Source organism: Lampropedia cohaerens (assembly GCF_001005215.1).
GTDB lineage: Bacteria > Pseudomonadota > Gammaproteobacteria > Burkholderiales > Burkholderiaceae_C > Lampropedia > Lampropedia cohaerens.
Window position 1 is genome coordinate 56,393 of sequence record NZ_LBNQ01000037.1, and the last position, 85,581, is coordinate 141,973.

75 protein-coding genes, 2 tRNA genes and 1 pseudogene (1 of these 78 running past the window's edge) are annotated in these 85,581 nt (G+C 64.2%); 34 read left to right on the forward strand and 44 right to left on the reverse strand.

Annotation, left to right across the window (positions count from 1 at the left end; genetic code table 11):
• From AAV94_RS12265 to acnB, 4 genes are all read left to right on the forward strand, one after another.
• Window positions 1-924: the 3' portion of a malate dehydrogenase gene (locus tag AAV94_RS12265; protein WP_046742501.1), read on the forward strand. Its footprint begins 63 nt before the window's first position; the window shows 924 of its 987 coding nt (coding positions 64-987); the start codon falls outside the window, past its left edge; it ends in the stop codon at window positions 922-924.
• A 129-nt stretch (window positions 925-1,053) separates the two neighbouring features.
• Window positions 1,054-2,094 (forward strand): HpcH/HpaI aldolase/citrate lyase family protein, encoded by a 1,041-nt coding sequence (locus AAV94_RS12270; RefSeq protein ID WP_046742502.1) that lies wholly within the window; start codon window positions 1,054-1,056, stop codon window positions 2,092-2,094.
• A gap of 13 nt (window positions 2,095-2,107) precedes the next feature.
• Complete coding sequence (locus AAV94_RS14455; protein WP_052755042.1) at window positions 2,108-2,569, forward strand: hypothetical protein; 462 nt, start codon at window positions 2,108-2,110, stop codon at window positions 2,567-2,569.
• Window positions 2,570-2,676: 107 nt separating this feature from the next.
• The gene (acnB, locus tag AAV94_RS12280) at window positions 2,677-5,268 is read left to right on the forward strand and encodes a bifunctional aconitate hydratase 2/2-methylisocitrate dehydratase (RefSeq protein ID WP_046742503.1); all 2,592 of its coding nucleotides are present in this window, start codon (window positions 2,677-2,679) and stop codon (window positions 5,266-5,268) included.
• 121 nt (window positions 5,269-5,389) lie between these two features.
• Here acnB and AAV94_RS12285 read toward each other — a convergent pair whose 3' ends face one another.
• Window positions 5,390-6,013 carry a TetR/AcrR family transcriptional regulator gene (locus AAV94_RS12285; RefSeq protein ID WP_046742504.1) on the reverse strand — a complete coding sequence of 208 codons (624 nt, stop codon included), beginning with the start codon at window positions 6,011-6,013 and terminating at the stop codon, window positions 5,390-5,392.
• 118 nt (window positions 6,014-6,131) lie between these two features.
• Here AAV94_RS12285 and AAV94_RS12290 point away from each other — a divergent pair, with 118 nt between their 5' ends.
• On the forward strand, window positions 6,132-7,358 hold the full coding sequence (locus tag AAV94_RS12290; protein WP_231731415.1) for a serine hydrolase domain-containing protein: 1,227 nt from the start codon (window positions 6,132-6,134) through the stop codon (window positions 7,356-7,358).
• Between the two features lie 12 nt (window positions 7,359-7,370).
• On the opposite strand, the gene AAV94_RS12295 is transcribed toward AAV94_RS12290, so the two are convergent.
• The gene (locus tag AAV94_RS12295; protein WP_046742571.1) at window positions 7,371-8,738 is read right to left on the reverse strand and encodes a biosynthetic peptidoglycan transglycosylase; all 1,368 of its coding nucleotides are present in this window, start codon (window positions 8,736-8,738) and stop codon (window positions 7,371-7,373) included.
• Between the two features lie 200 nt (window positions 8,739-8,938).
• Here AAV94_RS12295 and lspA point away from each other — a divergent pair, with 200 nt between their 5' ends.
• Window positions 8,939-9,475: a signal peptidase II gene (gene lspA, locus AAV94_RS12300; RefSeq protein WP_046742505.1), complete on the forward strand. Its 537-nt coding sequence runs from the start codon at window positions 8,939-8,941 to the stop codon at window positions 9,473-9,475.
• A gap of 52 nt (window positions 9,476-9,527) precedes the next feature.
• Entirely contained in the window at window positions 9,528-10,202 is a 675-nt protein-coding gene (locus AAV94_RS12305) for a DUF937 domain-containing protein (RefSeq protein ID WP_046742506.1), read from the forward strand.
• 149 nt (window positions 10,203-10,351) lie between these two features.
• Here AAV94_RS12305 and AAV94_RS12310 read toward each other — a convergent pair whose 3' ends face one another.
• From AAV94_RS12310 to AAV94_RS12320, 3 genes are all read right to left on the reverse strand, one after another.
• The gene (locus AAV94_RS12310; protein ID WP_084824913.1) at window positions 10,352-10,804 is read right to left on the reverse strand and encodes a YbaN family protein; all 453 of its coding nucleotides are present in this window, start codon (window positions 10,802-10,804) and stop codon (window positions 10,352-10,354) included.
• A gap of 60 nt (window positions 10,805-10,864) precedes the next feature.
• Window positions 10,865-11,797 (reverse strand): ornithine carbamoyltransferase, encoded by a 933-nt coding sequence (argF, locus tag AAV94_RS12315; RefSeq protein ID WP_046742507.1) that lies wholly within the window; start codon window positions 11,795-11,797, stop codon window positions 10,865-10,867.
• Window positions 11,798-11,903: 106 nt separating this feature from the next.
• Window positions 11,904-13,109, reverse strand: a complete 1,206-nt coding sequence (locus AAV94_RS12320) for an aspartate aminotransferase family protein (RefSeq protein WP_046742508.1) — start codon at window positions 13,107-13,109, stop codon at window positions 11,904-11,906.
• A 204-nt stretch (window positions 13,110-13,313) separates the two neighbouring features.
• On the opposite strand from AAV94_RS12320, the gene AAV94_RS12325 reads away from it, so the two are divergent.
• Together AAV94_RS12325 and ppa are read left to right on the forward strand one after the other, a co-directional pair.
• Window positions 13,314-14,429, forward strand: coding sequence for a hypothetical protein (locus AAV94_RS12325; RefSeq protein ID WP_046742509.1), 1,116 nt, complete (start codon window positions 13,314-13,316; stop codon window positions 14,427-14,429).
• A 462-nt stretch (window positions 14,430-14,891) separates the two neighbouring features.
• A complete protein-coding gene (gene ppa / locus AAV94_RS12330) occupies window positions 14,892-15,419 on the forward strand; it encodes an inorganic diphosphatase (protein ID WP_046742510.1) in 528 nt (175 codons plus the stop codon).
• 408 nt (window positions 15,420-15,827) lie between these two features.
• On the opposite strand, the gene AAV94_RS12335 is transcribed toward ppa, so the two are convergent.
• Entirely contained in the window at window positions 15,828-16,199 is a 372-nt protein-coding gene (locus tag AAV94_RS12335; RefSeq protein ID WP_046742511.1) for a cell division protein ZapA, read from the reverse strand.
• Window positions 16,196-16,423 (reverse strand): hypothetical protein, encoded by a 228-nt coding sequence (locus AAV94_RS12340; RefSeq protein WP_156454432.1) that lies wholly within the window; start codon window positions 16,421-16,423, stop codon window positions 16,196-16,198. Before AAV94_RS12340 ends, AAV94_RS12335 begins: the two co-directional genes overlap by 4 nt.
• Window positions 16,424-16,534: 111 nt before the next feature.
• Here AAV94_RS12340 and sbcB point away from each other — a divergent pair, with 111 nt between their 5' ends.
• From sbcB to AAV94_RS12360, 4 genes are all read left to right on the forward strand, one after another.
• Entirely contained in the window at window positions 16,535-17,977 is a 1,443-nt protein-coding gene (gene sbcB / locus AAV94_RS12345; RefSeq protein WP_046742513.1) for an exodeoxyribonuclease I, read from the forward strand.
• A 66-nt stretch (window positions 17,978-18,043) separates the two neighbouring features.
• On the forward strand, window positions 18,044-18,934 hold the full coding sequence (dapF, locus tag AAV94_RS12350; protein WP_046742514.1) for a diaminopimelate epimerase: 891 nt from the start codon (window positions 18,044-18,046) through the stop codon (window positions 18,932-18,934).
• A 56-nt stretch (window positions 18,935-18,990) separates the two neighbouring features.
• Window positions 18,991-19,779 (forward strand): DUF484 family protein, encoded by a 789-nt coding sequence (locus AAV94_RS12355; RefSeq protein WP_052755044.1) that lies wholly within the window; start codon window positions 18,991-18,993, stop codon window positions 19,777-19,779.
• A gap of 25 nt (window positions 19,780-19,804) precedes the next feature.
• Complete coding sequence (locus AAV94_RS12360; RefSeq protein ID WP_084824914.1) at window positions 19,805-20,860, forward strand: tyrosine recombinase XerC; 1,056 nt, start codon at window positions 19,805-19,807, stop codon at window positions 20,858-20,860.
• Window positions 20,861-20,878: 18 nt separating this feature from the next.
• Here the strand turns inward: AAV94_RS12360 and AAV94_RS12365 are convergent, their stop codons facing one another.
• The 6 genes from AAV94_RS12365 to AAV94_RS12390 form a co-directional block, all read right to left on the reverse strand.
• On the reverse strand, window positions 20,879-22,183 hold the full coding sequence (locus AAV94_RS12365) for an AmpG family muropeptide MFS transporter (protein WP_197408069.1): 1,305 nt from the start codon (window positions 22,181-22,183) through the stop codon (window positions 20,879-20,881).
• A gap of 114 nt (window positions 22,184-22,297) precedes the next feature.
• Window positions 22,298-22,936 (reverse strand): MBL fold metallo-hydrolase, encoded by a 639-nt coding sequence (locus tag AAV94_RS12370; protein WP_046742574.1) that lies wholly within the window; start codon window positions 22,934-22,936, stop codon window positions 22,298-22,300.
• Between the two features lie 118 nt (window positions 22,937-23,054).
• Window positions 23,055-25,676, reverse strand: coding sequence for a [protein-PII] uridylyltransferase (locus tag AAV94_RS12375; RefSeq protein WP_046742517.1), 2,622 nt, complete (start codon window positions 25,674-25,676; stop codon window positions 23,055-23,057).
• A 197-nt stretch (window positions 25,677-25,873) separates the two neighbouring features.
• On the reverse strand, window positions 25,874-26,692 hold the full coding sequence (map, locus tag AAV94_RS12380) for a type I methionyl aminopeptidase (protein WP_046742518.1): 819 nt from the start codon (window positions 26,690-26,692) through the stop codon (window positions 25,874-25,876).
• 71 nt (window positions 26,693-26,763) lie between these two features.
• Complete coding sequence (gene pyk / locus AAV94_RS12385) at window positions 26,764-28,239, reverse strand: pyruvate kinase (RefSeq protein ID WP_046742519.1); 1,476 nt, start codon at window positions 28,237-28,239, stop codon at window positions 26,764-26,766.
• A gap of 1 nt (window position 28,240) precedes the next feature.
• Window positions 28,241-29,512 carry a glycerate kinase type-2 family protein gene (locus tag AAV94_RS12390; RefSeq protein WP_046742520.1) on the reverse strand — a complete coding sequence of 424 codons (1,272 nt, stop codon included), beginning with the start codon at window positions 29,510-29,512 and terminating at the stop codon, window positions 28,241-28,243.
• A 133-nt stretch (window positions 29,513-29,645) separates the two neighbouring features.
• On the opposite strand from AAV94_RS12390, the gene AAV94_RS12395 reads away from it, so the two are divergent.
• A tRNA-Ser gene (locus tag AAV94_RS12395) sits at window positions 29,646-29,733 on the forward strand.
• Between the two features lie 99 nt (window positions 29,734-29,832).
• Here the strand turns inward: AAV94_RS12395 and ilvD are convergent.
• Entirely contained in the window at window positions 29,833-31,551 is a 1,719-nt protein-coding gene (gene ilvD / locus AAV94_RS12400) for a dihydroxy-acid dehydratase (protein WP_046742521.1), read from the reverse strand.
• Between the two features lie 139 nt (window positions 31,552-31,690).
• On the opposite strand from ilvD, the gene AAV94_RS12405 reads away from it, so the two are divergent.
• Window positions 31,691-32,617, forward strand: coding sequence for a LysR family transcriptional regulator (locus AAV94_RS12405; RefSeq protein WP_046742522.1), 927 nt, complete (start codon window positions 31,691-31,693; stop codon window positions 32,615-32,617).
• Window positions 32,618-32,698: 81 nt separating this feature from the next.
• Here the strand turns inward: AAV94_RS12405 and AAV94_RS12410 are convergent, their stop codons facing one another.
• The 4 genes from AAV94_RS12410 to glcD all read right to left on the reverse strand — a co-directional run bounded on the left by AAV94_RS12410 (window position 32,699) and on the right by glcD (window position 37,937).
• Window positions 32,699-33,874 carry a porin gene (locus AAV94_RS12410; RefSeq protein WP_046742523.1) on the reverse strand — a complete coding sequence of 392 codons (1,176 nt, stop codon included), beginning with the start codon at window positions 33,872-33,874 and terminating at the stop codon, window positions 32,699-32,701.
• Between the two features lie 220 nt (window positions 33,875-34,094).
• Window positions 34,095-35,324, reverse strand: a complete 1,230-nt coding sequence (glcF, locus tag AAV94_RS12415) for a glycolate oxidase subunit GlcF (protein WP_046742524.1) — start codon at window positions 35,322-35,324, stop codon at window positions 34,095-34,097.
• Window positions 35,325-35,334: 10 nt separating this feature from the next.
• Window positions 35,335-36,438: a glycolate oxidase subunit GlcE gene (gene glcE / locus AAV94_RS12420; RefSeq protein WP_046742525.1), complete on the reverse strand. Its 1,104-nt coding sequence runs from the start codon at window positions 36,436-36,438 to the stop codon at window positions 35,335-35,337.
• Entirely contained in the window at window positions 36,438-37,937 is a 1,500-nt protein-coding gene (gene glcD, locus AAV94_RS12425; protein ID WP_046742526.1) for a glycolate oxidase subunit GlcD, read from the reverse strand. Before glcD ends, glcE begins: the two co-directional genes overlap by 1 nt.
• Before the next feature lie 188 nt (window positions 37,938-38,125).
• On the opposite strand from glcD, the gene glcC reads away from it, so the two are divergent.
• From glcC to AAV94_RS12440, 3 genes are all read left to right on the forward strand, one after another.
• The gene (glcC, locus tag AAV94_RS12430; protein WP_084824915.1) at window positions 38,126-38,956 is read left to right on the forward strand and encodes a transcriptional regulator GlcC; all 831 of its coding nucleotides are present in this window, start codon (window positions 38,126-38,128) and stop codon (window positions 38,954-38,956) included.
• Window positions 38,957-39,043: 87 nt separating this feature from the next.
• Window positions 39,044-39,391: a CidA/LrgA family protein gene (locus AAV94_RS12435; RefSeq protein WP_046742576.1), complete on the forward strand. Its 348-nt coding sequence runs from the start codon at window positions 39,044-39,046 to the stop codon at window positions 39,389-39,391.
• 4 nt (window positions 39,392-39,395) lie between these two features.
• On the forward strand, window positions 39,396-40,124 hold the full coding sequence (locus AAV94_RS12440) for an LrgB family protein (protein ID WP_046742527.1): 729 nt from the start codon (window positions 39,396-39,398) through the stop codon (window positions 40,122-40,124).
• Window positions 40,125-40,128: 4 nt separating this feature from the next.
• On the opposite strand, the gene AAV94_RS12445 is transcribed toward AAV94_RS12440, so the two are convergent.
• Both AAV94_RS12445 and nadC read right to left on the reverse strand, forming a co-directional pair.
• Complete coding sequence (locus AAV94_RS12445; protein ID WP_046742528.1) at window positions 40,129-41,097, reverse strand: tripartite tricarboxylate transporter substrate binding protein; 969 nt, start codon at window positions 41,095-41,097, stop codon at window positions 40,129-40,131.
• 114 nt (window positions 41,098-41,211) lie between these two features.
• Window positions 41,212-42,081, reverse strand: coding sequence for a carboxylating nicotinate-nucleotide diphosphorylase (gene nadC / locus AAV94_RS12450; RefSeq protein ID WP_046742529.1), 870 nt, complete (start codon window positions 42,079-42,081; stop codon window positions 41,212-41,214).
• Between the two features lie 395 nt (window positions 42,082-42,476).
• Here nadC and AAV94_RS12455 point away from each other — a divergent pair, with 395 nt between their 5' ends.
• The 6 genes from AAV94_RS12455 to purF all read left to right on the forward strand — a co-directional run bounded on the left by AAV94_RS12455 (window position 42,477) and on the right by purF (window position 49,038).
• Window positions 42,477-43,502 (forward strand): AbrB family transcriptional regulator, encoded by a 1,026-nt coding sequence (locus AAV94_RS12455; protein WP_046742530.1) that lies wholly within the window; start codon window positions 42,477-42,479, stop codon window positions 43,500-43,502.
• Window positions 43,503-43,727: 225 nt separating this feature from the next.
• Entirely contained in the window at window positions 43,728-44,183 is a 456-nt protein-coding gene (locus AAV94_RS12460; protein WP_046742531.1) for a universal stress protein, read from the forward strand.
• A gap of 129 nt (window positions 44,184-44,312) precedes the next feature.
• Window positions 44,313-45,674 (forward strand): bifunctional tetrahydrofolate synthase/dihydrofolate synthase, encoded by a 1,362-nt coding sequence (folC, locus tag AAV94_RS12465; RefSeq protein ID WP_046742532.1) that lies wholly within the window; start codon window positions 44,313-44,315, stop codon window positions 45,672-45,674.
• A 110-nt stretch (window positions 45,675-45,784) separates the two neighbouring features.
• A complete protein-coding gene (locus AAV94_RS12470) occupies window positions 45,785-46,729 on the forward strand; it encodes an SPOR domain-containing protein (protein ID WP_046742533.1) in 945 nt (314 codons plus the stop codon).
• A 148-nt stretch (window positions 46,730-46,877) separates the two neighbouring features.
• Window positions 46,878-47,441 (forward strand): CvpA family protein, encoded by a 564-nt coding sequence (locus AAV94_RS12475; protein ID WP_156454433.1) that lies wholly within the window; start codon window positions 46,878-46,880, stop codon window positions 47,439-47,441.
• An 85-nt stretch (window positions 47,442-47,526) separates the two neighbouring features.
• A complete protein-coding gene (purF, locus tag AAV94_RS12480; RefSeq protein ID WP_046742534.1) occupies window positions 47,527-49,038 on the forward strand; it encodes an amidophosphoribosyltransferase in 1,512 nt (503 codons plus the stop codon).
• Between the two features lie 240 nt (window positions 49,039-49,278).
• Here purF and accD read toward each other — a convergent pair whose 3' ends face one another.
• The 10 genes from accD to AAV94_RS12530 all read right to left on the reverse strand — a co-directional run bounded on the left by accD (window position 49,279) and on the right by AAV94_RS12530 (window position 57,210).
• Window positions 49,279-50,235, reverse strand: a complete 957-nt coding sequence (accD, locus tag AAV94_RS12485; RefSeq protein WP_084824917.1) for an acetyl-CoA carboxylase, carboxyltransferase subunit beta — start codon at window positions 50,233-50,235, stop codon at window positions 49,279-49,281.
• A 75-nt stretch (window positions 50,236-50,310) separates the two neighbouring features.
• Window positions 50,311-50,511, reverse strand: a complete 201-nt coding sequence (locus AAV94_RS12490; protein WP_046742535.1) for a DNA gyrase inhibitor YacG — start codon at window positions 50,509-50,511, stop codon at window positions 50,311-50,313.
• A 42-nt stretch (window positions 50,512-50,553) separates the two neighbouring features.
• Window positions 50,554-51,312, reverse strand: a complete 759-nt coding sequence (gene zapD / locus AAV94_RS12495) for a cell division protein ZapD (protein WP_046742536.1) — start codon at window positions 51,310-51,312, stop codon at window positions 50,554-50,556.
• Window positions 51,313-51,539: 227 nt separating this feature from the next.
• Complete coding sequence (locus tag AAV94_RS12500; protein WP_052755046.1) at window positions 51,540-52,046, reverse strand: DUF192 domain-containing protein; 507 nt, start codon at window positions 52,044-52,046, stop codon at window positions 51,540-51,542.
• Window positions 52,047-52,083: 37 nt separating this feature from the next.
• Window positions 52,084-52,875, reverse strand: coding sequence for a class I SAM-dependent methyltransferase (locus AAV94_RS12505; RefSeq protein ID WP_046742537.1), 792 nt, complete (start codon window positions 52,873-52,875; stop codon window positions 52,084-52,086).
• Window positions 52,876-52,882: 7 nt separating this feature from the next.
• Window positions 52,883-53,398, reverse strand: coding sequence for a DNA-deoxyinosine glycosylase (locus AAV94_RS12510; protein ID WP_046742538.1), 516 nt, complete (start codon window positions 53,396-53,398; stop codon window positions 52,883-52,885).
• A complete protein-coding gene (locus tag AAV94_RS12515; RefSeq protein ID WP_046742539.1) occupies window positions 53,385-54,224 on the reverse strand; it encodes a TatD family hydrolase in 840 nt (279 codons plus the stop codon). Before AAV94_RS12515 ends, AAV94_RS12510 begins: the two co-directional genes overlap by 14 nt.
• Before the next feature lie 9 nt (window positions 54,225-54,233).
• Window positions 54,234-55,205, reverse strand: coding sequence for a ketopantoate reductase family protein (locus tag AAV94_RS12520; RefSeq protein WP_197408070.1), 972 nt, complete (start codon window positions 55,203-55,205; stop codon window positions 54,234-54,236).
• Between the two features lie 27 nt (window positions 55,206-55,232).
• On the reverse strand, window positions 55,233-55,961 hold the full coding sequence (gene lolD, locus AAV94_RS12525; RefSeq protein ID WP_046742541.1) for a lipoprotein-releasing ABC transporter ATP-binding protein LolD: 729 nt from the start codon (window positions 55,959-55,961) through the stop codon (window positions 55,233-55,235).
• A complete protein-coding gene (locus AAV94_RS12530; RefSeq protein WP_046742542.1) occupies window positions 55,954-57,210 on the reverse strand; it encodes a lipoprotein-releasing ABC transporter permease subunit in 1,257 nt (418 codons plus the stop codon). The genes lolD and AAV94_RS12530 overlap by 8 nt, the downstream gene beginning before the upstream one ends.
• Before the next feature lie 394 nt (window positions 57,211-57,604).
• Between AAV94_RS12530 and AAV94_RS15380 the strand changes: the two genes are divergently transcribed.
• Together AAV94_RS15380 and AAV94_RS12540 are read left to right on the forward strand one after the other, a co-directional pair.
• Entirely contained in the window at window positions 57,605-58,510 is a 906-nt protein-coding gene (locus tag AAV94_RS15380; protein ID WP_052755047.1) for an OmpA family protein, read from the forward strand.
• 137 nt (window positions 58,511-58,647) lie between these two features.
• Window positions 58,648-59,844 (forward strand): multidrug effflux MFS transporter, encoded by a 1,197-nt coding sequence (locus AAV94_RS12540; RefSeq protein ID WP_046742543.1) that lies wholly within the window; start codon window positions 58,648-58,650, stop codon window positions 59,842-59,844.
• 33 nt (window positions 59,845-59,877) lie between these two features.
• Here the strand turns inward: AAV94_RS12540 and AAV94_RS12545 are convergent, their stop codons facing one another.
• Window positions 59,878-61,074: an MFS transporter gene (locus AAV94_RS12545; protein ID WP_407927318.1), complete on the reverse strand. Its 1,197-nt coding sequence runs from the start codon at window positions 61,072-61,074 to the stop codon at window positions 59,878-59,880.
• A 158-nt stretch (window positions 61,075-61,232) separates the two neighbouring features.
• On the opposite strand from AAV94_RS12545, the gene AAV94_RS12550 reads away from it, so the two are divergent.
• The 3 genes from AAV94_RS12550 (at window position 61,233) to AAV94_RS12565 (ending at window position 65,236) form a co-directional block, all read left to right on the forward strand.
• Window positions 61,233-62,177: a LysR family transcriptional regulator gene (locus AAV94_RS12550; RefSeq protein WP_046742545.1), complete on the forward strand. Its 945-nt coding sequence runs from the start codon at window positions 61,233-61,235 to the stop codon at window positions 62,175-62,177.
• A 247-nt stretch (window positions 62,178-62,424) separates the two neighbouring features.
• Window positions 62,425-64,527, forward strand: coding sequence for an excinuclease ABC subunit UvrB (uvrB, locus tag AAV94_RS12560; protein WP_046742547.1), 2,103 nt, complete (start codon window positions 62,425-62,427; stop codon window positions 64,525-64,527).
• 145 nt (window positions 64,528-64,672) lie between these two features.
• Window positions 64,673-65,236: a methylated-DNA--[protein]-cysteine S-methyltransferase gene (locus tag AAV94_RS12565; RefSeq protein WP_084824918.1), complete on the forward strand. Its 564-nt coding sequence runs from the start codon at window positions 64,673-64,675 to the stop codon at window positions 65,234-65,236.
• A gap of 27 nt (window positions 65,237-65,263) precedes the next feature.
• Here the strand turns inward: AAV94_RS12565 and tpx are convergent, their stop codons facing one another.
• The 3 genes from tpx to AAV94_RS12580 form a co-directional block, all read right to left on the reverse strand.
• Window positions 65,264-65,764, reverse strand: coding sequence for a thiol peroxidase (tpx, locus tag AAV94_RS12570; RefSeq protein WP_046742549.1), 501 nt, complete (start codon window positions 65,762-65,764; stop codon window positions 65,264-65,266).
• 92 nt (window positions 65,765-65,856) lie between these two features.
• Window positions 65,857-66,663, reverse strand: a complete 807-nt coding sequence (locus AAV94_RS12575) for a family 1 encapsulin nanocompartment shell protein (protein ID WP_046742550.1) — start codon at window positions 66,661-66,663, stop codon at window positions 65,857-65,859.
• Window positions 66,656-67,687, reverse strand: a complete 1,032-nt coding sequence (locus AAV94_RS12580; RefSeq protein ID WP_046742581.1) for a Dyp-type peroxidase — start codon at window positions 67,685-67,687, stop codon at window positions 66,656-66,658. Before AAV94_RS12580 ends, AAV94_RS12575 begins: the two co-directional genes overlap by 8 nt.
• Before the next feature lie 315 nt (window positions 67,688-68,002).
• Between AAV94_RS12580 and AAV94_RS12585 the strand changes: the two genes are divergently transcribed.
• Window positions 68,003-68,734, forward strand: a complete 732-nt coding sequence (locus tag AAV94_RS12585; RefSeq protein WP_156454435.1) for a toxin-antitoxin system YwqK family antitoxin — start codon at window positions 68,003-68,005, stop codon at window positions 68,732-68,734.
• Here the strand turns inward: AAV94_RS12585 and AAV94_RS12590 are convergent.
• The 4 genes from AAV94_RS12590 to AAV94_RS12605 form a co-directional block, all read right to left on the reverse strand.
• On the reverse strand, window positions 68,727-69,875 hold the full coding sequence (locus tag AAV94_RS12590) for a metallophosphoesterase (protein WP_046742552.1): 1,149 nt from the start codon (window positions 69,873-69,875) through the stop codon (window positions 68,727-68,729). The genes AAV94_RS12585 and AAV94_RS12590 overlap by 8 nt on opposite strands.
• Window positions 69,872-71,215 carry a tRNA (N6-isopentenyl adenosine(37)-C2)-methylthiotransferase MiaB gene (gene miaB / locus AAV94_RS12595; protein WP_046742553.1) on the reverse strand — a complete coding sequence of 448 codons (1,344 nt, stop codon included), beginning with the start codon at window positions 71,213-71,215 and terminating at the stop codon, window positions 69,872-69,874. Before miaB ends, AAV94_RS12590 begins: the two co-directional genes overlap by 4 nt.
• A 141-nt stretch (window positions 71,216-71,356) precedes the next feature.
• Window positions 71,357-71,944 (reverse strand): hypothetical protein, encoded by a 588-nt coding sequence (locus AAV94_RS14465; protein ID WP_052755049.1) that lies wholly within the window; start codon window positions 71,942-71,944, stop codon window positions 71,357-71,359.
• Between the two features lie 291 nt (window positions 71,945-72,235).
• Window positions 72,236-72,679 carry an RNA-binding S4 domain-containing protein gene (locus AAV94_RS12605; RefSeq protein WP_046742583.1) on the reverse strand — a complete coding sequence of 148 codons (444 nt, stop codon included), beginning with the start codon at window positions 72,677-72,679 and terminating at the stop codon, window positions 72,236-72,238.
• A gap of 250 nt (window positions 72,680-72,929) precedes the next feature.
• Between AAV94_RS12605 and AAV94_RS12610 the strand changes: the two genes are divergently transcribed.
• The 3 genes and pseudogenes from AAV94_RS12610 to AAV94_RS15385 all read left to right on the forward strand — a co-directional run.
• A tRNA-Gly gene (locus AAV94_RS12610) sits at window positions 72,930-73,005 on the forward strand.
• 227 nt (window positions 73,006-73,232) lie between these two features.
• On the forward strand, window positions 73,233-75,173 hold the full coding sequence (locus AAV94_RS12615; RefSeq protein WP_016445090.1) for a tyrosine-type recombinase/integrase: 1,941 nt from the start codon (window positions 73,233-73,235) through the stop codon (window positions 75,171-75,173).
• 243 nt (window positions 75,174-75,416) lie between these two features.
• Window positions 75,417-75,761, forward strand: a pseudogene (locus AAV94_RS15385) (LysR substrate-binding domain-containing protein); the annotation flags it as partial.
• Between the two features lie 160 nt (window positions 75,762-75,921).
• Here AAV94_RS15385 and AAV94_RS12625 read toward each other — a convergent pair.
• The 6 genes from AAV94_RS12625 to AAV94_RS14730 form a co-directional block, all read right to left on the reverse strand.
• On the reverse strand, window positions 75,922-79,041 hold the full coding sequence (locus tag AAV94_RS12625) for an efflux RND transporter permease subunit (RefSeq protein ID WP_016445091.1): 3,120 nt from the start codon (window positions 79,039-79,041) through the stop codon (window positions 75,922-75,924).
• Window positions 79,038-80,549 carry an efflux RND transporter periplasmic adaptor subunit gene (locus AAV94_RS12630; protein ID WP_013391832.1) on the reverse strand — a complete coding sequence of 504 codons (1,512 nt, stop codon included), beginning with the start codon at window positions 80,547-80,549 and terminating at the stop codon, window positions 79,038-79,040. Before AAV94_RS12630 ends, AAV94_RS12625 begins: the two co-directional genes overlap by 4 nt.
• Window positions 80,550-80,564: 15 nt before the next feature.
• A complete protein-coding gene (locus AAV94_RS12635; protein WP_013391831.1) occupies window positions 80,565-81,800 on the reverse strand; it encodes a TolC family protein in 1,236 nt (411 codons plus the stop codon).
• A gap of 172 nt (window positions 81,801-81,972) precedes the next feature.
• Window positions 81,973-82,941: an IS5 family transposase gene (locus AAV94_RS12640; protein ID WP_046742584.1), complete on the reverse strand. Its 969-nt coding sequence runs from the start codon at window positions 82,939-82,941 to the stop codon at window positions 81,973-81,975.
• Window positions 82,942-83,102: 161 nt separating this feature from the next.
• Window positions 83,103-83,414, reverse strand: a complete 312-nt coding sequence (locus AAV94_RS12645; protein WP_006226245.1) for a hypothetical protein — start codon at window positions 83,412-83,414, stop codon at window positions 83,103-83,105.
• 286 nt (window positions 83,415-83,700) lie between these two features.
• A complete protein-coding gene (locus AAV94_RS14730) occupies window positions 83,701-84,342 on the reverse strand; it encodes a LysR substrate-binding domain-containing protein (protein WP_013391828.1) in 642 nt (213 codons plus the stop codon).
• Window positions 84,343-84,413: 71 nt separating this feature from the next.
• Between AAV94_RS14730 and AAV94_RS12660 the strand changes: the two genes are divergently transcribed.
• A protein-coding gene (locus AAV94_RS12660; RefSeq protein ID WP_156167861.1) for an IS3 family transposase occupies window positions 84,414-85,552 on the forward strand; the annotation gives its coding sequence in 2 pieces (ribosomal slippage) (window positions 84,414-84,663 and window positions 84,663-85,552; 1,140 coding nt in all).
• The last annotated feature ends 29 nt before the right edge of the window (window positions 85,553-85,581 follow it).

An 85,581-nucleotide genomic window follows, 5' to 3' on the forward strand; every position in this document is an offset into this window, starting at 1 on the left:
CTGTTCCGTATTGCTGCGGGCGAGATGCTGGGCAAGGACCAGCCGATCATTCTGCAACTGCTGGAAATCCCGGACGAGAAGGCCCAGAAGGCGCTGCAGGGTGTCATCATGGAACTGCAGGATTGTGCCTTTCCATTGCTTGAGGACATCATCGCCACGGGCGACCCTGAAGTCGCATTCAAGGATGCCGACTACGCGCTGCTGGTCGGTGCCCGCCCACGCGGCCCTGGCATGGAGCGTGCCGACCTGCTGGCTGCGAACGCACAGATCTTCACCACGCAGGGCAAGGCCCTCAACAAGGTTGCCAGCCGTGACGTCAAGGTGCTGGTGGTCGGCAATCCGGCCAATACCAACGCCTACATCGCGATGAAGAGCGCGCCGGATCTGCCCCGCGAGAACTTCACGGCGATGCTGCGTCTGGACCACAACCGCGCGGCCAGCCAGATTGCTGCCAAGACGGGAGGCAAGGTCGGTGAGATCAAGCATCTGACGGTCTGGGGTAATCATTCGCCGACAATGTACGCGGACTATCGCTTTGCCACCATTGGCGGCAAGTCGGTCAAGGCGCTCATCAACGACCAGGACTGGAACGTCAATGTGTTCCTGCCCACCGTCGGCAAGCGCGGCGCCGCGATCATCGAAGCGCGCGGCCTGTCCTCGGCGGCCTCGGCGGCCAATGCCGCCATCGACCACATCCGCGACTGGGCGCTGGGCTCAAGCGGCGAATGGGTGACGATGGGCGTGCCGTCCAATGGCGAGTACGGTATTCCGAAGGATGTCGTATTCGGCTTTCCGTGCACGACGGAAAACGGCAAGTACAAGATCGTCGAAGGCCTGGAGATCGACGCCTTCAGTCAGGAACGCATCGACAAGACGCTGGCCGAACTGCTGAGCGAGCAGGAAGGCGTCAAGCACTTGTTGTAAGCACCGCAAGGGGCGCCGTGGCGCCCCGTTTTGTATCCGAGTGGACAGTTTGCGTGGGGCCGCGCTGCATCGGGCCTGGATTGGCAGACGCCTTGCAACCACGCTGTCCTGATAGCGCCGATTCATTCCATGTTGTTTGCTGCCGACCATCCGCGTGCCGTCCTGCTGGCCAGCCAGTCAGGCGGGTTCGCGCTGCCGGTCTGCGACCATTACAGCGGCACGCCGCCGCGCATGCGCAAAAGCCTGCAACTGCAGGCCGAGCTAATGCAGGAATTTGGCCGCTGCGTCGCCGATGTCACCCTCGACTGCGAAGACGGCGCGCCGACGGGCGGCGAGCGGGAACACGCCCATCTAGTGGCGGAGCTGGCACTGGGCGCGGCGCCTGGCCAACGCGTGGCGGTGCGCGTGCACGCACCGCAGCATCCCCGCTTCAGCGATGATGTGCACATCATCGTCGGGCGGGCCGCTGGCCGACTGAGTCACGTCATGCTGCCCAAGATCGATACGCGCAAGACGCTTGAGCAGGCCCTGCAGGCCATTGATGCTGCTGGCGGCGCGGCGCTACCGGTGCACGCGCTGATCGAGTCGCCGCTGGCCGTGCACAACGCCTTCGAGATTGCCGGGCATCCACGGGTGCAGTCGCTCAGCTTCGGGCTGATGGATTTCGTTTCCGCGCACGGTGGCGCCGTGCCTGCCAGTGCTATGGAGGCGCAAGGCCAGTTCAGTCACCCGGTTGTGGTGCGCGCAAAGCTGGCAGTGGCAGCGGCCTGCCACGCCCATGGCAAGATACCATCGCATTGTGTCGTCACGGAATTCTCCGATACCCAGGCGCTGGTGCAGGCGGCGCGCCAGGCCGGGCGCGAGCTTGCTTACACCCGCATGTGGAGCATTCATCCCGCACAGATTCGCCCGATCCTGGAGGCATTCGCGCCCGAGCCAGCGGAGGTCGATCTGGCGGTGGCGATCATTGAGAAGGCGCATGCTGCACAATGGGCGCCCATCAGCCACCAGGGCGTTCTTCATGACCGCGCCAGCTACCGTTATTACTGGCAGGTGATCGAACGCGCCCATCAGAGCGGCCATGCGCTGCCGGCGTCCCAGCGGCGCTGGCTGGATGGCCACGCGGTGGCTGATGCGTCACGAGATGCCTCCATTTCGCCCCCGAATTGATAGACGAGAGACTATGCGACTTGCCCTCACTTTCCCCGTTGCCGCGTTGCTGGCCGTTGGCCTGACTGCCTGCGATACCTCCACTTTTTCGTTGTTTGCCAAGCATGATGATGCGGCGACGGTGTCGAGCGCCGGCAACGATCCAATCGACAAGGCGTTCGCCGAGCCGCCTGCTGCGGCCCCTGCGGCGGTGCCCAGCAGCATCGACGGCGTCATTGCCCGTGCGCGCACCGGTGACTATCTGTGCGCCGGCAAGGTCGTCGTCAACGTCAGTGCGGCAGCTGACAACCCGCGCGAATTCATCGTCAAGAGCAAGAGCTTCAGCCATCGCATGGTGCCGGTGGTGACGGCCAGCGGCGTCGTGCGGCTGGAGGATGCACCCAACGGCATCGTCTGGCTGCAAGTGCGCGAGCGCGCGATGCTGATGAACCAGACCAAAGGCCAGCGTGTGGCCGCGGAGTGTTTGCACCAGTAGGGCGGCGGTACGCATCAGTGCTGCAACCCGGGCAGCGGGCCGCGGAGACACAGGCCGTGATCTGCCGATCCCCTTTTAAGAATTGACAGCCCCAGGAGAAAAAGACCATGTTGAACGAATACCGCCAACACGCACAGGAGCGCGCCGCGCTGGGCATCCCGCCCCTGCCGCTCAATGCCCAGCAGACTGCCGAGCTGATCGAGCTGATCAAGAACCCGCCGGCTGGCGAGGAGGCGTTTCTGCTGGATTTGCTGACGCACCGCGTGCCGCCCGGGGTGGACGACGCGGCCAAGGTCAAGGCGTCGTTTTTGGCCGCAGTGGCGCATGGCGATCTGCAGGTTGGCCTGATCTCCAAGTCCAAGGCGACCGAACTGCTCGGCACCATGGTGGGGGGCTATAACGTCCATCCGCTGATCGAACTGCTGGACGACCCGGAAGTGGCCGATGTGGCGGCCCAGGCCCTCAAGCACACGCTACTGATGTTCGACTTCTTCAACGATGTCGCAGCCAAGGCCAAGGCGGGTAACGCCAAGGCCCAGGAGGTGTTGCAGAGCTGGGCCGAGGCCGAGTGGTTTACCAGCCGCCCGAAGGTGCCGGAGAAGATCACCGTCACCGTTTTCAAGGTGCCGGGCGAGACTAATACCGATGACCTTTCCCCTGCGCCCGACGCATGGAGCCGCCCGGACATTCCGCTGCATTACCTGGCGATGCTCAAGAACACCCGCCCTGACGCGGCTTTCAAGCCCGAGCAGGACGGCGTGCGTGGCCCGATCCAGTTCATCGAGGATCTGAAGAAGAAGGGACACCTGGTGGCCTATGTCGGTGATGTGGTCGGCACTGGTTCCAGCCGCAAGTCGGCCACCAACAGCGTGATCTGGGCCACCGGGCAGGACATTCCGTACGTGCCCAACAAGCGCTTTGGTGGTGTAACCCTGGGCGGCAAGATCGCGCCGATTTTCTTCAACACGCAGGAAGACTCGGGCGCACTGCCGATCGAGGTGGACGTCTCGAAGATGGAGATGGGTGATGTCATCGACATCTTTCCGTATGCGGGCCGCATCGAGAAGAATGGCGAGACCATCGCCGAGTTCCAGCTCAAGAGCGATGTGTTGCTGGACGAAGTGCAGGCCGGTGGCCGCATCAACCTGATCATTGGCCGCTCGCTGACGGCCAAGGCACGCGAAGCGCTGGGTTTGCCGGCCTCTACGGTTTTCCGGCTGCCCAAGCCGCCGGCCGAGTCGAACGCTGGCTTCACGCTGGCGCAGAAGATGGTCGGTCGTGCCTGCGGGCTGCCCGAAGGGCAGGGCATTCGCCCGGGCACCTACTGCGAGCCGCGCATGACGACCGTGGGCAGCCAGGACACCACTGGCCCGATGACACGCGACGAGCTCAAGGACCTGGCCTGCCTGGGCTTCTCCGCCGACATGGTGATGCAGTCCTTCTGCCACACTGCCGCCTATCCCAAGCCGGTGGACGTCAAGACGCACCGCGAGCTGCCCGCCTTCATCTCCACGCGTGGCGGCGTGGCGCTGCGCCCTGGCGATGGCGTGATCCACTCCTGGCTCAACCGCCTGCTGCTGCCCGATACCGTGGGCACGGGCGGCGACTCCCACACGCGCTTCCCGATTGGCATTTCCTTTCCTGCCGGCTCGGGGCTGGTGGCCTTTGCAGCCGCAACCGGAGTGATGCCGCTGGACATGCCCGAATCCGTGCTGGTGCGCTTCAAGGGCGAACTGCAGCCGGGTGTGACCTTGCGCGATCTGGTGCATGCCATTCCGCTCTACGCCATCAAGCAGGGCCTGTTGACCGTGGCCAAGGCCGGCAAGAAGAATGTCTTTTCCGGTCGCATCTTGGAGATCGAGGGGCTGCCGGATCTGAAGGTGGAGCAGGCGTTCGAGCTCTCGGATGCCTCTGCTGAGCGTTCCGCAGCGGGCTGCACGATCAAGCTCAACAAGGAGCCGATCATCGAGTACCTCAATTCGAACGTCGTGTTGATGAAGAACATGATCGCCGACGGGTACCAGGACGCCAAGACGCTGCAGCGCCGTATCGAGAAGGTTGAAGCCTGGCTGGCCGACCCGCAGTTGCTCGAGGCCGACAAGGATGCCGAGTATGCCGCGGTGATCGAGATCGACTTGGCCGACATCAAGGAGCCCATCGTCTGCTGCCCGAACGATCCGGACGATGCCAAATTCCTCTCGGAAGTGGCTGGCACCAAGATTGACGAGGCCTTCATCGGCTCGTGCATGACCAACATCGGCCATTTCCGTGCCGCAGCCAAGCTGCTGGGCGGGCAACGCGATATTCCGGTCAAGCTGTGGGTGGCGCCGCCAACCAAGATGGACGAGAGCGAGCTCATCAAGGAAGGCCATTACGCCGCTTTCGGTACCGCCGGTGCGCGCACCGAAATGCCCGGCTGCTCGTTGTGCATGGGCAACCAGGCGCAGGTGCGTGAAGGCGCAACGGTGATATCCACCTCCACCCGCAACTTCCCCAACCGCCTGGGCAAGAACACCAACGTGTTCCTGGGTTCGGCTGAGCTGGCAGCTATTGCTTCTCGCCTGGGTTATCTGCCTACGCCCGAGGAATACCTCAAGGAAATGGGGGTGATCGATGCGGACAAGGCCAGCGTTTACCGCTACATGAACTTCAACGAGATCGACGAATACGTCGAGAACGCCAAGACCGTGACGGCGTGACCTTCGTCGTTGCTGTCACCGGTTGACAACCGCCCTTCGGGGCGGTTTTTGCTGCATGGGAGCGCGTTGCATGCGTGTGCTGCAGCGGTAGGTGGGAAGCTGTGCCCTTGACCAGAGGCTCTCATGTGGAGAACTGCTGCAACGTCGTGATCGCAAGCGCGGCTACCTGCTGCAGTTGCGCTCTCGTTGCGCCATCTCGCGCCTGTATCGCCATGCCCTGCACAATGGCGCCGAGATAGCGGGCCAGTGCCGTGCTGTCAGTTTCAGGTTTGAATTCGCCTTGCGCGATTGCCCGGTCGATGCGCTCTCTGAATGCGCCGATGGTTGCTTCGCGCAGCTGGGCCACATGGCGCACTTCCTCCTGGTTCTCAACCGCACAGGCCAGTGAGGAAGTTGAGACCATGCAGCCACGCGGACGCCGACTCCTGCAGAACTCGGTGGCTGATTCCGTAAGGATGCGCTTGAAGGCCTCCAGTGCGGTCGGCTCCTGTTGCAGCGCAAGCGCAGTATAGGCACCAACTGTATGTTGGTAGTGGTGCAACGCTTCGCGATACAGCGCGGACTTGGAGCCGAATGCTGCATACAGGCTCTGTGCGGTAATGCCCATCGCCGCTGTCAGATCGGCAATGGACGCGCCTTCATAACCAAGCGCCCAGAACGTCAGCATGGCCTTTTTCAGCACCGCTTCGCGCTCGAAGCTCGGTGGCCGGCCTCGCCGGCGTGGGGAGGTTGCCTCTTTTTTCATATCGATCACTGTTGAAAATATGTTCAATCAAGTATAGATTTATGAGTGGTCATGGTGATTATTCTGGCGGCACGGTGGTGCATGCATGACGGCACCAGCGACTTCCAGACTGTACGCAATGCTTGAATCAACCATGACGCTTTCTCGCCTGATGACCACGATGTTCGCCTCCGTCTTGCCCCTTGCCAATGCACAGCCCCCCTCTTTCGCCGTACTGGATACGGCGATAGACCGCGCCATCGAGCACGGGCGCATTGTCGGTGCGGTGGTGCTGGTAGCCCATGAAGGGGAAATAGTTTTCCGCCGTGCAGCTGGCTTCGCGGATCGGGAGCAGGGCCGACCAATGCGGGAGGATGCGATCTTTCGGCTGGCCTCCGTGACCAAACCCATCGTCTCCGCGACGGTGTTGCGATTGGTGGAGCAGGGCAAAATGGACTTGCAGGAGCCGGTAACGCGGTGGTTGCCGCAATTTCAGCCCCGGATGCCCGATGGCAGCGCGCCGCAGATCACCATCCACCAGCTGCTGACGCATACGGCAGGTTTGAGCTACGGATTTTTGGAGCCGATGGATGGTCCATACCGTCGCGCTGGCGTGTCTGATGGACTGGATGCGCAGCTGACGCTGGAGGAAAACTTGCGCCGTATCGCTGGCGTGCCGCTGGCATATGCGCCAGGCACAGGCTGGCACTATTCGGTGGCATTGGATGTGCTGGGCGCCGCCATGCAGGCCAGCGCAGGAAATGGACTTGCCGAGCTTGTGCGACAAGAGGTCACCGATCCTTTGGATATGCGCGATACAGGGTTTCGTGTCATTGATGCGGGGCGCCTTGTCACTCCCTATCAGGATGGCAATCCAGAGCCTGTCAGAATGCCGGCTGTCGCCGAAGTGCCTTATGCACAGGCAAGCATCCGTTTTCGACTCGACAACGCGACGACCCAGTCCGGCTATCCATCTGCAGGAGCTGGCATGAGCGGCACTGCGCTGGACTTCATGCGCTTCCTGCTGAGTCTTCGTGCCAACAGCCCCCACCGGCTGCTGAATCAGGAAACCATTGCGGCCATGATGCAGGCGCCCGTTGGGCAACAGGCGCAGACGCAGGGGCCAGGTTGGGGCTTTGGCTACGGCTGGTCGGTGTTGGTGGATCCGCAGCTCGCCGGTACGCCCCAGGGTAGGGGGACGATCCAGTGGGGAGGCGTTTATGGGCACAGCTGGTTCTTCGATCCGGTGCACGACATCGCTGTAGTGGCACTGACCAATACGGCCATCGAAGGCATGGCAGGCGACTTTCCCATTGCGGTTCGCGACGCAGTGTATCGCGCGCTGAAAGACGTTTTGCCTCGGTAGGGGGCAGGTGACTTATCTTCGCGTCCAGTCCTGCCGCAGGGCGCGCAGGGCCTGCGTGCGTTGTGCTTTCGTCAGGCCGGTCATTTGCTGCAGCACGTGGCGGGTGCGGGTTGTGTCGATGCGTCCGGTACGTGCCCAGCGGGTGGCGTGGTAGTCCGGGCGGTGCAGCATGGCCGCCAGCCAGGCGGCCTGGGCGGCGTTGAGTGCGCTGGCGGGAATGCCGAAGTAATGCTGCGCGGCTGCCTCGCCACCGCACACACCTTCTCCCCAATGCACGCGCTGCAGGTATTGTTGCAAGATGGTGGCCTTGCCCAGCGTGGCCTCCATTTCCACAGCCAACAGCAGCTCGCGCAGCTTGCGCTGGGGAGTGCGTTCGTTGCCGGTATAGGTGATCTTGGCCAGCTGCTGGGTCAGGGTGCTGGCGCCGCGCAAGGGGCCTGCATCTGCGCTGGCGCGCTCCTGGTTGGTCTGCAGGCTGGCCTGCCACTCCGTCAGGTCGTAGCCCGGATGACTGTAAAAGCGTTGATCCTCGGCTGCGATGACGGCCCGGGCAAGCAACCCGTCGGGGGCGATCTGCACTTCGTCAAATCCGCAGCCGTTGGGGCGTGTGGGCAACGTTTCCGTGCCCATGCCGCGCACTGCAAAGCCGTGCAGTATCGGCTCGATGCGGACGTGCCAGCCCGGCAGCTCCAGCTGCGCATACAGGTCAAAGGTGCCACTGATGCGTGCCTGGTGTAAATCCGGGATTTCGCGCTCGAACAGGGCAAAGGCCGCTTGCAGAGGCTGCTGCTCCAGCTTCAGCGTGCCCCGGAAGTGCTGGCGTGTCAGTTGCCCCTGCCATTGGCCTTGCAGCGCCCCGGCGGTGATCGCTCCATGGAGCTGCGCGCCTGCACGCTGCAGGTCAATGCGTGCCTGCCCGATGCGTACGGGATGCGCGCCCAGTGCAGGGAGGGTGGCCGAGCAGGGGGCGCAGGAGATGGTTTGCGTGCTGCTTTGCGCATCCCAGCCAAGTTGGAACTGGCCAAAGGGTGTGGACCATGTCGTACCGGCCAGCCATTGCGCCACTGCAGGATGGGTCACCCACGCCACTGCCCTGGCAATGCCAATAGGGATGGTGACGGGGCGCCTGGTGTCGCCCGGGCCCTGTGACGAGGAGGAGGCTTCATCGGTTGGGGATGTCCACTTTGCAGGCAGCCACCGCGCCAGCGGAGTGGCGATGGGCAGCCGCAGCGTGGTCTGCCAGTCGCCCGGTTGGGGTTGAAGCTGTTGCAACGCAGCGACGGCCAGCGTGCACGCGCCAGCCGCCAACAGCAGCGTGCTCCAGAGGGTGTGCAGAGTCGCGCAGGCGAGCAAAGGAAGGAAACGGCGAATGGACGACATGGGCTGCTCGCATTGTTGCATTGCCGTCAGGGGAAAGCGCATGTTCCTTGACCGGAAATGTACAAGCCTTTGCGCACGGCAGCGCTGTGCGGCGCCGGGCCGGGGCCTCCATACCATGGCGCCCGCCCCATGCGTGCTGTGCTATTGTGCGTGGCTTTGTGGATGGCGCACAGTGCCGCCTGTTGTTGCTTCGATGTTCCATGACCCAATCGCATAGCTCGCTCGATTGTTCCTCCTCCAATACACCGCGGCCGTTCTGGCGCTGGATGGCCGTCGCTGCCGTAGTGGCCGTGCTGGACCAACTGACCAAGCAATGGATTCTGGCGACCTACCAATGGGGCGACGCCACGCCGGTGACCAGTTTTTTTAACATCGTGCGCGTGCACAATACGGGGGCGGCATTCTCGTTTCTTGCCGGACATGGTGGCTGGCAGCGTTGGTTCTTCGTGGCCATTGCGGTTGTCGCTGCCATCTTTATCCTGTGGCAGTTGCGCCTGCATGGCCAGCAGCGGCTGTCGTCATTTTCGCTGGCGCTGATCCTGGGTGGGGCGGTCGGCAATGTGGTCGATCGCATGCTGCATGGTTATGTGGTGGATTTCCTGGATTTTCACCTTGGCGGCAGACACTTTCCGTCGTTCAACCTGGCTGACACCGCCATCACCATCGGCGTGATTGGCATGCTGTTGGCCGAACTGCTGCGCTGGCGGCAGGAGCGGCGCACGAGCGTGCAAGGGTGACGGGCTCTGCTTCTACAATTAACGGCCATTGACTTTCTGAAGGAACGTTGCCATGCCGCAATCCATCGCCGATGACATTCTCGCGCAGCTGCGGGGAGGCTCCTTGGGCCAGATCGCCCAGCAACTGGGCGCGAGTGAACAGCAGACCGAAACTGCGGTCAGCACGGCCCTGCCATTTCTTCTCGGTGCGCTGGGCGACAGCGCGCAGCAGGGTGGGGTGCAGCAGCTGTTTGGCGCGGTACAGCGCGACCATGTGCCGCAGCAAGGAGAGTCCTCTGGTGGATTCGACGTGGCGGGCATGCTGGGATCTTTGTTGGGAGGAACCGGCGGCAGTGGCACCGGCGCGCTGGGAGCGCTGCTCGGCAGTGCAGGTGGGGGCGCATTCGATGGCGAAGGGATTCTGAGCCACATTCTGGGCGGCAAGACAACGCAGGCCGAGCACGGGCTGAGCCAGGCAACTGGGCTGGAGACCAATCGCGTGCACCAACTGCTGCTGATGCTGGCGCCAATCGTCATGGCATACCTGGGCAGGAAAGTCAGCAGTGGCGAGGTCGCCTCGCCCGAGGATTTGGGAGCGGTGCTGGGGCAGGAGCGTGAGCATGTCCGGCAACAGGGTGGCGCAGCAGGGGGATTACTTGGCGCGCTGCTGGATCAGAATGGCGACGGCAAGCTTGACGTGGGCGACCTGTTCAAGCTTGGCGGGCAGCTTTTTGGCGGTAAGCGCTGACGGTTTCGTCTGGCTGCCGTTGGGGAGGTATTCCTTCAACAGGCCGCCTGCGCGTTGCAGATCGTTGCGGAGTAGCGCGTCAGGTACGGCGACCCATGCCTCCATGCGCTGGCAGGCTCTGTGGTGTAAATGGGGCCGAGGGCAGCTTCTTAATGGGGTTTGGTTTCCTGCGTCAGATGCTCGGGTGGCTCGGGGCGGAACCAGAGCCAGGTTCCGACGATGGCCATGCACGATGACGCTGTGATCAGTGCCCACAGCGGCACACCCACCAGCACCATGATGAGGGCGCAGGCCAGCATGGTCAGCGCGGCCATGCGTTTGCCCTTGCGGCTGACATAGCCGCCAGCCTCCCAGTTGCGCAGGCTGGGGCCAAAGAGGCGGTGCTGGCGCAGCCATTCGTGCAGGCGCGGCGAGCTGCGCGCTGCCGCCCAGGCCGACATCAGAATGAAGACCGTGGTCGGCATGCCCGGAATGAAGGCACCGAGTATGCCGAGGAAAAGAAAGAGCAGTGCGAGCACATACAGTACGCCACGGCCCAGCCAGCTCGGGCAGCGCCGTGCGGAGGGCGCGTCTGGCTTGGAGGGCGGCGGAGGCGTGCTCAAGGTGTCGGTTTCAGAATCAAAGTTGCAGCAGAAGACTATCAGTCATCCTGCAGGTGGCAATCAATCCTCGCGGCGGCCTAGCATGAGGTATTCCATCAGCGCCTTTTGCACGTGCATGCGGTTCTCCGCCTCGTCCCAGACGACGGATTGCGGGCCGTCAATCACTTCGGCGTCGACCTCCTCGCCGCGGTGAGCTGGCAGGCAGTGCATGAACAGCGCATCGGGTTGCGCCACGGCCATCATGCGCTGATCGACCTTCCAGTCGGCAAAGGCGGCAAGGCGCTGCGCATTTTCCTCCTCATATCCCATGCTGGTCCAAACATCGGTGGTGACGAGGTGCGCACCCCGGCATGCATCCAGTGGATTGGCAAACGTCTGGAAGTGGGCCGGATCGGCACTGCTGCCCAGTGCCAGCTTCTCATCCAGTTCATAGCCCCGCGGAGCGCTGACGTGCAGTTTGAAGTCCAGCAGCTGCGCCGCCTGCAGCCAGGTGTTGGCCATGTTGTTGCCATCGCCTACCCAGGCGACGGTCTTGCCCTTGATGGCACCTCGGTGCTCGATGAAGGTGAAGATGTCGGCCAGGATCTGGCAGGGATGGAACTCGTTGGTCAGGCCATTGATGACGGGCACGCGCGAGTGCTCGGCGAACTTTTCCAGCTTGCTTTGCTCGTAGGTGCGGATCATCACCAGATCGACCATGCGGCTGATGACGCGGGCACTGTCTTCGATGGGTTCCGAGCGGCCGAGCTGGCTGTCGCCAGTGGTCAGGTGCACCACTGAACCACCCAGCTGGTACATACCCGCCTCAAAGCTCACCCGCGTGCGGGTGCTGGCCTTCTCGAAGATCATCGCCAAGGTGTGGTCCGTCAGGGACTTGTGGTTCTCATAGCGCTTGAACTTCTGCTTCAGGCGTGCGGCGCGCTGCAGCAGATAGGCGTACTCGTCGGCGCTCAGGTCACTGAACTGCAGGTAATGCTTGATGGTGGCGGTCATGGCAAATCCTTTGAATGGTGCAACAACCCTGGCCGTTGCCGCGCTGGGGCTGAAGACGACGCCTCAGCGTCAGGCAGACGCTGAGGTCGCGATGTTGGCAGGTGGCTCAATCGTGCGACTGTTCCAGAAATTCCCGCACGACCGGCAGCAGCCGCTCGACCAGTTCATCCGCGTCGGCTTGCGTGAAGATCAACGCTGGCAGCAGGCGGATGACGCGGTCTGCGGTCACGCTGATCAGAAGGCCGGCATCGGCGGCCTGCTGGATCAAGGCGCCGCAGGGGCGGTCCAGCTCAATGCCCAGCATCAGGCCCTGACCGCGCAGCTGCACAAAACCGGGCAGCTTGCCGATGGTTGCAAGAATGCGCTGCTGCAGGTGTGCGCCGACCCTCTCGGCATTGGCCAGCAAGCCGTCTTCTTCAATGATGCGCAGCGTCTCGATGCCCGCGCGCATGGCCAGCGGATTGCCGCCGAAGGTGGTGCCATGGTTGCCCGGCTGGAACAGGTTTGCAGCCTTGGGGCCGGCGACGACTGCACCGATGGGAATGCCCGATGCCAGGCCCTTGGCCAGCGCCATCACGTCCGGTTTGATGCCCGTCCACTGGTGAGCGAACCATTTGCCGGTGCGGCCCATGCCGCACTGCACTTCGTCAAGCATCATCAGCCAGTCGCGCGCGTCGCACAGCGCACGCACCTGCTGCAGATACTCAATGCGGGCAGGGTGGATGCCACCTTCACCTTGGATGACTTCGAAGAATACGGCGGTGACTTCGGGTTCATTTTCGACGGCACGCTTGAGCCCTTCGAAGTCATTGAACGGCACGCGGATGAAGCCCTCCACCAGCGGCAGAAAGCCTGCGTGGATCTTGGGGTTGCCGGTCGCGGACAGCGTTGCCAGCGAGCGGCCATGGAAGGCATGCTCGCAGACCACGATCTTGGGGTGCTTGTAGCCGCGCTCGTTACCGAGCTTGCGGGCCAGCTTCAATGCCGCCTCGTTGGCTTCCAGGCCGGAGTTGCAGAAGAATACGTTGGTCAGGCCGGACAGTGCTACGAGCCTGCTGGCCAACGCCTCCTGGCCCGGCACGAAGTAGTAGTTCGACGAGTGGATGATCTTGCCGATCTGCTCTCGCAATGCCGGCACCAATTTGGGGTGGTTGTGCCCCAAGGTGTTGACGGCGATGCCGCTCAGGGCATCCAGATATTCACGCCCTTGCGTGTCCCAGACACGCACGCCCTGGCCGCGCTCCAGTGCAATGTTGACACGCCCATAGGTGTGCATCACATGGGGCTCGGCGAGCCGGCTGTTTTCGCTCATGGCATTTTCCTTGCGTAATCAGGCTTGGCAGCAAAGCAGCAATTCTATGCGAGCGCGATGCGGGCATGCGCTCCCATGCAGCGGCGTTCTTGCCCTGGGGGCTATCACGAATTTTTCGCACAGCTCTGTAGCATCGAGACTAAAGACGCTTGCGTTTTGCGATGAAAATGTTAATTTATTGAAACAAGTCACGGAAAGTCTTATATGGGGAATCCACGCATCCAGACCTTTCGGCTCGGGTACTTCGGCTTGCCTCCCATTGAGGTTGAGCTGCTGAAACTGCTCGTGCGTTTGGCTGGTGATGGCAGGACGTATGCGTGGCAGACCTGTCGCAAGGCGCCTTTTGATGCGTTGGTGACCGATGCGGCCAATGCCAACGATCCACGTCGCGTCAGGGCGATCGAGCAGGTCGGCTGTCCCGTGATGTTCATTGGTCAAGCCGTCTCTGCCCAGAGCGACTGGACGTTCGAATCGGCGCATTTGCCAAGGCCCCTGTGTGCGGCGCCTCTGGGCGACTGGTTGACCGAGCTGGCACAGCGCGCGCTGCGCGTTGGCGCCAGCCCTTCGGGCCCCGCTCCGATCTGCGAGTTTGACTTGTCTCAGCCCCTGCCGCTTGACGTGGCACCACTGACGGCCGAAGTGCGGTCGGCGGCAACGCGCCGTTTCGCGCTGACCGGCGCTGACGGCACGCATCGCACGCAGTGGAACGCGGCCGGGCATGCGGTGGCACCGTCTGATGAACACGCGGGCGCAAAAGTGCCGAATGCAGCAGGCCATGGGACCGACGCGTTATTGGTGGCCAATGGAGGCACTACCAATCCCGCACCGGAGAGTGCCCCGCAAAGCCGCAGGCGCAGCGGCGCTTCCGCTGCCAGTGAGCGCTTTGGCAGCCTTGTCAACGCCTGGCGCGAATGGCAGAAGCTGGGGGTGGAGGTCGACACGGCGCTGCGGTACAAGCTCGTGCGCTGGCCCAGCCAGGAGTGGCTCGGTAAGGATCCCGTACGCTTGCGGGTGGCCTCGTTGCTGGCGCGTCGGCCCCTGCTGCTCGACGAGGTGTGTGCCGCATCCAGCATTTCCTGGGTGCAGTGCCAGGCGATCTTCTGCAGCCTCAAGGCGGCGGGCTATCTGGACAGTGAGGAAAGTGGGCTCGTCAAATCCGCGTTGCCGATCGGCCCGGCAGTGCCTGCTGTCAGCGCTGTGGCGGGTGCGCCCGAGGCGTCGGTGATGGCGCCTGCAGCGGGAAATGCTGAAAACGGGCGCGCAAGCCGCGCCTGGGGCACGGAACTGGTCGCGCAGATCCGCCTGCGCCTGCAGACATAGAGGCCTGTTCACGATTTTTTCATATACGCGGTGCTGAGGAGGCGCTGTCAGCGCAGAGCGAGGTGACTCGCATGCGCGCGCTGTTTGTTTGGTAACTCCCTGAGCGGCGCGGGCGCCTTGCCTTCCGCGGTCTTGCTTGGCTGCGCAACGCATGAAAGGAGCGTAAACCTGTCCTTGCTGCCTGGCCGCTGTCTGCGAGCTGCCTGCAAAGGGAAGCCGGGCACTGCCGTAAGCGGCAGCGTTAGCGAAGCGCTTGGCGCGTGTGCGCGTGCCGTAGCGTCCTCGCTGCAGCACGCGCGAGCGGGAAATGGCTTCACCGCAGCGCCCGCCCATGGTGGGGGCATGCCTGTTCTACAATGCCGCCGACCCGGGTTTAGCGCGGCCGCTTGTGCTCGCTACAACGTCCGGCATCAAGTACCGAATCCCTTTTCGTTTCCATCACCACATCATCAATCGAACGCCATGTCCCTGAACAACGTCACGCCTGGCAGCAAGGCTCCCGAAGTTTTCAATGTCATCATCGAGATCCCGCAGAATGCCGATCCGATCAAGTACGAGGTAGACAAGGAAACGGGGGCCATCTTCGTGGACCGCTTCATCAACACGGCGATGTTCTATCCCGCCAACTATGGGTATGTGCCGCAGACTCTTGCCGGCGATGGCGATCCCGTGGACGTGCTGGTGCTCACGCCCTACGCGCTGTTGCCTGGTGTGGTGGTGCCGTGTCGGGCGCTGGGCATTCTGCGCATGGAAGACGAGTCCGGCGTGGACGGCAAGGTGCTGGCGGTGCCCACGGAGAAAATCCTGCCCGCCTACGCGCACATGCAATCCCTCAAGGATGTGAACGAAGGCACACGCAATGCCATCAGCCATTTCTTCGAGCACTACAAAGACCTGGAAAAAGGCAAGTGGGTGAAGGTGCTGGGCTGGGGCGATGTCAGCGAAGCCCATCAGGAAATTACCGAAGGGATTGCCAACCTCAAGCGCTGACGGCCTGGGGCGGCGTTGCGTGGCGCCGTCTGCTGGCTTTCGAGAGGCTGCCTGCACAGAGTTGCTCCTGCAGACAGTGGGAAAAAGGTGTCTGCTTCGTGCCACCGGACCTGTCAGCCTGAACCGGAGGGTCAGGTGGGTACGGTCAATCTGGCGTTGGGTTCATCTGACGCGAGACGATCACGCTCACCAGATGATGTTCCGAACCCGAGCTCAATGAGCATTGGTTCAAGGAAATATAGAGCCCGGCGGTGAAGCAGACGCTGCCATTTTAACGTGGAAGCCCGCCGATTGCAGCCATGGCGCAGCGATGGCCTTTCATTGCGCGAATAGTGTGCTGGCATGTGGCACTGTGGGCAGGTCTCCATGCCCGGCAGAGATGTCGCCTGGGGCAAGCACTGGCCGTGTTCATGCGTTGTCAGAAAAGCCCGTTTGCTGCGCTGGTGTTCCGGCCTCGGCAGGGGCTGGGGCGGCCAGTACGGCGTCCAGGCGAGCCACGATCGCGGCAAGTGCGGCGGATTCTGTGGCCTTGTCGTTATCGGCAGTCTGTGTGGGCTGGGGCATGGATGCCATGGCCTGACGCAGGTCGGCGAGCTCGAACGCGAGATTGAGCGCTGCCAGCACCGCAATCCTCTCGCGCGCACGGACCTTGCCGGCATCATGGATGCGCGTCATGGCGTCATCGACTACCCGCACCGCCTCCAGCAGGCGCTCTTCCTGTCCCGGTTTGCAGGCCAGCAGGTAGCTTTGCTGCAGGATCTTGGCTTGCACTTGGTTCATTTCTGCGTCTCCTCGCTCCCGATCTCGGGAGGCAATTGTGCGAGCACGGCATCCAGCCGCTCGCGCGCCTGGTGCATGCGTTCCTGCAGGGTGTGGTTCTCGGCGTTGACGGTGGCCAGCTGCTGGCGCAGTTGCTGGTTGTCGGTCTCGGCAGCGGCAAGGCGTGCGAGCAATTGGTCGATTTGCCAGGCGAGGCGCTCGGTCAGGGATTGCGGTGTGTCCATAGGCTGGAAATTGTAGTCGCGGCGTTCCAAGGCCCGCAGACCCGAGCCTGCGGGCAAATGCTGAAATAATCCACGCTGAACGGATCCTCCGCGCCATTTTCTCACTCCTCCATGCATTCCTTTCTCTGGCACGACTACGAAACCTTCGGCGCCGATCCACGCCGCGACCGTCCGGCGCAGTTTGCGGCCATACGCACCGACTGGCAGCTCAACGAAATCGGCGCGCCGATGGAGTGGTTCTGCCAGCCACCGCAGGACTACCTGCCCGACCCACAGTCCTGCCTGATTACCGGCATTACGCCCCAGCAGGCATGGCAACAAGGCGTTCCGGAGTACACCTTCGCGCAGAGCATTGAGCAGGCCTTCGGGGAGCCAGGGACGGTGGGCGTTGGCTACAACACCATTCGGTTCGATGACGAGTTCACGCGTTTTCTGTTCTGGCGCAACCTGATCGATCCGTATGGGCGCGAGTGGCAGAACGGCAACGGCCGCTGGGATCTGCTTGATGTCGTGCGCATGGCCTATGCCCTGCGTCCAGACGGCATCACCTGGCCGAGTGGTGAGGATGGCAGGCCGAGCTTTCGGTTGGAGTTGCTGACTGCTGTCAACGGCCTGGCGCATGAGGCCGCGCACGATGCGGTCTCCGATGTGCGAGCGACGATTGCGCTGGCGCGGCTGATCCGTGACCAGCAGCCGCGGCTGTTCGAGTTTGCGCTGAAGCTGCGCGACAAGCGGCAAGTCGCCGCGGAGCTGGGCCTGCCAAGTGCGCCGGGGCAGGCCAGGCCATTTGTGCACATCTCCGGGATGTTCCCGGCCGAGCAGGGCTGCCTGGCCATCATGTGGCCGCTGGCAAGTCACCCGAGCAATCGCAACGAATTGCTGGCCTGGAACCTTGCATTCGATCCCACCGAACTGGTCGAACTCGATGCCGAGACCGCGCGCCTGCGACTGTTTACGCGCCAGGCCGATCTGCCCGAAGGCGTGACCCGCCTGCCGCTCAAGAGCGTGCATCTGAATAGGTCACCAATGGTGGTGGGCAATCTCAACGTGGTCACGCCCGCGCTGCGCGCGCGCTGGGGCCTGGACTGGGACCGGCTGATGCACCATGCCGAACTGGCCCGCCGGCTGCCCGACCTCAGCGGGCTGTGGTGCGAAGTGTTTGCACGTCCACAGGCGCAGCAGACACCGCTCCATCCCGAACAGGCGCTGTACGAAGGTTTTCTTGGCGACGCCGACCGGCAGCGGTTGCAGGCATTGCGTGCGTTGCCCCTGGCACAATGGGGCCAGCAGCAGCCCGCCTTCGACGATGCGCGGCTGCAGACGCTCGTGTTTCTCTGCCGCGCCCGCAATGCGCCGGAGAGTCTCAATGCCGCCGAGCAACAGCGCTGGCAGGCGCATCGCAGGGCGCGGCTGATCGACGGCACAGACGGCGCGCGCTCGGCCACCGAGTTGATGGCGCAGATCGATGCGCTGTCCGAGGATGCCAACGATGCGGAGCAGGAAATTCTTGGTGCACTGTACGAGTGGGCCGATTCCATCACCCCGGATGCCTGATCCGTGCAGGCCGCGGAGGGGAAGAATTCACTGATTCACTGGGCAGGTTGCAAGGACAGAATTTCGATGCAGATTTCCTTTACCAAGATGCAGGGCGCGGGCAACGACTTCGTCGTGCTGGACGAAACCCGTGGTCCGCTGGGCCTGAGCGCGGCCCAGTACCGCTGGCTGGCTGATCGCCATTTCGGCGTGGGGGCCGACCAGATCCTATCGGTGCGTCCGGCGCCACAGGCCATGGCCGGGCAGGTCGACTTCGAGTATGTCATCCACAACGCCGATGGTGGCGAGGTCGAGCAGTGCGGCAACGGTGCGCGCTGCTTTGCGCGCTACGTGTTCGACAAGGGGCTGACGCGACAATCCCGGCTGCGGGTGCTGACCAAGGCCGGCGTGATCACGCCGCAGCTGCAACCCGATGGACGCGTGACGGTCAACATGGGGCGCCCGCGCCTGGCGCCGCAGGAGGTGCCTTTCGATTCCGTCGGGTTGACTGCGCAGCGCGTGGGCCGCGCCGATGTCTGGCAGCTGCCACTGCAGGGGGTGGCCGGGCTGGATGCGGTGCAGGTGACGGTACTGTCCATGGGCAATCCGCATGCGGTGCAGCGCGTCGATGACGTCGCATCCGCGCCGGTACAGCAGGTGGGTGCGGCGATCGAGCGGCACGCGGCCTTTCCGCAGCGGGTCAATGCCGGGTTTGTGCAGGTCCTGGCGCGCGATCGCATTGCGCTGCGCGTGTTCGAGCGCGGCGCAGGCGAGACGCTGGCCTGCGGCACGGGCGCCTGCGCCGCTGTCGTTGCGGGAATTCTGTGGGACGCGCTGGATTCGCGCGTGGATGTCGTCACGCGAGGCGGTGTGCTCACCATAGAATGGTCTGCCGATCCGGCCTGCGACGTGCTGATGACCGGCCCGGCCGAGACGGTTTTCGAGGGCACGGTTTGCATTCCGGAGCTCTCTGACTGACGCTGGGGCGCTGCGCGCTGGCGCCCCGCAATTTCTGCTCACATCGATTGAATGCCATGACTGTTGATTCCCTGCCGCACGGCGGCCTCACCACGGAAGAGGACATTGCCAGCTATCTGTTGACCAACCCCGGCTTCTTCGAGCGTTTTGCCGAAGTGCTGGGCAGCGTGCAACTGGCGAGCCCCCATGGCGGCAAGACGGTCAGCCTGCACGAGCGCCAGACAGCCATGCTGCGCGAGAAGATCAAGGGGCTGGAGGCCAGCATTGTCGAGATGATGGGCTATGGCAGCGAAAACGCCCAGATCATCGCCAAGGCGCACGCGTGGACGGCGGCCATGCTGCGAGAGCAGGATGCCGCCAGACTGCCGGACGTGCTGACATGGCAACTACAGCGCTTGTTTGATGTGCCCCATGTCTACCTGCGGCTATGGGATCTGGATGCGGCCTACAGCGACCTGCCCCACGTGCAGCAGGTTATCGCCGAGAGCAAGGGTCACATCGCCGCGCTCGACAAGCCCTACTGCGGCCCGCGTGGCAGCATCGAGGGCCTGCAGAGCCTCGCTGGCACGCAGGCCGAACTGGCTGACGTGCAGTCGATTGCCCTGTTGCCGCTGCGCGCCGGAGCCATTGCGGAGAACCGCATGACCTTTGGCTATCTGCTGCTGACCTCGCCCGACAGCCACCGTTTTACCCAGGACATGGGCATTGACCTGCTCAACCGTCTGGCGGAACTGGCAGCTGCGGCCATGGAGCGCTTGCTGCCGCAGCAGACCGTTGCCTGGCTCAAGGAGCAGGAGCGGCTGGCCAGACAGGAAGGTGGTCAGGCGGAACTGCCGCTGGAATAGGCGTCCATACAATCAGCCCGGGCGCATGTCTGCTTCACCTTCGGCCTCGCCTGCCACTTCGAGAGCGACTGTGGCGCCGGTCGCATTGAGCGAGCCGGCGCGGCGTTATCTGGACTATGTGCGCGTCGATCGTCGCCTGGCCGCACGTACCCTGGCGCTGTATCGCGAGGACTTGCACAAGCTGGAGCAGGTAGCCGCGGACGCAGGGGCCGCCGTGCTGGCACTGCGGCCCTTTCACATCCGCAAGGCGGTGGCCGGCATGCACAGCCGGGGCCGCTCAGCGCGTGGCATAGCGCTGATTCTCAGTGGCTGGCGCAGCTTCTACCGCTGGGCGGTGCAGGAGGGGCTGATCGTTGCCAACCCGGTGCAGGACGTGCGTGCGCCCAAGGCACCCAGGCCGCTTCCCAAGGCGCTGGCCATCGACGAAGCGGTGCAGTTGGCGGCCTTTCGCGCCCCTGCGCAGTCCGACCATGATGTGGCGCAATGGCTGGAGCGCCGCGACGCAGCGCTGACCGAGCTGCTCTACAGCAGCGGCTTGCGCATTGGCGAGGCATTGGGGCTGGACCTGCGCGCCAGTGCCCAGACCGAGCAGCAGGGCCGTGGCTACATCGACTGGGAAGCAGCCGAGGCGCACGTCATTGGCAAGGGCAGCAAGCGTCGCAGCGTTCCTATCGGTGCGCCGGCCATGCAGGCACTGCGGCAGTGGTGCGCCGTGCGTGATCTGTCGCAGCGCTGGCCGGACCAGCCTGCGCTGTTCATCAGCCTGCGAGGTGCGCGCATGAGTGCACAGAGCGCATGGCTGCGTATGCGCCAGCGCAGCCAGCAGGCCGGGCTGGCACAGCCGGTGCATCCGCACATGCTGCGCCACTCCTTTGCCAGCCATGTGCTGCAGTCCAGCAGCGATCTGCGCGCCGTGCAGGAATTGCTGGGCCATGCCAACATTGCGACGACACAGGTCTACACCCGGCTGGATTTCCAGCATCTGGCCAGGATCTACGATGAGGCCCATCCGCGCGCCCACCTGAAGCCGCAGTCCGGCGCTGCACCCGCCACAGACGCGGATGACGAGGTGGACGAATGAGCGCGTGTACCTATACGCTCAAGGCCGCCGCGACGCGAAGTCGTCCGCCTCTTCGCCAGCCAGTTTCACGCGCGGGTACAGCCAGAAAAACAGCAGCACTGCCGGAACCGCCACCACGGCCGTGAGCACGAAGTAGCTGCCATAGCCCTGGTAGGTCTCGACGATGCGCCCGGAGAAAAATCCCAGTACCTTGCCCGGCAGCATGATCAGCGACGAGAACAGCGCGTACTGGGTGGCGGTGTAGCGCTGATTGACCAGCGCCGACATGTAGGCCACCGCCGTGGTGCCGAGAAAGCCCTGCGCCAGGTTCTCGCCCGAGATCACCAGGGTCAGCAGGCGCGTGTCGCCGTCGGCGCCGATCAGTGCCAGATACAGCAGGTTGCTGGCCGCGCCCAGCACGATGCCCGCCAGCAGCGGCCAGCGCACGCCCCAGCGGGCCACGGCCACGCCGCCGAGGAAGGCGCCGGCAATGCCGACCCAGATGCCGTAGACCTTGGTCACTGCCGCGATCTGGGTCTTGCTAAAGCCCTGGTCGAGATAGAACGGCCCGATGATGCCGCCGACGATGGCCTGGTCGGAAATCTTCATCGACAGGATGAACACCAGAATCATCAATCCCAGCGCGCCGCCGAAACGGCGAAAGAAGTCGGCAAACGGCTCGACCACGCCCTCGCGCAGGCCCTCGGCGAAGTTCTGCACCCGGACCCGCACCACGTCGGGCTCGCGCGCCAGCAGCACGGTGGCGATCGGCACCAGCATCAGCGCGGCCATGGCCCGGTAGACGTTCGGCCAGACTGTGTGGTCCGCCAGCACCAGCGCCAGTGCGCCGCTGGCAATGAGTGCGAGGCGGTACCCCAGTGAATACGTGGCGACCAATGCGCCCTGCGCCACGGGCGGTGCGATCTCCACGCGATAGGCATCCACCGCAATGTCCAGCGTGGCACCGAACACGGCCACCGCAACGGTCACCCAGACGAACACGGTCAGCCGCTGCGGCGTGAGCCCGGCCATTGCCAGCAGGCCGAGCATCACCGCCAGCATCGCCAGCAGCAGCCAGCCGCGGCGCTGGCCCAGGCGCCCGAGGACGGGCAGCCGCCAGCGGTCCACCAGCGGCGCCCACAGGAACTTGAACGAGTACGCCATGCCGGCGCTGGCGATCATGGTGATGTCGCGCAGCTGCAGGCCGCCCTCGCGCAGCCAATAGGCCAGCGTGCCGGCCACCAGCAGGAACGGCAGGCCAGATGCGAACCCGAAGAAGAACATCGTCCACGCCGCAGGTTGAGTGAAGGCCTGCCAGACGGAGGGTTTCTGAGTGTCACGCATCGTTAGGCAATCGGTGCAGATGAAGCGGAAGGGGCATGCGTGGCAGGCCCGGGGTGGGATTGTTCGTGGCCGCGCATGCTGGCAAGCTGATCGGCGCAGGCCGGCGCAACCGCGTCACGTGCCGCCAACGAAGGGGTTGCTGGCGCGTTCGCGCGCGAACGTGCTCTCCGGTCCATGGCCTGGCACGAACCGTGTGGCGCCGCCCAGTGGCCAGAGCTTGGTGATGATGCTGTCGATGAGTTGCTGATGGTCGCCTCTTGGGAAATCGGTCCGCCCGATGCTGCCGGCAAACAACACGTCACCCACAAACGCCAGCGACGCGGCTGAAGAATGGAAGATCACGTGCCCGGGTGTATGGCCAGGCGTGTGGTAGACGTTGAGCGTCTCGTTACCGATCTGCACGGCGTCGCCATCGTCCAGCCAGCGGCTGGGAGTAAAGGACTGCGCCAGGGGAAAGCCGTAGGCCATGCTCTGCGCCGGCAGGCTGTCGATGAGAAACTGGTCTTGCGGATGTGGGCCGATGATGGGCAGGGCGTGCGTTTGTGCCAGTTCGCCGGCCGCGCCGGCGTGGTCAATGTGCGCATGGGTGAGCCAGATGGCCTTGAGCCGCACACCCAGTTCCTTTACCTTGGCGAGAATGCGCGGCAGCTCCCCGCCGGGATCGATGACCGCAGCATCCAGCGTGGCATCGCACCAGACGATGGAGCAGTTTTGCTGAAACGGCGTGACGACAATGGTGTGGTACTTGAGCATGACAGGGCGGCAGGCGAAGATCAGAGGTGGTGCGCTGCACGTGGGCAGCGTGCGGTTGCCTGCGATGGTAGCGCAGCGCGTGCGCTGCGCGCCAGGCCGCATTGCGGTGTAGGCAGACTTAGCGGACCTGGCACTGCTGCGTCAGGTCGCGCTCGAGCATCAGCTGGGTTTGCGGGTTGCGCAGTGCCTTGCCGTCGATCAGGAAGCTGTCCTCGGCGCGCTCGCCCAGCGTGGTAATCTTGGCCAGATGGATGTCCAGATCGTACTTGGCCAGCGTCCAGGCAATGGAATACAGCAGGCCCGGACGGTCGGAGGCGGAGATGGTCAGCAGCCACAGCTCGCCCTTGTCATCGGGCTCCATGCGGATGCGGGTGTTGACCGGGAAATTGCGCGCGCGCCGCGAGGCACGGTGTGGCTTGGGCTCGGGCAGGCAGGAGGGCTGCTGCAGGTAGCCGCTCAGATCGCGTTCGATGAAACGCGCGCGCTGCTCCAGATGGGTGCCGTCGTATTCGAGTGCTACCTGAAAGGTATCCAAGGCGTGGCCGTCTCGTGTGGTGTGAATGCGCGCATCGAGAATTTCATAGTCCGCCTGGTCAAAGTAGCTGGCGATGCGGGCAAACAGGTCCTCGCGGTCGGGAGCGTAGATGGTGACCTGCAGGCCCTCGCCGATGACGGACTTGCGCGCCAGCACCGTGGCCTGGCCTTGATGATCGACCGGCAGCGCGGCCAGATGGCGTGCGTGCCAGGCCAGTTCGTCGGCGGTGTGGCGAGTGAAATAACCCGCATCCATGCGCGACCAGAAGGCATCGATTTGCGCGTTGCTGATGGGGTCGAGCGTCAGCAGCACGCGTGCCTCGCCCTTGTGCAGTTCGGTTTCCGCCTTGGGGTCGGGACGGGTGCCGCCGAGCACGCGCGAAGTCGCGCGGTACAGGTCTTCCAGCAGCTTGCCCTTCCACGCATTCCACACTTTGGGGCTGGTGCCGCGGATGTCGGCCACGGTAAGCAGGTATAGCGCGGTCAGGTAGCGTTCGTTGCCCACGCGCTGGGCAAAGGCGGCAATCACGTCAGGATCACTCAGGTCCTGCTTTTGCGCGACCTGGCTCATGACCAGGTGCTCCTGGACCAGAAAGACCAGCAGGTCGGTGTCAGCCTTGGCGATGCCATGCTCCCGACAGAACTTGCGCATGATGCGTGCGCCGATGTCCGAGTGGTCGCCTCCGCGCCCCTTGCCAATGTCGTGAAACAGTGCCGCAAGGTAGAGAATCCACGGCTTGTCCCAGCCGGAAGCGAGGCTGGCGCAGAAGGGATATTCATGTGCGTGCTCTGCGAGAAAGAAGCGGCGCACGTTGCGCAGCACCATCAGGATGTGCTGGTCAACCGTGTAGACATGAAACAAGTCATGCTGCATCTGCCCGACGATGCGTCGGAATGCCCACAGATAGCGCCCCAGCACGGAGGTGCGGTTCATCAGCCGCAGCGCGTGGGTGATCCCAGCCGGCTGCTGGATGATCTGCATGAACATCTGCCGGTTGACCGGATCGCGCCGGAACGCGGCGTTCATCACATGGCGTGAGTTGTAGAGCGCACGCAATGTGCGAGCGGACAGGTCCTTCAGGCCTACTTGCGTCTGGTAGAGCAGAAATGTCTCCAGGATGGCGTGGGGATTCTTCTCGTACAGATCGTCGCTGGCGACCTCGATCATGCCGCCCTTGTCGAAGAAACGCTCGTTGATGGGACGCAGCTGGTGGGCACTGGGGTTGAGCCGTTCCTCGATGTTGAGCAGCAGAATCTGGTTGAGCTGTGTGACCGATTTGGCGCACCAGTAGTACTGGCGCATCAGCTGCTCGGAGGCGCGCATTGGCAGGCGGGAGCCCTGCTGCGTTTCCGAGCGATAGCCGAACAGCTCTGCCACGCTGCCCTGCAGATCGAAGATCAAACGGTCTTCATGGCGCGCGGACAAGGCGTGCAGACGCGCGCGGATGAGGCTGAGTTCGGCCTCGCAGGCGGCCAGTTCGTGCGCCTCGTACGCAGTGGCGATACCGTTGGCAGCCAGCTCTTCCCACGTCGCGCCCAGTCCGGCAGCGCGGGCGACCCAGATGATGACGTGCAGATCCCGCAGCCCGCCGGGTGATTCCTTGCAGTTGGGCTCCAGGGCATAGGGCGTGTTGTCGTACTTGGCGTGGCGCTGGCGCATCTCCAGCGTCTTGGCGCGTAAAAACGCCAATGGGTCAATCGTCTGCGCAAAGCGTGCCTGGAAAGCGCCAAACAGCTTGCGGCTGCCGGCGAGCCAGCGCGCCTCCAGCATGGCGGTCTGGACGGTGATGTCCTGCAGCGCATCCTCTAGCGATTCGTCAATGGTGCGCAGGGAAAAGCCGATTTCCAGCCCCACGTCCCAGCAGCTGCTGACAAACTGCTCAATGCGTTGCTTGAGCGGGTTGTCCTCGCAATTGGTCTGCGTGCCCGGCACAAGCAGCAGCACGTCCACATCCGAGGCTGGAAAGAGCTGCTTGCGGCCAAATCCACCAACGGCGATCAGGGCGTGATCGCCCGGCATTTCGGCCACGCGCCAGAGCTGGCGCAGTAGCTTGTCGGCGTACTCGGCAAGGCGACGCAGCTGCGTGTGAATGCGCCGGCCCTGTTGGCCGGGATGCAGCAGGTCGGCAATGACGGCCTGCTTTTGTCGCCGGTATTGCTCGCGCAGTCCGGAGAGGGTGGCAGGGGGGACTTGGAGAACGGGCATGGCGCGAAGGAGTGTCCTGAAATCAGACGTGCAGTTGACGGGAATGCCGACGCAGGCACGCGTGCATCGTGCTGCTGCGCGTGGTCAGCGCCGTTGCCATCGTTAACTACAGCCTTTCCCGCGCTGGGCGACGCATCAACGCAGGGGTGAGCGGGGAGGAAGGCACGGCCGGCTTTCCAATCAGTGGGGTAGCGTGCTCACGTCTTGGTCGCGGTGACGAAATCCGGCGGCGGCGGCGAGCCGTCCGACAGCGTCAGCACTTCGTAGCCGGTGGGGGTGACCAATATTTGGTGCTCCCACTGCGCGGTCAGGCTGTGGTCCTTGGTCACGATGGTCCAGCCATCGCGCCCCAGCTCCTTGATCTCGCGGCGCCCCAGGTTGAGCATGGGCTCGATGGTGAACACCATGCCCGGCTCAAGCACCTCCATGGTTCCCGGTCGCCCGTAATGCAGCACCTGCGGCTCCTCATGAAAGCGTCGTCCCACGCCATGCCCACAGAATTCGCGCACGACCGAGAGGCCATGGCCCTCGGCAAACTTCTGGATGGCGTGACCCACATCACCCAGACGGTTGCCGGGCTTGACTTGCAGGATGCCCAGCCACATGGCCTCGAAGGTCAGGCGGCATAGACGCTTGGCGGCGATGGAGACTTCGCCGATCTCGAACATGCGGCTATTGTCCCCATACCAGCCCTCGGGCGTAATGATGGTGACATCCACATTCAGGATGTCGCCTTTCTTGAGTGGCTTGTCATTCGGAATGCCGTGGCAGACCACGTTGTTGGGCGAGGTGCAGACCGAGCCGGGATAGGGCGGGTACTCGGGCGATGGCTGATAGCCCAGCGAGGCTGAGCGCGTGCCTTGCTTGGCCATGCACTCGGCAGCAAGCCGGTCGATCTCCTTGGTAGTGATGCCGGGCTTGATGAATGGGGTGATGTAGTCGAGGACTTCGGAGGCAAGGCGGCACGCCTTGCGCAGCTCGGGAAAGTCCGCCTCGGTGTAGATAGTGATGGACATATGCGACCAGATTATCCCACTAGCGATAGGGCGCTGCAGTGCTTGGAGCGCCCAGTCAGCGCGGCGTTCATTCAGTTCTGCGCTGGAGCATCGGAGGCCGCCTCTGCCAGCCTAGTGATCTTGAGCAGGTTGGTGGTGCCGGGCGTGCCGAAGGGCACGCCGGCAGAGATCACGATGCAGTCGCCGGGCTTGGCAAAACCGGCTGCCAGTGCGTGGCGTTCGGCCACCTGCGAGAGCTGCTCGATGCGGGTGCCGACGGCCAGCTCCGGCGTGACGACCGGATGCACTCCCCACACCAGCGCGAGGCGGCGGGCTGTGGCTAGACGGGGGGTGAGGCCGATGATGGGGGCTGCGGGCCGCTCGCGGGACGCACGAATGGCCGCGTAGCCCGAGCTGGTGAAGGCCGCGGTGGCGGCAGCGCCCAGCAGGCTGATGGCGTGGCGGCTGGCCAGGCCAATGGCGTCCGCAACCGTGGCAGTGGGGGCCGACTGCGTGGCAGCCAGCGCATCGCGCCAGTTCGGGTCCGATTCACAGTGCGCGATGATGCGGCGCATCATCTGCACTGCTTCCACCGGATAGCGTCCGGCGGCCGATTCGGCCGAGAGCATTACCGCATCGGCGCCCTCGTAGATGGCAGTGGCCACGTCAGATGCCTCGGCGCGGGTGGGTACCGGCGCGGCAACCATGGATTCGAGCATCTGCGTGGCGATGATGACGGGCTTGCCGCTTTGCCGACAGGCGCGCACGATGCGCCGCTGCAGACTGGGAACCTGCTCTGCGGGAAGCTCCACGCCCAGATCTCCCCGCGCGACCATCACTGCGTCGGTTGCCGCGATGATTTCCTCCAGCGCCTCAATGGCGGCGGGTTTCTCCAGCTTGGCGACGATGCTGGCGCGGCCTTCGACCAGCGCGCGCAATTCGGTGATGTCCTGCGCCCTCTGCACAAACGACAGGGCCACCCAATCCACTCCCAGTTCCAAGGCAAAGTGCAGGTCGGCACGGTCCTTGTCGGTGAGCGCGGAAATCGGCAGCGGCACATCCGGCACGTTCACACCCTTGCGGTTGCGCAGTACGCCACCTGTCTCGACACGCGTGATGGCGTGCTGCGTATCGCAGGCGATCACACGCAGACGCAGCCGCCCGTCATCGAGCAGCAACTGCGCGCCAGGGCGCAGCGCTGCGAAGATTTCCGGATGGGGCAGAGCCACCCGCTGCGCGTCGCCTGCACGGGCAGTGTCCAGGTCCAGCACGAAGGTCTGCCCCGCCTCCAGCACCGCCTGATCGCCCGCAAAGGTGCCGATGCGCAGTTTCGGACCTTGCAGGTCGGCCAGCACCGCGATGGGCCGGCCGCACTGCTGCTCGACCGCGCGGACCGCCTGTAGGCGTTGGCGCATCTCGTCGTGGCTGCCGTGGCTGAAGTTGAGGCGAAATACGTCCGCGCCGGCCTTGTGCAACGCCTGAATGCTGGCCAGGTCCGGCGTGGCGGGGCCCAGCGTGGCGATGATCTTGGTTTGGCGCCATGGCGCGTTCTGGCAGAAAGTCGTCATGTCAGTCGATCAGAATAGCGCGAAAGTCGTTGACGTTGGTGCGTGTGGGCCCGGTGATGACCTGGGCCTGCAGCGCCTCGAAGAAGCGGTGCGCGTCATTGGTATCCAGGCACTGCGCCGCGTCAAGGCCTAACTCGCGGGCGCGCTGCAGTGTCGCCGGGGTGATCCAGGCGCCAGCCACCTCCTCCTCGCCATCGACACCGTCGGTGTCGGCCGCCAGCGCGTGAATGCCCGCCTCGCCGCGCAATGTCAGCGCCAAGGCCAGCGTGAACTCGACGTTGCGACCGCCGCGGCCGTTGCCGCGCACGGTCACCGTCGTCTCCCCGCCACTGAGCAACAGGCATGGACGCGGAAATGGATGGCCATGCCGCTTGACGCTCAGCGCCATGGCAGCCAGGACCTTGGCGACTTCGCGTGCCTCGCCCTCAATCGCATCGCCCAGGATGTATGCCTGAATGCCTTGCGCGCGGGCGACTTCGGCGGCGCGCTGCAGGGCCATCATGGGAGTGGCAATGAACACGGTTTCCGTCCTCGGCAACCTGCCATCGCCAGGTTTGAGCGTTTCCGCATCATCGCTACTGAGCATGGCGGAAACGGAAGCGGGCACATCAATGCGGTAGCGTTCCAGCACGGCCAGCGCATCAGCACGGGTGGTGGGATCGGCCACCGTCGGGCCGGAGGCAATGTCATGTGCGCTGTCACCCGGTACATCGGAAATGATCAGGTTGAGCAGGCGTGCCGGCGCACAAGCTGCTGCCAATCTACCGCCCTTGATGGCCGAGAGGTGGCGGCGCACCGTATTCATCTCCTGGATGCTGGCGCCGCTTTTGAGCAGCGCCTTGCTGACGGCTTGCTTGTCAGCCAGCGAAACTCCTGGCAGGGCCAGCGGCAGCAGCGAGGAGCCGCCACCCGAGATCAGGCAGACGACCAAGTCGTCTTCAGACAAACCTCGCACCATTTCCAGCATGCGAGTGGCCGCTTGCTCACCCGCTGCATCAGGTACTGGATGCGAGGCCTCCACGATCTCCACCCGCGAGCAAGATTCTGCGTGCCCGTAGCGGGTCACGACCAGCCCTTGTAGCGAAACGTCAGGCCAGGCCTGTTCCAGTGCACGCGCCATCGCCGCCGATGCCTTGCCCGCGCCAATGACAATGACTCGCCCGCGCGGTGGTGCTGGCAGATGTGCTGCCAGTTGCAGTTGCGGGCTGGCGGCCTGCACGGCGGCATCAAAGCATGCGCGCAGAAGTCGCAGCGTCTCGGAGGGGGCGGTCATGATGGTGTGCTCCTTGAGAAAATCTATTGGCGCGCTGCAAACGGGGCAGGCGCTGGCGCGTGGCAATTGCCCGTAGAATAGCGCGCTTGCCAAAGACTGCGGCGCGCCTGGCTAAATTGGCGCAGGAATGTCCGGAAGGGTGGCAGAGTGGTCGATTGCAGCGGTCTTGAAAACCGCCGATGGGCAACCATCCGTGGGTTCGAATCCCACCCCTTCCGCCAAAATCAAGGCCAAGCAATGGCATATTGCTTGGCCTGTTTTTATTGGCACCGCGTATGTTGCAACGCGGCGCGATTGGGTTTGCGTGCGCTCGCTGCCGATCAGATTTCGTCGTAGGCGTCCAGCACCGCGCCCTTGCTGGCGCTGGCGGCGTTGTGGGCAAACTTGGCCAGCACGCCCCTGGTGTAGCGCGGCTCGGGGCGCTTCCATGCCTTGCGGCGCTCGGCCAGTTCCTCGTCGCTGACGTGCAGTTGCAGCAGCAGTTTGTGCGCGTCGATGGTGATGGTGTCGCCTTCATGCACCAGCGCAATGGTGCCGCCTTCGTAGGCTTCCGGGGCGACGTGGCCGACCACCATGCCCCAGGTGCCGCCGGAGAAGCGCCCGTCGGTAATCAGGCCGACGCTCTCACCCAATCCGGCGCCAATCAATGCCCCGGTGGGGGCCAGCATCTCCGGCATGCCAGGGCCGCCCTTGGGGCCGAGATAGCGCAGCACCATCACGTCACCGGCCTTGATCTTGCCGTCCAGAATGGCCTGCAGGGCCGACTGCTCGTCGTCGAACACGCGCGCCGGGCCGGTGATGGAGGGATTCTTGAGTCCGGTGATCTTGGCCACTGCGCCTTCCGGGCTGAGGTTGCCGCGCAAAATGGCCAGATGCCCGTGGGCATAGAGTGGCTTGTCGATCGGGCGGATCACGTCCTGGTCGGCGCGCGGTGTGTCGGGCACGTCGGCCAGCGTCTCGGCAATGGTCTTGCCGGTGATGGTCAGGCAGTCGCCGTGCAGCAGCCCTGCGTTGAGCAAAATCTTCATGACCTGCGGGATGCCGCCTGCACGGTGCAGGTCAACGGCCATGTACTTGCCCGATGGCTTGAGGTCGCAGATCACCGGCACTTTCTGGCGGATGCGCTCGAAGTCGTCGATGCTCCAGTCCTCGATGCCTGCGGCGTGCGCAATGGCCAGAAAGTGCAGCACGGCGTTGGTCGAGCCACCCGTTGCCATGATGACGGCCACCGCGTTTTCCAGTGCCTTGCGGGTGACGATGTCGCGGGGCTTGAGGTCGTTCTTGATAGCTTCGAGCAGGACCTTGGCTGATTCCTTGGCCGAGTTCTGCTTCTCGTCATGCGGATTGGCCATGGTGGACGAGTAGGGCAGGCTCATGCCCATGGCCTCGAAGGCACTGGACATGGTGTTGGCGGTATACATGCCGCCGCAGGAGCCGGTGCCGGGGATGGCGCGGCGCTCGATCTCCTTGAGCTCTTCGTCGCTCATGTTGCCTGCAGCGTTCTGGCCGACGGCTTCGAACACGCTGACGATGTTCAGGTCCTGCCCGTTGTAGCGGCCTGGCAGGATGGTGCCGCCGTAGACGTAGATGGCCGGTACGTTGGCGCGCAGCATGCCCATCATGCCGCCTGGCATGTTCTTGTCGCAGCCGCCGATGACGAGCACGCCATCCATCCATTGGCCGCCGACGCTGGTCTCGATGCAGTCGGCAATGACCTCGCGGCTGACCAGCGAGTACTTCATGCCCTCGGTACCCATGGACATGCCGTCGGAAATCGTTGGCGTGCCGAATACCTGCGGGTTTCCACCTGCTTCACGGATGCCCTCGATGGCCGCGTCCGCCAGCTTCTGCAGGCCGGCATTGCAGGGGGTGATGGTGGAGTGGCCGTTGGCGACGCCGACCATGGGCTTGTTGAAGTCCTCCTCGGTATACCCCAGCGCGTAGTACATGGAGCGGTTGGGCGCGCGCGACTTGCCCTGCGTGATGTGGGCGCTGCGCGCGTTGGCGGGGCGGATGGGGATAACTTTCTTGTCGTTCATGATTCTCGTGGGGGAGCTGTGGGAGCAAGCAAGGAATGCACCGTGCGGCAGGTCGGCTGCCGGGGCATTATTGTCGGCGTGCATGACGCACAAATCCAATTGTTTCTGACACGCAGATTGATATGCTGCGCATATGAATATGGCATCGATTGATATTGATTTGCGTGCCTGGCGGCAATTTGTTGTCCTGGCCGAGGAGTTGCATTTCGGCCGCGCCGCCGAGCGGCTGCACATGACGCAGCCACCGCTGACGCAGGCCATCGCCCAGCTGGAGCGACGCCTTGGCGTGCGGCTGTTTGAGCGTACCAGCCGCAAGGTGGCGCTGACGGCGGTGGCCAGGCAGCTGTTGCCGCAGGTGCAGGCCCTGCTGCTGCAAGCCGAGCGCCTGCCAGCCATGGCGCAGGCCATGCAGCAGGGCACGCTGGGGCAGCTGCGGCTGGGGTTTGTCTCGACCGCAGGCTATGACCTGATTCCGCACTGGGTCCGCCTGCTGCGCGCGCACTATCCCGGTGTGCGACTGTTGTTGCAGGAAGCCACTGGAGACCAGCAGCTGCGCGCACTGCGCAAGGGTGAACTGGATGCGGGACTGATGCTGCATGTACCGGGCAGCCTGCCGCAGGATCTGCAGGCCGTGCCGGTGCGCATGGAGACGCTGCGGCTGGCCATTCCCAGTAGGCATGCGCTGGCGGCAGGCGATGCAGCGGAGCCCGTCGCCGTGTCACAGCTTGCAGGGCAGTGGCTGGTGTCCACCCCGCGGCACATCCTGCCGTCCCTGCACGACGCGCTGGTGCGCCTGTATCGCCAGCATGGCATGGCGTTCGATGTGGTGCAGGAAGCGATTCAGATGCAGACACTCGTCAACTTGGTTTCGGCGGGTCTGGGGTTGGCCTGGGTGCCGCAGAGTGTGCAGGCGTTCCAGCGCGAGGGCGTCGTGTATCGCAGGGTCGCCGCGCAGCACGGCACGCTGCCGTCGCTGGAGTGCAGCCTGGTGTGGTCCGATGCCGCGCCGCTGCAGCCCGCGCTTGAGCCGGTCGTGCAATGGTTGGGCGAGCACCCGCTTGAGTAGCCCGCATGGCACCGCAGCGTTGCTCCGCAGAGATGGGGAACAGAGGCCGTAAGGCCTCCGTAGACGCGTGCCTTGGCAGTCTCAGAACCGGTGACGAATCCCGATGGTGACCCCGGTGCGACTCTTGGCGCCATTGTCCGCGCCGCTGGTGTCGGTCAGCGAAAGGCGATCGCCGCTGAGCTTGGTGTAGTCCACGCCGGCGTAGGCATCGGTTCGCTTGGAGAATGCATAGTTGAGCAGAATGGAGCCGAAATGCGCCTTGCCATCGCCCATTTCGGTGCGGCCGGTCTGGCGGGCGTACCAGTAATGTGCGCCGAGATTGAGCTGTGGCGTGAGCTGGTAGCCCACGCCGACGGTGGCCATCTGCCGCTTGTTGGCAGCAAGAAATGCCGGGCCACTGAAGCCGCCATTGACGGTGCCTTGCCAGAGGCTGCTCAGTGTGGCGTAGTCCACGTTGCACTGAATGTTCGCGCCGCAGTTGGCCTGGCCATCCAGGTTGTGCTTGTTCTCGGCGTAGGCGGTGTTGAAGTACCAGGGACCGGTGCGGTAGGAGCCTCCGAGCGCCCACGCCTTGAGCTTCTTGCCCTCGCTGCCAAAGTCGCGCTCCAGGTAACCGGCACCGATGGCCAGGCCGCCGTCGGCATAGCGCAGGTAACCGCCGCGGGACTTTCCTCCGGTCGAGTACACCCCGGGAACGCCCGGCACCGTGGTGGTGCCCTCACCCTTGAACGTGGCCTGCAGGCTGATGCGGAATTTGCCGAATTCGGCGAGATACTTGACCAGATCGTTGCTGCGCGCGCCCAGCGACATGCCGATTTCGGGCTTGAACACCTCCATGTACGGCGAATAGGGGTAGGAGGCGAAGGTGCTGGTGTAGAGATCGAACAGGGCGTTGTATTGGCGACCCACGGTGAGGCGACCGAATCGGCTGCTTTGCAAGCCCACCCAGCTTTGCTGAAAGCCCGACCCGCTGGGGTGAACGATGCTGCCATCGGTGCTGTTGATGCGCTGCTCCAAATTGGCGATGGCTTTGAGGCCGTTGCCGAGATCCTCGGAGATGTTCAGGCCGATGCGGCTTTGTGACATGCCGCCTCCGACCAGCCCGGTGCGAGAGCTGTCGTGGTTGCCAGCAGGTCCCTCGTTGGTGGTGTGGCGCACTGCTACGTCGATGATGCCATACAGCTGCACGGAGGACTGTGCATACAGCGGCGCGGCAGCGCCTGCAGCCAGCACTCCCAGGGCGAGTGTTTTTTTCATTGCGATGTCTCCTGTAATGGCGGCGTGCCTCGCCGGTCATTGAATTTGGCACGACCGTGCTATTTTTCGCCAGGAGACAGTCTGGGACCAGTGATTTATCGCTATCGTTTTCCCGCAGCTGTGGCGGTATGCGAACGGATGCTATCGGGATAGCCCCTATTGTGGCGCGCCCGCGTGAGGGAAAACACGAGGTTTTCCGAGGCTTTTAATAAACGAGGTCTCAGGCGTGCAGTGCCTCGTCGATAACCTCTATCCAGTGCCGCACGGGCGTGCGTCCAGCGCCATCAAGGTGGCTCTGGCAGCCGATGTTGGCGGTGACGATGCGATCGGGGTGGCCACTCTCGAGGGCATCAAGCTTGTTGTCGCGCAGATTTTTTGCCAGCTCAGGCTGGGTGATGGAGTAGGTGCCCGCCGAACCGCAGCACAAATGTGCGTCAGGCACCGTGGTGAGGTTCAGCCCCAGCCGCGTCAGCACCTGCTGCGCCAGCGCACCGAGCTTTTGCGCATGCTGCAGCGTGCAGGGGCAGTGAAAGGCGATTTTCTCCTCCGATTGGATACGAATGGATTCGAGATCCTGTTGTGCCAGGACTTCGAACAGATCCAGTGCCTTTGCACTGACGGCGCGGGCTTTCTCGGCATACTGCGGGTCATCGCGCAGCAAATAGCCGTACTCCTTGATAAAGGCGCCGCAGCCACTGGCGGTCTGGATGATGGCCTCGGCACCGTGCTGCAGCCTGGGCCACCAGGCATCGATGTTGCGGCGCGCCCGCGCCAGTCCATCCCGCTGACCACTCCACGTGCCGGCATGAAAGTCGACCGCGCCGCAGCAGCCGGCTTCGCGCACCGGCTCGATGCTGATGCCAAGACGGTCCAGCACGCGTGTCGCCGCCGCATTGGTATTGGGTGAGAGGGTGGGCTGCACGCAGCCTTCGAGCATCAGCATGCGGCGCGTGTGGCGAGGCTGCGGACGCTGGCCGGGCGCAGGAATCTGGCGTGGCATCTTGCTGGCAAGGCGGCGTGGCAGCAGCGGTTTGAGGGCCTGACCGGTCCTGAACAGTGCACGGAACAGTCCTGGGCGAGGCAGCGCCTGGCGCAGTCCTTCGTGCAGCAGCCGCTCGCTGGCCGGGCGCCGCACCCGCGCGTCGATGGCAGGGCGGCCAATGTCCAGCAGCTTGTGGTATTCCACGCCGGAGGGGCAGGTGGTTTCGCAGTTGCGGCAGGTCAGGCAGCGATCCAGATGCTCCTGTGTCGCGGCGCTGACCACATCGTGTTCAAGGAACTGCTTGATCAGATAAATGCGCCCGCGCGGGCCATCGAGCTCGTTGCCCAGCTCCTGGTAGGTCGGGCATGTGGCGTTGCAAAAGCCGCAATGCACGCAGTTGCGCAGGATGCGTTCGGCCTCGTCCGCATGGGGCAGGGCGCGGGCAGCGTCGGAGAAGTTGGTTTGCATGGCGTGGGGTTTAGAACTCGGGGTACATACGGCCCGGATTGAACAACCCGTGCGGGTCAAGACGCGTCTTGAGGTTGCGATGCAGCTGCAGCAGCGCCGGTGCGAGGGGATGGAAGGGCAGATTGACGTGGCCGCGGGTGAAGCAGCTAGCATGACCGCCAGCTGCCTGTGCGGCGGCGCGGATCATGGCCGCGTCGGCGTCGCTGCGCAGCCAGCGCTGCGCGCCGGCCCAGTCGATCAGCTGGCTGCCCGGCAGGCTCAGCGGCGGCGCCCAGGCTGGCACCGACAGCCGCCACAATGGCCGCGTATCTCTGGTCGTATCGAAGAACGGCAGGCGCAGCTCACGCAAATCCGCCCACCAGTCGGCTTCGATGGGCTCACCGCCAATGCGCTCGTGCGCGGCGCGCACCGAGCCTTCATTGCCTTCGAAGCGCAGCCGAAGTCGCGTGCCGTCATGGGAGGCAGCCGTGATGGGTAAGGGCTGCTGGCCCCATTCCGCCAGTCTTGCAAGGGCCTGCTCGAGCGGCATTTCCAAGCCCACGCTGACCGTGCAGCGCGGCTTGGGCAGTACCTTGAAGGAAACCTCCGTGATCACGCCCAGACAGCCGAAGCTGCCGGTCAACAGGCGCGAGACGTCATAGCCCGCCACATTTTTCATGACTTCGCCACCAAAGCGCAGGTGGGTACCGAATCCGCTGATCAGGCGCGTGCCGAGCACGAAGTCACGCACCGCGCCCGCCCAGGGGCGGCGCGGGCCGGACAGCCCCGCGGCCACCATGCCGCCCACGGTGGCGTTAGCGCCGAGGGAGGGCGGCTCACAGGGCAGCATCTGGCCGCCTCTGTCCAGCGCGCGGTGCAGTTCGGTCAGCGGTGTGCCGGCCCGCGCGGTGATGACAAGCTCGGTCGGGTCGTAGGCGACGATGCCGCGGTGGCCCCGCACATCCAGCACCTGCGTGGCATGGTCTTGCGCCGGCTGGCGGCCCAGGAACTGCTTGGTGCCGCCGCCGCGAATGGCCAGCGGCTGGCGGCTGGCAATGGCTTGGCGGACTTGCTCTAGCAGCTGCTCGGCCAGATCCTGCCCGGCACCGGCGTCAAACAAGACGGCATTGGGCATCAGAAGCGCTCCAGTTCGGGAAATGGCAGCTGTCCGCCACGAATGTGCATGGCGCCGTACTCGGCGCAGCGCTGCAGCGTGGGGATGTTCTTGCCGGGGTTGAGCAGGCCTTCCTCGTCAAAGGCGGCCTTGACGGCGTGAAAGAAGGTGATCTCGTCGCTGCCGAACTGCGCGCACATCTGGTTGATCTTCTCGCGGCCCACGCCGTGCTCGCCAGTGATGCTGCCGCCGACTTCCACGCACAGCTCGAGGATCTTGCCGCCCAGCTGTTCGGCGCGCTCGAGCTCCCCGGGCGTGTTGGCATCGAACAGGATCAGCGGATGCATGTTGCCGTCCCCGGCGTGAAACACGTTGGCCACGCGCAGACCGTACTGCTGCGAGAGCGCTTCGATGCCCCGCAGCACCCGCGGCAGCTCGCGGCGCGGGATGGTGCCATCCATGCAGTAGTAGTCCGGCGAGATGCGGCCCACTGCGGGAAAGGCGTTCTTGCGTCCGGCCCAGAACCTGGCGCGCTCGGCCTCATCCCTGGCCTGCTGCACCTGAGTGGCACCGGCTTTCCTCAATACGTCATAGACCAGCTGACAGTCTTCGTCCACGTCCGATTCGACGCCATCGAGCTCACACAGCAAAATCGCCTCGGCATCAAGCGGATACCCGGCGTGGATGAAGTCCTCGGCAGCATGGATGGAAAGCCGGTCCATCATCTCCAGACCGCCCGGAATGATGCCGGCGGCGATGATGTCGCCCACGGCGCGGCCGGCTTTCTCGATGTCGTCAAAGCTGGCCATCAATACCTTGGCGACGACCGGCTTGGGCAACAGGCGCACGGTGACTTCGGTGACAATGCCCAGCAGCCCCTCGGAACCGGTAAACAGTGCCAGCAGGTCAAAGCCCGGTGCATCCAGCGCGTCGCTGCCCAGCGTGACGGGCTCGGCGTCGATGGTCAGCATCTCGACCTTCAGCACGTTGTGCACGGTCAGGCCGTACTTGAGGCAGTGCACGCCGCCGGCGTTCTCAGCCACGTTGCCGCCGATGGAGCAGGCAATCTGCGAGGACGGATCAGGCGCGTAGTACAGGCCGTGCGGCTCGGCCGCCTGCGAGATGGCCAGGTTGCGCACACCCGGTTGCACGCGGGCAAAGCGCCCGGCGGGGTTGACTTCCAGAATGCGCTTGAAGCGTGCCATCACCAGCAGCACGCCTTTTTCCAGCGGCAGTGCGCCGCCGGAGAGCCCCGTGCCGGCGCCGCGCGCCACCACCGGCACCTTGCGCTGCCTGCAAATGCGCAGCACGCTGGCGACCTGCTCGATGTGCTCGGGCAACACCACCAACAGTGGCCGGGTGCGGTACATGGACAGGCCATCGCATTCGTAGGGGCGCAGCCGTTCATCCTCGTCGAGGATTTTCAGCGTTGGCTCCGCCGCGCGCAGCGCCGCAGCCAGTGCGTCGCGGTCGACCTCCGGCAGGGTGCCGTCAATGCGTTCGTCGTAGAGGATGTTCATCGTGGGCTGGCTGGCTCCTGCAGGAGCCTCGCATCGTCGTGAGGGCAGCTGCGCATTATGAAGAGCTGGTCTGCCTGCGACAATGAGAAAATCTACTGGTCCTACCAGTTTTCGTATATGCAAAGCGTATATATTTCCCTATATTCTCCAAGCAGTTACGGGTTTTCCCTTATCTTGTTTTTTTATTCATGCCATCTGGTCCTACCACTATAAGTCTCTCGCCTTCCTCCGCGCTGGCTGGCGCAGGGCATGCGATATCCAGGCGTGCCGACCAGGTTGCCGCGTACATCGAGCAATTGGTGGCCGACAGCGTACTCAAGGTCGGCCAGGCACTGCCGTCCGAGCGCCGCCTGATGGAGCGGCTGCACTGCTCGCGCTCAGCCTTGCGCGAGGGTCTGCGCATGCTGCGCGCACGCGGCATCATCCGTACCGAGCACGGGCGAGGCTCGTTTGTGGCTGCCGCCGTGACAACCCAGTCGGTGAACCCTTTGCTGCACTTGTTCGCATCGCAACCGCGCACGCTGTACGACGTGCTGGAAGTGCGTCTGCTGCTGGAGGCGGAAGCGGCGCGGCTGGCGGCCTCGCGCGCAACCGGCGCTGATCTGGTGCTGATCCGGCGGCACTTCGAGCGCTGGCAGGCCGCCCAGCATGCGCCAGCGGGTCAGACACTCAGCGCCGAGGAGCATGCCCGCCGCGACCATGCCTTCCATCGCGCCATCACCGAAGCAGCGCACAACCCGGTGCTGGTGCATACACTGGAATCGCTCAGCGAGCTGATGCTTGCCAGCGTCATGGCATCGGCACACCACCTCTACACGCGGCCGATCTACAAGCAGCAGATCGATCGCCAGCACCAACGCATCTTCCGCGCCGTCATGCAGCGCAAGCCAGAAGCGGCCTATCGTGCAGCGCGCGAGCACGTGCTGTCCGTGCGGGAGAATCTGCGCGAGGTCGATAACGAGGCCGAGCGCCTCACGCGCGCGACGCTGCGCCTGCAGTCCTTCGAGTCGGATGTGTGAGGCGGTCATGAAGGCTGGTCGCGCGCCAACCTCCGGCGTGTGGCAAGCAGAAGTTTTCAGAAACAACGGTGAGGAACCACGATGGAAATCAAGGGATTGCAAGGGCTTGCAGCACTGTTGGTGCTGCAGGTGCTGGGCGAGCTGCTGGCGCGGGCGCTGGCGTTGCCAATACCGGGCCCGGTCGTTGGCATGGTGCTGCTGTTGCCGGCCCTGCAGTGGGTTTGGCTGCGCCAGCGCGTGGCGGTGATCGCCGGTTTTCTGCTGCAGCATCTTTCGCTGCTGTTCGTGCCCGTTGGCGTGGGGGTGATGGTGCATCTGCCGCTGCTGCAGGCCTACGGGTGGCGCATCGCGCTGGTGGTGGTGCTGTCCACCGGCATCGGGCTGGCGGTCACGGCCGCGCTGCTGCACTACTGTCTGCGCCGCAGCGGGAGTTGAGGCCATGCAGGATTTCGTCGAGCTGTGGGTTTATCTCTCTGCCACGCCGCTGTTTGGCCTGACCGCAACGCTGGTGGTGTATCTGGCGATGCTGGCCTGCTACCAGGCGCTGGGGCGCTCTCCGCTGGCCAATCCGGTGCTGTGGACGGTGGTGGCGCTGGCCGGGCTGCTTTCCGCCACCGGCGTGCCTTACCAGAGCTATTTTGCGGGCGCGCAGTTCATTCACTTCCTGCTGGGGCCAGCCGTGGTGGCGATGGCTTGGCCGATGTGGCAGCGCCGTGCTGCGTTGCGGCGGCACGCGGTGGTGCTGATGGTGGCCGCGCTGGTGGGCGGTGCGGCTGCCGGGGGCTCAGCCGTGGCACTGGCCTGGGCGCTGGGCCTGCCGCTGGACGTGGTGCGCAGCATGGCGCCGAAGTCGGTAACCGCCCCCGTGGCCATGGGCATTGCCAGCGCCATAGGAGGAGTGCCGGCGTTGGCTGCGGTATTTGCGGTGCTGACCGGCATCGTCGGAGCGGTGCTGGGCAAGTACATCTTCGATGGTCTGCGCATTCCGCGCGACGAGGCCGGCATGGTGGCGCGTGGCTTTGCGCTGGGCACCGCGTCCCACGGGGTGGGTGCTGCACGTGCGATGGAGGTCAACGCCACGGCGGGGGCCTATGCTGGTCTGGCACTGGGCGTGCAAGTCGTGCTCGCGGCGGTGCTGATTCCGCTACTGGCGCGCCTGCTGGCCTGAGCCGTCACTGGGGGCGCAGCTGCAGGCGGGCCGTCAGCCGCGAGAAGCGCCGCAGATCTGCGCGCAGCAGTTCGGCAAATGCCTCTGGGGACTGCTGCGGACCTTCGGTGAGCGTGTAGCCCAGTGCTTGCAGATCAGCCCGCATCCCGGGCTGCTGCAATGCGTGTGCCAGGATTGCGTTGAGACGCTGGATCACGGCAGGCGGCGTGCCAGCGGGCGCCAGCAGGCCATGCCACTGATCCAGTGCATACCCTGCCACCCCCTGCTCCGCGACAGTGGGCACTTGTGGCAGCTGGGGGCTGCGCGCGGGGGAGGTGACGGCCAGCGCGCGCAGTCGACCGCTGGCCAGCATGGGCGCTGCGCTGCTGGTGGTGACGATGCCCACGCCAACATGGCCGGCTGCCACGTCGGCCAGTGCCGGCCCGCAGCCCTTGTAGGCAACCTGCTGCATCGCTGTGCCGCTGGCAAGGTACAGCATTTCGCCGGCCAGATGCTGCGGCGTTCCCGCCCCGCAGCTGGCAAACAGGATGGGATCGGCCGGTGGGCGACCAGCCTGCAGTAGGTCTGCCAGCGTTTGCAGTGGCGAGTGCGCCGGCACCACGATCACCGAAGGCACGAAGCCGACATTGATGACGGCGGTGAAGTCCCGTGATGGCGAAAAGTTCAGTGGCCCATATACGCCGGGGTTGATGGCAAACGAGCTGTTGACCATCAGCAAGGTGTGCCCATCCTGCTCGGCGCGTGCGACGTGGCTGGCGCCGATGTTGCCGCTGGCACCGGGCCGGTTGTCAACGATGACGGGCTGGCCCAGCGCCGTCTCCAGCACCGCCGCCAGTTTGCGTGCCAACAGGTCCGTGCCGCCGCCCGGCGCGAACGTCACCACGATGGTAATGGGGCGCTGCGGAAAGGAGGCGGCAGCAGCCTCGCCCGCATGGGCGGGAGTGGCGATCAGCCATGCACTCGCTGCCGCCATGGCAGCAGACCGGGCGTGGGCGAGCAGGTTTCGTGTCCATCCGCGTAGGCGGATACGCAGTGGTGCGCGGCTTCGGTTCAACATGAAAATGGTCTCCTTGATCACCTACGGGTGTTACGCGTCCAGCCCGACATCCAGCGTGCGGGCGCTGTGGGTGAGCCAGCCCACGGCCAGCAGGTCAACCCCCGTTTCGGCGATGGCTGCGGCGTTGTCTATTTGGATGCGCCCGGACGCTTCCAGCACTGCGCGTCCGCCGTTGAGCGCCACCGCCTGCTGCAGCGTCGCAACGTCCATGTTGTCAAGCAGCACGATGGGAACCTGCAGTGCCAGCGCCTGCTGCAGCTGCTCCAGTGTGTCCACCTCCACCTCGATCTGCACCATGTGTCCTGCGTGGGCACGGGCGCGTGTCACGGCCTGCTCAAGCCCTCCGGCAATGGCGATATGGTTGTCCTTGATCAGCATTGCATCGTCCAGGCCGAAGCGGTGGTTGCAGCCACCACCGACGCGCACAGCGTATTTCTGCAGCGCACGCAGGCCCGGCAGGGTCTTGCGGGTACAGGTCACGCGTGCGGGGGTATGGGCGATGGCTTCGGCCACCTGTGCGGTGGCGCTGGCCACGCCGCAGAGATGCCCCAGGAAGTTCAGCGCCGTACGCTCGGCAGCGAGAATGGCGCGTGCCGGGCCCTCGATCGTGGCGATAAGACTGCCGGGAACGAGTTGCGCACCATCGCTGAGTGCGGGTTGCCAGCGAAGCTGTGGGTCGTACAGCGTAAAGGCGAGTCTGGCCAGGTCAATGCCTGCCAGCACGCCTGCTTGCCGCGCCGTCAGACGCAGGCAGCTGCGTGCATGCGGCGCGATGACCGCTGCGCTGGTAATGTCCCCAGCGCGCCCGAGATCCTCGCGCAGTGCGTCGCGCACAAGCGGTTCGAGCATCACGTCAGGCAGCGGTGCAAGGTAGGCGTTGGGAAATTCAGAAATGCTCATATTGAGTATTTTGGGCCGCGAAAAATCCGGAACGCATTGGCGATTCCGGCTGAGAATGATTGTAATCTAAATGAGCATAAGTCGTGGATTTTGTCTTCCGCGGGGCAAGGCGCGGGCGGCGGTGCTGCCGTGTACAGCGATGACAAGGCATGGCGCAGGCGATAATGCCGCGCCATATTCAATATTCAGTCCGCCACCCAGCACCTGTTTGCGATGATGGCTTGGCAGCCTCTGCGCGCGACCTGCCAGTGGTGCATCGGCCTTACGATGCCTCGCCGAGTGGCCAGTCAGACGCGCCCCTTGCGTCGCCGTCGCTTAGCGGGTCGATGCGATGCAAAGATCGCGCACAGGCTTTCTGGGCAGTTGTTGCCCTTTGTTGATTCCATTTGCTTTGCATGCCTGCAGCCGCTCGGATTGTCATTGGCCTCCTGCTTGCCCTCATGGGCGCCGGGCTGGCGCTGGCCGTGGGGCTGCCGCTGCCTTGGTTGCTGGGGCCGCTGCTGGTGACGGCGGCCACGCGCATGATGGGCTGGCCGGGGCGTTGTGCAAGGCCGTTCAATATCTTCGGGCGCTGGATGATTGGCCTGGCGCTGGGCCTGTATTTCACACCGGCTGTGATGGCCAGCCTCAAGACGCAGTGGCCGCTGGTGCTGCTGGGGGCCGTCTATGCGCTGGCGCTGGCCGGGCTAGGGTACTGGGTGCTGCGGCGCATGGCGGGGCTGGATGCGGCGACTGCCTGGTTCTCTGCCGCCATCGGCAGTGCCAGCGAGATGGCAAGCATGGCGCAGCGCCATGGTGCGCGGGTCGATCAGGTCGCGTCGGTGCACAGCCTGCGCGTGCTGCTGGTCGTGGTCATCGTGCCGTTCGCATTCCAGTGGTGGTATGGCTTGCCGCCGAATGTGATGGTGGCCGTGCCGGTGCAATGGGGTGGGCTGGCGCTGCTGATGGCGGGCGCTGCCGTAGCGGGCGCCGTGATGCAGCGGCTGGGTGTTCCGAGCGGCTGGATGATGGGCGCGCTGGCATTTGCGGGCGTGCTCTCGGTGGCGGGAATGCCGCTGTCGGGGCTGCCGCCCTGGCTGTCCTGGGCGGGCCAGCTGTGCATCGGCTGGTCGCTGGGCGATCGTTACCACCCCTCATTCCTGCGTTCGGCCCCTCGCCTGATGGCAGTGGTTGCGGGCACCACGCTGGCGTTCATGGCCGTCTCAGTCGTACTGGCGTGGATCGTCACGCAGGTGGTGGATGTACCGCTGGGGACGCTGATGCTGGCGCTGGCGCCCGGCGGCATTGCCGAGATGACGATCACGGCCAAGGTGCTCAATCTGGGCGTGCCGCTGGTGACGGCCATGCATGTGACGCGGCTGGTTGTCGTGGTGATGACGACCGGCTGGCTTTATCGGCATTTTGTGCGGACACGTGCCTGAAACGGTAGCGCCCGGTCGCAGACGCCCGGCGAAGGCCTATGATGCGATGACAGGCTGTGAGCGCCTGGCCACACGCTTCGCGTGCGATGCACCGCCAGCGCCGATTGCGCCTGGCGTCGGGTACGGCAGTTTCCGGCAGTTCCGCGCGGTCCAGGCGAGGGCGTGAACAGACTTGTGAGGATGTTTCGACGCCGATGGGATCCCCCAATACGATCAGGAGATACGATGAAGATACTGCTTCCGGTGGATGGCACCCCCCACTCCGAGGTGGAGGTGCGTTTTGCGTTGCAACTGGTCAGTGAAGGGCTGCGGGCCGAGTTTCTGCTGGCGAATGTGCAGGAGCCGCCGAGCTTCTACGAACTGCTGACTACCCAGGACCCGGATGCACTGCAGGAGGTGGTGCAGGGCTCTGGCGAGGACATGCTGCGCGGTGCCGCGCAGCTTCTTGCGCAGGCGAATGTGCCCTTTACCACGGCAGTGCTGGCTGGGCCTGATCCGGCGACCGCGCTGCTGGATCTGATCGAAGCCGAGGGCGTTGCGATGGTCATCATTGGCGCGCGCCCGATGGGGGTGCTGCGCACGGCGCTGGAGGGTTCGACCTCGCGTCGGCTGGCGCAGTATGCGACCGTGCCGGTGCTCATTCTCAACCCGCCCCGGCAGGACGTGGCACAGCTTGATTGAGCACTCTCGGCGCAAGCTGGCACGGCAATTGGCCAACGCTGGCACAATCGCTTCCTTTTCGTATTCGCGGTAGTGCCGCGGTCAGTGGTTCCATAGGGTGGGGCGCTGGCGGCGAGCGTCGTTCTGACCATGACTGAAGTGTGTTCTGAGGCATCCCGGCAGCCTGCCCGTTTCGCCAGCCTGAACGAGTGGCTGGCGTATTGCGAGCGTATCCACCCGGCGACCATCGAGCTGGGGTTGGAGCGCGCCGCGCAGGTGCGTGATGCGCTGGCGTTAAGGCTTGACTGCGCGGTTATTACCGTGGCTGGCACCAACGGCAAAGGGTCCAGCTGCGCGATGCTGGAGGCCATTGCGCTACAGAGTGGTTATCGCACGGGCGTGTACACCTCGCCGCATCTGGTGCGCTTCAATGAACGTTGCCGTGTGAATGGCGAAATCGTCACCGACGATGCGCTGCTGCCCCATTTCGAGGCTGTGGAACAGGCCCGCTTTGTGGCCGGCGGCAGCAGCGGGCCGGTGTCGCTGACCTATTTCGAATTCACCACGTTGGCCATCGCGCGACTGCTGGCCCATGCGCAGCTGGATGTGGCGATTCTTGAGGTCGGTCTGGGCGGAAGACTGGATGCGACCAATCTGTTCGATTGCGACTGTGCCCTCATCACCAGCATCGACATCGACCACACGGAATTTCTGGGCCCCGACCGTGAGAGCATCGGACGTGAGAAGGCTGGCATCATGCGCGCGGGCAAGCCTGCTGTGGTTGCCGATCCGGTGGCGCCGCACTCCGTCATTGCGCATGCGCAGGCCATCGGTGCCGATTTATGGCTGGCCGGGCGCGATTTCAATTATTCGGGCGATCGCCAGCAATGGGGCTGGGCTGGCCGTGGCAAGCGCATGGCGGGGCTGGCCTATCCAGCCCTGCGCGGAGCCAACCAGCTCGTCAATGCCGCGGGTGTGCTGGCGGTGCTGCAGGCATTGCGGCCGGTGCTGCCGGTAACAGCGCAGGCGATTCGCCAGGGCTTTGCACTGGTGGACGTGCCGGGGCGATTCCAGATCGTCCCGGGTCAGCCAGCGCTGGTGTTGGACGTGGCGCATAACCCGCATGCCGTCGGTGCGCTGGCGGCCAATCTGGATGCGATGGGCTTTTTCCCGACGACCCACGCGGTGTTCGGTGCCATGCATGACAAGGACCTGACCAAGGTCTTTCAGCGCATTGGTCCGCTGATCGACCGCTGGTACTTCACCGACCTGCCATTGGCACGTGCCGAAAAGGCGGCGGACCTGCTCAAGCGGTGGCAGGCCCTGCAGGTGGTGGCTGAACGGCCACGCCAGGTACCGGCACAGGCATTCGCCACTCCCAAAGCGGCTTTGGCGGCTGCGGTGGCGGCTGCAGAGCCGGCTGATAGAATCGTGGTCTTTGGCTCCTTCTATACGGTAGGCGGGGTGGTGGCCGATGGAATTCCCCGTCTTGGTGGCGCGCACGTGGCGTGACCTGGTGCGTGCCGGGTGGGAGTGGCCGCACGCAGGGATGTGCTTTTCTGCGGCGCGCCGGGCGGCCCTAGGGCCAGTTTGTTGTCTGAACCTGGAATTTCTCGCTAGCCATGGCCTTGTTTGAATCGCGCAAAGCCGAGCCGGCCGAGCCCGCCACCAAGCGCGCCTCGCGTCGCGCGGTCGATTCCGTCGATGAGATGCGCAGACGTGCCCGCCATCGTCTCATTGGCGCCTGCGTGCTGGTACTGCTGGCAATCATGGTGTTTCCGCTGGTGTTTGATACCGAACCGCGTCAGATGCCGGTCACTGCCGAGGTGCGCGTGCTCGGGGCTGAAAACGATGCGAGCGGTGGTGCTGCGCCCTCGCAGGTCGCGGTGACGCAGGCGCAGGCAGGCCAGGGGCTCGACGAGGGCGAGGAGCTGGTGGACATGGCCGCGGCGCAAGGCAGCAGTGGCGATGATGCAGCCCAGCCCGTGCCTGCCGCCGCGCCGTCTCCTGCCCCAGCGGTCAGTGTGGCGCAACGTGCTGCGCAGCAGGTGCAGCAGGTGCAGCAGGTGCAGCAGGTGCAGCAGGTGCAGCAGGTGCAGCAGGTGCAGCGTGATGCAGGCGATGCGCAGCCCAATCCCCAGCCGGAGAAACCGGCTACCCAGCCAGAAAGGCCCGCCGAGCCTGCCGTTCGTGCCGCCGCAGTCGTTCCCCCGCCGCCCGTGTCGGCGACTTCGAGCGCTGCCGCGCGGGAGGCCGAGCGCGCGCGCGCCTTGCTGGAAGGTCGTACCGTCGCCAGTGCTGCACCGGCAGCCCAGGCGGCCTCGGGGCGTGCCGAGGAAGGGCGCTTCATCGTCCAGGTCGGGGCATTTTCCGATGAATCCAAGGTCCGTGAAATCCGCACGCGGCTGGAGGCCATGGGGCTGCGCACCTACACGCAGGTGGTGCAGACCGGCTCCACACGGGCCACACGGGTGAGGGTGGGGCCGTTCAACAGCCGGGCCGACGCGGACCGCGCTGCCAAACGCGTTCAGGATGCCAATCTGCCGGCTGCGATTCTGTCACTGTGAACACCGATGTCATGGGTCGGCCTTGCAGGCACCACATCCGTCCACACGCGCCCAGTCGCAGGTCGCTGCGGGGCGTCAGCATCGCGTCGCGGGATGCTGCCATGCCTGCCTATCGGGCAGGCAGCGCCGGGCTGAGAGGTGAGTGGCCATGGCACTGAATGGTTTCGATCTGGCCTTTCTGATGCTGGCTTTCCTGTCGGTGGCATTTGGCGCGTGGCGCGGATTTGTGTTCGAAAGCATCAACGTGCTGGGCTGGGTCGTGGGCTTCTTCGCCGCCATGGGGCTGGGCCCATTGGTTGGCGGCTGGCTGCCCGGCGGCGAGAGTCTTGGCGAAGGGGTGCGGCGTGTGCTAGGCATGCTGGCGGTGTTCGTGGTCGCTATCTTTGTGTCGTCGCTGCTGGCCTCACTGGGGCGGCGGTCTGTGCGGGCGCTGGGCATGGGGGCGGCGGACAGGCTGGTGGGGGCGCTGTTTGGTGTGGCCCGCATCCTGCTGGTTGGCGTGGCCGTTGCCGTGATCGTGCATGCCCTGCAGTGGCAGGATTCGCCCTGGTGGGCCAGTTCCGCCTCCGGACCGTGGCTGGACGTGGCGCGCCAGGAGCTGGCGGCGCTGCTGCCGAGCTGGAAGATCCTGCAGCCGCCCTCTGCTGCGCTGGTGGTGCCGGCTGGCGCCATGCCGCAGGTGTTGCATGGACTGCCGTCCGCATCGCCATGATTCGATAGGCCCGATCAATCCGCTTGCTTGTTCGCTGCAGTGCCTGCAGAAAAATCAGAATCACTTTTGCCTTGGAGTCGCTCTCATGTGTGGAATCGTCGGCGTTGTCAGCCGCAGCCCCGTCAACCAGCTGATCTATGACGCATTGCTGCTGCTGCAGCACCGTGGCCAGGACGCCACGGGCATCGTCACCCAGCTCGACCGCAAGTTCTTCATGCACAAGGCCAAGGGCATGGTGCGTGACGTGTTTCGCACCCGCAACATGCGCGCGCTGCCTGGCTCGATCGGCCTTGGGCAGGTGCGCTATCCGACCGCAGGCGATGCCAACAGCGAGGAAGAGGCGCAGCCGTTTTATGTCAATGCCCCGTTCGGCATCGTGCTGGTGCACAACGGCAACATCACCAATGCCAAGGCGCTGCGCAAGGAACTGTTCCTCACCGATCACCGCCACACCAACACCACCAGCGATTCCGAGGTGTTGCTGAATGTGCTTGCGCATGAGTTGGATCGTGTCACCATCGGTGGGGAGCTCTCCCCCGAGCTGGTGTTTGCCGCCGTGCGGGCCGTGCATCGCAGGGTGCGCGGCTCCTATGCCGTCATTGCCATGATCGCCGGTTACGGCATGCTGGCGTTCCGCGATCCCTATGGCATTCGTCCGCTGTGCATGAGCGCACCACAGGACGACGGCAGCGTGATGTTCGCCAGCGAGTCGGTGGCGCTTGAAGGCACGGGCTTTACCCTCAGCCGCGACATCCGGCCCGGTGAGGCAGTGCTGGTCGATCATGATGGCAAGGCGCATCATGCGCTCTGCGTGGAGCCCGAGACAGCGCAGCTGCACCCCTGTATCTTCGAGTACGTGTATCTGGCGCGGCCCGATTCGGTACTGGACGGGATCTCCGTGTATCGCGCGCGGCTGAACCTGGGCGAGACACTGGCCAAACGGGTGCTGTCGACGGTACCGCCCAAGGATATCGATGTGGTCATTCCCATTCCTGAGTCCAGCCGTCCCAGTGCCATGCAACTGGCCGAGCTGATTGGCAGGCCCTACCGGGAGGGCTTCGTAAAGAACCGCTATGTCGGTCGCACCTTCATCATGCCCGGGCAGAGCGTGCGCAAGAAGTCGGTACGCCAGAAGCTCAACGCCATAGGCAGCGAGTTTCGCGGTCGCAACGTGCTACTGGTGGACGACTCCATCGTGCGAGGCACGACCTCGCGCGAGATCGTGCAGATGGCCCGTGAGGCTGGCGCCCACAAGGTCTATCTGGCCAGTGCCGCGCCACCGGTGCGCTACCCCAATGTCTACGGCATCGACATGCCGACGGCCGAGGAGCTGGTTGCCAATGGTCGCACGGTCGAGCAGATCCGCGAACTGATTGGCTGTGATGCGCTGATTTATCAGGATGTGGAGGCGATGAAGCAGGCGGTCGGCTCGCTCAATCCTTCCATCCAAGGTTTTGATGCCTCCTGCTTCGATGGCATCTACGTCACGGGCGACGTCACGGCCGAATCCATCAGCCAGCTCAACGAGGGCCGCAATCGCGGCGGCTCCGAGGATGAGGTGGACGCATCGCGCCTGACATTGCCCAACGCTTCCTGAGAACCTGCTTGCAGGCTTCTAGGCGTTGCCGCCTGGCTGCCGCTGGGGTTGGAGCCGCCAGTGGCAATTGGGCGTTGCAGATGCGCACTGGGCAATTGGCTCGGCTTGCGCCTCGCATGGCATCCCTGGGCGGGGCAATGCCAAGCATGAAAAAGGTCGCTAGCAATAGCAGGCTCTGCTATCTGCGCCACCGGCAGGCAGGCGCCATGCGGTGGCCTTATCGGCTGCGAGTCGGAGGCTTTACTGCGGCGAGGCGGGCTTGACGGCCGCCGCCTTGGCAGCAGGTGCTGCGGCAGCTGGTTTGGTGGTGGCCGCAGCGATCTCGCTGCGCACGGTGGCAGGCTGGTGCGTGAGGATGGCCAGGTTCTGCGCGATCACGTCACGCAGCGAACGCCGGTCCACGATCATATCGATGGCACCTTTTTCGAGCAGAAATTCGGCGCGCTGGAAGCCCTCTGGCAATTTCACGCGCACGGTCGATTCGATCACGCGCGGCCCGGCAAAGCCCACCAGAGCCTTGGGCTCGGCAATCACCAGATCGCCCATGAAGGCAAAGCTGGCGCTCACGCCGCCCATGGTCGGGTCGGTCAGCACGCTGACGAAGGGCTGGCCCTGCTGGGCAAAGCGCGCCAGCGCCGAGTTGGTCTTGGCCATTTGCATCAGCGACAGCAGGCCTTCTTGCATGCGCGCGCCGCCGGTGGCCGTAAAGCAGATGAAAGGCACCTTTTTCTGTTCGGCAGCCTGTACCGCACGCACGAAACGCTCGCCCACGACGCTGCCCATGCTGCCGCCCATGAAGTCGAACTCGAAGCAGGCAACCACGACGGGCAGGCCATGCACGGTGCCGCCCATGGCGACCAGCGCATCGGTTTCATCCGTGGCCCGGCTGGCTTCCTTGAGGCGCTCGGTGTACTTGCGGCTGTCCTTGAAGCGCAGCGCATCGACAGGCGTGACTTCCTGACCGATCTCATAGCGCTTTTTCTCGTCCAAGAAGGCGTTAAGCCGCGCGCGCGCGCCAATGCGCTGGTGTGCGCCGCAGTGCGGGCAGACGTTGAGGTTTTTCTCGAGGTCGGTGCGGTAGAGCACCGTTTCGCAGGACGGGCACTTGGTCCACAGGCCCTCGGGAATCTGGTGACGCGTCGCGTTTTCGCCGCTTCGGATGAGGCGCGATGGAATGATTTTGTCTAACCAGGACATGCGTGGGTGGAATGGAAAAGCGGCCCATGGCGGGCCGGAGCGACGATTGTAGTCAATTTCACTTTCGGCAAGCCGTCATGGCTCGTCCTCGGTGCGCTCGGGCGGACGGGCTGGAATCCGGAAGGATTCGCTGGCCCAGGCGCCCAGGTCGATCATCCGGCAGCGTTCGCTGCAAAACGGGCGCCAACGGTTGGTGGGTGCGAAAACGCTGGGCTTGCCGCACTGCGGGCACGGCACCTGCAGGGTTTCGGCACGGGAAGGGGAAGGCGTGTTCATGCCAGTTCAGATCGGGGCACGTGTGAAAAAGTCCAGCCTGCGCTATAGCCCGCAGATGGCGACTTCGAGCGAGAGGTCCTTTTGTGTCTGGCTGGGCTTGCCTTCGAGGTTGGGCTCCATGAATCGCACCGAAATCAGCAGCCGGTTGGCGCTGATTTCCGGTGTGACGTCATCACGCGGGTCAATCCACAGGCGCAGCAGCTGAAATCCCCGTGTGGCAGGCAGGTTTTGCTGGAACTGCCCGCGTGTGACTGCCACGCGATGCGCGGTGCCCGTGTCGCGGATGAGCTTGAGCAGCAGGAACACCGTGTCGGCGACCGGTGTGAGGCTGTTGGCCCAGAACTCCAGATCGCGCAGGCGGGTGGCCGAAGGCCGGTGCTTCCAGTGGTGGAACTGCGGCAGATCGAAGTTGCAGGTGCCACCCGGGATGCCCATGCGGCTGCGCACGGCATTGAGCCACTCGTTGTCGCTGATCAGCTGTCCGGGCTTGCCGGCCATGGTGTTCAGGTTCTTGGCGCAGTAGTCGATGCGCGTGAAGATGCGGTCGAGCACGCCATGATCAATGTCGGGATAGTCCTTGTAGATTTGCAGCGCGGCCCTCTGGCGCTCCAGATCCTTGAGCATGTCGGTCTTCAAGTCCGTGCGGCTGGCTACTTCGGTGGCTTCGAAGATGGTCTGCAGCGCGTACTGGTGGTCAGTGACGTCCGAGCGACTGAGCAGCTCTTGCAGGCGCAGCAGCAGGTATTCCAGCCGCAGGTAGGTGCGGATGCGCTCGTTGAATGGGTACTCGTAAAGAATCACGCTGGGGGTGCCGAAAGCGTTTGCAAGACAAAAATGACAGGCTACTGATGATTGCGTCGCAATTTGTTGATCTAGAAGATGAAAGCGTTGCGCGCAGCCGATAAGTCCATTCTAAGCGAATGTGGGCGGGCATCCCAAGCCAGTGCGGCGCGGCAAACGTTCCTGCAAGCATGGCCTAAGAACCTGTCAGGCAGTGCGCGTTCCGCTTGCGCTCGCGTCAAAAATTATTACGGCTCGTTGCGTTTCTTTCCGACGCTGAATGGGCCACCGCGCAGCCTGGCGCCAGCTTCTATCTTGCGCTTGGCGAACCAGCCCTGGTTCATCTCCAGGACATACCGCACCGGCTCGGTCGAGCAATGCTGCTCGGTGGTCATTGGCGCCATGTCGGCAAGATTGACGATGCGCCCGTCATCGGCAACGAACGCGGCCGTGAGGGGCAGCAGGGTGTTGTGCATCCAGAAGCACTGCACGCCAGCACGTTCGAACACGAACAACATGCCTTCCTGCTCGGGCATGTGGGTGCGGTACATCAGGCCGACCTGGCGTTGCAACGGCGTGGCGGCAACTTGCGCGTCGATGCGATACATGTTGACAGAGAGGTCCACGCGTGGCAGGTCCAGCTGCGCTTGCCCGGCAGGCACTGCAGTGGCTTGCGCCAGCGCCAGCAAGGGGCAGCTCAGCAGGGCTGTCAGCCAGGCACGGCAGGAGAAAAGGGGTCGGAAAGCTTGTGTCATGGCCAGGAAAAGGGTGTTCGGCAGGAAAAAGGGGACATTAATTGCCGCCAGCCTCGACCGGTTGCCAGCGCTGCAGCGCATGGACCCACAGGCGTGCGGGCAGCTTCCAGCGCGCCTCGATGGCTTCGGCGCGCTGGCGCAGCAGCGGGCGTTCGACCGCCACAGGGTTCTTGCGCGCAAGCACGACGGTGTTGCCCTCGCGCGTGGGCTTGAAGAACTGCAGATGCTCGCTGCCGAAGGCGCTGGCGATATTGTCCATGTTGCGCGAAAAGCTCGCGTGGCGGCCAAACAGGTTGACCGTCATGCAACCGTTGTCGGCCAGCATGGCGTGGCAGTCGGCATAAAAAGCCGCACCGTCGAGCACCGGGCCGGCTGCCTCATGGTCGTAAAGGTCCACCTGCAGCGCGTCGACTTCGCCGTGCCAGTCGATGTCCTGCACGGCCTGCGCGGCATCGGCCACCAGCACCTGCAGGCGATCATCGTTATCGGGCAGGCGGAACCAACGCATGCAGGCGGCCACCACCTGCGGATTGAGCTCGATGACAGTGGTGCGCATGCCCAACCGCTTGTGGCAGAACTTGGTCAGCGCGCCTGCACCCAGACCCAACTGCATCGCATGCAGTTGCGGCACCTCGTCAGGATCGACAAACAGCAGCCAGGCCATCATGCGCTGCACGTACTCCAGCTCGATGTCGAGCGGCTTGGCAATGCGCATCGAGCCCTGGATCCAGGGCGAGTCCAGGTGCAGGTGGCGCACGCCGTCTTCTTCGGACAGGCTGACATCGGGCAGGACATGGCGATCAGCCTTGGGGGAGCGGGGAATTCTCATGCGGCGATTATCGCAGCGGCTTCAGCGCCGGCAGCAGCGCCTCCTGCCAGACGCGCTGCTTGCGCGCCAGCGACCAGCTGGCGTTGGCCGGGCTGGTCGAGGGCAGCTTGACCACGGGCAACCCCAGCGCGGCGGTGACCTTGTGGTGGCGCCAGCTCTCACCGCCGTTGTGGGCAATCAGTGCAAGGGCCGGCATGGTCTGCACCAGCTCGGCCAACGGATTGCGCACAGCGGCGCGGATGGCCGTGTCCAGACTGCCCTGGCGTTCACAGCTGGCGTAGACATCCCACACGCCGATGTGATGCGCCAGCAGCCAGGCGCAGCGCCCGGCGTAATCGGCCGGCATGGGATCGTGCGGGCACAGGGTGGCGAGGATTGCCCAGAACTGGTTGCGTGGGTGCGCATAGTACTGCGCGGCGGCCAGCGACGCGGCACCGGGAAAGCTGCCGAGAATCAGCACGCGGGTGTGGGCATCGGCAATCGGCGCCAGCCCCTGCAGGCGGGATGCGTCAGTCGGCGGCATGCGAATGCATCAGGGGGGCAAGCCGGGGCAGGACCGCCAGCGCATTGGCGCTGGTCTGCTGTTGCCATTGCGCCATGGAGACACCGCGCAGCGCAGCCAGCGCCGCCGCAATGCGGGGCAGCTCGGCCGGGCTGTTGCGGCCGTGCGCCATGCCTTGCGCGCGCTGCTGCGCCGTGGTGTAAAGCCAGTGGGGTGGCATGTCGGGCGCGTCGGTTTCCACCACGATGGCCTCGGCCGGCAGCTGCGCCACCAGCGAACGCAGGCGCGTGGCCCGTTCAAAGGTGCTGGCGCCGCCAAAGCCGAGCTTGAAGCCGAGGTCCAGAAATTGGCGGGCCTGCTGCAGGCTGCCGTTGAATGCATGGGCGATGCCGCCCTGGTCGAAGCGGGTGGCACGCAGGTGCTGCAACACCTTGTCGACGCTTTTGCGCACGTGCAGCAGTACCGGCAGGCGGTGGGCCTTGGCCAGCAGCAGCTGCGCGTGAAAGGCGCGCTGCTGCCAGGCATCGTCCAGTGGGACGAAGTAGTCAAGTCCGATCTCACCGACGGCGACCAGCCGTGCATCGGTGCGATGCGCCTGCAGCTGCGCATCCAGCGTGGCCAGATCGGCCTCGCTGCTGTGCGGAGTAAACAGGGGGTGGATGCCCAGCGCGTAGGCGTCGCCAAAGGCGTGGGCGGTGGCGCGCGCTGCGGCAAATTCCTGGCTGCAGACCGCCGGGATCACGCACAGCGTCACGCCCGCGGCGCGGGCCCTGGCGCGCTCGGTGCTGCGGTCGGCGTCGAACTCGGGCGCGTCAAGGTGGCAGTGCGTGTCGATCCAGCCAGCCATACCAGCCCGTCAGTGCAAGGTTGCGGAATCGCTGCCGCGTGCCTCCAGCAGCTTGATGGTGACAGCCAGCGTGCGGTTGACGGGCGTGGCAATGCCAAGTTCGGCCCCCTTGCGCGCGACATAGCCGTTGAGGTGGTCAATCTCCGTGGGTTTGCCGCGGGCCAGATCCTGCGCGGTCGAGGAGCGCTGTTCGGGCATGGAGGCGGCCAGGCCCAGGACACTGTCCATGCCCGGATGCGTCAGTGCAAGGCCACTGGCCTGGGCGACCTGCACGCATTCGTTGACGACATCGGTCATGACTTGGCAGATTTCGCCAGTCTGCAGCAACCGGCCATAGGGTAGCTGCGTGATGGCCGACAGTGCGTTGTAGGCGCAGTTGACAATCAGCTTGTTCCACTGCCGCAGGCGTACGTCGGCATCAATGGTCAGCGGGATGCCGGCCTGCGCGAACGCGGCCACCACTGCCTCGCAGCCCGGCCAAGGGCCGGTGATGAGTTCCCCCCGACCATGGTGCAGCACATGGCCGGGCCCCGCCATCTCGGCGGCGACGTAGACCACGCCCGGTACGACGGTTTGCGTAGCGAGCAGCGGCGCGATGCGTTCGGGGTTGTCGACGCCGTTCTGCAGCGATAGCACTGCCGTGCCCGGGCGCAACACTTTGGCCAGCGCGCGCGCGGCGGTTTCGCTGTCGGCGGACTTGACGCACAACAACACGAGGTCCGCGTCGGCCAGCGCTGCGGCGTCGGTCACCGCAGCCAGCGGCACATGCGCATCCCAATTGGTGTGGCTCACGCGCAGACCGTCCGTGGCGACTGCTTCAACCAGGGCGGGGCGGCCCACCAGGGTGACGGCATGGCCGGCCCGGGCCAGCAGCGCGCCGTAATAGCAGCCCACGGCGCCGGCGCCCATGACGCCGATGCGCATTTCGGGACCGGTCGATGGCACGGCGAGGGAGGAAAGATGGAGATCGGGGGAGGTCATAGGCACAGACAGGCGGTGCAGGCACCATCAGGATGGAGTGAATTGGTCGGGGTGCCCGGCGGCGGAGACCATCTCGCGCAACTGGCCCGATTCCATGTGCAGCTGGCGGTCACAGCGGTCGGCCAGTGCCTGGTCGTGTGTGACGAGCACGAATGCCGTGCCATGGTCGCGAGCGAGTTCCAGCATCATCGCAAAGACCTTGTCGGCCGTGGCACGGTCGAGATTGCCGGTGGGCTCGTCCGCCAGCACGCAGACCGGCTCGGTCACCAGCGCGCGGGCAATTGCCACGCGCTGGCGCTCGCCGCCGGAGAGCTCGGCCGGGCGGTGGCGCACGCGCTCGCCCAGGCCAACCTTCTCCAGAATCGCGGTGGCCTTGCTGCGCCACTCCTGCGCGCTGGCGCGGCGGATGCGCAGCGGCATGGCCACATTCTCCAGCGCCGTCAGCTCTGGCAGCAGGTGGTGAAACTGGTAGACGAAGCCAAGCTTGCGGTTGCGCACCACGGCGCGCTGGTTGGCGCTGAGGCCCTCCAGCGGCTGGCCTTGCAGCAGTACACTGCCGCTGCTGGGCCTGTCCAGCCCACCCAGGATGTGCAGCAGCGTGCTCTTGCCTGAGCCTGAGGCGCCGACGATGGCCAGCGTCTGGCCGGCCAGAACCTGCAGTGACAGGCCACGCAGTACCGTGACGTCCAGCGGCCCTTCCTTGAAGCGTTTGACCAGGTCTTGGGCGACCAGCACGGTTTCGCGTTGTTCACTCATGGCGCAGTGCCTCGGCGGGGTTGATGCGGCTGGCACGCCAGCTCGGGTACAGGGTGACGACGAAGGCCAGGATCAGGGCCACGGAACATATTGCAACGATGTCGTGCAGCTGCGGATCGCTGGGGATGGTGTTGATGAAGTAGACCTCCTCGGGCAGGAACTTGAAGCCCAGCAGCCGCTCGATGAACGGCACGATCACGTCAATGTTGAGCGCCACCAGCAACCCCAGCGCCAGACCCGCCAGCGTGCCGAGGATGCCGACCATGGCGCCCTGCACGACGAAGATCGCCATGATGCTGCCGGATGTGGCCCCTAGCGTGCGCAGAATGGCGATGTCAGCGCGCTTGTCGGCCACTGTCATCACCAGCGTGGCTACGAGATTGAAGGCGGCCACCCCGACGATGAGCGTGAGGATGATGAACATCATGCGCTTTTCCATCTGCACGGCGATGAACCAGTTGCGGTTCTGCATGGTCCAGTCGCGCAGCAGCAGTGGGTCGGTCAGGGTGGCTGCCAGTTCGCGGGTGACGCGGGGCGCCTCGTGCAGGTCGCGCAGCTTCAGGCGGATGCCGCTGGGCGCCTCCAGGCGAAACAGGCGCTGCGCATCCAGGTAATGCATCATCGCCATGGACGAGTCGTATTCGTAGTGGCCGGACTCGAAGGTGCCGACCACTGTCATTTGCTTCAGGCGCGGCACGACGCCGGCCGGGGTGACCTGGCCGGATGGCGCGACCACCGTGACCTTGGCGCCCGGGCGCACCCCAAGTTTGTTGGCCAGTTCGCTGCCCAGCACAATGTGGAAGTCGCCGGGGGTCAGCTGGGCGAGGGTGGACTGGTCCATCTGGCTGGCCAGGTCGGTGACCTGAGGCTCAAGCGCCGGATCGATGCCGCGGATGATGGCGCCCTGCATGTCATCGCCGCGTGCCACCAGCGCCTGCACCGAGACGAAGGGCGCGACGCCAATGACCTCAGGATGTTGCCTGACCTGGCTGGTCACTCGCTCGACGCTGGGCAGAACGCCGCCGCGCGGGGCGAATATCTCGATGTGGGAGACGACCGAAAGCATCCGGTCTCGCACGTCGCGCTGAAAGCCGTTCATGACCGACAGCACAATGATCAGCGCCGCTACGCCCAGCGCGATGCCAATCGCCGAGATGCTTGCCACGAAGGACAGCAGGCCCTTGCTGCGGCTGTTGCGTCCCGCGCGCGTATAGCGCCAGCCCAGGGCCCATTCATAAGGGGTGTGCATAGAGAAACGATAAGAGATCGGTGGAGAATGTGCCGGACACTGGCCCAGGTCATCAGGTTATATGGAATGCACTGTGCGCTGGCCGCAGCAGGGTGCGCGCCACGAAGGCGGCCATTGTGCATGAAAGCGATTGCCAGCAACATGCCACGCACCGCACGCCTGCCGGATAAGCCCGCTTACAATGTGCGGCGCATCGGCGCCCTGTATGGGAGCGCTTGCTGTGCCGGGAGGTTCCCGCAGAGCGCATTTCCGGTGGTGCCTTGCTTATGTGTGCCGCCCGAAACGCCGAGGTCTGAGCGGGGTTGCAGACCTCCCCTTATTTTTATCAACTGAATGTGGCCCGGGCATGGGGGAAGCCACTCCATCCATGCGTGCTGGCGGAAATCGGAGAGTTATGTCCCAAGAGCAAGACAAGGATACGCGCATCGCGCTGTTGATCGTGTTCGCGTTGATTGCGGCCATCGTGGTCGGCGTTCTGTGGTTTGGCGCCTCTACCGTCCTCAAGCGGGACGGAGCTCGCTCCGCGGCATTGGTAAGCACGCAGGAGAGTCCTGAACCTGTGCATGTGCCAGGTCGGGTACTGGTGCCCTTTGTGGCGGTTGACGGCGCGGTGGCTGCCTTCCATTTCGAACCCGGCGCAGCCCAGCTTTTGACCGATGCGCAGGTGCAGGCGCAGCTCGGTGAGTTGCTTGAGCGCCTCAGAAGCGGCGCCATCGGCATGATTGTTCCGTTTGGCGGCAGCCAGCCCGAAACGGGGGTGGACGCTGGTTTGGCCGAGCAACGCGCGCATGCAGTGCGTGATGCGCTGGTGCGCCTTGGCGTTCCGGCTGCGCGCCTGACCGTTGCACCGCTGCAGATTGACAGTGGTGCCACCGACCTGCAGCGTGCCCAGCGCGTCGAGTTGATTGTTGCCGACGGTACGCTGGCGCAAGAGCAGGCCGAGGCGGCGGCGCCCGCTGGCGAGGATGCGGGCCCGCGCGTACAGGTGGCCGATGGTATCGTCACGTTCTACTTTGCGGTAGGCAGCGCGGAACTGGCGCCCGGCGCCAACGAGGCGCTCAAGGATGTGGTGGATGCCGTGGCTGCTGGCCGTCGTGCAGTGCTTTCGGGATTCACCGACCCGACCGGTGATGCGGCACTCAATGAGGAGTTGGCCAAGCAGCGTGCCTTTGCCGTGCGCGATGCCCTCGTCAGCCTTGGGGTGCCGCAAGAGCGTATTGAGCTCGAGCGCCCAGTCAGCTTTACCGGCACCGGTAGCCTCGCTGAGGCGCGGCGCGTGGAAGTGCGCCTCGAAGACTGAAGCGTCGCGAAGGCGTTTGGCAGGGGGCTCGCGCTCCCTTTGCGTGATGTGTCTGCAGGCCGCATGTTGCGGCCTTGCTGTTTTAGGAGGCGGGTATCGGACGCACCGCCGCCGCGTTCTTGAATCTTGGGGGTGCGATGTCCCTTTCCTTCGTGCGCATGGCTTTGCTGCTGGGCCTGCTTTCAGCCATCGGGCCTTTTGCCATCGACATGTACCTGCCGGCGCTGCCGCTGATCGGTCAGGCGCTGCGCACCGACATGGCCACCGTGCAATTGAGTCTGACGGTGTTCTTCATTTCCGTGGGGTTCGGCCAGCTGCTCTACGGGCCGCTGTCGGATCGGTTCGGGCGCAGGCTGCCGCTGTCTCTGGGGCTCGCGCTGTTTGCCGCGGCCAGCATCGGCTGCGCACTGGCGGGCTCGGCCACGCAATTGCTGCTGTTTCGCTTTCTGCAGGGGCTTGGCGCGGCGGCGAGCATGTCGATTCCGCGCGCTGTGGTGCGCGACCTGCACACCGGTCACGAGGCGGCACGGCTGATGTCGCTGCTGATGCTGGTGTTCAGCGTCTGCCCCATTCTGGCGCCGTTGGCGGGCAGCTTCCTGATCGACATGCTGGGCTGGCGTGCCGTGTTCTGGTTCATCACGTTGCTTGCGCTGGCAGGGATTGCGGCCACGGTCTACTGGTTGCCTGAGACCTGGGGCGCAGAGCGGCGCAGCCCCGTCGATGGCCAGGCGCTTGACCGTGCCTGGCAGGCCTACCGCACGTTGCTCAAGGATGGCCGTTTCGTCGGCCTGGTCGTCACCGGTGGCTGTGCGATGGCGTGCTTTTTTACTTACCTGGTCAGCTCCTCATTTGTGATGATGGGGCACTTTGGCCTCACCCCGCGCCAGTACGCGCTGGCCTTTGCGCTCAATGCCATTTCCTTTTTCGGCATGGCGCAGTTCAATGGCACGCTGGGCCGGCGCTTTGGGTTGGCCAATCTGGTGCGTGTGGCGGCGCTCGCAGGCTTCCTGGTACTGTTGACCTCGACGTTGGTGCACTGGCGCCTGCAGGAGCACATTGCGCTGCTGATCGGCACCTATTTGCTCTCCGGTGCGTGCTTTGCGCTGGTCGTGCCCAATACGGTGGTATTGGCGATGGATGCGCATGGGCCGATTGCTGGCGCGGCATCCGCCCTGATGGGCACTTTGCAGATGCTCATCGGTGCGGCTGCGATGGCGCTGGCCTCTCAGTTCACCGATGGCACGCCGCTGCGCATGGTGCTTGCCACGGTGCTGTGCGCAGCCTGCGCGCTGGTCGCCACCGCGCTGACACTGGGGCTGCGCTGGCGCGCGTGATACCGGCATGCAGCCGAGGATGTCGGTAAGGGGTTAGCGCCGCCGCATGCTGAGCAGCACCAGCAGCAACGCGAGCCCGGCCAGCGCCGCCCCGACAGCCATGACAGCGCTGTACCCCAGACGCAGGCGCAGCACCAGTGCGCCAGCGGCCGCACCCAGCGCATTGCCAAGGTTGAAGGCGCCGATATTGATGGACGAGGCCAGGCCGGGTGCTTCGGCTGCGGCGCGCATCACCCGCATCTGCACCGGTGGCACCACCGCAAAGGCGGCAATGCCCCAAATCAGCAAACCCACGGCCGCGCCCAGTTGGCTTTGCGCCAGCCAAGGAAAGGCCAGCATTGACAGGGCTAGCAACAGAAAAAATCCGATCAGGGTAGCATTGGCGGCGCGGTCTGCCAGCTTGCCGCCCAGCGCATTGCCGATGGTAAAGCCGATGCCGATCAACACCAGCATGGCTGTGATGAACAGGGGCGAGGCCTGCGTGAATGTTTGCAGCGAAGGGTTGACGTAGGTGTAGAGCGTGAACATGGCCGCCGAGCCAAGCACCGTGGTCAGCAGCGCCTGCAGCACCACCGGGCGTGTGAGCACCTTGAGCTCGGCCCCCACATTCGGAGTCCGGCCCTTGCTGCCAATGGGCAGGGACAAGCGCAAGGCAAGCATCGCCAGCACGCCCAGCATGGCAATGGCCAGGAAGGACTGGCGCCAGCCGATGTGCTCGCCCAGCCAGGCAGCCGCCGGCACGCCGCCGATGTTGGCGATCGTCAAGCCCAGAAACATCGCGGCAACCGCGCTGGTTTGCTTGTCGCGCGGCACCAGGCTGGCCGCCACCACCGAGCCTATGCCGAAGAAGGCACCGTGGTTCAAGCTCGTGATCACCCGCGCCACCAGCAGGCTGGCATAGCCGGGCGCCAAGGCCGAAAGAATGTTGCCGAGGGTGAAGATCGCCATCAGCGCCATCAGTGCCCTGCGTCTGGGCCAGCGTGCCAGCAGCAAGGTCATGAAGGGTGCGCCCACCATCACGCCTACGGCGTAGGCGGATACCAGCAGGCCCGCCTGCGGGATGCTGGCATGCACCCCATCAGCGATGGTGGGCAGCATGCCCATGGGGCCGAACTCGGTGGTGCCAATGCCGAATGCGCCAACGGCCAAGGCCAGCAAAGGCAGGCGCGCGCTGCCTGGAACGGGTTGGGCGGCATCGGGCGCCGCTGGGGTGGAAGTGGTGGTCATGATGGTGGTTGATGTTGTATTCGGACTGCGCAGAAGAGGGCGGGCGTAGTCCACTGAAAAAATGCAGCGCTGCAAACAAGTCAAATAGGGCGCTATTGTGGGTTGTTAGTTTTGCGTTTTATACGATATAAAAACAAATATTTTTTGCATAAATTGAGAAAATGAAAATCACTTTGGAAGAGTTGCAGGTCTTTCTCTCTGTCGCGGACTCAGTCTCGTTGAGCGCTGCGGCGCAGAAGCTCGATCAGCCAGTTTCCACGGTCAGCCGTGTACTGGCGCGCCTTGAAGACAAGCTGCAGACCACGCTCATCAGCAGGACGACGCGGCGCCTGCACCTGACCGATGAGGGCAGCAGCTTTGTCGAGGATGCACGGAACATCGTCAGTGCCGCCGAGCGTGCCGAGGAACGCGTGCTGCTGCGCCGCGGCCAGCCTGCGGGTTCACTGCGCGTGGATGCCGCTACGCCGGTCATGTTGCATGTGCTGGCACCGCTGCTACCTGGTTACCACGCCAAGTTCCCCGAGGTGCGGTTGCAGCTCAGCAGTAACGAAGGCTTCGTGGACCTGCTGGAGCAGCGTATCGACCTGGCCATCCGAGTGGGCGAGTTGAAGGACTCCAGTCTGCACAGCCGTCTGCTCTGCCACAGCCCCATGCGTGTGCTGGCCAGTCCAAGCTATCTGGCCAGGCATGGCATGCCCGAGAAGGTCAGTGACCTGGCCCAGCATGTCATCCTGGGCTTCAGCCACCCTTCGCAGCTCAACGTCTGGCCGTTGCCAGCCGAGCATGTCGGCACACGCTTTTTCCAGGCCCGTCCAACCCTTGGAGCCAGCAGCGGTGAGACCTTGCGTGCGCTTGCGGTGCAGGGCATGGGAATCACCGCGCAAGCCGATTTCATGACGCATGAAGATCGGGCAACTGGGCGACTGGTGGAAGTGCTGGCCGCGCATCGCGTGGAGTTACTGCGGCCCGTGCACGCGGTTTATTACCAGCATACAGCGGTGTCTGCACGGATTGCCTCAATGGTGCAGTATCTGGCGAATGCATTGCCCGGCGCGCCGGGGATGCAGCGCGTCCAACCTGCTCGGCGCAGCCGCCATGTAGGTTGATTTTGCCAAGCAGTGGTTGGCATCGGGCAGAGATCCTGAGAACCTGTTGACGATCCTGCCATACGTCAAGTTGACCCGCCGGGGGAGGCGATGCAAGGCGCAAACCGCAAGCTGGTCTGGTGCGGCGACGATTTGCAACGCCGCAGCGCGGCGCGGGAATGGCCGGCGAACACACGGTTGGCCTGCTATGCGGCAGCTGCGCGCCTGCGGTACATTTATCTGTTGACCTCTTGCTACCGACCGGCCCATGCAGCAGCGTTCTTCTTCCGCGCAGACATTGCCTGACACATCCGTCCCGACCGACACCTCGCGGCAGAAGCAGGGCGTGTTCGTGACTTTCGAGAATTCGCCTTTCCAGCTCTATCAGCCGTATCCGCCTGCCGGAGACCAGCCTGCAGCGATTGATGCGCTGGTCGAGGGCGTGGAGAACGGCGAGGTGTTCCAGACCCTGCTGGGCGTGACAGGCTCGGGCAAGACTTTCACGATGGCCAACACCATTGCCCGGCTGGGGCGGCCGGCCATCGTGTTCGCGCCCAACAAGACGCTGGCGGCGCAGCTCTACAGCGAGTTCCGCGAGTTCTTCCCGAAAAATGCGGTGGAGTACTTCGTCAGCTACTACGACTACTACCAGCCCGAGGCCTATGTGCCCCAGCGCGACCTGTTCATCGAGAAGGACAGCGCCATCAACGAGCACATCGAGCAGATGCGGCTGTCGGCCACCAAGAGCGTGCTGGAGCGCCGTGACGTGGTGATCGTGGCGACCGTCTCGGCCATCTACGGCATCGGCGCGCCTGAAGACTATATGGAGATGCGGTTGATCCTGCGCCAGGGCGGGCTGGCCAACCAGCGCGACCTGATCGCCCAGCTGGTGCGCATGCAGTACCGCCGCAGCGACATGGACTTTGCGCGCGGCACGTTTCGCGTGCGCGGCGACACGGTGGACGTGTTTCCGTCCGAAAACTCCGAGCTGGCGCTGCGCATCGAGCTGTTCGACGACGAGGTCGAAAGCCTGCAGCTGTTCGATCCGCTCACCGGCCACATCGTGCAGAAAGTGCCGCGTTTCGTGGTCTACCCGAGCAGCCACTACGCCACGCCGCGTGACAAGGTCTTGGCGGCGGTCGAATCCATCAAGCTGGAGCTGCGCGAGCGTCTGGCCGAGCTGACCAGCATGGGCAAGCTGGTCGAGGCCCAGCGGCTGGAGCAGCGCACGCGCTTTGACCTGGAGATGCTTGCCGAGGTGGGGCATTGCAAGGGCATCGAGAACTACAGCCGGCATCTTTCGGGCGCCAAACCGGGCGATCCGCCGGCAACGCTGACCGATTACCTGCCGCCCGATGCGGTCATGTTTCTCGACGAGAGCCACCAAATGATCGGCCAGCTCAACGCCATGTACAACGGCGACCGCGCCCGCAAACAGACGCTGGTGGACTACGGCTTTCGCCTGCCTTCGGCGCTGGACAACCGGCCGCTGAAGTTCGAGGAATTCGAAAAGCGCATGCGCCAGGTCATCTTCGTCTCGGCCACGCCGGCAGCCTACGAGCAGGCGCACTCGAGCAACGTCGTCGAGCAGATCGTGCGGCCCACCGGCCTGGTCGACCCCGAGGTGGAGGTGCGCCCGGCCACGCACCAGGTCGATGACGTGCTGCAGGAGATCCGCCTGCGCACCGAACAGGGCGATCGCGTGCTCATTACCACGCTGACCAAGCGCATGGCCGAGCAGCTGACCGATTACCTGACGGAAAACGGCGTCAGGGTGCGCTATCTGCACAGCGACATCGACACCGTCGAGCGCGTCGAGATCATCCGTGACCTGCGCCTGGGCACTTTCGATGTGCTGGTGGGCATCAACCTGCTGCGCGAGGGGTTGGACATTCCGGAAGTCTCGCTGGTGGCGATTCTCGATGCCGACAAGGAAGGCTTTCTGCGCGCCGAGCGCAGCCTGATTCAGACCATTGGCCGCGCCGCCCGCAACGCGCGCGGCAAGGCCATTCTGTATGCCGACCGCATCACCGACTCGATGAAGAAGGCCATGGACGAGACCGCGCGCCGGCGCGAGAAGCAGATTGCCTTCAATACCGCGCATGGCATCACGCCGCGCACCATCCACAAGCAGGTGCGCGATCTGATCGATGGCGTCTACAGCGACAAGGCGGCCAAGGCCATGGAAGTCAAGGCCGAAAAGCAAGCCTATGCGAGCGAGCTGCTCGAGATGACGGAGAAGGAAGCAGCGCGCGAACTCAAGCGGCTGGAAAAGCAAATGCTCGAGCACGCGCGCAATCTGGAGTTCGAGAAGGCGGCGGCGCTGCGCGACAAGCTGCAGCAGCTCAAGAGCCGACTGTTTGGGGCGTGAAAATGGCGTGCCTACTTTTTAGGCAGTGAACCCCGCTTCAGAGGCTGATCCCGACCCGTTCGACAAGTTGTGCACAATCTTATCCACCAGCGCTGTGCATAGACGCAGTGCGGAAGCCGCGAGTCAGATGCCAAGGAGTGGCGCGATGCCAGCAATGACGCACCATGTGACGATCGATAGCCCGATAGGGCCATTGCTGCTGGCTGCAGCGCACGAGCAGCTGTGCCTGATCCAATTTTCCGGGGAGCGCAGGCCGCACTTGCCGCCGCTCCAGTCGCAGCGGCTCGAGCGTGCCACGGACCACCCGACGCTGGGCGAAGCGCAGCGGCAGCTGCAGGAATACTTCGCTGGTGAGCGGCAGCAGTTTGCACTGCCATTGCTGCTCGTAGGCACGCCGTTTCAGCAGCAGGTGTGGCAGGCGCTGGCAAGCATCCCTTACGGGGAGGCCATCAGTTATGCCGAGCTGGCGCAGCGGGTAGGGCGCCCGACAGCGGTGCGGGCCGTCGGTGCTGCCAACGGCCGCAACCCGCTGCCGATCGTGCTGCCGTGCCACCGTGTGATCGGTGCAGACGGCGCGCTGACGGGGTTTTCTGGCGGGCTTGCGTGCAAGGCCTACCTGCTGTGGCTGGAAGGCAGCAGCGCGCCCTCAGGCGCAGCCCAAGGCAGTCGGCAGCCAGATCTGTTCGCCGCTGCCCCAGCCCGTCTGTGACGGGCACTTGCCCGTCACCGTGCATCCTCACTGCAGCGCGGCCTTGGCGGCGGCGTAGTCGGGTTCCTGGCTGATTTCGCTGACCAGCTCGACGTGCAGCACCTTGTCGTTCTCATCCAGCACGATGACGGCACGCGCTGCCAGTCCCGCCAGCGGGCCCGAGGCGATGGCCACGCCATAGTCGTGCAGGAATTCACGCCCGCGCATGGTCGAAAGCGTTACCACCTGATTCAGCCCCTCGGCACCACAAAAGCGGGCCTGTGCAAACGGCAGGTCAGCGGAGATGCACAGCACGACCGTGTTGGCCAGTGCGGCAGCTTCCTGGTTGAAGGTGCGCACCGAGGTGGCGCACGTGGGCGTATCCACGCTCGGAAAGATGTTCAGGATCTTGCGCTTGCCGGCAAAGTCTCCGAGTGAGACATCGTTGAGGGATTTGTCGACCAGCTTGAAAGCGGGCGCCTGCTGACCCACCTGGGGCAGCGTGCCTTCGACGGTGACGGGATTGCCTTTGAGTGTGACTTGGGACATGGATAACCTCCTGTTGAAACAGTGAACGGAAAGAGGTCCATTGTTGCATCGCCCGGCTGCGCCTGCTCGCCAGCGCCGGAGTACCCGTGGCGTTACTGTGCCGCGCCGCGCAGCGGCACGGCCGCTTCGGCCGTCAACATGCGGAACGTCAGCGTCTCCTTGAGGTACAGGGCGACGTTCTCCGCGTCATGGTGGCTGTAGCCGATGCTCAGATCAATGCCCAGATGCAGTGCGTAGTCGCCGCCGCGCATGCTCAGCACGCATCCTCCCTCGATGGCCGATGACCAGAAGATTTCGCCCTTGATCAGTCGCTCGATGTGCTGGATGACAGGATAGCCCTGATCGCTGCCTTCACTCAGCGCGGTGTAGGCGTCAGCGCCGAGCACCACAGCGTAGGGCCCCTCCACCCCTTGCAGTCGCAGTTGCTTGAGGGCTTCGGCAACGATGTCCGGGTAGTTGGCCGGTTCGCTGCCCAGCGACAGCGTGAGGTTGGAGGCGCCATCGCGGATACCGGTGATGCCGGCTGCGCGATAGCCGTCGAAGATGGTGCGGTCTTCCGCGATGGCCAGGGTGGTCGCAGCATCTTTGGCGGGCTGCCAGTCCGAGTCCTGCGAGCCGCGCTCGACCGCATCGATCTGCGCGCGCGCGAGCGTGAATGGCACGCGCAGTTCGATCAGCGGCATGACCTCGCGCTGATGTGCCAGGACGCCTTCGACAGGCGCCTCAATGCGGCGCTGGTGGCCAGTGCCGACGCTGGAAAAGGCCGGACCTTCCGGGCCGCGCAGCTCGACGATGCGGCGCCCGGCGACCGAGCGCTTGAAGGTGCGGGCCACTTCCTCCTCGATTTCGGCCCATGCAGAGGCCGAGATAGGGGCCAGTTCGCGATGCAGGTTATTCATGGTGCGTTTGTCCTTTCAGTGAGCCAATGCAAAGGCTGCCGGTGTAGCCGTCGGCAGTGGGCGGCGCCGGCTCGGATTGCGGATCGCGCTCGGACAGTGCCTGCAGCAGATCCTGGGAGGGAACGAAGAACAGGCCGCCGGTGACGGCCGTGCTGAAGTCCAGCAGGCGGTCGTAGTTGCCGGCGGGCTTGCCGACGAACATGTTTTCCAGCATCTGCTCAATCGGCCGGGGCGAGCGGGCATAGCCGATGAAGTAGGTGCCGAATTCGCCCATTCCGGGCCGGCCAAACGGCATGTTGCCGCGGACAATGTCGATTTCCTCGCCGTTCTCGTCCTCAATCACCGTCAGCGCATTGTGCGCCCAGCTTGGTTTGGTGGCGTCGTCGAGCTCGATGTCCGAGAGCTTGGTGCGGCCGATGATGCGCTCCTGCACTTCCACTGGAAGCGCATTCCAGCCCTGCATGTCGTGCAGGTATTTCTGCACGATGACGTAGCTGCCACCGGCGAAGTCGGGATCCTCGGCACCGATCACCGTGGCAGCCACAGCCTCCTGACCCTGCGGGTTCTCGGTGCCGTCGACGAATCCGATCATGGAGCGCATGTCGAAGTTGCGAAAGCCGTGCACTTCGTCCACGGCGGTAAAGCCCGGGCCAAGCGCTGCCACCAGATGCGTGGCCAGCTCGAAGCACAGGTCCATGCGGTCGGCGCGCAGGTGCAGCAGCACATCTCCGGGCGTGGCAACGGCGCGTCGCTCGGGTGGACCGTACTCAATGAACGGATGCAGTTCGCGTGGTCTTGGCGCGCCGAACAGGCGGTCCCAGGCCTCGGCGCCAAAGCCTGCAACGCAGCTGAGATGGTCTTGCGGCGCGCGATGACCGACGGCGCGCACCAGCGCGGCCAGGTCGCCGCACCAGGCACGTACTTGTGCGTGGGTGGCCGCATCGTCGGCAAGGGTCCCTACGATGAAAATGGCCGCCGCAGTGGCCGGTTCGGCAACGGGTTGTGGTGGAGAAGGTGGCGGCACAGAAGTAGTGGTCATAACACTGTGGCAGAAGGGGCCTGGCAAGGCGCGAACCGCAGGCGCTGACGCGTGCTGCGGTGGCGAGATGCTCATGCAGCGCGATAGGACAAGTGTAGACGCGCTGGCGGTGCCGGGCATTGCGCGCGGTGAGAAACGGACTGCGGCATTCAGGCTTGTGCGGCGTGATTGACAGGAGCGGTGCGCCATATCTGGCAGACTAGTGCGTATCTACACGGGCGACAATAGCGTCCGTATGCGCCGTTGCCACCATGTGTGCGGCGCGAATGCGACCTTGCCATTCAAGAGGAGCTCATCGATATGCATCGCACTCCATCATCGCGCCTGGCGATGGTTTTGACATCCTGCGCCGCCGCCGTCCTGCTGGCGGCGTGCCAGACGCCCCCGTCGGGGGACACCGCCGCGCAGGAAGCTCAGACGCTGGCGGCACAAGCCGCCGAGTTCGCCAAGACCTCCCCTGTCTCCGTGCTGGCGACAGACGAAGCGGGGCGTGGCGTGATCGCCTACTTCGGCGCACCGGGCACGGAGCAGGAAGGCATGCGCTATGACGTGCAGCAGCCTGGCGGCTTCTATCGCGTCTACATGGGCCGCGATGCGGCCGGTCACCACCGGGTGCAGGACTTCTACCAGGCCAGCGGCACGCCGCTGACCAGCGTGTTTCCCGTCGCGGCCGATGCCTCGCTCGTCGAGTGGGATACCCTGCCGCTGCAGGGGGAGGTGACGTTTTATCGCCCCAATGGCCAGGTGCGCTCGGTGACGCACTATCAGAACAGCCAGCTGCACGGGCGGGATGTGTACTACAACGATGATGGCAGCGAGCGCTCCGTGTTCCACTGGGCCAACGACATGCTCGATGGTCCGTTCGTGGCGCGTGAGCCGGGCACGCTGCGGTCCGTTTCGGGGCAGGCCCGTGAAGACCAGATCATCAGCCTGCACGCCACCGGTGCCGATGGCGCGGAGTTGCCGCAGGACGAGGCGCTGGAGCTGCTGGAGGCGTCGCTGATGCTGTGGTATCAGGACATCTTCAACTGAGCAGGGGCGCAACGCCGCGACCGAAATGGATGGTCTCGCACTGCTGGCCATCATCGAAGACCAGGGTGCGCTCCGGCCAGCGCAGCGCAGCCAGGCGAAAGCGGCTTTGTGACGGGTCGGTGCGGCCCTGCAGGCGCTCGCTCCAACGTGCGCCGACGGAGTAGTCCACGCAGAAGACGTTGTGGCGCAGGCCATGCCAGGCGTTGCTGGGCACGCAGGCAAACAGATCGCCATCAGGAGGCGCGCTGGCAGCCTCGGTGGCGGGTGCAAGGGCCGCTGGTCGCTGTGGATCGCGCCACATGCGCCAGTAGTGGCCGATGACGACCGGTGTCGGAGCCTCGTAGCGGTCCCACCAGGGCTGACGCTCGACAAAGCGCCACTTGCCGCCGGCGTAGAAAGGGACTGGCGCGGCGGCCTCCACGCCGGTCGTGAGCACTTTCAGGGGGTTGGTCATCTGCTTGAGCAGCTCGCGCTCGCCATGCGCGCGCAGCAGCGGCGGGCGCAGCTGACTGTCCTCCACATCGTGGGGCCACAGGGCTTTTTCGCGCTGGAGGCGCTGCTGCAGGCTGCCTGCGCGGGCAGCGTGCTCGGCCTGTTGCTCGAACCGGTCGTAGTGCTGGCGTGCGCTGCCGCGCGGCATCGTGCGTGCCGCCTCGATCTGCGGCTGCATCCATGCGGCATGGACGATGCGCAGATCGGCGCGCTCCAGCGCCACGGGCAGGGCGGCGCACACGGCAAGATAGCGCTGGCGCTGCGCCGGTGACGCAATGGCAAAAGGCGCGTACTTGGCGCGATCACGTTCGGTGCGGCTGTCGAAAAACCAGCCGGCACCATCCTTGGCGTCCTCGCGGATCAGGTTGATTTCATGGTTGCCCAGTATGGCCAGACAATCGCTGCGCGCATACACCTCGCAGAACCAGTCAAGCACGGCCGGCGTGTCGGGCCCGCGGTCGCACAGGTCGCCGACGAACACCAGGATGCGCCCCTCGGGGTGGCGGCCCTGCGCGTCATAACCCAGGTGCCGCAGCAGTGCCTGCAGGGCCTGCCATTCGCCGTGCACGTCGCCGACGATGTCGAGCGCACCTGCGGGCAGCGTGCCGACCAGGCTTTTCGCAGGCGGCAGTGCAGCGGCGAACGTCATGCGGGCTGGGCAACCAGCACCTCACCGCGCAGGGTGTAGGTCATGGCTTCGGTGATGTGCACGTCCACCATCTGGCCGATCAGGCGATGCGCCGACGCTGGCGCTGGGAAGTTGACGACGCGATTGCATTCGGTGCGGCCCATCAGCTCACGGTTGTCGCGCTTGGAGACACCTTCGACCAGTATGCGCTGCACGGTGCCGACGCGCTCCTGGCTGATGCGTTGCAGGTTGGCGTTGATGGCCGCCTGAACGGTCTGCAGGCGACGCAGCTTGACTTCCTGGGGCGTGTCGTCGTGCAGGTTGGCGGCGGGGGTGCCGGGCCGCGGGCTGTAGATGAAGGAGAAGCTGTTGTCGAAGCCGATGTCATCAATCAGTTTCATCAGCTTGGCGAAGTCCTCCTCGGTCTCGCCAGGAAAGCCGACGATGAAGTCGCTGCTCATGGCCAGATCGGGGCGAATGGCACGCAGCTTGCGCACGGTGCTCTTGTACTCCATGGCCGTGTAGCCACGCTTCATGGCCATCAGGATGCGGTCGCTGCCGTGCTGCACGGGCAGGTGCAGATGGTTGACGAGCTTGTCGATCTTGTCGTAGGCGGCGATCAGCCTGGGCGTGAACTCGTTGGGGTGGCTGGTGGTGTAGCGGATGCGCTCGATGCCGGGAATGTCCGCAACGTATTCGAGCAGCAGCGCAAAGTCGGCCACGTCGGCCGTGCCGCCCATCTTGCCCAGGTAGGCGTTGACGTTCTGCCCCAGCAGGTTGATTTCCTTGACGCCCTGGCTGGCCAGATCGGCCACCTCAAGCAGCACATCTTCGAAGGGCCGGCTGACTTCCTCGCCCCGGGTGTAGGGAACGACACAGTAACTGCAGTACTTGCTGCAGCCTTCCATGATGGAGACAAAGGCGGTTGCGCCTTCCACCCGGGCGGGCGGCAGGTTGTCGAACTTCTCGATTTCAGGAAATGAAATGTCCACCTGCGGGCGAGCCTGAACCTCGCGTTCGGCCAGCAACTGCGGCAGCCGGTGCAGGGTCTGCGGCCCGAACACCACATCGACGTAGGGTGCGCGCTTGATGATTTCCTCGCCTTCCTGGCTGGCCACGCAGCCGCCCACACCGATCTTGACGCCGCGCGCCTTCAGGTGCCGCACCCGGCCCAGGTCGCTGAAGACTTTCTCCTGCGCCTTCTCGCGCACCGAGCAGGTGTTAAACAGGATCAGATCGGCTTCCTCGACGTTGTCCGTTTTCTCGTAGCCCTGCGCGGCATGCAGCACATCGGCCATCTTGTCCGAGTCGTACTCGTTCATCTGGCAGCCGAAGGTTTTGATGAATACTTTTTTGCTCATGGTCGTAAAGAATGGTTTGCGCAGCTGTGTCTGCCGGCAACACGGTATCAACGAAGGCAAGCTTGCTGGCGTTGCCTGCTGTCATGCAGGCGCGTCATCGGGGCACTCCCCGAACAGTCAGGAGACCGGCCGCAGGCGCGATCAGCGGGGTGTGACGTCGAGGCCGGAAATGGTCGAGCGCCCTTGCAAGGGCGCCTGACCGGTGGCAGGTGGGCGCACGGCAGGCGCGTCCCCCTGCTCAGCCAGGCCGACGCCCAAGGCTCCAGGCTGCACCGCGTCGGGGTCCTGCGGTTTGGGGCCCAGCAGACCCAGCCACCTGCGTGGAGGCATCTCCGATTCGCGCAGCAGCCATACCCGGTGCAGATAGCCCGTGGATGGTTCTATCTGGTAGCGCACGGCCAATTTCTGACCGCGCGTCTGCAGATAAGGCACCATGTGGTTGAGCGGCGAATGCATGCGCATGCCCGGTGCAATGCGAACCGGCTGGCCGTTGATGCGCGCCCGATCAGCGTCAAGAACCTCCAGCTTGCCAAACAATGCGGTGGGAGGAAAGCTGCGGGGCTGCTGCGCCAGTGCCATGGGGGCGTTCAGCTGGGCATGCGCAGGTGGGGCAGCCAGCATGGCGGCAGCTGCAGCGATGGCGCAGCACAGCAATGCCGTCACGGCGGCACTGCGTCCGCGCGGTTGCGCCGGCTCGCACAAGAGATGGAAAAGCGTGCAGCGATTCATGGTGTGTATCCAGAGGCTGGCGAAGAGCCTGTTCAGAGGCTCCAAGGCAAGGCGGTGACAAATGCAACACAGGCCCACGCCTGCTTTTGCCGAAAATTGTGCAATGCAGCACGAGGGGCTGTTGCCCTGCGATTGTAATCGCCACGCATTCCTGTCTTGTGGGACAGAGAATCGGTGTCCGACTTCTCCATGCGCTGTGTAGCACCAGGCGGCTGAACCTATGCGTGGCGCCCGGCCGCGCCAGATGTTCGGCCTGGCTGCGCAACGCATGAAAAAGTCGTGAAGAGGTTCTCAGTGCTGGCCCGTGCCGTCCAGTGTGGCAGACCAGCGCGCATCGAAAGCGCGGTTTTCCGCAGTACCCTGCCAGTCGGACTGCAGCTGGGCGAGCTCGCGCCGGTCTTTCTTGGTGGGGCGGCCATCGCGCAGGGTGTTTGCCGGCTCCGGAGTAAGCCGGCGCAGCTCGGCCTGTCGGGCGCGCGCGGCAAGACTTTCGGGGGTTTCCTCATACAGCTGTTGCGCCACCGTTGCCGGACCGCGTGTGCCAGCCAGTGCCCGCACCACGACTGTGCGACGCACCGGCCCGTTGATCCACGCGATCACATCGCCGGGTCGCACCTCGCGTGATGGCTTGGCAAGACCTTGATTGACATGGATGCGATGTTTCTCGATGTCCTGCACGGCCAGAGCCCGTGTCTTGTAAAAACGCGCGCACCATAGCCATTTGTCCAGCCGCATGGCGTCGGCGGCCGTTGCCGTTTCGGCAGGGGAGTGGCGCGCAAGGCGCGAGGTCTTGGCGGTTTTTTGCTGAGCCATGAAAGGCGGTGGGGCGAAATCGTTGAAAACGGAGAGTCACCGCATGCCGCTCTGGGCATGCAGGAGCCGGCATGAGCGGCGGCCAGGCAGGCTCTGCGCCATTATCGCTGGAAGCGGGGAGATTTGTGCTATAGTTCGCGTCTTGTTGATTTTGGTGCGGCCAGAATCATCTGCGGGAATAGCTCAGTTGGTAGAGCGCAACCTTGCCAAGGTTGAGGTCGCCGGTTCGAGACCGGTTTCCCGCTCCAAGTTATGATCTACGGACTTCCACTGACGTCTGTAAGTCGTTGAAAAGAGGAGCTTCGGCTCCTTTTTTCATTCCAGCGAAAGCCACGGAAATCCACTGACAGCCAGCGTTTTTGAGGCCAAAAACAAGGCCAAAGAATGCGGGTGGTGCCGGTTCCGGGTTGTTGCTGGGGTTGGATCGGGATGACAAGCAGCATCGGGCCTAAGTCCAAGACTTAGGAGCTTGATGATGACACTCTCTGATCTGACCGTGCGGCAAGCCAAGGCCGCCGAGAAAACGTACAGCATCCCCGACACCGATGGCCTCGGCCTGGTGGTCGCCCCCACCGGCGGCAAGTCGTGGCATTTGCGCTATTACTGGCTCGGCAAGCAAAAGCGCATCTCCCTGGGGAACTACCCCGAGATCGGTTTGCGCGAAGCGCGCACCTTGCGCGACGAAGCCCGGGCGCTTCTGGCAAAGGGCATCAACCCCCATACCGATCGCAAACAGAAGCGACACGCGGTCAAGCTTGCGGCCGACTACACCTTCAAGGCCGTCTTCGATGCGTGGGTCGAGCATCGCCGCAAGGAAATCAAGGAGGGCAGGAACAGCACGCTGTCGCAGATCCTGCGGATCTTCAACAAGGACGTGCTGCCCAGCCTCAAGCAGATGTCGATCTACGACATTCGCCGGCCCCAACTCCTGGGCGTCCTGGCGAGGATCGAGGAGCGCAAGGCGTTCACCACTGCCGAGAAGGTCCGCACCTGGCTGGGGCAGTTGTTCCGCTATGCCCTCGTCATCGTGGAGGGGCTGGAAGCCAATCCGGCCTCCGACCTGGACGTGGTGGCCGAGCCCAAGCCCCCGGTGAACCACAACCCCTACCTGCATCTTCGGGAGCTTCCCGAGTTCCTGCACAAGCTCAGGCTCTACAACCCTCGTGGTTGGCAGACCCAACTCGGCATCCGGCTGCTGTTCCTGACCGGCGTGCGTACCGGCGAGCTGCGGCTGGCGACCCCGGACCAGTTCGATCTCGACCGTGGCCTGTGGATCATCCCGCCGCAGATTGTCAAACAACTCCAGGACGAGATGCGCAAGGCCGGCAAGCGCCCGCAGGACGTTCCGCCCTACATCGTGCCGTTGTCCGTGCAGGCCATCGAGATCGTGCGCTACCTGTTGGGTGTGATGAAGCCGGCCCAGGTCCATCTGCTCACGCACCGCAGCGAACTCAAGAAGCGCATCAGCGAGAACACCCTCAACGCGGCCTTGAAACGAATGGGCTACGAGGATCAACTGACCGGGCACGGCATCCGCGGAACCATCTCGACGGCGCTCAACGAGATCGGCTATCCCAAGATTTGGGTGGACGCGCAGCTTTCGCACTCGGACCCGAACAAGGTGAGTTCGGCCTACAACCACGCCAAGTATGTTGAGCCGCGCCGTCGGATGATGCAGGACTGGGCGGATCGCCTCGACTTACTCGAACAGGGCCAGGTCGAAGCGGCCAGCGCCCACCTCACCATCCATATCGAGGGCGTGCCAGCCATCGCAGGGGAGGACAACCCCGACGCCATCGTTGCAGGCACTTCTGCGGCTTCGGCTCCGCCCGTGGTGGTCACCCCCATTGTCGTGACGCCAAACGACGCGGGAATCACCTTCCAGCGGCTGTCGCAGGTGCCACCGCCCCCGACGCGTGCGCCGGCGCCGGCGCCGGAAGTATCCGCCATCCAGCGCGAGCGCGAGGAAATGCTCGCCATCTACGAATCGCCGAGCAGTTTGCCGGTTCCGCTGTTCGGTAAGCTGGCCGGAAAGTCCAAGGACCAGATAAACCGCGAGCTGAAGGCGGGCAAACTGCTGTCCATCAGCTTGGGCAATCGCGGGCAACGTGTGCCCGACTGGCAACTGGTGCCGCTCAAGCACAAACTGGCCCAGGTGCTCATGAACCAGTGTCCGCACGCGGATTCGTGGGACTTGTACCGGATGCTGACCCGCGTACACCCGGATCTGGGTGATCGCGCGGCCATCGACATCGTGACACCCGGAAATTTGGGCATGGTCGTGCGGGTCATCGCGGGCACCCAGCAGCAGCCAAACAGGCCCGGACCTGATTCGTCTGCGCAAGGTATTCCAGAGGAGATTCGCCAGCGCATTCAACGGTTGCTAAATGATGCGGCAATGCTCGAAAGTGCCTGACGCTGGCCGACGGCCAAAGATGGATGCTTTGGCCGTCGGAAGTGAGCTACAGGATGCGGGCCTTTGCAGTCCGCAGCGCATACGGCGCGGCGCGATGAGGCGTGCGGCCATCCTGAAGGCCATAGCCTTCTGAGCGCCTACAACCGGACTGAGTCAGCCCCTACGTCGTCCCAGAATGTAGTGGTCGTATTAGTGAGCGCGCCGCAGTAATTACCGAGAAGTAATGGGGTAAGGCATCGGGACTGCATCACTGGTCCTCGGGGACGGCAGAGACCCACTTGGTTGCTCCGCGTATCGGACCAGCGCGTACGTCGGCAGGAAATCTATCCGCGCCATGAATTCAGTGATGGTGAAGCAATGTTGGCGGCGGGTCTGGCCGGCTGCGGCATCATGCAGATGCCGACATGGCTGGTGGCCGAAGATATACGGCAGGGGCGCTTGATCCCCTTGCTGCCGGACTGGGCAGGTGGTGAGATGCCTATCCATGCAGTGTGGCCGCAATCGCGTTACCTGCAGCCCAAGGTTCGGGCTGTCATAGAAATGCTGACGATTCTGTCTGAACGGCCGGGGTCAGGTTTTGTTCCCTGATATGGCTCGTCACTGCCAAGCGGTTAGTCGTGCCTCCGCGCCTTCGGCCAGTTCTTACGCCGGCTAAAGCGCATGTGTCGAATGGTTATTCGCTCGGGTGCCGATAGGCCGCACCGGAAACGGCAGGGCCTTGGTTATGAGACCCTGCCGCGTTGCAACGTTAGCGCGGCTTACGCATCAGCATGTAGGCAGCCGGAATCACGAAGAGCGACAGCAACGGAGCGGTCACCATCCCTCCAAGCATCGGGGCTGCGATGCGGCTCATGACCTCCGAGCCCGTACCGCTGCTCCAGACAATGGGTACCAGGCCCGCCAGGATGACGGCGACGGTCATCGCCTTGGGCCGCACGCGCAGCACGGCACCCTCCCGGATCGCATCGAGCAGTTCTTCTCGCGTCGGGTCGCGTCCATCGGGGCAACGTTCCGCCAAGGCCTGCTTCAGATAGATGAGCATCACCACGCCGAACTCCGCCGCCACACCTGCCAGCGCGATGAATCCCACGCCGGTGGCGATGGACAGGTTGTAGTTCAGCAGGTACAGGAACCAGATGCCCCCCGTGAGCGCGAAGGGCAAGGTCGCCATGATCAAGCCCGCTTCGTCCACACGCGCGAAGGTCAGGTACAACAGAACGAAGATGATCAACAGGGTGGCAGGCACCACAACCTTCAGGCGTGCATTGGCCCGCTCCATGTATTCGAACTGCCCGGAGTAGGTGATGCTCACACCCGGCTCCAGCTTGACCTGCTGCCCGATGGCATCGCGCAGTTCGTTGGCCACCGAGGCTAGATCACGGCCGCGCACATCGACATAGACCCAACCGGAGGGCCGTGCGTTCTCGCTCTTGAGCATGGGCGGCCCATCGGTGATCGCGATGCGTGCCACGGTCCCCAACGTGATCTGCTGACCCATCGGCGTGAAGATGGGTAGTTCTGCCAGCCGTTGTGGTGAATCACGCCATTCTCGCGCGTAGCGCAGATTGATCGGAAAGCGGGCAAGCCCCTCGACCGTTTCCGAGACGTTTTCGCCACCCACCGCGCCGGCGATGACGGCCTGGACATCGGCGATGTTCAGGCCGTAGCGACCGGCGGCTACGCGGTCGATCTGAACATCCACGTAGCGCCCGCCCGTCAAGCGCTCCGCGAGGGATGACGTCACGCCGGGAATGCCCTTGGCGACCTGCTCGACCTCTGCAGCGATGCGATCGATCACGCCCAGGTCGTTGCCGGTCACCTTCACCCCGATCGGGCTCTTGATGCCGGTAGCCAGCATGTCGATGCGATTGCGGATAGGGGGAATCCAGATATTGGACAGGCCCGGGATCTTCACGGCACGATCCAGCTCTTCCACGAGCTTCTCGGGCGTCATGCCTGGACGCCATTGTTCCCTGGGCTTGAGCTTCACCGTAGTCTCGAACATCTCAAGGGGCGCCGGATCGGTCGCAGTTTCGGCCCGTCCTGCCTTGCCGAACACCTTGTCCACTTCAGGTACGGTCTTGATCATGCGGTTGCTCAGCTGCAGCAACTCCGTGGCGCGCTGCGCCGAGAGTCCCGGCAGGGCCGAGGGCATGTAGAGCAGGTCCCCTTCGTCCAACCTCGGCAGAAACTCACCGCCGAGCCGCGCCAAGGGCCAGGCCGTGGTCGCCAAGGCCAGCACGGCGATCAGCAGCGTCGCCTTAGGCCGGCGCAGTACCCACTCCAGTGCTGGCCGGTAGGCTGCAATCAGGATGCGGGTGATGGGGTTCTTCTGCTCATCCGGGATACGCCCGCGAATCCAGTAGCCCATGAGTACGGGAATCAGCGTCACTGACAGCCCTGCGGCCGCGGCCATCGCGTAGGTCTTGGTGAACGCCAGCGGGCCGAACAGCCGGCCTTCCTGCGCTTCTAGGGTGAAGACCGGGATGAACGAGAGCGTGATGATGAGCAGCGAGAAGAAGAGCGCAGGACCGACTTCCTCTGCGGCCTGTGTGATCACGTCCCACCGTTCCTTGCCCTGCAGTCGTTGATCCGGGTGCGCGTGCTGCCAAGCCTCCAGCTTCTTGTGGGCGTTCTCGATCATCACCACCGCTGCATCCACCATCGCCCCCACGGCGATGGCAATCCCCCCCAGCGACATGATGTTGGCGTTGATGCCCTGGTAGCGCATGACCAGGAACGCCGTCATCACGCCCAGAGGTAGCGAGATGATGGCCACCAGCGCAGAACGAAGATGCCAAAGGAACAGTGCGCAGACCAGCGCCACCACCAGAAACTCTTCGCCCAGCTTGGTCGTGAGATTGCGAATGGCCCGCTCGATCAGCGCGCTGCGGTCGTAGCTGGTGACGATCTCGACGCCCGGCGGCAGGCTGCCCTGCAGCTCCGCGAGCTTGGCCTTGACGGCAGCGATCGTCTCCTGGGCATTCTTGCCGGAGCGCAGCACCACCACGCCGCCGGCGACCTCGCCTTCTCCGTCGAGTTCGGCAATGCCACGCCGCATCTCCGGGCCTATCTGGAGCGTCGCCACATCCCCCAGCCGCACCGGCACACCGCCGCGTGCCGTCAAGGGGATCTCCCGGAACTCGTCCAGGGTCTTGAGGTATCCGCTCGCGCGGACCATGTACTCCGCGCCTGACAATTCCAGGACGGAGCCGCCGGTCTCCTGGTTGGCCCCCATCAGGGCATCGCGGACTTGAGCCTGACTGAGGCCATAGGACGCCAACTTGATCGGGTCGAGCACGACCTGGTACTGCTTGACCATGCCCCCCACCGATGCCACTTCGGCCACGTTGGGCAGGCTCTTGAGTTCGAACTTCAGGAACCAGTCCTGCAACGCACGCAGTTGCGCCAGATCGTTCTTGCCCGTGCGATCCACGAGCGCGTACTGGAAGATCCAGCCGACGCCTGTGGCGTCCGGACCCAGGGCCGGCTTCGCCGTGGCGGGCAATCGGCCCTGGACCTGGTTCAGGTATTCCAGTACCCGTGAGCGGGCCCAGTACAGGTCGGTTCCGTCCTCGAACAAGACATAGACGAACGAGTCGCCAAAGAACGAGAAGCCGCGCACGGTCTTGGCCCCTGGCACCGACAGCATGGTGGTGGCCAACGGGTAGGTGACCTGGTTCTCGACGATCTGCGGCGCCTGTCCTGGGTAGTTGGTGCGAATGATGACCTGCACGTCTGACAAGTCCGGCAGCGCATCCACGGGCGTGCTGCGAACGCCCCACACGCCCCATGCCGTGAGCATGGCGGTGGCCAGCAGCACCAGGAAGCGATTGGCCACCGACCATCGAATCAGTTTGGCGATCATGGCTGCACCTTTTCGATGGCGGTGATCACGTAGTCCTCACCTTGCTTGGAGAAGGTGAATCGCACCTGCTGCCGAACCGAAAGACCCGCGGCGAGCTGCGGGCTGCTCAGCTTGAAGCCCATGGTCATGGCCGGCCATTGGAGGGCTGGCACGGCCTCGTGCGCCAGCGTCAGCTCGGTGGGCGACATCTCCTCGATCACGCCGCGCACCACGAAAGCGTTGGTGGCCGCGGCCGGTGGCGACGAGGTGCCGTGCCCGTTGTGCGGCGATGCAGGCGCGGACGCCGCGGCACCTGCAGGCAGCACGCCCCGCAGGCTGGCTTCCGAATCGATCAGGAACTGCGCCGAGGCCACCACCTGCTGTCCCGCCGCGAGCCCGCCGTTGACCACCAGTTGATCGCCTACCTCCGCGCCCACCTGGACCTCCACGGGATGGAACTTGCCGGGTCCATCGACCACATAGGCCAGTGCGCGCTTGCCGGTGCGGATGACCGCCTCGCTGGGAACAAGCAGCGCGGGCTGTTCGTTGCCTTTGAGCGCGATCTGGCCGGACATGCCGGCCTTCAGGCGCTGGCCGGGATTGGCCATTTCAAGCCGCACTCGCACCGTACGGGTGTCGCGGTTGGCTTCGGGCAGGATGCTCACGATGCGCGCCTGGAGCACTTCACCGGGAAACGCCGCCAGCCGGACCTGCGCCGTTTGGCCGACCTGCAATGGCCCGCTTTGTGCTTCGGGGACAGCCGCTTCGATCCACACCGTGGCCAAGCCATTCACCCGGGCCAGGCTTTCCCCGGCGGAAACCGTCATGCCCTGACGCACCATCAGTTCGGCCACCAAGCCGCCTTGAGGTGTTGTGACCGTGTACAGCCCCTTGGGCTCGCCTGTGCGCTCCACCTGGGCGATCAGGGCTTGCGGCATGCCGAGCAGCAGCAGCCGTTGGCGGGCAGCTGCGGTCAACGGTGCGTCGCCCATCGCGCGAACCGAGAGAAACTCGCGCTGTGCGGCGATCCACTCCGGCAGCAATAGGTCAGGCAGCGGTGCCCCTGCTGCGATCACGTCGCCCGCAGCCCGTGCGTAGACACGCTCGACGAAGCCAGCGGTCCGCGCCTGCACGATGCTGACGTCGCGGTCGTTGAGCAGCACGGTGCCCACGACGTTCACATCTGCGCCGATCTTGCCTTGCACGACTTCGGTTGTACGCAGGCCCAGGGCTTGCACCGCTTGCGCCGACACGCTCAGGCCCGTGCTGTCCTGAGTGTCTTCATCTGCGTACTTCGGCATCAACGCCATGTCCATGTAGGGCGATTTGCCGGGCTTGTCGAACTTCTGGGCCGGCACCATCGGGTCGTACCAATACAGCACCTTGCGCTCGGTCGGAGCACTTGCAATGGTGGCAGCGGGGGAGCCGCTGAGGTGGCCGGCGCGCCATTGGGCGACGCTCCATCCAACGGCAATACCGGCAGCAATCAGCGTCAAGCCGGCAAGGATGTTTCTCGAAGAGGTGTTCATGGCGAGGGTCTCCACTCAGTCCGCGATCAGGCTGTTCAGTCGGGCGACGAGGCTGTCGCGCTGCGCTCCGAGGTCGATCAGACGCATGCGCGTCTCCAGTACCTGGGCGCGTGCACTGAGCACAGCGCTCAGGTCCCCCTTGGCGGATCGGTAGTTGCTCAACGCAAGCGCCGCTCGGTTCCGTACCAGCTGCAAGCCTGCGGTCTGCAGGCGGTCGATCTGGCTGTTCAACGCTTGGAGTTCGGCGGCGCTGTCGTCCAGCTCCTGCAAATGACGCCGCGCCACGTCTTCGCGTTCGGCGTCCAGACGCTCCAACTCGTGCCGTTTTGCCTCGATCATGGGCACTTGGCGTCGATCCTTCTGCCATGGCAGATCGAATGTCACCTGGAATGACACCATGTCGCCCCATCGGCGATCCCGCCGGCTATAGGCAATCTCCCAGGCCCAATCGCCGCGGGTCTCTGATTGGGCTTCGCGGGACTCGGCCCGGGCCATGCTTTGCATCGCCGGATAGAGTTCAAGCTCCGCGTGATTCGCCAGTTCTGTGCGCAGTTGCGCGACGGGGTGAGTGAGCGGGCCTGGATCGCCTTGCAGTGCTTCGTCGGCCCTGGAGCCCACCCAGCGCCGCAATGCGGCCCTGGCCTTGGCCCGGTCCCGCTGTAGATCGTCACGGCGGTCCGTGAGTGTCAGCGCCTCCTGTTGCGCGACCAACAGGTCGCCAGTCTGGGCCGTGCCGCCGGCGACGCGAGCGGGGAGACTGTCTTGCAGGCGCTGGTTCTCCGCGAGCAGTTCCGTCAGCAGTATCTCCCGTTGCTCCACCGCCTGCGCGGCGATCCACGCCAGGCTGAGTTCCTGGCGGATCTGCAATCGCTGCAAAACCAGCGCCGCGCGCTCTCGATCCACACGCGCCTGCGCACTGGCGACCTGGGCGTCGCGCTTGGCCCTGTTGGGCACTTCCTGCATGAGCGCCAGGCGCTGCATCGTCATGGATTCGCGCGTCATGCTCCAGCGATCCATGCCGCTGATGGGATAGTTTTCGATGCCGAGCGAGAGCTTGGGGTCGGGCAGCGAGCCTGCTGCCTTCTGCACGGATTCGGCGACGTTGACCTGCAACTGCTGCGCGCTTATGCGCGGGCTCTGCTGCTCCGCGATAAGGCGTGCCTCAGCAAAATCGAGGGCGTAGGCCACAGGCGAAACAAGCGCACTGCCTGCCAACGCGATGCTGATAGCTTTCAGACGATGCAATCGCATCGAGGCCGGCGTTGTGCCTCGGCCGTACGCTGACGGGCGCCCCTCGGGAAGGTCTGATCAAAGCGCTCTGATGCTTGGATTTCAGCGTCAAGGCGCCAAGTCGACCTCGATATGATGGATTTTGCGCCGTTTCTGACGCTTTTCGACGGCTTTCCCCGTCCAACAGACGGATTTACCCCGTCGGCAGCAACAGACGTCGCCGCGCCATCCACAGATTCGACAGCGCGAACAGCGTCAACACCTGCGCCGTGTTCTTCGCCAACCCGCGATAGCGCACCTTGGTGTAACCGAACTGCCGCTTCACCACTCGGAACGGATGCTCCACCTTCGCCCGCAGGCTGGCCTTGAAGTGCTCCCAGCGTTCGGCGTATTTGCGATCACGCTTGTTCTTCATCGCACGAAGCTTCGACGGCTTCTCCGCGATCCAGAACGCAGCCTCCACGCCTTGCAGCTCCTCGCGCTTGTCCGCGCCCGTGTAGCCGTTGTCGCCGCAGATTGTGTCTTCCTTGCCGTGCAGCAGCTTGTGCACCTGCGTCACGTCGTTGACGTTCGCCGCCGTGCACTCCACGTGGTGCACCAGGCCCGACTCCTCGTCCACGCCAATGTGCGCCTTCATCCCGAAGTGCCACTGGTTGCCCTTCTTCGTCTGGTGCATCTCCGGATCGCGCTTGCCGTCCCTGTTCTTGGTCGAACTCGGCGCCGCGATGATCGTGGCGTCCACGATCGTGCCGGCCTTCAAGCTCTGGCCCTTGCGCGCCAGGTGCGCGTTCACGCGCTCCAGGAGCTGCGGCGCCAGATCATGCGTCTCCAGCAGCCGGCGGAAGCTGAAGATCGTGGTCTCGTCCGGAATGTTGTCCAGCCCGCTGAGGCGGGCGAAGCGGCGCATCACCGCCGTGTCGTACAGCGCCTCTTCCATGGCCGGGTCACTGAGCGCGTACCACTGCTGCAGGAAGTGGATGCGCAGCATCGTCGCCAGCGCGTACGGCTGCCGGCCACGCTGGCCCATCTTCGGGTAGTGCGGTGCGATCAGCGCCAGCAATGCGTTCCACGGCACAACCTGCTCCATCTCCGCCAGGAAGATCTCGCGTCGCGTCTTCTTCCGCTTGCCCGTGTGTTCCGCGTCCCCGAAGCTCAGCTGCATCGTCGTCATCCGTCGAACCTTGCGCTATTGTCGCCGAGGAATTGTTCAGAGCATCCCTCGGGGGCGCCAAAAAAGGGAGTAAACATGGTTGTCCTCGGAATTGGTGTTCACGAAATCACGTGGTCTGCCGCATCGGTGCGCGGCGAGCACGGACACATAAATCAATTCCGCAGGACTTGGAACGTGAGGTAGATCGGCGGAAAGCCCGCGCGGGGATTGGGAGGAATGTAGGTAACGTGCCGCCTGAGGGCTACCCGGTCGAGAACCAACCCGGGCAGCGAGTTGGCGAGCCACATCACGTGCGCCGCGAGAAACTGAATGTCCAGCCCCTGCCATGAAAGCGCCGACTCCCGATCGCCACTGCAATGAGCGTGGCACAACTGTGGCGCTTCGCTGTCCATGGAATCAGGCATGCCGGTGCAATCCGACATTGGCAACTTGTCAGCCTGCTGCATCGAGATCGTGGCACGCATTTGCGTGGTTTCCACAGATGCCCTCGGGTCTGGCTTGGGACAGACGTACATCGCCATCGCAACCTGCGAGAAAAGCAAGGTTACGACTAGGCCGCTGGTAATCCAGCGGCTCCATCTTGCGAGAAGGCGCCTTAAGCCGATCATGTGGACATACTATTGGAAGTTGTGGGGAGTTGAATTGATCAAGGTCAGTTTCCAGGATGAATTGATGCGTCTGGACGGCGCCTTGGCCCGAACCGGCATCCACTGCAAATCCACCGGCAAGGGCGGGCACCGCACGTGGCTGTCATGCTTTACGCGCCTCGGCAACTCGCAAGGCTCTAAGCTCAAATCGATCAGCTACAAGATTCGTCTGTCCCGAGAGTCGCTGCAGGTGCGTAATGACCTCGTAGGGGCCATCGGCTATTGGACGCGTGCAGATTCCGCACTGGCTAGCGGTTTCGATGCGTGATCGCGAAGAAATCCCTACGCCATATCCAGCTGCGACCCAGAGCAACAACATCTCAAAAGAACTGACATGCTGGACATTCGGCCTTTCCGTTGATGACATGGAGGACAGGTACTGGTCCAGCGAAGGAGAATATTCGGCCTTCCATCGAAACACGGAGTGCTCCTTAAGTTCGTCTATTCTGATTGACTGCTGCCGGAGCAGTGGGTATCCCAGCGGCGTGGCAAGAGCTGTCGCCTCAAACCAAAGAGAAAGACTCTTCAGCGAAGAATCGCTCACCTGCTTCAGAGAAAGGCCGACGTCGAAGCGCCGTTTGTAGAGGCCTGTAATGAGATCGCTCGTCGTAACCTCATTAAATTCCATAAAAACTTCGGGCTCCTCCGCGCGCTGCAGGGCAAGCAATGCAGCTAGGTTCGAAGAGGCCACACCAGGCGCTATGGCGAGCCTGAGCTGTGGGCGTGGGCTGGTGGCGTCGTGCATGAGTGACCTGCCCCCCGATTTCAGTACCACGCCGAACTTAGTAGAGTCCGTTTTCCGAGCAGGAGACGGTAGTGAAAAAGCGTTTTACAGAAGAACAGATTCTCGACTTTCTTAAGCAGGCAGAGGCCGGCGTGCCGGTGAAGGAGCTGTGCCGGCGGCATGGCTTCAGTGATGCATCCTTCTACACTTGGCGTGCCAAGTTCGGTGGCATGACCGTGCCGGACGCCAAGCGGCTCAAGGATCTCGAGCTGGAGAACAGCCGGCTAAAGAAGCTGCTAGCCGAAGCCCATCTGGATATCGAGGCACTTAAGGTGGTCGCCCGGGGAAAAGGGTAAGCCCGACAGCACGGCGGGAGGCGGTGCAGGAGATGCAGGCCAGAACCGGTATCTCCGAGCGCCGTGCCTGTCAGCTGATCGGGCTGTCTCGCTCGGTGCTGCGCTATCAACCCCGTTCCAGCGAGCAAAACACCAGGCTGCAATCCCAACTTATGGAGCTGGCACAGGAGCGTCGGCGCTTTGGCTATCGGCGCCTGCATATCCTGCTGCGGCGGGCTGGCATGCAGGTCAACCCTAAACGGATCTATCGCCTGTACCGGGCTGCCGGGTTGATGGTGAAGCGCCGGAGGCGCCGCCACGGTGTCGCCGTAGAGCGCGAGCGGCTGAGTCTGCCGAGCGCGCCGAATCAGGTATGGTCGATGGACTTCGTCTTCGATGCACTCAGTACGGGACGTAGGATCAAATGTCTGACGGTGGTCGATGATTTCACCAAGGAGGTGGTGGGTATTCTTGTGGATCACGGCATCAGCGGCTTTCGTGTTACTCGCGCATTAGATGAAATGGCCCGATTCCGCGGTTACCCCAAGGCAATCCGCACCGACCAGGGCCCCGAATTCACCGGCAAGGCTCTTGATCAATGGGCCTATCAGCGCGGCATCAAGCTGAAGCTGATTCAGCCTGGCAAGCCGACACAGAATGCGTTCATCGAATCATTCAATGGCAAGTTTCGGGATGAATGCCTGAATGAGCACTGGTTCTGCTCACTGGCCGAGGCCAGAATCCGCATCGCGGCCTGGCGAAGGGACTACAACGAACACCGACCGCACAGCGCTATCGGGAATCACACCCCGGCAGAATTCGCTGCGCATTGGAGGGCAAGCCAACAGCAACCCCGACATGAAAAACTAACATCAACCCCAGGGCCTACTAACTAGGAAACGGTACTAAAACTGGGGGCAGGTCA

What these genes read in the sequence shown, in the direction of transcription:
- AAV94_RS12270 (WP_046742502.1), top strand. Translation starts at nt 1,054, where the DNA reads ATGTTGTTTGCTGCCGACCATCCGCGTGCCGTCCTGCTGGCCAGCCAG.
- AAV94_RS14455 (WP_052755042.1), top strand. Translation starts at nt 2,108, where the DNA reads ATGCGACTTGCCCTCACTTTCCCCGTTGCCGCGTTGCTGGCCGTTGGC.
- acnB (WP_046742503.1), top strand. Translation starts at nt 2,677, where the DNA reads ATGTTGAACGAATACCGCCAACACGCACAGGAGCGCGCCGCGCTGGGC.
- AAV94_RS12285 (WP_046742504.1), bottom strand. Translation starts at nt 6,013, where the DNA reads ATGAAAAAAGAGGCAACCTCCCCACGCCGGCGAGGCCGGCCACCGAGC.
- AAV94_RS12290 (WP_231731415.1), top strand. Translation starts at nt 6,132, where the DNA reads ATGCTTGAATCAACCATGACGCTTTCTCGCCTGATGACCACGATGTTC.
- AAV94_RS12295 (WP_046742571.1), bottom strand. Translation starts at nt 8,738, where the DNA reads ATGTCGTCCATTCGCCGTTTCCTTCCTTTGCTCGCCTGCGCGACTCTG.
- lspA (WP_046742505.1), top strand. Translation starts at nt 8,939, where the DNA reads ATGACCCAATCGCATAGCTCGCTCGATTGTTCCTCCTCCAATACACCG.
- AAV94_RS12305 (WP_046742506.1), top strand. Translation starts at nt 9,528, where the DNA reads ATGCCGCAATCCATCGCCGATGACATTCTCGCGCAGCTGCGGGGAGGC.
- argF (WP_046742507.1), bottom strand. Translation starts at nt 11,797, where the DNA reads ATGACCGCCACCATCAAGCATTACCTGCAGTTCAGTGACCTGAGCGCC.
- AAV94_RS12320 (WP_046742508.1), bottom strand. Translation starts at nt 13,109, where the DNA reads ATGAGCGAAAACAGCCGGCTCGCCGAGCCCCATGTGATGCACACCTAT.
- AAV94_RS12325 (WP_046742509.1), top strand. Translation starts at nt 13,314, where the DNA reads ATGGGGAATCCACGCATCCAGACCTTTCGGCTCGGGTACTTCGGCTTG.
- ppa (WP_046742510.1), top strand. Translation starts at nt 14,892, where the DNA reads ATGTCCCTGAACAACGTCACGCCTGGCAGCAAGGCTCCCGAAGTTTTC.
- AAV94_RS12335 (WP_046742511.1), bottom strand. Translation starts at nt 16,199, where the DNA reads ATGAACCAAGTGCAAGCCAAGATCCTGCAGCAAAGCTACCTGCTGGCC.
- AAV94_RS12340 (WP_156454432.1), bottom strand. Translation starts at nt 16,423, where the DNA reads ATGGACACACCGCAATCCCTGACCGAGCGCCTCGCCTGGCAAATCGAC.
- sbcB (WP_046742513.1), top strand. Translation starts at nt 16,535, where the DNA reads ATGCATTCCTTTCTCTGGCACGACTACGAAACCTTCGGCGCCGATCCA.
- dapF (WP_046742514.1), top strand. Translation starts at nt 18,044, where the DNA reads ATGCAGATTTCCTTTACCAAGATGCAGGGCGCGGGCAACGACTTCGTC.
- AAV94_RS12355 (WP_052755044.1), top strand. Translation starts at nt 18,991, where the DNA reads ATGACTGTTGATTCCCTGCCGCACGGCGGCCTCACCACGGAAGAGGAC.
- AAV94_RS12360 (WP_084824914.1), top strand. Translation starts at nt 19,805, where the DNA reads ATGTCTGCTTCACCTTCGGCCTCGCCTGCCACTTCGAGAGCGACTGTG.
- AAV94_RS12365 (WP_197408069.1), bottom strand. Translation starts at nt 22,183, where the DNA reads ATGCGTGACACTCAGAAACCCTCCGTCTGGCAGGCCTTCACTCAACCT.
- AAV94_RS12370 (WP_046742574.1), bottom strand. Translation starts at nt 22,936, where the DNA reads ATGCTCAAGTACCACACCATTGTCGTCACGCCGTTTCAGCAAAACTGC.
- AAV94_RS12375 (WP_046742517.1), bottom strand. Translation starts at nt 25,676, where the DNA reads ATGCCCGTTCTCCAAGTCCCCCCTGCCACCCTCTCCGGACTGCGCGAG.
- map (WP_046742518.1), bottom strand. Translation starts at nt 26,692, where the DNA reads ATGTCCATCACTATCTACACCGAGGCGGACTTTCCCGAGCTGCGCAAG.
- pyk (WP_046742519.1), bottom strand. Translation starts at nt 28,239, where the DNA reads ATGACGACTTTCTGCCAGAACGCGCCATGGCGCCAAACCAAGATCATC.
- AAV94_RS12390 (WP_046742520.1), bottom strand. Translation starts at nt 29,512, where the DNA reads ATGACCGCCCCCTCCGAGACGCTGCGACTTCTGCGCGCATGCTTTGAT.
- ilvD (WP_046742521.1), bottom strand. Translation starts at nt 31,551, where the DNA reads ATGAACGACAAGAAAGTTATCCCCATCCGCCCCGCCAACGCGCGCAGC.
- AAV94_RS12405 (WP_046742522.1), top strand. Translation starts at nt 31,691, where the DNA reads ATGGCATCGATTGATATTGATTTGCGTGCCTGGCGGCAATTTGTTGTC.
- AAV94_RS12410 (WP_046742523.1), bottom strand. Translation starts at nt 33,874, where the DNA reads ATGAAAAAAACACTCGCCCTGGGAGTGCTGGCTGCAGGCGCTGCCGCG.
- glcF (WP_046742524.1), bottom strand. Translation starts at nt 35,324, where the DNA reads ATGCAAACCAACTTCTCCGACGCTGCCCGCGCCCTGCCCCATGCGGAC.
- glcE (WP_046742525.1), bottom strand. Translation starts at nt 36,438, where the DNA reads ATGCCCAATGCCGTCTTGTTTGACGCCGGTGCCGGGCAGGATCTGGCC.
- glcD (WP_046742526.1), bottom strand. Translation starts at nt 37,937, where the DNA reads ATGAACATCCTCTACGACGAACGCATTGACGGCACCCTGCCGGAGGTC.
- glcC (WP_084824915.1), top strand. Translation starts at nt 38,126, where the DNA reads ATGCCATCTGGTCCTACCACTATAAGTCTCTCGCCTTCCTCCGCGCTG.
- AAV94_RS12440 (WP_046742527.1), top strand. Translation starts at nt 39,396, where the DNA reads ATGCAGGATTTCGTCGAGCTGTGGGTTTATCTCTCTGCCACGCCGCTG.
- AAV94_RS12445 (WP_046742528.1), bottom strand. Translation starts at nt 41,097, where the DNA reads ATGGCGGCAGCGAGTGCATGGCTGATCGCCACTCCCGCCCATGCGGGC.
- nadC (WP_046742529.1), bottom strand. Translation starts at nt 42,081, where the DNA reads ATGAGCATTTCTGAATTTCCCAACGCCTACCTTGCACCGCTGCCTGAC.
- AAV94_RS12455 (WP_046742530.1), top strand. Translation starts at nt 42,477, where the DNA reads ATGCCTGCAGCCGCTCGGATTGTCATTGGCCTCCTGCTTGCCCTCATG.
- AAV94_RS12460 (WP_046742531.1), top strand. Translation starts at nt 43,728, where the DNA reads ATGAAGATACTGCTTCCGGTGGATGGCACCCCCCACTCCGAGGTGGAG.
- folC (WP_046742532.1), top strand. Translation starts at nt 44,313, where the DNA reads ATGACTGAAGTGTGTTCTGAGGCATCCCGGCAGCCTGCCCGTTTCGCC.
- AAV94_RS12470 (WP_046742533.1), top strand. Translation starts at nt 45,785, where the DNA reads ATGGCCTTGTTTGAATCGCGCAAAGCCGAGCCGGCCGAGCCCGCCACC.
- AAV94_RS12475 (WP_156454433.1), top strand. Translation starts at nt 46,878, where the DNA reads ATGGCACTGAATGGTTTCGATCTGGCCTTTCTGATGCTGGCTTTCCTG.
- purF (WP_046742534.1), top strand. Translation starts at nt 47,527, where the DNA reads ATGTGTGGAATCGTCGGCGTTGTCAGCCGCAGCCCCGTCAACCAGCTG.
- accD (WP_084824917.1), bottom strand. Translation starts at nt 50,235, where the DNA reads ATGTCCTGGTTAGACAAAATCATTCCATCGCGCCTCATCCGAAGCGGC.
- AAV94_RS12490 (WP_046742535.1), bottom strand. Translation starts at nt 50,511, where the DNA reads ATGAACACGCCTTCCCCTTCCCGTGCCGAAACCCTGCAGGTGCCGTGC.
- AAV94_RS12500 (WP_052755046.1), bottom strand. Translation starts at nt 52,046, where the DNA reads ATGACACAAGCTTTCCGACCCCTTTTCTCCTGCCGTGCCTGGCTGACA.
- AAV94_RS12505 (WP_046742537.1), bottom strand. Translation starts at nt 52,875, where the DNA reads ATGAGAATTCCCCGCTCCCCCAAGGCTGATCGCCATGTCCTGCCCGAT.
- AAV94_RS12510 (WP_046742538.1), bottom strand. Translation starts at nt 53,398, where the DNA reads ATGCCGCCGACTGACGCATCCCGCCTGCAGGGGCTGGCGCCGATTGCC.
- AAV94_RS12515 (WP_046742539.1), bottom strand. Translation starts at nt 54,224, where the DNA reads ATGGCTGGCTGGATCGACACGCACTGCCACCTTGACGCGCCCGAGTTC.
- AAV94_RS12520 (WP_197408070.1), bottom strand. Translation starts at nt 55,205, where the DNA reads ATGACCTCCCCCGATCTCCATCTTTCCTCCCTCGCCGTGCCATCGACC.
- lolD (WP_046742541.1), bottom strand. Translation starts at nt 55,961, where the DNA reads ATGAGTGAACAACGCGAAACCGTGCTGGTCGCCCAAGACCTGGTCAAA.
- AAV94_RS12530 (WP_046742542.1), bottom strand. Translation starts at nt 57,210, where the DNA reads ATGCACACCCCTTATGAATGGGCCCTGGGCTGGCGCTATACGCGCGCG.
- AAV94_RS15380 (WP_052755047.1), top strand. Translation starts at nt 57,605, where the DNA reads ATGTCCCAAGAGCAAGACAAGGATACGCGCATCGCGCTGTTGATCGTG.
- AAV94_RS12540 (WP_046742543.1), top strand. Translation starts at nt 58,648, where the DNA reads ATGTCCCTTTCCTTCGTGCGCATGGCTTTGCTGCTGGGCCTGCTTTCA.
- AAV94_RS12550 (WP_046742545.1), top strand. Translation starts at nt 61,233, where the DNA reads ATGAAAATCACTTTGGAAGAGTTGCAGGTCTTTCTCTCTGTCGCGGAC.
- uvrB (WP_046742547.1), top strand. Translation starts at nt 62,425, where the DNA reads ATGCAGCAGCGTTCTTCTTCCGCGCAGACATTGCCTGACACATCCGTC.
- AAV94_RS12565 (WP_084824918.1), top strand. Translation starts at nt 64,673, where the DNA reads ATGCCAGCAATGACGCACCATGTGACGATCGATAGCCCGATAGGGCCA.
- tpx (WP_046742549.1), bottom strand. Translation starts at nt 65,764, where the DNA reads ATGTCCCAAGTCACACTCAAAGGCAATCCCGTCACCGTCGAAGGCACG.
- AAV94_RS12575 (WP_046742550.1), bottom strand. Translation starts at nt 66,663, where the DNA reads ATGAATAACCTGCATCGCGAACTGGCCCCTATCTCGGCCTCTGCATGG.
- AAV94_RS12585 (WP_156454435.1), top strand. Translation starts at nt 68,003, where the DNA reads ATGCATCGCACTCCATCATCGCGCCTGGCGATGGTTTTGACATCCTGC.
- AAV94_RS12590 (WP_046742552.1), bottom strand. Translation starts at nt 69,875, where the DNA reads ATGACGTTCGCCGCTGCACTGCCGCCTGCGAAAAGCCTGGTCGGCACG.
- miaB (WP_046742553.1), bottom strand. Translation starts at nt 71,215, where the DNA reads ATGAGCAAAAAAGTATTCATCAAAACCTTCGGCTGCCAGATGAACGAG.
- AAV94_RS14465 (WP_052755049.1), bottom strand. Translation starts at nt 71,944, where the DNA reads ATGAATCGCTGCACGCTTTTCCATCTCTTGTGCGAGCCGGCGCAACCG.
- AAV94_RS12605 (WP_046742583.1), bottom strand. Translation starts at nt 72,679, where the DNA reads ATGCGGCTGGACAAATGGCTATGGTGCGCGCGTTTTTACAAGACACGG.
- AAV94_RS12615 (WP_016445090.1), top strand. Translation starts at nt 73,233, where the DNA reads ATGACACTCTCTGATCTGACCGTGCGGCAAGCCAAGGCCGCCGAGAAA.
- AAV94_RS12625 (WP_016445091.1), bottom strand. Translation starts at nt 79,041, where the DNA reads ATGATCGCCAAACTGATTCGATGGTCGGTGGCCAATCGCTTCCTGGTG.
- AAV94_RS12630 (WP_013391832.1), bottom strand. Translation starts at nt 80,549, where the DNA reads ATGAACACCTCTTCGAGAAACATCCTTGCCGGCTTGACGCTGATTGCT.
- AAV94_RS12635 (WP_013391831.1), bottom strand. Translation starts at nt 81,800, where the DNA reads ATGCGATTGCATCGTCTGAAAGCTATCAGCATCGCGTTGGCAGGCAGT.
- AAV94_RS12640 (WP_046742584.1), bottom strand. Translation starts at nt 82,941, where the DNA reads ATGCAGCTGAGCTTCGGGGACGCGGAACACACGGGCAAGCGGAAGAAG.
- AAV94_RS12645 (WP_006226245.1), bottom strand. Translation starts at nt 83,414, where the DNA reads ATGCGTGCCACGATCTCGATGCAGCAGGCTGACAAGTTGCCAATGTCG.
- AAV94_RS14730 (WP_013391828.1), bottom strand. Translation starts at nt 84,342, where the DNA reads ATGCACGACGCCACCAGCCCACGCCCACAGCTCAGGCTCGCCATAGCG.